The organism is Arcticibacter pallidicorallinus (assembly GCF_003002875.1).
In the GTDB taxonomy this organism is placed as follows: Bacteria; Bacteroidota; Bacteroidia; order Sphingobacteriales; family Sphingobacteriaceae; genus Arcticibacter; species Arcticibacter pallidicorallinus.
The window spans coordinates 57,672-150,970 of the sequence record NZ_PVTH01000008.1; the positions used below are offsets into that span (position 1 = coordinate 57,672).

General features: G+C 45.2%; 79 protein-coding genes and 3 tRNA genes (1 of these 82 only partly in view). 32 read left to right on the top strand and 50 right to left on the bottom strand.

Annotated elements, in window-relative coordinates:
• The 3 genes from B0I27_RS13180 to B0I27_RS13190 form a co-directional block, all read right to left on the bottom strand.
• Positions 1–426, bottom strand: the beginning of a protein-coding gene (locus B0I27_RS13180) for a sulfatase (RefSeq protein ID WP_181276779.1). It extends 1,077 nt beyond the left edge of the window; 426 of the gene's 1,503 nt are visible here — the first part of the coding sequence; its start codon is at positions 424–426; its stop codon lies beyond the left edge, outside the window.
• Between the two features lie 382 nt (positions 427–808).
• Positions 809–895: transfer RNA gene (locus B0I27_RS13185), tRNA-Ser, on the bottom strand.
• Between the two features lie 152 nt (positions 896–1,047).
• Positions 1,048–3,054 (bottom strand): HD family phosphohydrolase, encoded by a 2,007-nt coding sequence (locus B0I27_RS13190; protein ID WP_106294253.1) that lies wholly within the window; start codon positions 3,052–3,054, stop codon positions 1,048–1,050.
• Between the two features lie 152 nt (positions 3,055–3,206).
• Between B0I27_RS13190 and B0I27_RS13195 the strand changes: the two genes are divergently transcribed.
• From B0I27_RS13195 to B0I27_RS13215, 5 genes are all read left to right on the top strand, one after another.
• Positions 3,207–4,124 carry a hypothetical protein gene (locus B0I27_RS13195; RefSeq protein ID WP_106294114.1) on the top strand — a complete coding sequence of 306 codons (918 nt, stop codon included), beginning with the start codon at positions 3,207–3,209 and terminating at the stop codon, positions 4,122–4,124.
• A gap of 96 nt (positions 4,125–4,220) precedes the next feature.
• On the top strand, positions 4,221–6,401 hold the full coding sequence (locus tag B0I27_RS13200) for a S9 family peptidase (protein ID WP_106294116.1): 2,181 nt from the start codon (positions 4,221–4,223) through the stop codon (positions 6,399–6,401).
• Positions 6,401–7,975: a peptide MFS transporter gene (locus B0I27_RS13205; protein ID WP_106294118.1), complete on the top strand. Its 1,575-nt coding sequence runs from the start codon at positions 6,401–6,403 to the stop codon at positions 7,973–7,975. The genes B0I27_RS13200 and B0I27_RS13205 overlap by 1 nt, the downstream gene beginning before the upstream one ends.
• A 20-nt stretch (positions 7,976–7,995) precedes the next feature.
• Positions 7,996–9,753: a peptide MFS transporter gene (locus B0I27_RS13210; RefSeq protein WP_106294120.1), complete on the top strand. Its 1,758-nt coding sequence runs from the start codon at positions 7,996–7,998 to the stop codon at positions 9,751–9,753.
• Positions 9,754–9,789: 36 nt separating this feature from the next.
• Entirely contained in the window at positions 9,790–10,518 is a 729-nt protein-coding gene (locus B0I27_RS13215) for a polyprenol monophosphomannose synthase (protein WP_106294123.1), read from the top strand.
• A gap of 89 nt (positions 10,519–10,607) precedes the next feature.
• Here B0I27_RS13215 and B0I27_RS13220 read toward each other — a convergent pair whose 3' ends face one another.
• The 9 genes from B0I27_RS13220 to B0I27_RS17530 all read right to left on the bottom strand — a co-directional run bounded on the left by B0I27_RS13220 (position 10,608) and on the right by B0I27_RS17530 (position 15,624).
• Positions 10,608–11,276: a superoxide dismutase gene (locus B0I27_RS13220; RefSeq protein ID WP_106294125.1), complete on the bottom strand. Its 669-nt coding sequence runs from the start codon at positions 11,274–11,276 to the stop codon at positions 10,608–10,610.
• A 17-nt stretch (positions 11,277–11,293) separates the two neighbouring features.
• A complete protein-coding gene (locus tag B0I27_RS13225; RefSeq protein WP_106294127.1) occupies positions 11,294–12,190 on the bottom strand; it encodes a cation diffusion facilitator family transporter in 897 nt (298 codons plus the stop codon).
• A 261-nt stretch (positions 12,191–12,451) separates the two neighbouring features.
• A complete protein-coding gene (locus tag B0I27_RS13230; protein WP_146133135.1) occupies positions 12,452–12,826 on the bottom strand; it encodes a hypothetical protein in 375 nt (124 codons plus the stop codon).
• Positions 12,827–12,938: 112 nt separating this feature from the next.
• Positions 12,939–13,220 (bottom strand): hypothetical protein, encoded by a 282-nt coding sequence (locus B0I27_RS13235; RefSeq protein WP_106294131.1) that lies wholly within the window; start codon positions 13,218–13,220, stop codon positions 12,939–12,941.
• A gap of 248 nt (positions 13,221–13,468) precedes the next feature.
• Positions 13,469–13,542: transfer RNA gene (locus B0I27_RS13240), tRNA-Arg, on the bottom strand.
• An 85-nt stretch (positions 13,543–13,627) separates the two neighbouring features.
• Positions 13,628–15,007 carry a dipeptidase gene (locus tag B0I27_RS13245; RefSeq protein WP_106294133.1) on the bottom strand — a complete coding sequence of 460 codons (1,380 nt, stop codon included), beginning with the start codon at positions 15,005–15,007 and terminating at the stop codon, positions 13,628–13,630.
• 89 nt (positions 15,008–15,096) lie between these two features.
• The gene (locus B0I27_RS17520) at positions 15,097–15,237 is read right to left on the bottom strand and encodes a hypothetical protein (RefSeq protein WP_181276780.1); all 141 of its coding nucleotides are present in this window, start codon (positions 15,235–15,237) and stop codon (positions 15,097–15,099) included.
• A 52-nt stretch (positions 15,238–15,289) separates the two neighbouring features.
• Complete coding sequence (locus B0I27_RS17525) at positions 15,290–15,430, bottom strand: hypothetical protein (protein ID WP_181276780.1); 141 nt, start codon at positions 15,428–15,430, stop codon at positions 15,290–15,292.
• Positions 15,431–15,483: 53 nt separating this feature from the next.
• Positions 15,484–15,624 carry a hypothetical protein gene (locus tag B0I27_RS17530; protein ID WP_181276780.1) on the bottom strand — a complete coding sequence of 47 codons (141 nt, stop codon included), beginning with the start codon at positions 15,622–15,624 and terminating at the stop codon, positions 15,484–15,486.
• 497 nt (positions 15,625–16,121) lie between these two features.
• Between B0I27_RS17530 and B0I27_RS13250 the strand changes: the two genes are divergently transcribed.
• From B0I27_RS13250 to murA, 4 genes are all read left to right on the top strand, one after another.
• Positions 16,122–17,555 carry a tetratricopeptide repeat protein gene (locus B0I27_RS13250; protein ID WP_106294135.1) on the top strand — a complete coding sequence of 478 codons (1,434 nt, stop codon included), beginning with the start codon at positions 16,122–16,124 and terminating at the stop codon, positions 17,553–17,555.
• Between the two features lie 81 nt (positions 17,556–17,636).
• Entirely contained in the window at positions 17,637–19,910 is a 2,274-nt protein-coding gene (locus B0I27_RS13255) for an ATP-dependent helicase (RefSeq protein WP_106294137.1), read from the top strand.
• A gap of 54 nt (positions 19,911–19,964) precedes the next feature.
• Entirely contained in the window at positions 19,965–20,645 is a 681-nt protein-coding gene (locus tag B0I27_RS13260) for a DUF4290 domain-containing protein (protein WP_106294139.1), read from the top strand.
• Positions 20,646–20,663: 18 nt separating this feature from the next.
• Positions 20,664–21,989 carry a UDP-N-acetylglucosamine 1-carboxyvinyltransferase gene (murA, locus tag B0I27_RS13265; protein WP_106294141.1) on the top strand — a complete coding sequence of 442 codons (1,326 nt, stop codon included), beginning with the start codon at positions 20,664–20,666 and terminating at the stop codon, positions 21,987–21,989.
• Positions 21,990–22,049: 60 nt separating this feature from the next.
• Here murA and B0I27_RS13270 read toward each other — a convergent pair whose 3' ends face one another.
• The 10 genes from B0I27_RS13270 to B0I27_RS13315 form a co-directional block, all read right to left on the bottom strand.
• A complete protein-coding gene (locus tag B0I27_RS13270) occupies positions 22,050–23,411 on the bottom strand; it encodes a pyridoxal-phosphate dependent enzyme (protein WP_106294143.1) in 1,362 nt (453 codons plus the stop codon).
• Positions 23,412–23,472: 61 nt separating this feature from the next.
• The gene (locus tag B0I27_RS13275; protein WP_181276781.1) at positions 23,473–24,336 is read right to left on the bottom strand and encodes an AMP nucleosidase; all 864 of its coding nucleotides are present in this window, start codon (positions 24,334–24,336) and stop codon (positions 23,473–23,475) included.
• 44 nt (positions 24,337–24,380) lie between these two features.
• Positions 24,381–25,622: an ATP-dependent Clp protease ATP-binding subunit ClpX gene (gene clpX, locus B0I27_RS13280; protein WP_106294145.1), complete on the bottom strand. Its 1,242-nt coding sequence runs from the start codon at positions 25,620–25,622 to the stop codon at positions 24,381–24,383.
• A complete protein-coding gene (clpP, locus tag B0I27_RS13285; RefSeq protein WP_106294147.1) occupies positions 25,615–26,319 on the bottom strand; it encodes an ATP-dependent Clp endopeptidase proteolytic subunit ClpP in 705 nt (234 codons plus the stop codon). Before clpP ends, clpX begins: the two co-directional genes overlap by 8 nt.
• Positions 26,320–26,420: 101 nt before the next feature.
• The gene (gene tig / locus B0I27_RS13290) at positions 26,421–27,767 is read right to left on the bottom strand and encodes a trigger factor (protein ID WP_106294149.1); all 1,347 of its coding nucleotides are present in this window, start codon (positions 27,765–27,767) and stop codon (positions 26,421–26,423) included.
• 63 nt (positions 27,768–27,830) lie between these two features.
• Positions 27,831–27,912: transfer RNA gene (locus B0I27_RS13295), tRNA-Leu, on the bottom strand.
• 86 nt (positions 27,913–27,998) lie between these two features.
• Positions 27,999–29,588: a response regulator gene (locus tag B0I27_RS13300; RefSeq protein WP_106294151.1), complete on the bottom strand. Its 1,590-nt coding sequence runs from the start codon at positions 29,586–29,588 to the stop codon at positions 27,999–28,001.
• Positions 29,589–29,600: 12 nt separating this feature from the next.
• Entirely contained in the window at positions 29,601–30,224 is a 624-nt protein-coding gene (locus tag B0I27_RS13305) for a chemotaxis protein CheB (RefSeq protein ID WP_106294153.1), read from the bottom strand.
• Positions 30,196–31,023, bottom strand: a complete 828-nt coding sequence (locus B0I27_RS13310) for a CheR family methyltransferase (RefSeq protein ID WP_106294155.1) — start codon at positions 31,021–31,023, stop codon at positions 30,196–30,198. Before B0I27_RS13310 ends, B0I27_RS13305 begins: the two co-directional genes overlap by 29 nt.
• A gap of 2 nt (positions 31,024–31,025) precedes the next feature.
• Positions 31,026–34,514, bottom strand: coding sequence for a hybrid sensor histidine kinase/response regulator (locus B0I27_RS13315; RefSeq protein WP_106294157.1), 3,489 nt, complete (start codon positions 34,512–34,514; stop codon positions 31,026–31,028).
• Positions 34,515–34,620: 106 nt separating this feature from the next.
• Here B0I27_RS13315 and B0I27_RS13320 point away from each other — a divergent pair, with 106 nt between their 5' ends.
• Together B0I27_RS13320 and B0I27_RS13325 are read left to right on the top strand one after the other, a co-directional pair.
• Positions 34,621–35,079, top strand: a complete 459-nt coding sequence (locus B0I27_RS13320) for a ferritin-like domain-containing protein (RefSeq protein WP_106294159.1) — start codon at positions 34,621–34,623, stop codon at positions 35,077–35,079.
• 132 nt (positions 35,080–35,211) lie between these two features.
• Positions 35,212–36,543 (top strand): sigma-54-dependent transcriptional regulator, encoded by a 1,332-nt coding sequence (locus B0I27_RS13325; RefSeq protein WP_106294161.1) that lies wholly within the window; start codon positions 35,212–35,214, stop codon positions 36,541–36,543.
• On the opposite strand, the gene B0I27_RS13330 is transcribed toward B0I27_RS13325, so the two are convergent.
• From B0I27_RS13330 to B0I27_RS13345, 4 genes are all read right to left on the bottom strand, one after another.
• Positions 36,531–39,014 carry a hybrid sensor histidine kinase/response regulator gene (locus tag B0I27_RS13330; RefSeq protein WP_106294163.1) on the bottom strand — a complete coding sequence of 828 codons (2,484 nt, stop codon included), beginning with the start codon at positions 39,012–39,014 and terminating at the stop codon, positions 36,531–36,533. The genes B0I27_RS13325 and B0I27_RS13330 overlap by 13 nt on opposite strands.
• A 9-nt stretch (positions 39,015–39,023) precedes the next feature.
• Positions 39,024–40,391, bottom strand: a complete 1,368-nt coding sequence (locus B0I27_RS13335) for an exonuclease domain-containing protein (RefSeq protein WP_106294165.1) — start codon at positions 40,389–40,391, stop codon at positions 39,024–39,026.
• 92 nt (positions 40,392–40,483) lie between these two features.
• Positions 40,484–40,825 (bottom strand): RNA recognition motif domain-containing protein, encoded by a 342-nt coding sequence (locus B0I27_RS13340; RefSeq protein ID WP_106294167.1) that lies wholly within the window; start codon positions 40,823–40,825, stop codon positions 40,484–40,486.
• Positions 40,826–41,037: 212 nt separating this feature from the next.
• A complete protein-coding gene (locus B0I27_RS13345; RefSeq protein ID WP_106294169.1) occupies positions 41,038–41,742 on the bottom strand; it encodes an LOG family protein in 705 nt (234 codons plus the stop codon).
• 72 nt (positions 41,743–41,814) lie between these two features.
• Here B0I27_RS13345 and recR point away from each other — a divergent pair, with 72 nt between their 5' ends.
• Complete coding sequence (gene recR / locus B0I27_RS13350; protein ID WP_106294171.1) at positions 41,815–42,420, top strand: recombination mediator RecR; 606 nt, start codon at positions 41,815–41,817, stop codon at positions 42,418–42,420.
• A gap of 25 nt (positions 42,421–42,445) precedes the next feature.
• Positions 42,446–43,261: an SDR family oxidoreductase gene (locus tag B0I27_RS13355; protein ID WP_106294174.1), complete on the top strand. Its 816-nt coding sequence runs from the start codon at positions 42,446–42,448 to the stop codon at positions 43,259–43,261.
• Positions 43,262–43,298: 37 nt separating this feature from the next.
• On the opposite strand, the gene B0I27_RS13360 is transcribed toward B0I27_RS13355, so the two are convergent.
• The 3 genes from B0I27_RS13360 to B0I27_RS13370 all read right to left on the bottom strand — a co-directional run bounded on the left by B0I27_RS13360 (position 43,299) and on the right by B0I27_RS13370 (position 47,827).
• On the bottom strand, positions 43,299–43,643 hold the full coding sequence (locus tag B0I27_RS13360; protein ID WP_106294256.1) for a hypothetical protein: 345 nt from the start codon (positions 43,641–43,643) through the stop codon (positions 43,299–43,301).
• Positions 43,644–43,762: 119 nt separating this feature from the next.
• Positions 43,763–45,322 (bottom strand): MGH1-like glycoside hydrolase domain-containing protein, encoded by a 1,560-nt coding sequence (locus B0I27_RS13365; protein ID WP_146133137.1) that lies wholly within the window; start codon positions 45,320–45,322, stop codon positions 43,763–43,765.
• A 21-nt stretch (positions 45,323–45,343) separates the two neighbouring features.
• Positions 45,344–47,827: an SUMF1/EgtB/PvdO family nonheme iron enzyme gene (locus B0I27_RS13370; protein WP_106294179.1), complete on the bottom strand. Its 2,484-nt coding sequence runs from the start codon at positions 47,825–47,827 to the stop codon at positions 45,344–45,346.
• A 373-nt stretch (positions 47,828–48,200) separates the two neighbouring features.
• On the opposite strand from B0I27_RS13370, the gene B0I27_RS13375 reads away from it, so the two are divergent.
• Positions 48,201–48,572: a DUF1016 N-terminal domain-containing protein gene (locus B0I27_RS13375; RefSeq protein WP_245925514.1), complete on the top strand. Its 372-nt coding sequence runs from the start codon at positions 48,201–48,203 to the stop codon at positions 48,570–48,572.
• A 73-nt stretch (positions 48,573–48,645) separates the two neighbouring features.
• On the opposite strand, the gene B0I27_RS13380 is transcribed toward B0I27_RS13375, so the two are convergent.
• Together B0I27_RS13380 and B0I27_RS13385 are read right to left on the bottom strand one after the other, a co-directional pair.
• Positions 48,646–48,942 carry a nucleotidyltransferase family protein gene (locus tag B0I27_RS13380; RefSeq protein WP_106294181.1) on the bottom strand — a complete coding sequence of 99 codons (297 nt, stop codon included), beginning with the start codon at positions 48,940–48,942 and terminating at the stop codon, positions 48,646–48,648.
• 206 nt (positions 48,943–49,148) lie between these two features.
• Positions 49,149–50,117 carry a hypothetical protein gene (locus tag B0I27_RS13385; protein ID WP_106294183.1) on the bottom strand — a complete coding sequence of 323 codons (969 nt, stop codon included), beginning with the start codon at positions 50,115–50,117 and terminating at the stop codon, positions 49,149–49,151.
• A gap of 503 nt (positions 50,118–50,620) precedes the next feature.
• Between B0I27_RS13385 and trpD the strand changes: the two genes are divergently transcribed.
• From trpD to B0I27_RS13410, 5 genes are all read left to right on the top strand, one after another.
• Positions 50,621–51,613, top strand: coding sequence for an anthranilate phosphoribosyltransferase (trpD, locus tag B0I27_RS13390; RefSeq protein ID WP_106294185.1), 993 nt, complete (start codon positions 50,621–50,623; stop codon positions 51,611–51,613).
• Positions 51,613–52,254, top strand: a complete 642-nt coding sequence (locus B0I27_RS13395; RefSeq protein ID WP_245925515.1) for a phosphoribosylanthranilate isomerase — start codon at positions 51,613–51,615, stop codon at positions 52,252–52,254. The genes trpD and B0I27_RS13395 overlap by 1 nt, the downstream gene beginning before the upstream one ends.
• A gap of 5 nt (positions 52,255–52,259) precedes the next feature.
• Positions 52,260–53,441, top strand: a complete 1,182-nt coding sequence (trpB, locus tag B0I27_RS13400; RefSeq protein WP_181276782.1) for a tryptophan synthase subunit beta — start codon at positions 52,260–52,262, stop codon at positions 53,439–53,441.
• Positions 53,441–54,217: a tryptophan synthase subunit alpha gene (trpA, locus tag B0I27_RS13405; protein ID WP_106294189.1), complete on the top strand. Its 777-nt coding sequence runs from the start codon at positions 53,441–53,443 to the stop codon at positions 54,215–54,217. The genes trpB and trpA overlap by 1 nt, the downstream gene beginning before the upstream one ends.
• A gap of 138 nt (positions 54,218–54,355) precedes the next feature.
• Positions 54,356–56,911, top strand: coding sequence for a calcium-translocating P-type ATPase, PMCA-type (locus B0I27_RS13410; RefSeq protein ID WP_106294191.1), 2,556 nt, complete (start codon positions 54,356–54,358; stop codon positions 56,909–56,911).
• On the opposite strand, the gene B0I27_RS13415 is transcribed toward B0I27_RS13410, so the two are convergent.
• A complete protein-coding gene (locus tag B0I27_RS13415) occupies positions 56,908–58,812 on the bottom strand; it encodes a RecQ family ATP-dependent DNA helicase (protein ID WP_245925516.1) in 1,905 nt (634 codons plus the stop codon). The two genes, B0I27_RS13410 and B0I27_RS13415, sit on opposite strands and share 4 nt — an antisense overlap.
• Before the next feature lie 114 nt (positions 58,813–58,926).
• Here B0I27_RS13415 and B0I27_RS13420 point away from each other — a divergent pair, with 114 nt between their 5' ends.
• The 5 genes from B0I27_RS13420 to B0I27_RS13440 all read left to right on the top strand — a co-directional run bounded on the left by B0I27_RS13420 (position 58,927) and on the right by B0I27_RS13440 (position 66,387).
• Positions 58,927–62,163, top strand: coding sequence for an amidohydrolase family protein (locus B0I27_RS13420; RefSeq protein WP_181276783.1), 3,237 nt, complete (start codon positions 58,927–58,929; stop codon positions 62,161–62,163).
• 121 nt (positions 62,164–62,284) lie between these two features.
• On the top strand, positions 62,285–63,472 hold the full coding sequence (locus tag B0I27_RS13425; protein WP_106294193.1) for a C1 family peptidase: 1,188 nt from the start codon (positions 62,285–62,287) through the stop codon (positions 63,470–63,472).
• A 127-nt stretch (positions 63,473–63,599) separates the two neighbouring features.
• Entirely contained in the window at positions 63,600–64,406 is an 807-nt protein-coding gene (gene mazG, locus B0I27_RS13430; RefSeq protein WP_106294195.1) for a nucleoside triphosphate pyrophosphohydrolase, read from the top strand.
• Positions 64,407–64,496: 90 nt separating this feature from the next.
• Complete coding sequence (locus B0I27_RS13435) at positions 64,497–65,078, top strand: RNA polymerase sigma factor (RefSeq protein WP_245925517.1); 582 nt, start codon at positions 64,497–64,499, stop codon at positions 65,076–65,078.
• The gene (locus B0I27_RS13440; protein ID WP_106294199.1) at positions 65,068–66,387 is read left to right on the top strand and encodes a FecR family protein; all 1,320 of its coding nucleotides are present in this window, start codon (positions 65,068–65,070) and stop codon (positions 66,385–66,387) included. The genes B0I27_RS13435 and B0I27_RS13440 overlap by 11 nt, the downstream gene beginning before the upstream one ends.
• A 1-nt stretch (position 66,388) precedes the next feature.
• Here B0I27_RS13440 and B0I27_RS13445 read toward each other — a convergent pair whose 3' ends face one another.
• Entirely contained in the window at positions 66,389–67,609 is a 1,221-nt protein-coding gene (locus tag B0I27_RS13445; RefSeq protein ID WP_245925518.1) for an ABC transporter permease, read from the bottom strand.
• A gap of 78 nt (positions 67,610–67,687) precedes the next feature.
• On the opposite strand from B0I27_RS13445, the gene B0I27_RS13450 reads away from it, so the two are divergent.
• Both B0I27_RS13450 and fmt read left to right on the top strand, forming a co-directional pair.
• Positions 67,688–68,968 carry an exo-beta-N-acetylmuramidase NamZ family protein gene (locus tag B0I27_RS13450; protein WP_106294201.1) on the top strand — a complete coding sequence of 427 codons (1,281 nt, stop codon included), beginning with the start codon at positions 67,688–67,690 and terminating at the stop codon, positions 68,966–68,968.
• A 2-nt stretch (positions 68,969–68,970) separates the two neighbouring features.
• Positions 68,971–69,900, top strand: coding sequence for a methionyl-tRNA formyltransferase (fmt, locus tag B0I27_RS13455; RefSeq protein ID WP_106294203.1), 930 nt, complete (start codon positions 68,971–68,973; stop codon positions 69,898–69,900).
• Here the strand turns inward: fmt and B0I27_RS13460 are convergent.
• Positions 69,888–71,711 (bottom strand): MutS-related protein, encoded by a 1,824-nt coding sequence (locus tag B0I27_RS13460; RefSeq protein WP_106294205.1) that lies wholly within the window; start codon positions 71,709–71,711, stop codon positions 69,888–69,890. The two genes, fmt and B0I27_RS13460, sit on opposite strands and share 13 nt — an antisense overlap.
• 124 nt (positions 71,712–71,835) lie before the next feature.
• Here B0I27_RS13460 and B0I27_RS13465 point away from each other — a divergent pair, with 124 nt between their 5' ends.
• Positions 71,836–72,981: an AI-2E family transporter gene (locus tag B0I27_RS13465; protein ID WP_342751877.1), complete on the top strand. Its 1,146-nt coding sequence runs from the start codon at positions 71,836–71,838 to the stop codon at positions 72,979–72,981.
• A gap of 199 nt (positions 72,982–73,180) precedes the next feature.
• On the opposite strand, the gene B0I27_RS13470 is transcribed toward B0I27_RS13465, so the two are convergent.
• The 6 genes from B0I27_RS13470 to B0I27_RS13495 form a co-directional block, all read right to left on the bottom strand.
• Positions 73,181–74,827 carry a L,D-transpeptidase family protein gene (locus B0I27_RS13470; protein ID WP_106294209.1) on the bottom strand — a complete coding sequence of 549 codons (1,647 nt, stop codon included), beginning with the start codon at positions 74,825–74,827 and terminating at the stop codon, positions 73,181–73,183.
• 76 nt (positions 74,828–74,903) lie between these two features.
• Positions 74,904–75,563 (bottom strand): heme exporter protein CcmB, encoded by a 660-nt coding sequence (locus tag B0I27_RS13475; protein WP_106294211.1) that lies wholly within the window; start codon positions 75,561–75,563, stop codon positions 74,904–74,906.
• A gap of 17 nt (positions 75,564–75,580) precedes the next feature.
• Positions 75,581–75,997, bottom strand: coding sequence for a hypothetical protein (locus tag B0I27_RS13480; RefSeq protein WP_106294213.1), 417 nt, complete (start codon positions 75,995–75,997; stop codon positions 75,581–75,583).
• Positions 75,998–76,006: 9 nt separating this feature from the next.
• A complete protein-coding gene (gene gldC, locus B0I27_RS13485; RefSeq protein WP_106294215.1) occupies positions 76,007–76,336 on the bottom strand; it encodes a gliding motility protein GldC in 330 nt (109 codons plus the stop codon).
• Between the two features lie 56 nt (positions 76,337–76,392).
• Positions 76,393–76,644 carry a hypothetical protein gene (locus tag B0I27_RS13490; RefSeq protein ID WP_106294217.1) on the bottom strand — a complete coding sequence of 84 codons (252 nt, stop codon included), beginning with the start codon at positions 76,642–76,644 and terminating at the stop codon, positions 76,393–76,395.
• A complete protein-coding gene (locus tag B0I27_RS13495; protein WP_106294219.1) occupies positions 76,644–78,005 on the bottom strand; it encodes a DEAD/DEAH box helicase in 1,362 nt (453 codons plus the stop codon). Before B0I27_RS13495 ends, B0I27_RS13490 begins: the two co-directional genes overlap by 1 nt.
• Before the next feature lie 81 nt (positions 78,006–78,086).
• Here B0I27_RS13495 and B0I27_RS13500 point away from each other — a divergent pair, with 81 nt between their 5' ends.
• Positions 78,087–79,418 carry a dihydroorotase gene (locus B0I27_RS13500; RefSeq protein WP_106294221.1) on the top strand — a complete coding sequence of 444 codons (1,332 nt, stop codon included), beginning with the start codon at positions 78,087–78,089 and terminating at the stop codon, positions 79,416–79,418.
• Between the two features lie 8 nt (positions 79,419–79,426).
• Here the strand turns inward: B0I27_RS13500 and holA are convergent, their stop codons facing one another.
• Positions 79,427–80,455, bottom strand: coding sequence for a DNA polymerase III subunit delta (holA, locus tag B0I27_RS13505; protein ID WP_106294223.1), 1,029 nt, complete (start codon positions 80,453–80,455; stop codon positions 79,427–79,429).
• A gap of 66 nt (positions 80,456–80,521) precedes the next feature.
• Between holA and B0I27_RS13510 the strand changes: the two genes are divergently transcribed.
• Positions 80,522–80,983: a type I restriction enzyme HsdR N-terminal domain-containing protein gene (locus tag B0I27_RS13510; RefSeq protein ID WP_106294225.1), complete on the top strand. Its 462-nt coding sequence runs from the start codon at positions 80,522–80,524 to the stop codon at positions 80,981–80,983.
• Between the two features lie 42 nt (positions 80,984–81,025).
• Here B0I27_RS13510 and B0I27_RS13515 read toward each other — a convergent pair whose 3' ends face one another.
• From B0I27_RS13515 to ppk1, 8 genes are all read right to left on the bottom strand, one after another.
• On the bottom strand, positions 81,026–81,676 hold the full coding sequence (locus B0I27_RS13515) for a hypothetical protein (protein ID WP_106294227.1): 651 nt from the start codon (positions 81,674–81,676) through the stop codon (positions 81,026–81,028).
• A 34-nt stretch (positions 81,677–81,710) separates the two neighbouring features.
• Complete coding sequence (locus tag B0I27_RS13520; RefSeq protein WP_106294229.1) at positions 81,711–82,361, bottom strand: hypothetical protein; 651 nt, start codon at positions 82,359–82,361, stop codon at positions 81,711–81,713.
• A 1-nt stretch (position 82,362) separates the two neighbouring features.
• Complete coding sequence (locus B0I27_RS13525) at positions 82,363–85,017, bottom strand: valine--tRNA ligase (RefSeq protein WP_106294231.1); 2,655 nt, start codon at positions 85,015–85,017, stop codon at positions 82,363–82,365.
• A gap of 81 nt (positions 85,018–85,098) precedes the next feature.
• Positions 85,099–85,920 carry a glutamate racemase gene (murI, locus tag B0I27_RS13530; protein ID WP_106294263.1) on the bottom strand — a complete coding sequence of 274 codons (822 nt, stop codon included), beginning with the start codon at positions 85,918–85,920 and terminating at the stop codon, positions 85,099–85,101.
• On the bottom strand, positions 85,920–86,306 hold the full coding sequence (locus B0I27_RS13535; protein ID WP_106294233.1) for a DUF1634 domain-containing protein: 387 nt from the start codon (positions 86,304–86,306) through the stop codon (positions 85,920–85,922). The genes murI and B0I27_RS13535 overlap by 1 nt, the downstream gene beginning before the upstream one ends.
• Entirely contained in the window at positions 86,303–87,139 is an 837-nt protein-coding gene (locus B0I27_RS13540; protein ID WP_106294235.1) for a sulfite exporter TauE/SafE family protein, read from the bottom strand. The genes B0I27_RS13535 and B0I27_RS13540 overlap by 4 nt, the downstream gene beginning before the upstream one ends.
• 30 nt (positions 87,140–87,169) lie before the next feature.
• The gene (locus B0I27_RS13545) at positions 87,170–88,051 is read right to left on the bottom strand and encodes a Ppx/GppA phosphatase family protein (protein WP_106294237.1); all 882 of its coding nucleotides are present in this window, start codon (positions 88,049–88,051) and stop codon (positions 87,170–87,172) included.
• Entirely contained in the window at positions 88,048–90,111 is a 2,064-nt protein-coding gene (gene ppk1 / locus B0I27_RS13550) for a polyphosphate kinase 1 (RefSeq protein ID WP_106294239.1), read from the bottom strand. The genes B0I27_RS13545 and ppk1 overlap by 4 nt, the downstream gene beginning before the upstream one ends.
• Before the next feature lie 219 nt (positions 90,112–90,330).
• On the opposite strand from ppk1, the gene B0I27_RS13555 reads away from it, so the two are divergent.
• The 3 genes from B0I27_RS13555 to B0I27_RS13565 all read left to right on the top strand — a co-directional run bounded on the left by B0I27_RS13555 (position 90,331) and on the right by B0I27_RS13565 (position 92,577).
• The gene (locus B0I27_RS13555) at positions 90,331–90,822 is read left to right on the top strand and encodes a YajQ family cyclic di-GMP-binding protein (RefSeq protein ID WP_106294241.1); all 492 of its coding nucleotides are present in this window, start codon (positions 90,331–90,333) and stop codon (positions 90,820–90,822) included.
• Positions 90,823–90,926: 104 nt separating this feature from the next.
• Positions 90,927–91,748 (top strand): universal stress protein, encoded by an 822-nt coding sequence (locus tag B0I27_RS13560; RefSeq protein ID WP_106294243.1) that lies wholly within the window; start codon positions 90,927–90,929, stop codon positions 91,746–91,748.
• A gap of 148 nt (positions 91,749–91,896) precedes the next feature.
• Positions 91,897–92,577, top strand: coding sequence for an MCP four helix bundle domain-containing protein (locus B0I27_RS13565; RefSeq protein ID WP_181276784.1), 681 nt, complete (start codon positions 91,897–91,899; stop codon positions 92,575–92,577).
• 44 nt (positions 92,578–92,621) lie between these two features.
• On the opposite strand, the gene B0I27_RS17535 is transcribed toward B0I27_RS13565, so the two are convergent.
• Positions 92,622–93,299, bottom strand: a 678-nt coding sequence (locus B0I27_RS17535) for a hypothetical protein (protein ID WP_181276785.1), incomplete at its 5' end; no start/stop codon positions are given.

Sequence of the window (93,299 nt, forward strand, 5' to 3'; positions counted from 1 at the left end):
CGTGTCATCAATTCCGCCATGAAATATTTTGCCGCTGCGCAATGTAACATAGCCTTGCTGTTGAAAATATTTCGGCAGGCTTACCCAGTCAGGAAAAGAGGCACCGAACCACTCCCGGTTCCCATATAGACCGCTGGTTGTTGGCCGGCGACCTGATAATATGGACGCGCGTGATGGCCCGCATAGAGGATATTGGCAGTATGCCCGTTCAAACCTAACCCCCTCGTTTGCCAGCCTATCCAGATTGGGAGTCTTGGCTATCTGGCTACCATAAACATTCAACTCGGCCCGCATATCGTCTGACACGAGAAACAGTACATTCATGGGCCGCTTATTTTTAGCATTGCCCGTACCTTTCTTCTGAGCTCCTGCCAAACCTGGCAGAGCGATCGCTATAGCGATTAAAAACAAAAGCTTACGTGACATTTTCATCTGATTTCTTGTGTAATTTAGCTTTAATATCCCGAATTCCGGTACCAGCTAATGTGACTTCGTTCAAAAGTTCTCCAGTTCTCGTCGGTTAACATATTCATACAGGACTGAAACATTTGCTAAGGGACGATCATTCAAGTTTCACCCTTAATTTTTGTTATGGCTCCGGTTATATCCGCTAGCGCGTTGTGCCGTAATCAGCTACGACTACTTCGTCAGGTGTTTCTTTACAAGGTTTTCAGTGTGACATTTCTGCAAGAAAAACATCACACTGAAACTATGCGAATCTGCAGATATCCTGCGTATCCCTGGAAACGAAAAAAGCCTGTAAATCGGCGATTTACAGGCTTTTGATGTGTTTGGATATGCTTATCAGCGGTGAGGGAGGGATTCGAACCCTCGGTACCGTTTCCAGTACGACAGTTTAGCAAACTGTTCCTTTCGGCCACTCAGGCACCTCACCCCTCTTTTCAGGGACTGCAAATATAGTAATTCAACCTATCCTTCAAAAAATATTTTAACATTTTGAAGCGGGAATTGCGCTCACTTTTACGCTTCGAATCAAAGAACCCTGACAGCTAAGCAGTTATTCACACGACTTCAAAAAAGATTTTCTTAAACCACATAGTCAATACGGACATGATAGATGCTCATGAGCATGTTTTTAAAGATTGAACGTATGGTAGCAATGTCTTTTAAGGTGATATTACAGTTATTTAATTGCCCTTGCTCCAGCTTGTAATCGATAATACGGTCTACAAGTGCGCTGATACTTTCCTTATTGGGCTCTTTCAGGCTTCTCGAAGCAGCTTCTATAGAATCGGCAAGCATCAGCACTCCGGTTTCTTTAGAGAAAGGAATCGGTCCCGGATAACGGAAGATATTTTCATCGACGAACTTTTCAGGAAAGTTTTTCAAGAAAGACTGGTAGAAATAATCCATCCGGGTATTTCCGTGATGCGTCTTGATAAAGTCGATCACAATTTCGGGTAAGTGATTCTTCCGCGCTAATTCCACTCCCTTGGTGACATGCTGGATGATAATCTGCGCACTAGCCTCATAGGATAGTTTATCGTGCGGATTGGAACCTACATTCTGGTTTTCGATGAAATAATGCGGGTTTTCCATCTTCCCGATATCATGATACAAGGCACCGGCCCGAACAAGCAGCGCATTTCCTCCGACATTGAAGATTGCCGCTTCAGCGAGGTTGGCAACTTGCAGCGAGTGCTGAAACGTACCCGGAGCCTTGAAGGAAAGCTCACGGAGGAGCCTTGAATTGGTATTGGTGATCTCCATCAATGTTACTTCAGACGTCAGGCCGAAGACCCGTTCAAAGGCATAGATGAGCGGGTATGCCAGAAGCGATAACAGAACACTGAATACGAACGGCATAAAGCTCATCCACTCCAGATTAGTCAGCGTGCCGTTATTTCTGATGAGTGAGATGCCGAAAAAGGCCACGATGTAGGTGCAGAGGATGAGTAAAGCCGAGATTAGCAATTGCTCGCGCTTCACGAGGTTTTTGATACTGTAAATGGCTACCATACCTGCAGTTACCTGCAGAAAAGCGAACTCGAAGCTATTGGGTACAAAGAAACCTGCAATGAGAACTACTAAAAGGTGAATATTCAGTGCGAGCCGGGTATCGAACAGGATCCGGATGATGATCGGGACGATACAGTAAGGTATGTAGTAGAGATTAGGTATTTTCAGGCTAATCGCCCAGGAGAGGCTGACCAGCATCATGGTGATGACGACCAGAATAAGCGACATCTTCCGGTTGTCTTCAAAGATGTCCTTTCGGAAGAGCCGGAGAAACACCATCAGCAGGCATACGATCAGGCCACCTAATACAAGCTGACCAAAGAAAATGGCTTTCCGGTTTCCGCTAAAATGCCGTTCTTCCTCGAATGTACTCTTCAGCGATTCCAGCTTTTGATAGATCTCCTGACTAATCACTGCACCGTTGGCGATGATCAATTCGCCCTGTTGCACCATCCCCCGTGTTGGCGATAGATTTTTCAGGGCTTCTGTCTCTACCTTCTCCGTGAGATGTTCATCATAAATATAGGTTTGCTGGATATGGTCTTTAATCAGCTTGCTTAACCAGGCTTTGTTCTTAATGGCGTTGGCCTCTTTGACCTGCTCATCAATATACGATTCAGCGGTTTCCAGTGTTAGCACGCCGATGGTATTCATCTGCTTCGCTTCGTTATTATTGAGTAAGGTAAAGTTGTAATTGGCACCCGATCGCTGGAACTTTTTGACGTGGGCCATGATCCCCTTTTCATATACAGCCGCCAGAATGCGTACACCAACCTCCTGGTAGGTTTTCTTGAGTCGCTCCTCTTCGGCGGCGTTGTCCCATTTGACGTCGAAGTCACCAATGAAAGCCTGAAACTCGGTTTTGAAGATATCCGAGCGGTTGTGATATACGGGAAGCACTGATTTATAAACTTCAGCTTTATCCTCCTCTATCTCATCAAAAGTCTTTTCTATAGCGAAGCTATATGGCGAGACAAGATCTTTGTTCATCCATACTTTGCCCTTCTCGTACTCATATTTAAAACGGGCATGTTTCGGCAAAAACATTGTTACAATAACAACGCAAGCCACCATCATGATATACTTTAACTTAGACCCGTATCGCCGGTATAAAAGGAGATGGTATTTTTTTTTTAGTTTTGCCACAGAAGTTCTTTATCTGTTCAAAAATAAGCAAGTTTTGATTAATTCTTCGTTTATATGAACCTATTGACTGAAAGAGAGATATGTCGAGGATAGTTTTATTGCTTTTGCTGGTAGCAGGATTGGGAAATGTGGTGTTAGGGCAAAGACCTCTGACTGATACTCAATCGTCCAGGCTGAACGCTTATCAGGACACGCTGAAAGAACTTGCTTACAAGGTGATCAACAGTCCGGATCAGGCAGAACGATATGAATCTAACGCATTAATGGTTCGCAAGCTGGTCAGGGCCTTACAGATACAAAATTCCTATTCCTTCGATTTTGATTCGCTAAAATCGCTGAGCATTCAGCGATCACCAGATAACGCTTTTAGAATCTTTACATGGCATGTGATGAACCAAAACGGAACTTACCGTTTTTATGGAGCAGTTCAGATGAAATCTTCTGAACAGCTGCAGCTGCATCCTCTCGTTGACTATTCAAACAACATTACCTCGCCTCAGGATACCTTGCTGGATAATAATCACTGGTTAGGATCTCAGTACTACAAGATTGTTCCGGTTACCAAAAACACATCCACGCCCTACTATATATTGCTGGGCTGGAAAGGAAATAACGTTAAATCCACCAAGAAAGTCATCGAAGTACTGCATTTCAAAGGCGGCAAACCGATTTTTGGAATGCCTGTATTTGAAGGAAAAGCCGCCTTTAATGGCAAACAGCGAATCATCTTTGAGTACAGTCGCTCAACTTCGATGATGCTGAACTATGAGCCTGAGGAAAATAGAATAGTTTTTGATCACCTGGCGGCGCCAAGTCCGGAAATGGAGAGTAACCCGGCTTTTTTCGGTCCGGATTTATCCTACGATGCCTTGAAATTTGCCAATGGACGATGGAAATTAACCGAGAATGTTGAGTTAACAAACCGCGAATCAGAAATTGACGACTTATATATCGATCCCAGGAAGAGAAGCACCGATATTATCAACAAACTGAAATAGCAGAATAGGACTTTATTTAAAAAATTATTGATATTTGAGCCCTTCCACATGTTAGAAATGAGATTTCACACTAAAATTTATTCTTCTTAACACTTCATGAAGAAATTACTGCTTTTACTCCTTATTTCTGGAAACGTTTTCGCACAGACCAGCCAGAACATTACGCTGGAAGATATTTTCAAGAAAAATATATTTGCGCAACGTTCGGTTTACGGACTCAACTCCATGAAGGATGGAAAGAGCTTCGCCTCTATCCAGCGTGATCCGCAAACGGGGAAGATATTTGTAGCTAAAAGTAACTTTAGTGACGGAACGCTCAACAAGGCTCTCTATTTCCAGGATAACCTGATCTATAATGGCGATACGCTGGAGCTAAGCACCGATTTTAGTGGCGACGAAAAGAAGGCACTTATTGCACAAGATGAGGAACCGATCTATCGCCATTCCACAAAAGCGAATTACTACGTTTACGAGCTTGAATCTAAAAAAATCATCAAGGTATCATCAAAAGGTAAGCAGTCTTTCGCCAGTTTTTCTCCTGATGGCAGCAAGATTGCTTTCGTGAGAGACAATAACCTGTTTGTTAAAGACCTTGAAAACGATCTGCGTGAAATACAAATCACCAATGACGGATCTTTCAATCGAATCATCAACGGACAGAGCGACTGGGTGTATGAAGAGGAGTTTGCTTTTGCAAAAGCGTTCTTCTGGAGTCCCGATGGACAGAACATTGCCTACTACAAGTTTGACGAATCCCTTGTTCCTGAATACTCGATGACGGTTTTCGATAAGCTGTACCCTACCGAGTATAAATACAAATATCCGAAAGCTGGTGAAAAAAATTCTGTCGTAAGCATTCATGTATATAGTCTGGCACAGCAGACAACGGTAAAAGTGGATATTGGCGCGGAGACAGACCAATACATCCCGAGGATAAGGTGGACGAATAGTTCTTCTGTATTATGTGTATTGCGGATGAACAGGCATCAGAATAAACTGGAGTACTTACTAGCGGATGCTGCTAGCGGAAAGTCGAGGGTCATCTTGACAGAAACCGACAAGTATTACATTGACATTGAAAAAGAACAGCTTACTTTTTTACAAAACGGGAAGCAGTTCATTAATGTCAGCGAACGTGATGGATTTAATCATATCTACCTGTACGATCTGAACGGTAAAGTGGTTAAGCAAATCACAAAAGGAAATTGGGAAGTAACGGAACTCTACGGGGTTGATGAGCAAACTCAGACTGTTTTCTTCCAATCGGCAGAAAGCTCCCCTTCACAGCGGGACATTTTCTCCATCAAACTAAACGGTACAGGAAAAAAGCGGCTTAACGATCAGGCGGGAACCAACAATGCAACCTTTAGCGCCGACTTTTCGTACTTTATACTCAACCATTCGACAGCTAATCAGCCAGCTTATATAACGCTAAATGATCGTTCGGGAAAGACCGTCAGATTACTTGAAGACAACGCTACGCTAAAAACACGTCTGGCTGGCTTTAAGACTACGCCAACGGAGTTCTTTAGCTTCAAAACATCAACGGGTGTGAGTTTAAATGGCTGGATGATCAAACCGGCAAACTTCGATCCTCAGAAAAAATATCCTGTGCTGATGTTCGTGTATGGCGGTCCCGGCAGCCAGAGTGTTGCAGACGCATGGGGTGGTACAAGAAACAAGTGGTATAATATGCTGGCGCAGCAAGGTTATATCGTTGCCTGCGTGGATAACCGTGGTACGGGTTTCAGGGGAGCTGAATTTAAAAAGATGACCTACAAGAACCTGGGCAAATACGAAACGGAAGATCAGATTGAAGCAGCGAAATGGCTGGGTAGGCAATCATTTGTAGATCCCGGGCGAATTGGTATGTTCGGGTGGAGCTATGGAGGTTATATGTCGTCTTTATGTATCACTAAGGGTGCAGATGTATTTAAGATGGCCATAGCCGTTGCGCCGGTTACCAACTGGAGATTCTACGATACGATCTATACCGAACGCTATCTTCAAACACCCCAGGAAAACGCGGCTGGCTACGATGATAACTCACCCGTCAACTTTGCGCATCTCCTGAAAGGAAAGTTTCTCCTGATCCACGGAACAGGTGATGATAATGTGCACTTTCAGAACAGTGTCGTCCTCTCAGAGGCCCTGATACAAGCGAATAAGCCGTTTGAGCAGGCTTACTACCCCGATAAAAACCACGGGATATACGGTGGAGAAACGTCAATGCACCTTTATTCTAAAATGACAGATTTTATAATAGATAATTTATAATGGCCGGACTAGCAGCATCCAACCAACCTACGTTGGAGGAAATCCAGAACTTTGAGGGTAAATACCCTAAACAATTGTGGTATCTATTCTTCTCAGAAATGTGGGAACGGTTCTGTTTCTACGGAATGAGGGGAATGCTCACCTATTTCATGGTGACTGAACTCTTGATGAAAGACGAAATGGCGAACCTGCAATACGGAGCCACACAAGCTTTCGTATACGCATTTACCTTTATCGGCGGACTTTTTGCCGACAAAATACTGGGATTCAGAAGGTCACTGTTTTGGGGTGGTTTGCTGATGATTGTGGGGAGTGCGATCTTAGCGTATGATCCACACGCGTTATTTTTTCCTGGAATTGCCTTCACTATTGTAGGTACCGGATTTTTTAAACCCAATATCTCTACGATGGTTGGTGCGCTATATAAAAAAGACGATTCACGAAGAGACGCGGGGTTTTCGCTTTTTTACTCGGGTATCAACATCGGCGCTTTGATGGGTGGTTATGCCTGCGTGGCAATTGGAAAGGAATATTCGTGGCACCTGGCTTTCGCACTTGCGGGGATAGTTATGACCATTAGTTTAATTACTTTCGTTTTTACACAGAAAAGTCTCGGCCCTATCGGTTTGCCGCCGTCGGCGAGAGTTCCGCAGCCACCTACAACCGACAAAGATCTATCGGTAAGTACTGCGGGTGATCAGGTTGTGGAGACGAAGACTCAGTATACTCAGCCCGCGGCATGGAAAAGCTACGCGGTATACCTCGGCTCTCTGGCTGTTATTCCGCTGATCGTGATCATGGTTTCGCAAACGCAGTATACTGACTGGTTTATGTATACCATCGGACCGGCCACACTTATTTATCTTTTTTATGAGATGACCAAGCATACAGTTGAAGAGCGCAAAAAGCTGTTTGCTGCTCTGTTCTTCATCTTGTTCTCTATTCTCTTCTGGGCGTTCTTCGAACAAAGCGGAGGTTCGTTAGCTCTATTCTCGGCACGTAACCTCGACAACCAGTTGTTAGGTACCTTTACGTTAGATCCAAATGGAGTAAACAACTCCGTTAACTCCCTTTTTGTCATCATCTTCGCCCCTATCTTAGGCTTGGTCTGGCTCGCTATGGCGAAAAGAAAGATTGAACCGAATACAGTTGTTAAATTTGGTCTGGGCTTCCTGTTTCTTGCCGGGGCGTTCTTTACATTCTACGCTACCCGCTTCTTTGCTGATGAAAATGGCATCACTTCACTGGATGTTTTCACGATAGCTTATCTGATCATTACGTTTGGGGAGCTTTGCTTATCCCCTATCGGCCTTTCCATCATGACTAAACTTTCACCTGCTCGACTGCAGGGTGTTATGATGGGTATGTGGTTTTTGGCGAGTGCATACGGACAGTATGTTGCGGGAATATTGGGAGCCGGATTGTCCAAAGCAGGTGAGAATGATTCTATTCAGCAAAAGCTGATCACCTTTACAGATGGATACAAACAATTGGCTGTATATGCATTAATTGCTGGTATTGTAATGATTGTCAGTGCGCCCGCGATCAGAAAGCTCATGGGAGAAGTAAAATAGACTGCTTTATTTATTTGAATATGTCGTATCAATCAAATGATTTATTTAATTCGAAGGTATTAGGACATCCTGAAGGATTATTCGTGTTGTTCTTTACCGAAATGTGGGAGCGCTTCTCTTATTATGGTATGCGCGCTCTTCTTGTACTGTTCTTAACATCTTCTGTGCTGGGATCTAACCCGGGATGGGGTTGGCCAAGAGAAAGCGCACTTGCTATTTATGGCTCTTATACTTCTCTTGCCTACCTGACACCGATCGTGGGTGGCTATGTTGCCGACAGGATAATCGGTTACAGATGGGCGATCGTGCTGGGTGCTTTGCTGATGACCATCGGACATTTGTCAATGGCTATAGAAGTGGATCCTATCTTCATGTATATAGGTCTGTGCTTTCTGGTCGTTGGTAATGGTTTTTTTAAGCCGAATATGACATCTATTCTTTCCAAGATGTATAAGGATCATCCACAAAAGAAAGACGGCGCCTATACCATATTCTACATGGGCGTTAATTCGGGTGCCTTTCTTGGTATGCTTCTTTGCGGATACATTGGTGAGAGTCCGGATTGGGGCTGGAGCTATGGATTCGGTCTGGCAGGAATCTTTATGTTTATCGGGATGCTGCAGTTCTATTTTACGCAGAATATCTTTGGGAATATTGGACTGAAGCCAGTTGAAGATGAGATTTCGAAAGAAGTGGAACACCCTGATGAGGCGACTAAGAATCCTTTCTCTGCATTTGATCTGGCAACGATCGGTATTATTGCGATCGTAGGTCTGGTATGGGTAATCAACGACCCTGTGTCTAAAATTACATCATTTGATATTTTCAACTTTTCCATAGGCGGCCTTTCAGGAAGCAACTTTGCAATCATGACAGCGCTTATCCTGTTCCTTCTGGTCATCGTAAAAAGAATATCACAGTACACGCCGATTCTAAGGAACAAGATGATTGCAGTGGTTATTCTGGCATTCATCACGATATTCTTCTGGGCGTCTTTTGAGCAGGCAGGTGGATCCATGACCATCTTTGCAAGAGATTACACCGCCCGTGTGTTGGAGGGGAACTATAAAGTGATTTTCAATGTGGTGAACACGTTAATTACTGTCATCCCGCTAAGCATTATTACCTACGTTCTTTATAAGCTGATCAAGCAGACTTTCAAAAGATTCGCGGTAGGAAACATTGTGCTGAGCAGCGGCTTTGTGATCATCTGGGGCATCGTTATCTATATGCTGAAAAGTCAATATAACGATGTGAAGGCTGAAGTGCCTGCCACTTGGTTTATGGTGCTAAACTCATTGTTCATCATCACTCTTGCTCCGCTGTTCTCAAAAATATGGGAGAGTAAATTCAACCCGCCGGCAACTATTAAAAACGGATTGGGAATGATCTTCCTTGGTATCGGCTTTGCTACACTGGCATATGGCGCAAGTGGAATTCCGCAGGGTGCCCGGGAGGCTTCAGTAAGCATGTTATGGCTCGTTGCTGCGTATTTCTTCCATACCTCCGGAGAGCTTTGCATTTCGCCGGTAGGGCTTTCGTATGTCAGCAAGCTCGTTCCCGGACGAATGATCGCTATCATGTTTGGTATATGGTACCTCGCTATTGCTATTGGAAATAAAATAGCAGGAACCATGGGCGGAATGATTGATGAGATTACAGCGCAATATTCTATGTCGACGTTTTTCCTGATCTTCACGTTAATCCCCATCGGGCTGGGCGTGCTTATCATGCTCTTAACGCCGCTCATGAAGAGACTTATGCACAATGTACACTAGAATAACAGACTTGTTTCATATTCATAATTCAAAGCCGTGTTAGCTGATAGCTTAGTCATAATTCCTACTTATAACGAAAAGGAAAATATTGAAAAAATTATCCGGACGGTCTTTGCTTTGGCTACTCCATTCCATGTACTCATTATTGACGATGGCTCGCCCGACGGTACAGCTGATATAGTAAAACAGCTGCAGGGAGAATACTCGGGGAAACTGTTTATTGAGGAGCGGAAAGGAAAGCTGGGTTTAGGGACGGCATACATCCACGGCTTTAAATGGGCGCTTAGGCATACATACGAATTCATTTTCGAGATGGATGCTGATTTTTCGCATAACCCTTCAGACCTTCCGCGGCTTAGACAGGCGTGTCTTGACGGCGCCGATCTTTCGATCGGCTCTCGATACGTTACAGGAGTTAATGTGGTAAACTGGCCTATGAGCAGGGTTTTAATGTCGTATTTCGCGTCGGTGTATGTCCGCTTCGTAACGGGGATCGATATACATGATGCAACAGCCGGGTTCAAATGCTATAGAAGGCGGGTATTGGAAAAAATAGAGTTGGATAAGATCAGGTTTGTCGGCTACGCGTTTCAGATCGAGATGAAGTTTACAGCTATCAACTATGGATTTACGGTTGTTGAAGTGCCCATCATCTTTACTGACAGAACGGAGGGGACATCGAAGATGAGTACGCGAATCTTCAGGGAGGCTTTTTTAGGTGTGATTCAAATGAAGCTGAGCAGTTTGTTCAGAAACTATAAATAAAAGAAAAAGCTGGACGAAACGTCCAGCTTTTTTCATATAGGCCATCATCTTACACCAGAGTTCGATGAGCTTTCAGTTGATAGCTTGCGCTATTTCTTTGCCTGATGATACAATTCTTCAACAGCCTGCCAGTTTACAACTTTCCACCATGATGAGATGTAATCTGCCCGCTTATTTTGATATTTCAGATAGTAAGCATGCTCCCAGACATCCAAAGCCAATATAGGGCTCCCCTTTTCTGTAACCACGTCCATCAGTGGATTATCTTGATTTGGGGTGCTTGATATTTTTAGATTCCCATTTTGCACAATTAACCAAGCCCATCCTGAACCGAAACGTTTAGCTGCAGAATCGGCGAAAGCAGACTTGAATATGTCCAGTGAACCGAAGTCTTTATTGATTGCTTTAACAAGCGCTGCTGAAGGTTCGGTGCTTTTAGGCGACATTATTTTCCAGAACAAAGAATGGTTGTAATGTCCGCCGGCATTATTGCGAACTGCAGGAGATGCAGCCTTTAATGATCCCAGGATTTGCTCTAGCGACTTTGATTCCATCCCCGTACCCTTGAGAGCCATATTCAGGTTGGATACATAACCTGCATGATGTTTGCCATGATGCAAGGCCATGGTTTCCTTGTCTATTGCCGGTTCGAGAGCGCCATAACCGTAAGGTAGTTCGGGCAGGGTAAACTGCGCCTTCAATTGGTCTGAAACCGCGACAAATAGTAGTCCGGTGATTAAGAGCGTTTTGAGCTTCATATATATTTACTGTTGGATTAATTTGCGTTTGACACGTAAGGCTCTACGTGTATTATGGCTCCTTTTATCTGACTATTACTCTTCATAAGTTTATCTTTAACCATGTGGGCGATGGTATGCCCCGCTGAAACGGTCAGATTAGCATCCACCAGGATATGAAGATCAATGAAATAATCGAGGCCCATTTTTCTGACATAGCACTTTTCAACCTCAACAACATCCTGTACACTTCTTGCACTATCCTTTACTCTATTTACTATTTCGCCGGATGGCGCACTATCCATTATTTCGTCGAAAGCAGGCTTTAGTATGTTAAATGCATTATATACAATAAGTGCCGCCGCTATAATAGCTGCCCAGTCATCGGCTCCCTCGTAACCGCTTCCACCAATAACCGCGATTAAAATACCAATAAATGCTGCGGCCGAGGTAATAGCATCGCTTCTATGGTGAAAAGCATCCGCTTTTACAGCCTGACTATTCAACTCCTTCCCCACTTTCATTACGTATCGATACAAGAATTCTTTGATAGCTATAACGGCAATTAAGATCCAAAGGGTAAAGACTTCGGGACCCTGATGTGGTGTATTTATAAAAGAAATCGCATTATAGGCTATCCATACAGCGGCTGCGATAAGAAACAAGGAGATGACAACAGCTGCAAGTGGCTCGGCTTTACCGTGCCCATAGGGATGACGCGCATCGGCAGGTTTAAGCGAATACCTTAAGCCCAACCATAAAAGAAATGAACTGACAATATCTGCCGCGGTCTCAGTTGCATCGGCTATCAGCGCGTAAGAATGTCCGAAATGCCCAGCCAGCGCTTTCACCACGACAAGCACTATACTCACTGCTATGCCAAGCTGTGTTGTACGTATGGCTTTAATAGATGGATCCAGATCGATATCCTTCATTTATGAGGTGTTGATTCCGACAAAAGTAAGTGTTAATACATGCATTACCGGTATCTGTGGAAAATTACTAGGCTGGGTGGACGAGAACTTGTTTGTTTGCGGTTTTATAGGAACTGAAGGTTACGTATTTAACTCACGATAATACGTATTTGTTCGATAAACTTATCGTCAGATTCGATGTTGTTAACTTATCTTACCTCTACCTGTGAAAACATACAAGAGCCGGTACGCCGGCTCTTGTATCCTAAACCTTATCTTATTTTAATTTCGCGTTGTATCTCGCCTGAATTTATCTTTAATCTGCTGGCCGGTCCTTTCGAGGCTGTCCCCGAGTCTGTTCAAACTGCTTCCGACCTTATCGCCAGTGCGTTCTATCGAAGTCTCGATAGAATCGATCCGGGCTTCAGACGATGTTACGATATTATAAACCGTGTCCTTGCGAAAGATAACGCTTCTGTCTGCGTCGGGATAAACCCAAATGTCAACTACCGCAAGTTCATTTTTCTTCGTAGGTTCACCAACTGCTGAGGTAACCTCATCCTTCGTCATTCCAATAGAGACTGAGCTAAAATCTTTTGGTGCTTCACGGCATGAAAGGAGGCTTAGAGGTAGTAAGAATGTGAATAGTCTTTTCATAATATTAGCTAACAAAGGTCAATAAAGGATGTTTGCGAAGTACGAACTTCAAATAATGATAAAGAGTTCATGCAGATTTATCATTAATTTGATGTCTCTATCGTTACTGACCTTAGTCTGGTTTTTGGCCTTGTACCTCGTGCTGGTCAATTAATTCGCCGATCCTGGATGCAGAATCTGGATACAAATTCACCCCTCCATGATTAGGGCCTTCTTTGCCTCCAGATTCCCAAGCCCATGAGCTGTTGTCATGCTTGACCAACACCCCAAGACTAACTTCATCGATAACGATAGTATATCGCCACTTCGATTCTTGATTTTCCAGGGAACGATATACGGCAAGTACAAAGGATGTATCGCCGCTGCTGTAAGTTATTTCGAATGGCTCTTCCATAATTTAACAAGTTGACAGTTAATATTTTAGGCTTTCATGAAACTTCTTTTAACATAGAAACTCTGCATCGCCCACTTATTGAATGAACGAAAGAAAGGGCTCTTTGGTTTGACATGTTAGCTGAACGTGTATAATCACGTTAGAAACAATGATAATAGCTACATACTGTAAGGGGTGGCCAGGAAAGAGCGGGAACGCTTTGGATAATAAAAAAACCTCTTCAGAACAATGTCTGAAGAGGTTTTATGTACACCCATCAGGATTCGAACCTGAGACCGACGGTTTAGAAAACCGTTGCTCTATCCAGCTGAGCTATGGGTGCCTTTGGTGGCTGCAAATATAGAAAATCTTTAAATTAACTCGCAAGCTAATTTAAAGATTCTACTAAAAAACTAAGATCCAGCAAATTAATTTTGTTCCAGACTTAGTTCAGCGAAATATTTATGAAATAAAGGTATCGTTTCGATGCCCTTATAGTAGTTAGCAATGTCATATTTCTCATTTGGAGAATGTAGATTATCACTATCGAGACCAAAGCCCATGAGTACTGTTTTAATTCCAAGCTCAGCCTCAAAGAGCGCCACAATAGGAATACTTCCTCCGCCCCTTGTAGGAATGGGCTTTTTACCGAAAGACTCTTCTATAGCCTTCTCTGCGGCTTTATATGCAACGCTATCTGTAGGCGTTACGACAGGCTCTCCTCCATGGTGAGGGGTGACCTTTACATTTACATATTCAGGAGCGATACTCTCAAAGTGTTCTTTGAATAGCTGTGTGATTTTGTCTGATTGTTGATTTGGTACCAAACGCATGGATATTTTAGCGCTGGCCTTTGAAGGAAGAACCGTTTTAGCACCTTCGCCAATATAGCCGCCCCATATTCCGTTTACTTCCAGGGTCGGTCTTATGCCAGTACGCTCTATAGTTGAGTACCCTTGCTCCCCCCATAGAGCTTTGACTCCAAGGTCGTTCTTAAACTCATCTTCATTATATGGCGCTTCGTTGAGGCTATTTCTCTCTTCCTCAGAAAGGCTCAAAACGTCATCATAAAAACCAGGAATGGTGATATGGTTATTCGTATCGTGTAATGAGGCTATCAACTGGCATAAAACAGTAGCTGGATTGGCAACTGCACCGCCATATACGCCTGAGTGAAGATCCCTGTTTGGTCCAGTGACTTCTACTTCTAGGTAAGATAGTCCGCGAAGTCCTGTTTCGAGTGACGGGTTTTCCAAACTGATCATCGAAGTGTCTGATATCAATACGACATCAGATTTAAGGCGTTCTTTGTTTGCCTTTACAAAAAGGCCCAAATTGCTTGATCCGACTTCCTCCTCTCCCTCGATCATAAACTTGATATTGCAGGGGAGTGAATCGGACTTTATCATCAGTTCAAATGCTTTAATATGCATATAGAACTGGCCCTTGTCATCACAAGCACCACGTGCAAATATTTTTTCATCTCTTATTGTAGGCTCGAAAGGAGGCGTTTTCCACAACTCCAGTGGGTCGGCAGGCTGCACGTCGTAATGCCCGTAAACCAATACCGTCGGTTTTGAGGGATCTATTATCTTTTCACCGAAAACGATCGGATAGCCCGCTGTAGGGCAAATTTCCACGTTCTCCGCACCTGCTTCTCTGAGCTTATTTGCTACGTAGTCTGCTGTATTTAAAACATCTTCTTTATATGAAGGGTCGGCGCTTACCGAAGGAAACCTGAGCAGCTCAAGTAGTTCGTCCAAAAAACGTTGCTTATTTTCTTCAACATACTGTTTTATAGTCTGCATAATCTGTAAAGTTTACGCAAATATACTTTAGTGAAGACGAACTATAGGGGATTCAGGTGATTTTCGAAAGATTTATCATGATACTTGGATTAATCCCAACCGCTCATATCTTTCTTCTCTCCACCCATTACCGTCTTTTCTGCTTTTGCGGATGGTGTGGCACCTTCTTCTTTCTTGCATGATGCAAACGTTATTGCTACTAATGCTAATACTGCTACGATCTTTTTCATTTGTTCTGGCTTTTTGATTTATTCTGTTTGTATTTTCCTGTTCCTTATTCGCTTAATCCCAACCGCTCATATCTTTCTTCTCTCCGCCCATTACCGTCTTTTCTGCTTTTGCGGATGGTGTGGCACCTTCTTCTTTCTTGCATGATGCAAACGTTATTGCTACTAATGCTAATACTGCTACGATCTTTTTCATTTGTTCTGGCTTTTTTGATTTATTCTGTTTGTATTTTCCTGTTCCTTATTCGCTTAATCCCAACCGCTCATATCTTTCTTCTCTCCGCCCATTACCGTCTTTTCTGCTTTTGCGGATGGTGTGGCACCTTCTTCTTTCTTGCATGATGCAAACGTTATTGCTACTAATGCTAATACTGCTACGATCTTTTTCATTTGTTCTGGCTTTTTGATTTATTATTATATACTTCTATTTTAAATTAATCTCTTCGCTATATCTCAGACACTATTTCGAGGTCAGCTTTATTTCGCTGCGCTACAAGTAACCGCAAATAGTAGGTGACTATCATGTCAGCTTATTAAATCGACTGATATAATATTAACTTAAATGTGCTACAATTGCGAATAGTCAAGGAGGAAACATCTGTCAAGTATGCAATGTTTATTTCTATTAACGAAACTTTTTTAACATTTACTCATAGGCCCAAACCTAGGAATAAATTCTGCTTTTCTAAAAGGTCAATCGTAACAGTATTTGATACATTTAAATGCAGATTTACACAGGCGATGCTCATGTTCTACACAATGCTACTCAGCAAGAACACCTTCCTAATCAGGACGATTAAACGCTAGACATTGAATGAAATAGTCACTTTAGCCTGATGTGCCACGTAAATCAAAAAATATTATATATCTTTCCTTCAAGATTAGAAATGAAAGTTAGCCTTCTCATAACATCCTTGCTTTTATCGTGTATTTTCAACTGCTATTCCAAGGTAGAGTCTTTTGAAAACGATAGCTTATCGGTTGACAAACTTAATGAACTCGGTTATAATATTCGCTTAACAGATCCAGAACAAACCATAAAGCACGCCGAGAAGGCTTTAAGTCTTGCAAATAAGATCAGTTATGGCAATGGCATTGCGGAAGCCCAACGGGTCATGGGTATCGGATATTTCTATATATGGAAAAACGAAAAGGCCCTAAGCTATTATTTAAGATCTCTGTCAGGGTTCAAAAATAGCAATTATAAGCCCGGACTTGCGAAGGTTTACAATAACATTGGCAATCTTTATCGGGAAATCGACCTCGAAAAGGGTCTCATGTATTTTAATCAGTCACTTGTGCTGGCAAACCAGCTTAAGATGGCTGATTTGATTGCAGGCACAAACCTGAATATTGGCATAATATACTTTAGACAGAAAAAATACAGCCTGGCGCTGTCGTGTTTTGAGAAAGCCCACAAAATATTTACCGATTTAAACAACCCGATTGGAACGACTCAATCACTACACAATCAAGGCGTTATATACTTTAATCTAAAAAGAACAGATTTAGCGGAAAAGATTTTACTCGAGTCTATTGTTAATGCGAAAAAGAACGAACTGAATAATACCGTCGCGAGCATCAATCTTACACTAACTGCCATATATATCAACCAATCTAAGTTCGACAAGGCAGAGGAAGCTCTAAATGAAGGAAAAGCATATACCGAACTCGTTAAAGACCCCAAACTTCAGCAAGATTATACTTTTACATCTTATCAGCTTGAATACAAGAGAAAAAATTACAAACAAGCTCTTGATTACTTGAGAGAGGTATACACACAAGACAGTATTCAGTTTAACAACATCGAATCACAAAAAATAGGACTTCTCCAGGAGCAGCAGCGACATATGGAGCGGGAAAAGCAAACCCTGATCCTCATTGAAAGGCAGAAGACAAACCGGGTCATGCTTTGGGCCTCGGTGATCGTTTTTATACTTCTGGCAGCAGTCATTATGCTTTTATACATCAACAACAAGAAGAAAGCAAAGACCAATAAACAACTGCAGACACTTAATGACGAAGTTTCATTGCAAAAAGAAAACCTCGATCGAATCAACCATAATCTGGAAGAAATCATCACAGAGCGAACCCTTGATCTGCAAATCAAAAACAAAAAGCTGTCTGAATACTCTGCTCATCTCTCCCACCAGATCAGGAGTCCAATAGCAACCATGAAGGGACTCATGATGCTTGAAGAAGATGACCTCATTGAGAATGAAGAATTTGTAAAAGAAATCAGCAAGTGCATTAATGACATTGACGACAAGATTAGGAACATCAATGCAAACCTCCATAGCCTTGAGAACAAGGAGCTTTGATGACCCGTTAATAAAGAAATGATATAATCGATAGATTTGCCCTCAATTTTTTAATTTTGGCAATCAAAAAGGGGATTAGATTTGGAATATTTAAAGGGGTTAAATCCATCGCAACGAGCAGCAGTAGAACAGACAAAGGGACCGGTAATGATCGTTGCTGGAGCCGGCTCAGGAAAGACAAGGGTAATTACTTATAGAGTCGCTCATTTGATCAGGACAGGAGTCGATCCTTTTAATCTGCTGGTGCTGACATTTACCAACAAGGCCGCGAAAGAAATGCGTAACCGAATCATGGATGTAGTCGGATCGGAAGCGAAGAATATTTGGATGGGAACATTCCACTCCGTATTTGCCAAAATTTTGCGTTTCGAAGCAAATAAGATTGGCTACCCTACCAATTTTACAATTTACGACACAGACGACAGCAAAAGCCTGATCAGATCAATTCTTAAAGAACAGCAACTCGACGACAAGTTATATAATGCAAACTTTGTTTATAACCGCATTTCGTCTGCTAAAAACAATCTGATATCTGCAGCAGAATATCAAAAGAATGCACAGATCCAATCTGAAGACTTTTCGAGCGGTCGCGGGCGCTTAGGTGAGATCTACCACACTTACACTCAACGTTGCTTCAAAGCTGGAGCAATGGATTTCGACGATATCCTTTTTAAAACAAATGTCTTACTCCGGGAGCATCCAGACGTACTTTATAAGTATCAGAATAAGTTTAAGTATCTTATGGTCGACGAGTATCAGGATACCAACTACTCTCAGTACCTGATTGTCAAGAAACTTGCGGCCATCAATGAAAACCTTTGCGTTGTTGGAGATGATGCGCAAAGCATCTACGCTTTTCGCGGAGCGAACATCCAGAATATATTAAACTTCGAGAAGGATTACCCGGATCTCAAAGTGTTTAAACTGGAACAGAACTATCGCTCCACACAAAACATAGTCAACGTCGCTAATAGTATAATCGCAAATAACAAAAATCAGCTAAAAAAGAATGTTTTCTCTGAAAATGAAGATGGCGATAAAATCAAAATTGCCAGGGCATTCAGCGATAATGAAGAAGGAAAGATTGTAGCAGAAAGTATCATTCAGGAACGCAGTTTGAAGGGCTTGAAATACCAGGATTTTGCCATTCTATACCGCACAAATGCACAGTCCCGTGCGATGGAGGAAGCCTTACGTAAACTAAACGTTCCATACAAGATATACGGCGGGATGTCCTTCTATCAAAGGAAAGAGATCAAAGATCTGATCGCATATTTCAGACTTACGTTTAATCCTAATGATGAGGAAGCACTGAAACGCGTTATTAATTATCCAAAACGAGGAATCGGAGATACTTCCATGGAGCGTATCATTATAGCGGCGGATAAAAACAACACTACACCTTGGGAGATAATAAAAGACGCGCCCAGCTATCTGGAATCACGCACTGCAGCTCCGGCAGGCGGATTTGCTACGATGATTCAAAGTTTCCAGGCTGTAGCTAAACACCAATCTGCTTATGATGCAGCCTTACATATAGCTCAACATTCGGGCCTCTTAAAAGATCTTTATTCAGATAAATCCATAGAAGGTCTTAGTCGCTACGAAAACATCCAGGAGCTGCTGAACGGAATAAAAGAATTCTCTGAAAGGGAGGATCTGGAAGAGAGAGGACTGGATATTTTTATGCAGGATGTTGCTCTTCTTACTAACGACGATAATGACAAAAACCCTGATGCAGATACTGTCTCATTAATGACTATTCACTCTGCTAAAGGCCTTGAATTCCCGCACGTATACATTGTTGGACTGGAGGAGAACCTTTTCCCTTCCCAAATGTCTGTCAACTCAAGATCAGATCTGGAAGAGGAAAGACGTCTCTTCTATGTCGCCATAACCCGTGCAGAAAAGAAATTAACGATTTCGTACGCCACGTCACGATATAGGTGGGGAACATTAACGAGCTGTGAACCCAGCCGCTTTATCGATGAAATAGATGCGCGCTATCTCGAGCTGGCCTATGGCGAACAGCAGAAATCCATCGAGCGGAATCCGTTTTTTGCCGACCGCTTAGAATCTCCCGGAGTTGATAGTTTCTCCAAACCTAAGCCCAAAACCGGTGCTTTGAAGACTACCTCCATGCTGCCGAAAGCACACGTACCCAGCGCTGGGTTCGCACCATCTGATACCTCGGGGCTTCAAGTTGGCATGGAAGTTGAACATGAACGCTTCGGTTACGGCAAAGTAATTAATATTGAGGGAAGTAAATCGGATATAAAGGCAACAATTTTCTTTAAAGAGTTAGGACAGAAGCAACTTTTGCTTAAATTTGCTAAACTTCGTATCGTCACGTAATCTATACGGATAGAGATCCGACCGGGAACCTTCCCCTCCAAACAAAACAAAAGAATGACATTTGACTATAATAGCACAAGGAATAAACTGATCCTTGCAGAGTATGGGAGAAATGTACAAAATATGGTTGCCTATATTTGTACCCTTCCGACTAAAGAAGAAAGAAATCGCCATGCTCAAGTCGTAATCGATCTGATGGGGTTTCTCAACCCACATTTGAGAGATGTTGCAGACTTTAAACACAAATTGTGGGATCACTTGCATATCATCTCGGATTTCAAGATAGATGTTGACTGCCCCTATCCTATCCCTACCTCGGATGTTCTCAACGTCAAGCCTGACGCGCTTCCTTACCCACAGCAACGCATTCGCTATAAACATTATGGCAAAACCGTTGAGGTGCTAATCAAACAGGCCAGAGCTCTTGAAGATCCTCAACGCAAGCAGCTGATGGTCCAGTCTATCGCCAATTTTATGAAAATGGCCTATGTTACCTGGAACAAAGACTCCGTTACTGATGAGACAATCATCTCAGACCTAAAAGAGCTTTCTAATGGGGAGCTGGTCCTGGAAGATAACGTCAATTTGAACAAAGTTGAGGTTGCCCGCCTTGCTCCAACCAACATGAGGCCTAAGAACATCCAAAAGGGTGGCGTCCAGAACAATAAAAACAGACAAAACTCGAATAACAGAAACAGTAGTAACCGCCCGAAAAATGCTGGGAAGCGTTACTAGATTCAATCATACGAAGCAATGAATGCATTTGAAATTAACGGAGGGAAACCTCTGAAAGGAGAAATTATTCCTCAAGGCGCCAAAAATGAGGCTCTTCAGGTAATCTCTGCTGTACTATTGACAAGCGAAAAGGTTACCATCAGCAATATTCCCGACATTGTGGATGTGAACAAGCTTATTGAACTTTTGGGTGATCTAGGTGTAAAAATTGAAAGATTAAACAAAGACACTTATACCTTTGAAGCTGCTGATATTAACCTTGATTTTTTCCAGTCAGCACAATTCAAGGCCAAAGGCGGCAGCCTCAGAGGATCAATAATGATCGTGGGGCCACTACTTGCTCGTTTTGGCAAAGCAGCTATTCCTAAGCCAGGAGGCGATAAGATCGGCAGACGTCGCTTGGATACGCACTTTTTGGGCTTTGAAAAGTTGGGCGCAAAATTTATCTATAATGCTGAAACCGGCTTCTTCAATGTAGATGCCACTAACCTGAAGGGAGCTTATGTCCTACTAGACGAGGCCTCAGTTACGGGAACGGCTAACGTAGTGATGGCTGCAGTTCTTGCCAAAGGCACTACCACAATATATAACGCCGCTTGTGAACCTTACCTACAGCAGCTCTGCAAGATGCTGAATAGGATGGGAGCCAATATCTCCGGCATAGGGTCTAACTTGATCTCGATCGAGGGTGTTCAAAAGCTCGGCGGTACAGAACACCGTTTGCTTCCTGACATGATTGAGATCGGCTCTTTCATAGGCCTTGCTGCCATGACGGGCTCGGAAATTACGATCAAAGACGTTCAGTACAAGGAACTTGGCATAATCCCCGAGGTTTTCAGACGCCTGGGAATCAAACTTGAGCTTAGAGGCGACGATCTTTACATTCCCGCTCAGGAAAACTATGAAATAGAAACGTTTATCGACGGATCAATACTTACTGTCGCTGATGCCCCCTGGCCGGGCTTTACACCCGACCTGCTGAGCATTGTACTTGTTATTGCAACCCAGGCCAAAGGAAATGTTCTTATACACCAGAAGATGTTTGAAAGCCGGCTGTTTTTTGTCGATAAATTAATAGACATGGGCGCGCAAATCATTTTATGTGATCCGCACCGTGCTACTATAATTGGTCTTAACAAACAGGTACAACTGAAAGGTATCGAGATGACATCCCCGGATATCCGCGCGGGAGTTGCTCTTTTAATTGCAGCGCTATCAGCCAGTGGAAGATCTATCATTCACAATATCGAACAGATCGAACGGGGATATCAGGATATTGACATCAGACTAAGAGCTTTAGGTGCGGACATTAAGCGCATTAACGCAATGCCAAAATCACACTAAACAAAAAGAGTCAGCTTCTCATGGAGCTGACTCTTTTTGTTACTAAACTATCTTGCTTTATCAAGCAGACATGGCGCTTATAATGTCAAACTGAGTAATAATCTCCAGCTTTCCAGTTTTGTCTTCAACCAGCACTGCTGTATTTTCCTTATTGATTAGACTAGATATCTTATCTATAGAAGTATTTAAATCTACAAAAGGAAAAGGTTTGGTCATCACATCGAGAACCTTAAACGACTTTGCTGATGGATACTCGAGCAGGGCATTTAGAATATCAGTCTCTGTGACCTTCCCCACGACCATGTCATGCTGCGTAACAGGAAGCTGAGAAATATTCAACATTTTGATCGTATTGATCGCTTCCAGCACAGACTGACCTGCATCGATTGTCACTATCTCCTGACTCTCTTTACTATCAAGAATGGAACCTGCAGTAAGCTTCTCATCCTTCATAAAGCCACGTTCCTTTAACCAATCATCGTTAAACATTTTGCCTAAGTAACGCGTTCCGTGGTCATGGACGATAACAACTACGAGATCGCCCGCTTTTAGATGATCCTTCATCTGCAAAAGCCCTGCAATGGCCGCTCCCGTTGAGTTACCGGCAAATATCCCTTCTTTCCTGGTGATCTCCCTGGTCATCAGTGCGGCATCCTTATCAGTAACCTTTTCAAAATGATCAATCACAGAGAAATCCACATTCTCTGGTAGGAAGTCTTCTCCTATGCCCTCTGTTATATAAGGATATATCTCATCCTTGTCAAACTCCCCTGTTTCCTTGTACTTCTTAAATACCGAGCCGTACGTATCGATGCCCCATATTTTGATATCGGGATTTCTCTCTTTAAGATATCTCCCCGCACCTGATATAGTACCACCGGTGCCCACCCCTACAACAAGGTGCGTGATCTTACCTTCAGTTTGCTCCCATATTTCCGGACCGGTCTGCTCGTAGTTTGCCTTGCTATTTGACAGATTATCATACTGATTCGCTTTCCACGAGTTAGGAACTTCTTTCTGCAATCGGGATGAAACGGAATAGTAAGACCTTGGATCCTCGGGCTCAACGTTGGTCGGACATACAATTACTTCCGCTCCAAAAGCCCGTAAAGCATCCACCTTCTCCTTAGATTGCTTGTCGGTTGTGGTGAAAATACACTTGTAACCTTTTATGATTGCAGCCATAGCCAAACCCATACCGGTATTGCCCGATGTACCCTCTATAATTGTTCCGCCCGGTTTCAAGAAGCCAGACTCCTCTGCGTCCTCAATCATCTTAAGGGCCATACGATCTTTTATCGAGTTACCGGGATTCCGCGTCTCAATTTTCGCGAGCACGGTGGCCTTGACATCAGAAGTAACCTTGTTCAGCTTAACAAGGGGGGTATTCCCTATAGTCTCCAAAATATTATTGTACCACATATAGTAAAGGTAGTAATTACTGTTTTAACTATTAAACGTCGGCGCAGTTTAGCATCTTATCTTAGAACTTCAAATGCTTAACTGTTAAGCCATTATTGATCAATTGCATAAGAGAATCAATCCCGATCTTTAGATGAGACTCCACGAATCTCTCAGTTACCTTTGAGTCACTTTCCGAGGTCTTTACACCCTCTGGTATCATCGGCTGATCTGATACCAAGAGCAAAGCTCCGGTTGGGATTTTATTCGCAAACCCGGTTGTAAAAACGGTAGCAGTCTCCATATCAACGGCCATAGCACGTAGTGTCTTCAAATATTTCTTGAAATTTTTATCATGCTCCCACACTCTCCTGTTCGTTGTGTAAACAGTCCCAGTGTAATAATCCCTGGAATGATCTCTTATGGTAGTAGATATGGCCTTTTGCAATGCAAACGAAGGAAGAGCGGGGACTTCAGCCGGCAAATAATCATTTGATGTACCCTCACCCCGAATTGCAGCAATTGGCAGAATAAGATCGCCTATACTATTCTTATTTTTCAAGCCACCACATTTTCCAAGAAATAGCACCGCCTTTGGTTTAATCGCACTCAGCAGATCCATCATTGTCGCAGCAAGGGGGCTTCCCATACCAAAGTTGATAATAGTAATACCGTTCGCAGAAACACTTTGCATCGGCTTATCCAATCCCATAATGGGCGCATTATCATGCCACTCTGAAAAGAGCTGAAGATACTTTGAAAAGTTCGTCAGCAGAATGAATTGGGAAAAGTCCTGCAAAGGTCGTCCTGTATATCTTGGCAGCCAGTTATTAACAATGTCCTCTTTGGTCTTCAACCCCTTTTTCACTGGGCTCTCCACTTCCTTAACCTTTTGAGCCTTTTGAACAATTTCTGAATCTTTCTTTACATCTTTTTCTTCGTTCATAACTTTAAGTTTAAAAAAAACCCCGAATCTCTTCGGGGTTTTCATTATGCAACTTTTAATTTCTTTATGTCTGACTTGGCAAACTTCTCAAGCGCGTAGCTCAACGTTATAAAAAGCTCCTTATTTTTTCCCTTTTGGGAAGGAACTTCAAACATTGCATCGATCATGATGGCCTCACAGATAGACCTTAAACCTCTGGCTCCTAATTTGAACTCCATCGCCTTATCGACGATAAATTCCAAGACCTCCTTGTCAAAATCTAATTTAATATCTTCGTATTCGAAAAGCTTCTGATACTGCTTGACAAGTGAATTTTTGGGCTCTGTAAGGATACTAATCAGTGCATCTCTGTCTAACGGATTTAAATGCGTTACAACCGGAAGGCGTCCTATTAGCTCAGGAATCAATCCGAACGAGCGAAGATCTTGCGGAGTAATGTACTTATAGAGATTTTTAAGATCGATATTTGCATCGTCATCATTAATCCTATACCCTACAGTCTGCGTTTTTAAACGATTCGCAATCTTTCTGTCAATACCGTCAAAAGCACCGCCGCAGATAAACAAAATATTATTCGTATTAACCGCGATCATTTTCTGATCCGGATGCTTACGACCGCCCTGAGGAGGAACGTTTACTATAGTACCTTCAAGTATCTTCAGCAAAGCTTGCTGAACACCTTCACCGGATACGTCCCTTGTAATAGACGGGTTATCACTTTTACGCGCTATCTTGTCTACCTCATCAATGTAAACGATTCCACGTTCTGCAGACGCTACGTCATAATCTGCGGCCTGAAGCAACCTTGTCAGTATACTTTCCACATCCTCCCCAACGTATCCGGCCTCTGTTAAAACAGTGGCATCACAAATACAAAAAGGAACATGCAGGATCTTGGCAATGGTTTTCGCCAAAAGCGTTTTTCCAGTTCCCGTTTCTGCCACCATAATGATATTGGATTTCTCAATCTCAATTTCATCCTTCTCCACTTTCTGGTTAAGGCGCTTATAGTGGTTGTACACAGCGACAGAAAGTACCTTCTTCGCCTCATCCTGACCAATCACATACTGATCAAGATGTTTCTTTATCTCCAAAGGCTTCATTAAGGTTAGCGAAGAACCTGTGCTCTTCGTTTTCCTCACTGATAACTCTTCTGCTAAAATCTGATTTGCCTGAGCAACGCACTTATCACATATATGAGCATCAAGGCCTGCAATGAGCATTAGTGTATCCTGTTTTCCAGAACCACAAAATGAACACTTAATATCTTTCGAGCTTTTACTCATTGTTTAATTTGTTTTCGCCAAGCACCTCGTCAATCATTCCGAATTCTTTGGCCTCACTCGCAATCATCCAGTAATCCCTGTCAGACGCATCATGAACTTTCTGATAGTCCTGACCTGAGTGGTTGGAAATGATCTCATACAACTCTCTTTTCAGCTTCAATATTTCGCGTGCTGTGATTTCAATATCAGATGCCTGACCCTGAACACCACCTAGCGGCTGATGGATCATCACACGTGAATGAGCCAAAGCAGCACGTTTACCGGCAGCTCCCGCACAAAGTAGAACAGCACCCATGGAAGCAGCCATACCTGTACAGATGGTTGCTACGTCCGGAGTGATATATTGCATCGTGTCATATATCCCGAGTCCTGCATAAACAGAACCTCCTGGAGAATTAATATAAATCTGGATGTCCCTTTTTGCGTCCGTTGACTGTAAGAAAAGTAATTGCGCCTGAATTATATTTGCGTTGCTGTCATAAATCGCATCCCCAAGAAAGATAATGCGGTCCATCATCAGTCTTGAAAACACATCCATCTGAGCAACGTTCAACTGACGTTCCTCAATGATATATGGAGTCATAGACATCGGGATAGCACTTTTCTCTACCCTGCCAATGAAACTGTCTACATGTTGACTGCCAATGCGATGATGTTTTACAGCGTATTTACGAAATTCATTTTTGTCGATATTCATTGGATTAAAAGTTTAAAGTCTGATATATAAATAAGTAATTATGCTAATAATAGTTTGAACGAATCAGAATTAATAGCATAATTACCATTATACCGTAGCTCTTAATTCAATTCAAGAAATTTGTTGTATTCAATCTCCTGACGATCTAATGTAACAACACTTTTCAGGTAATCAAACACTTTCTGTGCTTTTACTTCTTCAAAAATTTTATTCGCGTTTTCCTTGTTTTGAAGGAATTGCACGGTGTACTCTGCCAGCTGCTCTTCAGGAAGAGGTTGAGGGCTGTACATTTTAAACTGCGCATCAAGTCTGCTTTTCGCAGTCTGAAATACATCTTCGTATTTCAGCTCGATACTATTTTCTTTGATAATCTTGTTCTCAACCAATGTCCATCTCAGGTTGTTCGCAAAATCCTCATATCCTTTCTGAAGATCTTCCTCAGTCAGGTTCTGATTTGTCGCCTTTAACCAACGTTTCAAGAACTCATCAGGCAGTTGCATTTCATATTTAGCAACACCGTATTTCACGATATCATTCTGAAGCTTTTGCTCAGCGTTCTGAACCATCATAGACTCCAGTTCAGCAGTGATCTTTTCGCGGAATCCCTCCTCTGTAGTAACAGTACCGGGGCCGAATAATTTATCAAAGAACTCCTGATCCAAATCTGATTCTTCCAAACGGTTAACATTTTTAACAGTTAACTGAAATTTGGAAGCCAGATCCTTAGCGTCTTCTTCAGAGATGTTCAAAACTTTTGAAACTTGAAAAGCATCATTTTCAAAAGCTTTTTGAATATCAAATTCAACAACATCACCCTTCTTCAAGCCAACAAGAGACTTCTTAATCTCTGCATCCTTTATAAGATCAAGTCTTACAGATCCAGTGCTGCTTATACCACCTTCAAAAACAGAGCCATCAGGAGAAAGTTGCACCAACTCGGCAAAAAGAACGTCTTCTTCTGACGAAACTTCAGGGTTTGTCATTTTGCCATAGCTTCTTCTGATGTTTTTGATTCTTGACTCCAGTGTTTCGCTGTCAATTTTGATCTGGTAGTAAGGAATAGAATCCTTGTCAGAGAAATCAAGATTGAATTCCGGAGCAAGACCAAGTTCGTACTTAAACTCGAACTCGTCTGTGTAATCCCAGTTAAACTCCTTTGACTCATCAACCTTTGGAAGAGGCTGACCAAGGATTTCAATTTTATTATCGGCTATATATTTATTAATCGAATCACTTAAAAGAGAGTTAACCTCCTCAACAAGAATACTCTTTCCATACATCTTTTTGATATGAGAAGGAGGAACCATTCCTGCTCTGAATCCCGGAAGTTTCGCCTTTTTTGCCTGAGTTTTTATGGCCTTTTCTACACGTTCCAGATAGTCTTCAGGCTTAATGCTCACATTAACTAAGGAGTTCAGGCTATCAATTTTCTCTTGTGTGATATTCATGTTCTAATTATTTACCGTTAGTATTATACAAAAATTCCCCCCGTTATAGCGGGGGGAATCATGTGCGGAAGAAGGGACTCGAACCCCCACGCCTCTCAGCGCCAGATCCTAAGTCTGGTGCGGCTACCAATTACGCCACTTCCGCGCTTGGGTTTCATTAAATTTGGAATGCAAAAGTAGCTTTTATTTTCAGTATTCCAAATGAATTTGAAAGAAATTATATCTTTTTTTTCAAGAACATCCTGCCCACTTGGTGATCTTATAATGCAACACACTAAGATCGAACGGCTTAGATACTACATCATTCGCCCCGGCCTCCATTGCTTTTTTTTGATCTTCTTCCAACACAGCTGCCGAAAGGGTAATAACCGGAATATCCTTAACGTTCGCCGGCAATTCTTCCCGGATTCTCTTTATCGCTTCGAACCCGCCCATCACGGGCATATTCGTATCCATCAGAACCAGATCATAATGGCCCTTCTTTAATTTCTCCAGGGCAAGTTCTCCATTTTCGACAATATCTACATCAACAGACCAGCGTTGCAGTACTTTCTGGATCATAAACTGATTAATTGCATTGTCTTCTGCCACAAGTACTCTCGTGCCGGGAAGCTTAGGCAGTTCTCCGATGTTTTTAACAGGCTTCTCACTTGCAGTTCCCACTACCTGGAACCAGTTCGTAAAAACAAACGTTGTCCCCTTGTTGGGTTCACTTTGCAGACTTATTTCCCCTCCTTTTAACTCTGCCAGTTTCTTAACGATCGCCAGCCCAAGTCCCGTTCCACCATACTGATGTGCCGTATCACTCGCCGCCTGCTCAAACGTTTCAAAGATTTTTTCAAACCTCTCAGGCTCGATCCCGATGCCCGTATCCTGCACACTGAACCCTATTTGCACCAAATTTCCTTTTGCCTGCAGTTGGGTGACACTCAGCTTTACAGATCCTTCATCTGTAAACTTAATCGCATTAGCCACCAGGTTCAACAGAATCTGATTCAATCTCAATCCATCAACAAGCACAACAGCCGGCAAAACCGGGTCGATATCGACGATAAGCTCGATCCCCCTCTCCTGTGCTTTAAACTGCATTAAACCGATAACTGAAGATACCAGATTTCTTATACTTCCTTCGGTGCGGACGATCTTGAATTTGCCCGATTCTATTTTAGAGATATCCAGAACATCGTTAATGATTCCTAGCAGAGACTCACTTGATATCTTCAGCAAGTTCACCATTTTAGTTTGCTCAGCATCAAGGTCGGTATTCTCCAGCAAATGGACGATCCCCTGCATTCCATTTATGGGGGTACGTATTTCATGGCTCATGTTTGCCAGGAAAGTCTCTTTTACTCTTCTTCCCTGCTCAGCCTCTTCCTTTGCCGCTATCAGCTCCTGTTGAAAACTTTTTAGTTCTTCATTCTTGCGCTTAACCTCACGCTGCGAGCGAACGATCTGAATAAACGAATCTACTTTCGCAGCCGTCACATACGGATCTAAGGGTTTAAATAAATAATCTACCGCACCGACAGACAAACCCTTCACCGCATATTTCATCTCCATAGAGATGGCCGTCACGAAAATAACAAGGATCTCCCGGGTTCGCGGGTTCCCCTTCAATATCTCCACCAGCTCAAAGCCGTCCATCTCCGGCATCTGAACGTCGATCAACGCAACCGAAATATCCTGTTCCCAGCAAATCTTGAGCGCTTCGTTAGGAGATGTCGTGGTGACGATTTCTATATCGTTACGATCAAGAAGTGCTTCCAAAGCCACTATATTTTCCCGTCTGTCGTCTACGATTAAAAGCTTCAGATGATCCATTTCTTAAAAATACTATTCTTTTGTAATGCTCTTTATAAAAGCAAAGATACTTTCATCAGTCAATATCAAAGCATCTTTACACAATGATATTGCAGATTCAGGCATCGTCCTTACTTCCGCATCCGCCGGATCTTGTATGATAACAATACCGTTCCGTGCTTGAATATAAGAAAGTCCTTCCGCCCCGTCAGCGTTTGCTCCCGATAAAAGTACCGCAACAACTCTGTCCTGATATACGTCCGACACACTAACAAAGGTAGAATCGATCGATGGCCTCGAAAAAAACACCGGCTCTGAATAATCCAGTGTAAACGTTTCATCTGGCTCCAAAAGCAGATGATAGTCTGGAGGTGCAAAATAAACATTTCCCTGCCTCAGCTTTGTCTTGTCCTCCGCAAGACTTACAGAAAGTGCTGATTTACTATCCAGCAGTTTTTCTATTTCCGACTTAAATTTCCGGCTCCGGTGGATAATAACAATTACAGGCAGCGGAAAATCTCCGGGAAGCTGTTCGATCAAATCGAAGATCAGCCTCGAACTTCCCGCGGAACCTCCCAGCAACAGAACCCTGGCCTTCGCTGCCTTCTCTAATATCGTGTTATCCCAGTTAGCCAATTTTTTGATACAAGTTTTCATATTTATCAACCGACCTGAACTTCCCAGTCACGTCGAAAGCCCTCAAAGATTCTTTTGCACCCAGGCAAAGAAAGCCAAAGGGACATAAACTGTCATAAAACAACTGAATTACCCGCTTTTGCAAGTCGGTGTTGAAATAGATCAGAACATTTCGACACGAAACGATTTGAAACTCGTTGAACGCCCGGTCTGACACAAGATTGTGCACCGAGAATAGCGTATTTTTTTTCAGCTCGTTGTTTATCGTAGCAGCATCATACTGGGCTACGTAGAAATCTGCTAACGAGCCTGAATAGCCGGTATGCAAATAGTTTTCTGAATACTGCTTCATATTTGAAAGCGGATAAACTCCTGCTTTCGCCTTTTCTAAAACCCTTGGGTTGATATCCGTACCATACAAGAACGAACGATCCAACAAGCCCTCCAGTTTTAGCAATATAGCGAAGGAGTAAAGCTCCTCTCCGGTCGAGCAGCCCGCGTTCCAAACCTTCACACGGGGGAAAGAACTAAGATATGGCATCACCTTTTCTTTGACCGACCTGAAAAAAGATGGGTCCCGGAACATTTCCGTCACATTTACCGTAACCTGAACAAGAAATTCTTCGAAAAAAACATAATCATTTACCAGTATCCCTTTCAGATCAACCAGATCAAGGTGATGCAGGTCCATGATCCTGGTAACACGTCGTTTCAGAGAAGCTCTCGAGTAACCACTAAAATCAAATCCGTGGATGTGGTTAATCCAGGAAATCAGCTCTTCAAGTTCATCGTACGAAATTCGTTCCTCCACAAGTGACATGTCTAGCTTAACCAAACACGCATCATAGACAAAAGTTTGTCTACTTCAACGGGTTTGGAAATATAGTCATTGGCTCCTGCCTCGAGACATTTTTCCCGGTCATTCTTCATCGCCTTCGCCGTAAGCGCAATAATGGGCAAACTCTGATACTGCCGCTGTTTTCGTATCTCCCGCATTGCCTCATAACCATCCATTTGAGGCATCATGATGTCCATTAGAACAATATCAATATCCGGCATTTCATCCAGCTTTCTCAAAACCTCTACTCCATTCGACGCAATTTCCACCCGCATGTCATAAGATTGTATGGCCGTAGACAGCGCAAATACGTTTCGCATATCATCATCCGCAACTAGCACGCATTTACCCGACAGCGCCTTCTCCAGCGTAGAATTATCTTTTAACAAGTCCCCCGCAAAATTCGCTGTCACGGCCGAATTCCCTTTGGTTCTTATCTTATGCATGAACAGGTTTACCTCATCCAGGATACGGTCATTTGACTTTGCACTTTTAAGAACCATCGCATTCGTATGCTTCATAATTATGCCCATCGTTTTCTCGTCAAGCTCCATGGCTGTATTGATAACCACCGGCACCTCCGCAAGTCGCTCGTCGGTCTTTATTTTTTCCAGAAGCTCCACACCTGACATATCTGGCAGATGCAGATCAAGGATCAGACAATCAAACTCCCCGTCACTTTCCAATATATCAATCGCCTGCTGTCCGTTGTAAGCCTGCTTTACCTCGATACCCTTATCCACCAATACCGCCGTTAACGCGTCGCTCTGCACCTGCACATCCTCCACAAGCAGCACCCGCTTTAGCTTCAACTGTCCGCTGCTGCTTAACAAAACGTCAAACGCTTCGTCCAACTGGTCTTTATCGATCGGTTTTCGAAGGAACCCAATTGCACCCTCCTGTCGGGCTCTGAGAGTTGACTCATCGCGGGCAGACATCAGATGTACTGGAATCCAGTTCGTAGCCTTATCATTTTTCAATTCTTTTAAGACTGTCCAGCCGTCCATACCCGGCAGCATGATGTCCAGAACAATGGCGTCCGGCTGATACCCACGGGCCATACTCAGGCCATTAGTTCCGCTATAAGCCACCATCGGTACAAATCCGCGTTCTCTGGCGTAATCTTCCAAAATCTCCGAAAATGACACGTCATCTTCGATAATCAGCAACCTGGGTGTCTGGCCGGCATGGGCGGTCGTAATATCTTCCGCTCTTGGAAATTGCAAAGCCTCTACTGAACTTTCAACAGGACTTGTCTCTGCTGCGGGCGAGGGCGAAGGTTGATGTCCATTTCCGGAAACCGGAAGATAAAGCGTGAAAGTGCTACCCTGGTTAAGTTCGCTTTCCACCCTGATCTCTCCTCCCAGCAAGTTGCAAAGCTCCCGGCAGATGGACAGGCCCAAACCGGTACCCCCATGCTTCCTGCTGATCGACCCGTCTGCCTGTTGAAAGGCCTCAAATACTATCTTCTGCTGCTCCCTGCTCATACCAATACCCGTATCCCGAACATCAAATCGTATCGCACCCGATTCGTCCTGACGAAGCACCTCATTTTCAAAATCCTGCCCTTTTAAAATATGCGACACCTTCACACTAACCTGGCCTCCTTCAGATGTAAACTTAAAAGCATTTGACAGGAGATTCTTCACGATTTGTTCTACCCTCTGTTTATCAGAAACAAACTGTATGGGCGTATTCGGATCAATATCGAAAACAAAGGCGATCTTTTTTGAAGCTGCAACATGGTTAAACAGCTGCTGCAAGTCATACCTCAGATCCTCAGTCTTCACCTCTTCCCACTGAATATCCAGTTTGCCCGACTCAATTTTAGATAAGTCCAGAATATCATTGATCAGATTTAAAAGGTCGGTTCCGGCATTGTGTATAACGCTGGCATAACGAACCTGATCAGATGTCAGCGTCTTTTGTTTGTCCTCACTCAATATCTTAGCCAGGATGAGAATACTGTTCAGCGGCGTCCGCAGTTCATGGCTCATGTTCGCCAGAAACTCCGATTTATATTTGCTGCTTTGCTCGAGTTCCTTAGCCTTTACCCTTATCCCCTCGTTAGCCAGCTCAACAGCAGCGTTTCTTTCTTTAAGCATCGCCGCCTTTTCTTCGAGCTCTGTATTTGTCTGCCTCAGCTCCTCCTGCTGCACACGCAGCTCTTCCTCCGAAACCTGCAGTTGCTGAGTTTTTGCCGTGAGCTCCTCATTTGCAGCCATCAACTCTTCTGTCTGAACTTCGAGCTGCTCCGACTGGTAACTGGTCTGCTCATAAAGAGCTTTAAGCTGGGCCCGGGATTGCGCAGATTTCACAGCCACAGCTATCCCATCCACTATTTGTTGGATAAACTCCAGTTTCAAATCTGTAACTCCTTCGCTGTAGCCAATTTCGATCACTCCGATCAGTTCATCCTCGAACAACACGGGCTGAAGAATAATCGACCGGAGCTTGACATCACCGATCCCAATACGGACAGACAGTTGATCCTCCTTAATCTCACTGATTACTACACCCTTCTTTGACAAAGCTACCTGACCCAGCATACCTTCACCGATCTGATAGGTAGCCTGCTTCATGGGATAAGCGTAGGCACCAGCCAGATACAAACTACCTCCCTGAAGGAGATAAAATGAGCCAAGCTGAGCACCGCTATATTCGGCCAACTCTCCTATTACGCTCCCAGCCAGTTCATCAACATTTTGCATCCCGCGCATACACACCTCGATGCGTTCAGAGCCGCTTAACATCCAGTGTTTCTTACTGTTCTCCTCTCCAATTCTGTTCAACTTTGCGTTGGCTTCCCTTACGTTAGCCTCTATCTGCTTCTGCCGTCTGAAAGTCGTCTTAATGTAGCGGAACAAGATCAACAAGAGACCCAGCACAACGAAGCAGCCGCCAAGCACGATAACCACCGTTCGCCGCATACTGTTCGCTGTAGCGTCCTCCCGCTCACGCATCAGGTTTTCCTCTATCGCCGATATCCTTTTGGTAAAATCCCTTACAGCATCCATATGAGTTTTAGCCGACAGAAACTGCTCACGCATGTCACGCTCTTTGCCGCCCTCGACTGAATCGTATGCAGCTATTATCGCGTCCATATCGGCTATTTTAAGCGAGGCATAGTAATACAGGGAATCGACATTTTTCACCTGTTCAGGATTATCAGCAACCAGGTCCCTCAAATGTTCAATCGAGGGAATAATCAGCACTGAACTGCGCTTGTACTGCGTGCCCAGGCTCTCGATCCCCGTTAATGCATACCCACGCTGAGCACTCTCAGCGGTAGTAACCTGAGACACTATCAGCTCGTTCACCTGAAACACCTCGCTGGAATGACGCAGCCACTCGGCATCTTCTTTCTGATCTTCCATGCTCACATAAGAAAGAATGGCTACGATAAACAGGATAATAAGCGTTGATATAAAGCCGGTAAGGACTTGCTGTTGGAACGAAAATTTCTTAAACATGAGCTAATGGATACAATGAATAAAGATAGTATTTCAATTTCCAAACCAAAACTCTTTGTCCGCTGTACTGTTATTCGATGAAACCTTTACGACTCAAAATAATACGATGGAAAACCAAAATGAAAAATCAATAGCAAACCTTAAACATCTGCTGTCGATCTGTAACGACGGTAAAGAAGGCTATAAAACAGCAGCTGAAGATGCAGACTCTCCTGAACTGAAGACACTCTTTTCGATGTATTCCATACAGCGGGCCGAGTATGAAATGCAGCTGAAGAAAGCCATACATCAGCTGGGCGGTGACCCTGATAATGAAACAGGAGGACCGGTTGGTGCATTGCACCGGGTCTGGATGGACATCAAGACCGCATTTACCAAGAACGACGACAAAGCTATTTTGAGCGCATGTCTGACAGGAGAGCACTCTGCGCTCGAAGCTTACGACAAAGAATTGCAAGACACGGGCATCAGTCCCGAAATCATCGAAATCATCGCTGAACAACGCAATGGAATTTCTGACTGTATAAAAAATGTCGAATCACTTAAAACCCAGTACTCTTCCTGATCTGCTTTTACCGATTCGACTGATAAAAGGGTACAGAATGTCTCATTCTGTGCCCTTTTATTAACAATTTCATAGCAGTAACCCCCACTTTTGTTATTTTTGCCCAACAGCACATCAATCGACGCTCACATTATGGCAAACATACTATTAGTGGAGGACGATACCACATTCTCTCTCATTCTCGAAAACTTTTTGAAAAAAAAAGGCCATACCGTCCAGATATGCCATACACTAAAAACAGGCCTAAAATCACTGGAGCAGAATACTTATGACCTTCTTCTGCTCGACTACCGTCTTCCCGACGGCAATGGCCTGGAGGTCATGAGCACCGCCCGCGAGAAAACTCCGAACATACCCTCTATCATCATGACCAGCTTCCATGATGTGAGAACCGCAGTACGGGCGATACGCTCGGGTGCATATGATTTCATTACCAAGCCAGTCAATCCAGACGAGCTGGAGATGGTGCTAAACGAAGCTTTAAACCGCAAGCAAAGCGCCCCCGAAATACAGAAAAAAGCAGAAGTCTCTACCTTCATACAAGGAAGCAGTCTCGAATCCAAAAAGCTGCAAAATTACATTGAACTGGTGGGGCCCACAGACATGTCGGTCATCATCCAGGGAGAAAGCGGCACCGGAAAGGAGTACGTTGCAAACTCCATCCATAAAGCCAGCAAAAGGGCTGAGCGCCCCTTCGTGGCCATTGACTGCGGATCTCTATCCAGAGAACTGTCCGCAAGCGAATTATTCGGACATGTTAAGGGTGCTTTTACCGGCGCTTTGCTCGACAAAAAAGGCCAGTTCGAAGCTGCCGACGGCGGTACGCTCTTTCTTGATGAGATCGGAAACTTAAGCTACGAAGTGCAAATCCAATTGCTGCGTGCTATTCAGGAACGCGTAATCCAGCCTATCGGAAGCAATAAGCAGATAAAAGTCGACGTGCGCATCATTGCAGCTACCAACGACGATCTTCTCAACAGCGTATCCCGTGGAGAGTTCCGGGAAGATCTCTATCACAGGCTGAACGAATTTAAAATTCATGTGCCCGCACTTCGAAATCGTGAACACGACCTTCAGGTATTTTTATACCACTTTATCAATCTGGCAAACGCAGAGCTCGACAGAAACGTAAAGACGCTTTCCACAGAGGTGGCAACTATCTTTCAAACCTACGACTGGCCCGGTAACCTCCGCGAACTTAAGAACGTGATTAAGCGAATGGTCCTCCTGACACGCGGCGAAGAAGCCGGCATTGAGTCGCTACCAGATGAAATGATCGCCTCACTGAATCAGGTTCCCAAACCATCAGGCACTGATCTCAAAGCGTTGAATGAAGCCAATGAAAAAGAGCTGATAAAAGAAACACTCAGAAAAGTTCGCTACAACAAAACCCAGGCCGCTAAGCTGCTGAATATCGACAGAACTACCCTTTACAATAAAATGGAGAAGTATCAGATCGAATAGATCTCCTGCGTAAGCGACTCCAGCTGTTCCAACAGCTTGTGCACCCGCTGTTCCTGCGTCCTGTCAATTGGCTCACCCTGGTGCAAGAGCAGTTCTTCTGCGCGGAATGCGGCACCCAATGATCTCGCGCCAAGCTGAGACGTTCTTCCCGCCAGCCTGTGGAGAAGGAGCGTAAGCTCATCCCTGTTCTGCGCCTTCAGTGCTTCGGTTATGATACCCGCGTCCTTACGGTTATCCTCGCAAAAGCGCTCCAGAATCTGCTTCAGCATTTCTTCATCACCGAATGCCATCTTTTCAATCATAGAGAGATCAATAACATCCTGAGGGGCTTGTTCTGTGGTGTCGACTTCCGCCGACAACTGGCCTCTGAGCAATCCGGTGAGGTCAGTTTCTCTGAATGGTTTCATCAGAAGAGCATCAAATCCCTGCTCCAGTATGGAAGCGCGCTCTTCCGGAAGTGCCTGTGCCGTCAGAGCCACGATCCTGACATGATCAGACAATCTCTGCCTCATACGGCGGCATAGCTCCGTACCGTTCATTTCCGGCATACGGATATCCATCATAATAAGAGACAGATCTTCCGCAATAGGCTCTTCCAAAAGTTGAGATGGCAAACTAAAAGCCTTATATCTAACATGATGCTTGTCCAGTAAGTTACAACACAATTGCAGGATGAAAGGGTCATCATCAACCAGCCAAACAAGTCCTCTGAAATTCTCACTCTTCCCAATCTGCTGTTCTGTAAGCTTTTTGTTCTCTTTCGGAACAGTATAACGCAGATTCAATGTAAAGCTGGTACCCTCGCCCAGTACGCTCTTCACATCAATTGTTCCCCCCTGGCCTTCAACCAGCGTCTTCACGATACTCAAGCCCAAACCTGTTCCATTTTCATTAGTAGGGACATAGTTACCAGCCTGCTCAAATTCAGTAAAAATCCGTTTAATATCTTCTTCGGAGATGCCCATTCCGGTATCCGTCACTTCGATGGTAAGGTAGGCCTTTCTCTTCACAATCCGATTGGTCACTGTCAAAGTCACCTCCCCCTGGCTAGTAAACTTCACGGCATTACCCACCACGTTTATTAAGATTTGCTTGAGACGGAAGGGATCTCCTATCAGTAAATCTGATCCGATGATACTATTATTCATCCGTATGTTCAAACCCTTACGCTCTGCCTGGGGCGTTATGATCGTCACCACTTCATCCATCACCTCGCTGATATTGAAAATACTCCGGTGAAATTTGAATTTTCCGGATACTATCCTGCTGTAATCAAGCACCTCATTGACTATATGAAGCAAGTGAATGGCCGAATTGTATATCGCTTTAAGGTTCTTTTTGTCAACTTTTTCCTGATCCTGAAGTTGCTCCGCATAGCCGATGATGGATTGCAGTGGCGTCCTGATCTCATGACTCATGCTCGACAAAAACCGCTGCTTCGCCTGACCATGGTATTCCGCTTCATCTCTGGCCAACTCCAGTTCCTGCCGATAGCGGTTACTTTTCCCTATATCGGTCAGGATCATGTAAGCAAAAACCGCTGTGATGAACAGAAAGATCAACATGATCATCTCTATACGGTTCGCACTGTGATTCACAACTTCCTGAGCCCTCAGATTACTCAGCTCGACCTGGCTGATTACGTCCTTCTCCACCTGTTGTAAAACATCCAGGATCTGATTGATCAGGATGTTTCCGGCATTAGCAAGCTCAATTTCCTGACTGATAAAGAGGTCACTCCTCTGGCGCTGCCGGAGAGCGAGCGTTTTTACCGCATTCTCCATTTCCTGAACAACGCTGTCCGTATTTACTCTGGCAAGCGTATCGATGGTAATGTTAATCTCTTCCTGAACAACCGCCGCCGCAGTGTCCGCTTTTTTCTTGCCAAACAGACGGTTAAAGAAGCCTCGGTCCCTCTCCTCCTTCTGCGCAGGAATCGTTGTCGTAGAATGTGTCTGCTCCGTCTTCACAATGGTACTATCCATCTCCGAGGAACTGCGACTGATCAATCCTGTTAGCGAATTGATTTGTGAAGAAAAAGCCTTCCCATTTACCAGACCCTCCCTTACACGCAGATAAGTCGTAAAAAGACTGTCGCGTTTCTTCAACAGGTCCTTCATTTTATTGATCTGTTCAATCTGCAGCTTATCTCCGCTATACAACCGCTTAAGCGTGTCCATTTTCGAGCGAAGAGAATCCGACTCTTTGAAAAATGACTTATATGATCCCGGATTTTGGAAACTCTGACTGCGCTGAAACTGGTCCAGCTTAGTAATATCCCGAAACAATTGATTGACAACAAGAAGCTTTTCATCCGGGGCAGAAACAGATTGTACCGTCGTCAGCATTTCCCTGAACGCTACCTTACTAACCGTCCAGGCAAGAACCAGCGCCACGAAGCCCAGCAGGAAGGCAATGATCACCTTTCCCTTCAGCGATTTAGTAAAGGAACTTTGCCGTAGATAGCTCATGCGTTTATGTTAACTCCTGTTTACCCGCTCCGGATGTTTCGCAGCGTAGTCCATGATGATATTTCGAATATAATCATTAGAAGGATACAGTTCCAAAAAAGGCGCGACTGCGTCCGCATCAGAAAGATCCATATCACTGGAAACGTAACCCATTCCATGAAGGTGCCCCGCGTTCATTCTGATGACACCCTTTTCCCCATCAGTACGACCATTGTCAACCAGAAGGAAAGAAGGAAGCATGACTTTGATCTCGCTGATGGCCCCTTTAGCACGCAAATTGTAATCTGATGAAGGTTCAGCTCCACGGCAGGCTCCGCGACAAGCTGCATCCTCCGCAAGCTCCGGACATATTCCCTTACGGGATACAAAACACAGATGCGGACAAAGCTCAAACTGATGGATCAGCTTTTGCAATAAACTGTAACCTTCCGATACTCTATTAAAGCTGTACAAAGGCGCAGAATTTTTGCGTTTCTTATCAATAACCAGGCGCAGGTATCCCAGCTGATCCTCATAAGCATAAAGACCGAAAGCAGGCTCATAACGCTTCATAGCCCGGTTATTAGCAGGCCAGAGACGCTTAATTTCCGAAGCTTCCAGAATCAGCGCCATCAGCTCCGTACCACAGGCGCGGTAGCTCACCGAGAAAATATTTCTAAGAAACTCCTGTCTTTGCCTGCCAAATTTATTCCCGGTAAAATGCGACCAGACTCGCTTCTTCAGATTCACTGCCTTTCCCACATAAATTACGGTTCCTTTACTGTCTTTGAAATAATAAACTCCCGGCGTCTTAGGCAAAGAATCAATATCGGCTTTACGTAAATTTGGAGGCAGCTGCTGTTCACTGGTCCGCCCGTTCAGAAAACCAGCGACATGTCCTTCCTGATCATTCATCAGCAACATCCGGAATAACTCAGCGGTCGCTTCCGCATCGCCAGACGCTCTATGCCGGTCCGTCGCAGCAATCTGAAGGCTATGACAAAGTTTACCAAGACTGTAGGACGGCATTCCCGGAAAAATTTTCCTTCCAAGGCGGATCGTACAGAGCTTTTTGCACTGGAGATCATACCCGGCACGGGATAGATGGTATTTTATAAAAGAATAATCGAAATTGACGTTATGCGCAACGAAGATATTAGCGCTGAGGATTTCATAAACTTCTGGCGCGATCACATGAAAAGGCGGAGCTTCCTGCACCATTTCATTGCTTATTCCCGTCAGCGTCTGAATAAAGTAGGGTATTGGAACCCCTGGATTCACAAGAGAATGAAACCTTTTAAATATTGTATGGCCATCATACACGACAATGGCTATGTCTGTAATGCCATTTGCTGAAGCATGCCCCCCCGTCGTCTCAATATCCACAATCGCGTACATGCACAAAAATACTAAATACTAACATATTTAGTGAATGGCAAATCATCAATTAACAGTTTATGCAAGGCGCATAAACTGTTAAAAAAATATTTTTAGTAGGATCCGGCGTCGCGTCCACCTTTCTGGTAGCCACCTTTGCTGAATGAACCGCCACGGTCTCCGCCAAAGCCACCAGGTCTGCGTCCACCATTTGGTTTCTCTTCAGCCTGTGTCACTGCGATCGCTCGTCCAAAGATTTCCAATCCATTTAAATCTTCAATGGCTTTTTTCGCCTGCTCATCATCGGGCATTTCAACAAATCCAAAGCCTTTCTTTCTTCCTGTCTCTTTGTCCAGAACAAGTTTTACTGAAGATACTTCGCCGTATTCTTCAAAAGTCTCCCTGATATCGTTTTCTTCCAATTTAAAGGGCAGACTAGCAACAAAAATTTTCATCGTAATTAAGTATTTGAGTTAACCGGTATAGGTAAATAGTTATTTAAAGCTGGAGGTATTTTTGATAATTTATTGTTCTTCAGATATGTTTAAATTCTGTTACAATATAGGAAGAATTTCAGTGAAAAGAATTTTTTTTTAAAAACACAAAAAAATGCGATAATTAGTGACAATATGCACAATAGCAATCCCTTACGCTAGTCAAAATTTCGCTAAAAGTTCGGTTTGAGAACATATTTTTCATAGAATCTGACGATGTGTTCTGCTGCTTCTTCTGCGGTATCCACCAGTCGGTACAGATTTAAGTCATCTGCGCTGATATTTTTTTCTTCCAGCATTTGATTCTTGACCCAGTCCATCAAGGGTTCCCAATAATCTTTCCCAACCAGAACGATAGGAAAGCGTGCTATCTTGCCGGTCTGGATCAGTGTTATAGCCTCAAACAGTTCGTCCATTGTTCCAAACCCACCGGGCAAAACGATATATCCCTGAGAGTATTTCATAAACATGACCTTACGCACGAAGAAATAATCAAATTCCAGAAGCTTATCCCGGTCTATGTATTTATTATGAAATTGCTCAAACGGAAGTTCTATATTCAAACCCACAGACTTACCACCAGCCTCATAGGCACCCTTATTAGCTGCTTCCATGATACCAGGCCCTCCGCCCGAGATAACACCGTATCCGCTCTCGGTTAGCAGGCGGGCAGTGTCTTCTGCCAGCTTATAGTATTTGCTTCCCTGTGGCGTCCTGGCCGATCCAAAGATAGATACACAGGGCCCAATTTTAGCCAGCTTCTCGAAGCCGTCTACAAACTCTGCCATTATCTTAAATATCTGCCAGGAGTCTGTAACCTTTATTTCCTGCCAGTTCTTATTTTCAAAAGCGTTCCTTATTTTGTCGTCTCCAATCATCTTCTTAGTACATATTAAAACCTAAATATACACGCATTCTTAATATTTCAACTCCATCCGTAACTTAGCAACATGAATTTCTCATCACGTCTGCTCGAAAATGCGGTTAACGAATTTTCAAAGCTTCCCGGCATAGGTCAAAAAACTGCGCTCAGGCTCGTTCTTCATTTGCTCAACCAACAAGCAGACGACGTGAATCGTTTTAGTGAATCGATCCTAAAGCTGAAAAAAGAAATACAGTATTGTAAAATATGTGGTAACATCTCAGATGCCGATACTTGTTCAGTATGTCAGGCGCCGAAGCGCGACAAGTCGCTGATCTGTCTCGTCGAGGATACCCGCGATGTCATGGCCATTGAAAACACGAATCAATATAATGGTGTGTACCACGTGCTGGGCGGATTAATATCCCCCATGGATGGCATAGGCCCTTCGCAGCTAAACATCGGGGCACTGGTTGACCGGGTACGGGAAGGTACGGTTCAGGAAGTGATCCTGGCGCTTAGTGCCACTATGGAAGGCGACACCACCATTTTTTATATTTACAAAAAGTTAAAGGACTTCCCTATCAAAGTAAGTACCATTGCCCGCGGAATAGCCTTCGGTGGAGAAATTGAGTACGCAGATGAAATTACGCTTGCACGATCCATCGCTACCCGGGTACCTTACGGAGTTTAATAATCATCCATTAAAGCAGAACACCTTGAACCTGAAAAATAAAACGGTTATTATCACAGGCGCCTCTTCCGGCATCGGCAAATCCTGTGCAGAAGAATTCGCGCGACAGGGCGCTAACCTCGTACTGGGAGCCCGCAAGTATGTCGACCTTTGCAAAATCGCTAGCGAAATAGAACAACAATACGGCGTTAAAGCTGTCGCCGTCCAATGCGACGTATCGATTGAAGCTGACTGCAAACACCTCAGCGACCAGGCTTTGCTCACCTTCGGACGCATCGACATCCTGATCAATAATGCCGGAATAAGCATGCGGGCACTTTTCAAGGATCTCGACCTGGTCGTCATTCGTAATCTAATGGACGTTAATTTCTGGGGGACCGTCTACTGCACGAAATATGCATTGCCCGAACTGCTGAAATCGAAAGGCTCTGTTGTAGGTATCTCGTCCATTGCAGGATACCGCGGACTACCCGGCCGCACCGGATATTCAGCCTCCAAGTTCGCCATGAATGGATTCCTGGAGGCTCTGAGAGTAGAGAACCTGAAAACCGGACTACACGTTATGATCGCAGCTCCAGGCTTCACGGCATCCAATATCCGCAACACTGCACTGTCTAAAGACGGCGAGCAGCATGGCGAAACCAGTATGGATGAAGGAAAAATGATGAGTGCAGAAGAAGTAGCCAGAACGATCGTCGATGGCGTAATTAAACGTAAACGGACACTAATCATGACGGGCCAGGGCAAACTTGCCGTCCTAATGAATAAGCTCATACCCGCTTGGGTTGATAAAAAGGTGTACGAGCTTTTCACCAAAGAGAAGAACGCCCTGATCAAATAAAACTTAAGGGTTATCGTACTGATCTGTCGAATCCAGATCAGATACTATAACCCTTAAGCTCCTCTTTATCGTAACCCCCTGTACAGTCCATACAAGCGTCGGCATAAGCGTTATACTCATCATAAGCTGCTCCGGGTTGACCGAACAACGTAATGATACGGTCGATCCTGATCCGAACACCGCTATCAAGAAAAAGATATAACCCTTCCCCCGGAAGATCCTTCATATCTACGATCGTACCCTGCCGTTCACAAAGTCCCTGCCGACAGAAATAGATGATCTTTCCAGTCCTGCCGTCGTTAATTCGTTCCTCAACTATCTCCCGGTATTCCCATGGAACCGGTAAATAGTCAGGTGCCAATGATTCTTGTTTGATATTCATGACATGCCTTTCAGTTAGTTGATCTCGCTCCTGTCTTTGAAGCTCCTGACTCAAAGTTACAAAAAGAAATCTTACAACCTATCAGCGTTTTGAGCGTCAAACTTCTCAAATGAAGCTCACTAAATCAGCTTCGCAGTCGTCTTCTTAAGATCGCGGCTTCTCCCAATTTCCTTTCCGTCAGCATAGATTCTCAATCCCTTGCCTTTCCCATATTTGGTTCCGGTCTTGTCCCATAATATAGTCAGGATCTTACCATGATATGATACCTTATCCAGACAGAACCAATCCCATTGACCGGCAGGAATTAGCGGACTAATCTCCACAACATTATCAGCCCTTGGTTTCAGGCCAACCAGGTCATTGATCACCAGATCAGCAAATCCCGAGTGATTGTAAAATTCGCTGCGAGGATCATCGCCTTTTAACCATTCCCCTGTCTTCTCATCCTGATACTCGCCCAGATAGATCTTTCCGCCCAGAGATGGAAACTTATGAGACATAGCATATTTGCGAAACTGATCATAAAACACTTGCTTAGTCATCCTACCATGATGCTTATAGTTGTTCAGCAAATTGGATAGACCCTTCAACGTTTGAGTTGTGGCATAAGGCCATATCGCTCCGTCCCACTCGCAGCTACTACCGGTTCCATGAGTACGGAAAAGCGGGTGGCGTCTTTCAGCAGTCGTAAGTCCCCATGGAGCATCAAATCCGGCGGTATCAATCAGCTGATTCCACTGCTCAGCATATTTCGCTTCATCGCGTGGCAAGTTAAAATACCATGGAATAAAGCCGATCGCTTCCCGCGCATCACAGAAACCTCCCTTTTCGTACTGAACCTTAAAGAACTTGGCATCATCGTCCCATAGCTGTTCGTGCACAAGTTTCTCCAATTCCGTAGCTTTCTTATTGTAGATTTTTTTCAAAGTATCGTTCTTTGCTATAGCCGACATAGCAACCAGCGCCTTTGCATTCCCATACATATAGCTATTGATGGTAGGTCTTATATTCTTCACCTTGCGTCCACCACTAATCGACTCCTCCATAGCATCCCTCACGTCATATTGCCAGAACATTTGATTGGGCAGTTGCTTCGCTTGCTCCCAGCGGATATAGTCCTTGTGAAGATCAGGCAGGAGTTTCTGAATAAATGACTTATCCTGATTAACGAGGTAGCGATTGTAGACAGCATCATCTATCCAGCTACTGAAAGCATGAAACCGCGATTTAGTATGCACCGGATCTACATAAAACCAAAACGATATATAATCCTCCATATAGGCGGGATTTAGCAACCAGCGCCCCTCGTTGATATGATGGCCTAGTCCGCTGCTTATAGTATTATGCTTTCCGGCGTGGTTGGCGGGTGTAATAAACTCCGTAAACACATAACCGTCCTCCGTTTTCTTCAGGTGCTTCCGGTAAGCCCACCAACGGAAATAATACACCTTTTGAATGGCCGAATCCGGACAATCAAACAAAGGAATATTGCGGGACAACCATTCAAAAGACTCCGCATTAGGAACAAAGTTCTTAACACCTTCCTTATCCTCGGCGTTAAAGCTCTTAACATATTTGTTTAGCTTTTCCGTGTTAAGCACATAACTCTTTTGAGCAAATAAACGCTGAACAAAACACGAACAGAAAACAACAATGGCAACTGATATTTTTAAATTCATTCTATAACTTTTATATTTCACTTATTCATCTATCTCTGATTTCGTTTCCACGGATGTTCTTTTGCCCTTATCGAACATCAACTCCCGTACAATCTTACCCTCAACATCCCATTCCGTTGCCGGACCGTGCGCAGATAAGCCCCACCATACAGACTCTGTTCTTTTCTTTCCGTTAGACCAGTAGTTGGTCCATACATCCGTTCCGAAAGGCGTGTGCTCAAGTGTCCATTTTATTTTTCCGTTGCGATCCCAGTAGCTTTCAGTGCCTTTGATCGCTCCATTATGGAACGTCGCTTCATATTGCTTAGTGCCATCTTCGTAGAACCAGGACTCCTTACCATGCAACACAAAGCCAGTTTTGCCCAGCCAGCCACCGGAGGTGATTCTGGTTTTTCCATTCGGATATTTCTCAGTAATCGTTTGAATCTCCCCGGTTCTCTGGCCCGGCAGGTGATTGACTTCTGCGGTATAATCTGAAAGGATCCAGGCTTCGTTCAGTGCAAAATGCATAGACGGCTTTCCTTTGGAAGTCATCAAATGAATAACACCATTCTCCGATTGTGTAATGGCAGAATACCCTACAGTCCCAAAACCGTGCTGAGGCTTCGTTCCACCTTTCACTACTCCACGCCAATCGTTGTGCTCAGGCGCCATCACGAGATTCTTGATCTTCCAGGTCTGCCCCTCATCATCAGATAAAGCCACATACGATCCGCGCTCTTCAATAGCTGCCGGCGGAGGAGTTTTCATCATTCTGATGTCCTGATAATCGCCTGTAAAAAACAGCCTGCCGCTCTTCAATCGCATAATCGAAGGGCGCTGATTACTTCCCAGGGCAGCAAAAGGAGTCTTGACGCCTTCAGTCCAGGTCTTTCCGTTATCCGAGGAATAGTTCTTAGGCATATAGCCGTCAATATCCGAGTTCTTCCCGCCCATCGATAAAATCCGATTGTCTTTCAAAAGAACAAATGTGGAGTGCCTTCCACTGGTCCTTCCCCGTGTGTCATACCAGGTCTTTCCATTATCTGAACTAGCCCATAAGAACGATTCCGCTTCTACGCCATCGCTACCAAAATAGATAGTACCATCAGGTCCCCGGAAAGCACTGTTGATAGGTTGAGCAGTAAATGTCCCCACCTCTCCTTTAATAAGAGGTGTCTTCAACTCACTCCAGGTAACGCCGTTATCCTTTGACGTCGCAAACACGAAGGGAAGATCGCCTAAACCCCGGCCACCGCCGAAGAACCACAACGTTCCGTTATCATTCCAGAGTAAAGCAGCCTGGTCATTCAAGGTTGCTCTATCATAAAACAACTCCGTCATATCCCACTGCTCGGCGCCATTACGTAGTCGTGTAACAACCATACTCGTGTTAGTGGCGGCTTCACTTTTCAAGCGAGATGATGAAAATCCAATAAGCAAGACGTCGCCGTTCGGACAAGCCACAAACCCACTGCTGTGAACTTTCCCCTGTATAGCATGATGAAGTCCGCTTGCCCTGATATCCACTGGCATAGTCAAATCAGGAGGACTCGCAACCACCTGCCGCGCCTTAAAATACGGTTTAGACATATCCGGTCCCTTGCCGGCTAACGCAGTGCTTTGCTTAACACCCTGAAGAGGGAAGCTAGCTGTGTAGATCAGCGGTTTACTCTTAGGCAACGCAGCCTGCACCACGCGGAATCCGACAAAATGCGGACTCAAGCCTGTGCTCCCCGCAGCCGGGCAATCCGGTTGCATAGATGCCCTATTCGATGCACGGTAGTAAACAGCGTCCTTTTCCGGATGAAACTCCACAGAAGTGCCTTCCAGTTCACTCGTATGAGCAGCGCCACCTCTTATCACCTTTGAGAATCCCTTATCATAACCAACAGGGTTCATTTGAGGAGATTCCGGATAATCACCATGCCAGTCATAACACCACTCCGCTACCCCAGAATGCATGTTCTTGATTCCCCAGGGATTGGTATCGTTTGCCGGAACCTGATCACCAGACCAGAAAACGGTCTGACTGCCGCTACGACAAACAAACTCCCATTCTGCCTCTGTTGGCAAGCGGTAGGGTTTTCCCTCTTTTTTACTTAACCATTCACAAAAAGCCGTCGCCTCATTCCAGCTTATCCCCGAAACATAAGGATTGAACAATCCCCTGTCTTTATATTCCTTTCTGAACTGACGAAACTGCTCCACCGTAACCTCCGTTTCCGAGATATAAAAAGGATAGTTAATGGAAACCTGATGAACAGGAAGCTCGTCATAATACGGCGCATCTTTCGAATAATCCGTTTTCTTCCCGAGATCAAATTTCGTGTTGATAGCACCCATTTTAAACGTGCCGGGCTGAACAGACACCATTTTCATTCCAAGGCTGTTAGAAACAACGCGGGATTTATTCTTAGTGGATTTAGTAGCCTGATTCTTCTGCTCTGTAGTTTGAGCATTCAGACTAACGGAGGTCTGTAGAGCCAGTAGCATCAAAGAGGCATAACCTAGTAATGGGTTCATTTAATTAAGTGTTAGTTGGTTAATGGTAATGGTGTAAGAGGAATAATTCTTTGTAATCGTTTACATTCAAAGCTAAGAACATTTTTCAAAGCGACAAGACCGAAACTATTATGTTACACGTGGGTACTTTCAAACAGCCTCTACCGTTGCACGGCTTTTTGCAATTTGGCCAACTTAAATCCAGGACACATGCTTGTAAGTCAATCTGTAATAACAGACATCAAGGCTATCATTGCTACCGCTAAGAAAAAGCTATTCGTTCAGTAGACCACATGATGTATTGGCAGATCGGGCAGCGTATTTTTGAAGAAGAACCGCAAGGAAAGACCGTGCCGATTATGGTAAATATCTAACGGAATTTCTATCCGAACAGTTGGAACCTGAGTATGGAAGCAGTTTTTCTAAACGTCAGATAGAACTCTTTCGCCAATTTTACAGAACATTCACAATTGCGAACCCAGTGCGTTCGCAATTGGGCTGGACACACTACCAAATGCTTATACGCCTTGATAGTCAAGATCAAAGAGATTTTTATATTGCTGAGGCCATCAAGAATAATTGGACTACCCGGCAGCTAGAGCGGCAAATTCACAGTAGCTTATGGGAACGTCCACTGATGAGCAATGATCGGGCGAGTGTATTGTCTGTTGCCCGAAATGAAAAGCAGCCATCAGATGCGAAGGAAATCATCAAAGGCACAAATGATCTTACTCAAGAGAATGAGATCAAAGGTGTTCTTTTATGAGCTCATTTAAGGTAAATTTGAGCCTATTAAAGCATATATTTGAGCTTAAACATGCCGCAAAATCCTATTTCGTTCAGACATATATCAGGGAACGCTCTACGTACGGTAAATAACTTGGTTTTATTCCTCTTCGCGAAACCATATCAATTTTATGATTGAAAAGGTCCTCAAACTCCTGAGCCAGGCGGATGTAGTCAAACCCATCTATCCTGCCTTTGAAATCGACAAGAATGTCAATATCGCTATTCTCATTGTTATCTCCTCGCGCAAAAGAGCCGAAAAGGCCGAGTTCCGATAGCGGATATTTGGCATACAAAGCCGATTTGTGTTCTTTCAGAATAGCTATAATTTCGTTCTTTGTATACGACATAATTATTTTCAATTACAACTGTATGCGTTACAAAGTTAGCTAAAGGAACAAACAATTAAAAGGGCCTCCCCTTCTACCCCTCAACAGGCTGTTGACTTATTACTTTACCTTCGTTTTTCAAAAAGTCAAGAGCCTGTTGACTTTTATTGTCTCAATACTTCTTAATCTGCAACAGGTTGTTGCAGATTTGCCGCAGATCGTAGCGATCAACGCGATGAAAACAGAACCCGCTTCCCTATTGGTATGACTGCTTTATCAACACGCTGTTTAACCCCTCTTTCCGGCACTTTAGCATTTACCCCCATTCTTCGTTCCTGATCCCGTAGCAGCCTGTTACCTTCGTAACACATGTTGCATATAGACTCTCCCCTTAGTTCCTGCGCCTCTGTGAGTGTCATATTCACCGGACCCGCAGGATATTCTCCCGGTTCTTCCGCGTGGAAAGCAGCGATAATCGAACATGGACTGAACTCCTTGCTGTTTAGCAATACATAGCCTTCTTCCATCCGGGTTTCGCTATAAGCCAGCAGCGACACACTGAGCATCAGCAGCTGATCGGGTTCCGGCAGGGTTTCAAAGCGGATTTCCCGGGCCTCCAGCTGAGCCTGCCAACGAAACTCCACATCTTTCACTTCCAGATATTCATAGTACTCCTTCCTGAAATTGAAGCCGATCAGGCTGAAACGGATCTTGTATTTACTCACCGGTTTACTGATGCTTAGCGGTACCCTCAGGTCGGTTTTGGCGTTCAAAGCTCCCATGAAAACGCTTAGGCGACCCTCTTCATCCCGCTCTACCCGCTGACTGACCTGCAGTACTTCGCTCAGCCGGCTCTTCATATTGAAGTCCATCCCGATGAGGCTCTCCAGGTCCGCATCATGCAAGTCGCGCTGACCAACGCTTCCGCGTAAGCTATTGCGAAGACCCCGGTACACCAGCTGTGTGCTGCGGCTGACCGCCTCGCCATCCCGGTGCACATAGGCCGGCTCAAAGGCCTGCCTTATCACTGCCGCCGTGGTACTGGAAAGACCGAACTCGGTGGAGGCCTGGATGCTTGCGCTGGTCTGTTCGAATTTGCGGGGTTTCCCCTGGATGATGTTCAATTCGCGGTAGCCGCGATAGATGACGGAACCTGCCTTGCCGCGAACGATTCCTTTCTTGTCTACTTTTGCCATAACCTTGTTTGATTTAGAGAACAAGGTAGCGCGGCAGAAAACCTGTGACGATTTTTTTGCCAAAATCGACAAAATTTTATGGAATTTTTAAAAAAACGTACCTCAAAAGCAGTCAAGCCTCGCTTAGGCTGAGCTTAGTACTTCTTTATATGAAGAGCTATATGTACTGATGAAAGCCAGTGATAAGTCCGACCTTAAGTTCATCAGGTCGGACTTATCACGGCACAAAGTCTGCACATTATCGCCCGAATACAACCGTGGTTAAAAACCGCCACCTAACAAGGTCCGAAATAAATTGCCCTACCATCTTTTTATATCTGAAACATTTTACCATATTTGTAATACAGGTATGAAGACAAATACTATACATAAGCTTTGGTGGTGGCAAATCGGTCAATCGTAAGGGCAAACTGTATATGTATATTTTTATAAAAAGAAAATAAACAGGGTTGCCCGGCAGGCAACCTTTTTTTTGTCCTGCCGGGGGACAGAAAAGACAATAAATGAAACAGATACTCAACCGCTTATTCGAGCACAAAACGTTTAATTCCCGGGAGGCCAAAGAAATTCTTACCAATATCACCACAGGGAAATATAATTCATCACAAATGGCTGCCTTTATGACGGCGTATTGTATGAGAAGCATGACTGTCGAGGAGCTGCAAGGCTTCAGAGATGCGATGCTCGACCTCTGCCTGGATCCCCAGCTGGGGCAATACAAACTGGTTGACCTCTGTGGCACCGGTGGTGATGGTAAAGATACCTTCAACATCTCGACACTGGCATCTTTCGTCGTGGCGGGAGCTGGTTATCAAGTCGCCAAACACGGCAATTATGGAGTATCTTCAGGCTGTGGGTCGTCCAACGTCATGGAGTACCTGGGTTGCAAATTCAGCAATGACCCGTCTTTCCTGCAAAAAAGCGTAGAACAGGCAGGCATCTGTTTCCTCCATGCGCCCCTTTTCCATTCGGCAATGAAGAATGTGGCCCCTATCCGCAAGGAGTTGGGCGTGAAAACGTTCTTCAATATGCTGGGACCCATGGTTAATCCGGCGAATCCGGCTTATCAGGTGGTAGGTGTATTTAGCCTGGAAATAGCTCGTCTTTATGCATACCTGTACCAGAAATCGGATAAACAATATACCATCATTCATGCCCTTGACGGATATGATGAGATCTCGCTGACCGGCAGTTTTAAGACCTTCAGCAACAGTGGTGAACAAATATATACGCTCGAAAAGATCGGGTTTGAGAAGATTGATGCTGCTGCCATCGGTGGCGGAAGCACGGTTGAAGACTCAGCAAAAATATTCACAGAAGTGATTAACGGTCGTGGCACGAGGGAACAAAACAATGTGGTGTTGGCGAACGCTGCTCTTGCTATTAAAACCATCTGTCCGGAGAAGTCGTTTGCCGACAGTTTCTACGAAGCGGAGGAAGCGCTCCTGTCTAAAAAGGCACTCAAAAGCTTTAATACTTTAATTAGCCTGAACTAATGGCGGAAAGCGACAACATAGCTGCTCGTCCGTTTAAGATTAAAGTCTGCGGAATGAAAGATGCTCACAACATCCCGGAGGTGGCTTCTTTGTCGCCGGATTACCTGGGCTTCATCTTTTACGCGCCATCGGCAAGGTACGCTGCTGAGGTTGATCCTCAAATCTTGCGGAATCTTCCGGCCGGCATCAAAAAGACGGGGGTGTTTGTAAATGAGGTAGCTGAACAGATCAAATACTGGGTCGACAAAATGGGCTTGGATGCTGTGCAGCTGCATGGAGCCGAATCGCCTGCCTTTTGCAGGGAGATAGGCCTTCTGAATGTCGAAACAATTAAAGCTTTCGGAGTAGACGAGCATTTTGACTTCAAGACACTCGACGAATACACCGACAGCGTAGACTATTTCCTTTTTGACACCAAAACCCCGGCACATGGCGGATCGGGAAAGTTATTCGACTGGAAACTTCTGCAGCAAAACAAAACGACCAAACCGTTCTTCTTAAGCGGGGGGATCGATATTCAACATCTGGATGAAATACGGCAGATCGACGACAGCCGTTTATATGCTATAGATGTGAACAGCCGGTTTGAAATATCCCCCGGAATGAAGGACTACAAAAAATTAGAAGCGATATTTAAATAGACATTATGAGCTATCAAGTAAATGAAAAAGGTTATTACGGCGTATTTGGCGGAGCTTACATCCCCGAAATGCTGTATCCGAATGTCAAGGAACTGAGAGAAAAATATCTGGAATATATTCAGGACCCTAAATTTCAGGAGGAATATCTGCAGTTGTTGAAAGACTATGTAGGACGCCCTTCTCCGCTTTATCTGGCAGAGCGTCTGTCGGCTAAATACGGTGCGAAAATATACCTGAAACGCGAAGACCTGAACCATACCGGTGCCCATAAGATCAATAATACGGTAGGTCAGATCCTTTTGGCGGAACGCCTGGGTAAAAAGCGTATCATTGCTGAAACCGGGGCGGGCCAGCATGGTGTGGCGACGGCTACGGTATGTGCGCTGAAAGGTCTGGAGTGCATCGTTTACATGGGTGCGGTCGACATCGAGCGTCAGGCTCCTAACGTGGCACGTATGAAGATGATGGGTGCTACGGTGATCCCGGCAACTTCGGGAAGCCAGACATTGAAAGATGCTACGAATGAGGCTTTGCGCGACTGGATCAACAATCCTACGGATACGCACTATATCATCGGATCTGTGGTAGGTCCTCATCCTTACCCGGATATGGTGGCTCGTTTTCAGTCGATCATCTCCGAAGAAACGAAATGGCAGCTGCTGGAGAAGACGGGAACATCGAGTCCGGATTACGTTCTGGCCTGCGTAGGCGGAGGCAGCAATGCGATGGGGATGTTCTACCATTTTCTGGACGATGAGCACGCCAAGCTGATCGCTATAGAAGCTGCCGGAAAGGGAGTTAACACCGGTGAGTCTGCTGCAACGACTTTGCTTGGAAAAGAAGGGGTGCTTCACGGAAGCCGCTCTATCGTGATGCAGACAGAAGACGGACAAGTAGTTGAGCCTTACTCGATTTCTGCCGGCCTGGATTATCCGGGTATCGGGCCTCAGCATGCTCACCTTCACACGTCTAAGCGTGCGCTTTATGTGAGCATCACGGATGATGAGGCTATGCAGGCTGGTTTGGAACTGGCTAAGCTGGAAGGCATTATTCCGGCTATCGAAAGCTCGCATGCGCTGGCCTACCTTTCTAAAATGGAATTTAAAGGCGATGAGACGGTTGTGGTTTGCCTGTCGGGCAGAGGCGACAAGGATCTGAGTACATATATGACCTATTTCGGACTATAATGAATAGAATAAACAAGCTTTTTGAACAAAAGAACAAATCGGTACTATCTATATATTTCACGGCGGGTTATCCTGCCTTAAATGACACGCTTGATATTGCTGAGGCTTTGGAAAAGGCGGGAGCTGACTTCCTCGAGATAGGTATCCCCTACTCAGATCCTCTGGCAGACGGCCCGGTGATTCAAAACAGTTCGTTAACTTCCATCAGTAACGGAATGACCATTAAGGTATTGCTGGAGCAGCTTAAAGATCTGCGCAAGCGGGTAAGCATTCCGGTGTTTCTGATGGGTTATTTTAACCCGGTGTTACAATACGGGGTCGAGCGTTTCTGTGAAGCCTGCTCCGAGGTGGGTGTTGACGGAATGATCATCCCCGATCTGCCGATGTATGAATACGAAGAGCTTTATCAGGACTGCTTTAAGAAGCATAACTTGAGCAACGTCTTCCTGATAACCCCGCAAACTTCTGACGAGCGGATTCGCCATATTGATGAGCTGACCAATGGGTTTATTTACTTACTGTCATCTGCTTCAACAACGGGCAAGAACCTCGATCTGTCTTTAAAGACAGATGAATACTTCAGCAGGATCAAAAATATGAACCTGAAGAATCCGGCCATTGTTGGCTTCGGTATCTCGGATCATGCGAGCTTTAGCAAAGCGAGTGAGTACGCTCACGGTGCAATTGTTGGGACAGCGTTTGTAAAGCTCCTTGCCACAGAAAATTACCAGGAAAAAATCCCGGCATTCATTCAGTCACTGAAGAACCCTGCCTGATAAATCCAAGCGGTTTTACACGGGCAAATAACCCTTGTAAAACCGCTTGATATACTGAAGCCAAATTTCGCAGATCCTCCAAAACAAATCGACGCTTTATTGATTAACTTTTTGACAGTTAGTCATTAAACATCGTTCATGAAAGTTTGGTATCAGCTCAGCAAAGAAGAGGTCTTAAAAGAACTCCATACCGGCAGCTCCGGCCTTAGCAACTCCTCCATTCCTGCTCTTCAGGAAAAGTTTGGCAAAAACACCCTTAAGGAAGCTCAGCAAAAAAGCAAACTCAGCATACTTCTATCCCAGTTTAAAGATGTAATGATCATCATCCTGATCGTTGCGGCTGTTATATCGTTCCTGGTTGGCGAACATACCGACGCTTATGTGATTCTGGCTATCATCATCGGAAATGCCTGGATCGGGTATACGCAGGAATATAACGCCGAAGAGTCGGTTCGTATGCTGCAGAAAATGTCGGCCCAGTCGGCCCTGGTTTTGCGCGACGGTCATCCAACCGAACTGGAAGCTTCAGAAGTTGTCCCCGGTGACATTATCTTACTGGAAGCGGGTGACATTGTACCGGCTGATGGCAGGCTTCTGGAGTCGAGCTCGCTCAAAACCGAGGAAGCTGCCCTTACGGGGGAAAGTCATTCGGTCGAGAAGATCACCGAAAGTATCTCCGAGGATGACCTTCTTCCGGGCGACCAGCACAATATGGTATTCAAGGGTACAACCGTTAGCAACGGAACGGGGAAGGTTGTGATAACAGGCACCGGAATGGATACGGAGATAGGCAAGATAGCGGGATTGCTGGAGGTAAAAGACCAGCAGACTCCGCTGCAGAAAAGACTTGCGGTTTTCAGCAAACAGCTTGCGGTTATCGTGGTGGTGATTTGTCTGATTGTCTTCGGTTTTGGCCTCTGGCGCGGTGAGCCTGCATTTGCGATGTTCCTGACGGCCTTGTCACTTGCTGTTGCTGCACTCCCGGAGGCGCTTCCGGCGGTCATTACCATAGGCTTAGCTGGTGGTGCGCGCAGGATGGTAAAACAGAATGCGCTGGTGCGGATGCTGCCGGCGGTGGAGACGCTGGGTTCTGTAACCTATATCTGCAGTGACAAAACCGGGACGCTGACACAGAACGTGATGACAGTGGAGATGTTTCAGGCAGTCGATGAGCAGGAAGATTTGCTGCTCCATGCGATGATACTGAACAATGAGGTACGCTATTCTGCTGAGGGCGAACTGCTCGGCGACTCGACTGAAACAGCCCTGGTTAGCTATGCGAACGAACGTGGCAATACCAGGGAAGATTCCGAAGGGCGGTATCCCCTGGTTGGAAAGACTCCTTTTGATTCTGTGCGTATGCGCATGAGCACGCTGCATGAGCATGATGGGAAATGGATCCTGTTTGTGAAAGGCGCTCCGGCAAAAGTCGCCGAGGTGCTCAGCAACCAGTATGACTCGCAGAAGGATGAATGGCTGGACCTTAACCGGGAATGGGCTGCAGAGGGCTTGAGGGTGTTGTTTTTTGCTTACCGGAAATTTGATGAGAAGCCGGAACTTCAGGAGAAACTGGAAAGCGAACTCGATTTTCTGGGTATGGTTGCGATGATCGATCCACCAAGAGAGGAGGTGATTGACGCCGTACGGGAATGCCAGACGGCGGGAATCAGGTCGGTTATGATCACGGGCGACCAGCCATTAACCGCTCTGGCGATTGCTTCACGGCTAAACATTGTCAGCGAGGGCAATGCCGCAAGCAGAACCGGCGTTGAACTTTCGCAAATGTCTGAAGAGGAACTGAGGCGCGACATTAAAGATATTGCGGTCTTCGCCCGGGTGTCTCCGGAACAGAAGCTGAACATTGTGAAAGCGCTGCAGGCGAATGGTGAGTTTGTGGCCATGACGGGTGATGGTGTGAATGACGCGCCTTCGCTGAAGCAGGCGAATATAGGCGTAGCGATGGGGATCACGGGCACCGATGTTACGAAGGAAGCTTCGGACATGATCCTTCTTGACGATAACTTCGCCACGATAGTGAAGGCGGTCAAGGAAGGCCGGAGGATTTACGACAACATCAGAAAGTTTGTTCTGTATGTGCTCTCCTGCAATCTGGGGGAGATCCTGGTGATCTTTCTGGCGCCTTTTCTGGGTTTCCCGATTCCGCTCCTTCCCATCCATATCTTGTGGATAAACCTGGTAACGGACGGGCTTCCCGGCCTTGCACTTGCGGCGGAGCCTGCGGAGAAAGATATTATGAACCGCCCTCCCCGGCCGCCACAGGAAAACCTGTTTGCGGGTGGACTGGTTAAAAAGATCCTGGCAACGGGAATTGTATTGGCCGCGGCAGCACTGTTTACGCAGTACTATGCCATCAGTCACGGCTATGATACCGCTACTCAGCAAACGATGGTATTCACCGTGCTTTGTTTCACTCAGCTAGTGAATGCGCTTTCTGTTCGGTCATCAGGCAGCAGTATGTTTTCCAAATCAATTTTCTCTAATGCAGGGATGTGGGGAGCGATTGCGCTTACCGTGGTGTTGCAGCTGCTGATCATCTATGTACCGGCAATCGATTTTATTTTCAAAACGAAGCCTTTGGATCTGAAAGCCTTTGAAATCATCATGAGCATTACGGCAGCCTCGGCAATTGCGATAGAGCTGATCAAATACCTGACAAGGCCTAAGCGGACTTAGATATAGTATTTTTCTCCGTCGGTTTTTATCTTCCCGGCGTCCAACAGGTTACGCAGGACGGCGACGCGCTCCTTTTCGGTGCCTGAATGCAAGGCGCTGATCAGCTCCTCGAGGTTGAGGTGATGACCGGAGAGGGTATCGACCAGTTCATAGGTAATCTGTTCGTTCAGGCCTGCAGTAGCGGCATTTCTTTTTTCTTCCAGGCAGACATCGCAGGTACCGCACTTCTCGGCGTTGGGCTCATTAAAGTAGCGAAGGAGCGTCACGCTTCTGCATGTTTTCGTTTCCGCGTAATGCAGCATCGCATGGATTTGCGCGGTCATGGTTTCCTTACGCTCTTTCATGTATCTGGTATCCAGGAACATGCTTCCGGCTTCCATTCGTGCTCTTAAATATTGCAGCTGAGGCTTATCTGTTTGTGGCAGGTAACTCAATAGTTTGTAATCCTGAAGCTTGTTGAGCATAGACACCACTTCATCGAGGCTTTTGCCGGTCTTTTTGGCGATCTCGAATTCCTGAATAGCCGTGTACGTCTCAAACATCCCGCCGTAGGAACGTAACATGACTTTAATGAAGGAGTCATAGAACGCATTTTCGATCTGGAAGCGGTAAAGCTCCTCTGAAGATACTTCTATCTGTACTCTGGCAGGCAGATAAACGCTCTCGCTGAGCATCAGATAGCCGTCATGCTCGAGAAACTTCAGGGCGTTGATGGTCTTTACGGCGTCGAGTTTGAAGCGGGAGCAGAAATCGCCGATGTCAAAATCAAGGATCAGCCCTTCACCCGCACAGTGAGCGACCTGATAATAGTTACCCAGACATTGGTACACGTGCCGGATCTCCTGTACTGGCGGAAATTTAAGTTCCAGCCTTTTTTCGAGCAACTCGCGGTCGCCGGGATTATAAAGCAGAACGGCATAGGCCTTCTTCTCGTCGCGTCCTCCGCGTCCTGCTTCCTGGTAGTAGGCTTCGAGACTCTCGGGAACATCCATGTGCACAACAAAGCGAACGTCTGGTTTATCGATACCCATTCCGAAAGCGTTGGTGGCAACGATGACGCGCAGCTGTCCTTTCATCCAGGCGAGCTGCTTTTGAGTTCTCTGCGGAGTATCAAGTCCCGCATGATAGAAATCGGCCTTTATACCGGCGCTGTTGAGGAGCCGGGAGATCTCCTGAGTTTCCCGTCGGTTTCTGACGTAAACAATACCTGTTCCCTGAACATTATGGGCGACGGAAAGCAACTTCCGAACCTTATTTTCTTCCTGCGAAACGACATAGCTCAAGTTTGCACGACTAAAACTTTTAGAGAGCACGTTAGTGGCTTTGAAGGCCAGCTTTTCCTGAATATCGGCAATGACGCGCACGGTGGCAGTGGCTGTAAGGGCCAGGATGGGCACCTTCGGCTGAAGTTGTCGCAGCTCGGCCAGCTGCAGGTAGGGAGGTCTGAAATCATAACCCCACTGGGAAATGCAATGTGCCTCGTCGATAGCGATCAGGTTCACTTTCATATAGCTGATCCGCTCGCGGACAAGGGACGACAGCAGGCGTTCGGGAGAGACGTAGAGAAACTTGATATTGCCGTACACGCAATTGTCGAGAAGAATATCCACTTCACGTTTGGACATTCCGGAGACGAGGGAGACAGCTTCGATTCCCTTATCCTTGAGCGCTTCTACCTGGTCCTTCATCAGGGCTATCAGCGGCGATACGACGATGCAAATTCCGGGCTGTACGAGCGCCGGGACCTGGAAACAGACGGACTTCCCTCCTCCCGTCGGCATAAGGGCAAGCGTATCCCTTCCTTCTAACACGGATCGGATGATGTCTTCCTGCAGGGGCCTGAAGGAGTCAAAGTTCCAGTATGCCTTAAGTGCCTCGTATATGGTCATGGCTTCAAACATACATATTTTTTGTGCGTTGATATGAACACGGCAATCGGCAGGGGTCAAACTTTAATGACAATCCCTGCCTTGTGGGATAAGAGCGTATATTTGCACAGCTTAGGGACATACATAATGAAAAGATACACACTGATATTGTTTACACTGCTTTTTCAATACGCATCTGCACAGGTTAAGTCGAATTGGAACGTAGAAAAACCGGGAGGACCAACCAAAGCAGTTTCTTTTAGCACTGATGAAGGGACATGGATGAATCTGGACGTCAGTCCGGATGGTAAAGAAATTGTGTTTGACCTGCTGGGTGATATTTATAAGATGCCTATATCTGGGGGCAGGGCGACCTTACTTTCGGGCGGCAATGCGTTTGATGTACAGCCCCGCTTCAGTCCGAACGGCAAACAAATCTCCTATACCAGCGACCGTGAGGGCGGCGACAATATCTGGGTGATGAACAGCAACGGATCAGGTAAGCGTGCTGTATCGAAGGAAACCTTCAGGCTGCTGAATAATGCAGTATGGACGCCCGATAATCAGTTCCTTATCGCCAGGAAGCACTTTACCAATACCCGTTCTCTTGGAGCAGGCGAAATGTGGATGTACCATATTTCGGGGGGCGAAGGTGTGCAGCTGACGAAACGCAAAAATGATCAGCAGGATGCCGGCGAACCGGAAGTGTCCCACGACGGGAAATATATCTATTACAGTGAAGATGTGAGTCCGGGCCCCTACTTTCAGTACAATAAAGATCCGAACGGGGAAATCTATGCTATCAAACGGTTGAACCGCGAAACCGGAGAGACAGAAAAAGTAACAGGTGGGCCGGGAGGCGCAGTACGTCCACGCGTATCGCCGGATGGGAAGTTGCTTGCTTTTGTAAGAAGGGCAAGGCTTAAATCGGTGCTCTATCTGCATGATCTGAACACTGGAGAAGAGTGGCCTGTTTATGATGACCTGTCCCGCGATCAGCAGGAGACATGGGCGATCTTTGGCGTTTATCCGAACTTTGCCTTTACTCCCGACAGCAAGAACATCATCTTTTATGCCAAGGGAAAGATCAGGAATCTGGATATCCTTACGCAGACGGTAAGTATTATTCCTTTTGAAGTCAACTCTTCACATGTTATTGCCGAAGTCCTTCATTTTGAACACCAGGTCTTTAATGAGGAATTTGATTCGAGGATGATCAGGCAGCTGGCTACCTCTCCTGATGGAAAGATGATTGCTTTCAATTCAGGGGGATTCGTCTACCTGAAGGAACTGCCTAACGGTCAGCCTAAGCGTATCTCTACGGGCACAGCGTTTGAGTTTGATCCTAATTTCAGTCCGGACGGCAAGTCAATGGTTTATGTTGCCTGGACAGACGAAGACAAGGCTTCTATCAGGAAACTTGACCTCCAGACGCTCGAGTCACAACCTCTGACCTCTGAAAAAGGGTTTTATTATACGCCTCGCTACTCCAACAAAGGAGACAAAATTATATATGCAAAGGGGGGAGGCAACCATATGTTGGGATATACCCATGGAAAGAATCCGGGGATCTATATCATTTCTGCTAATGGAGGAACGCCTCAGAAAGTTGTCGGCAAAGGGGTCGATCCGTATTTCAACGGAAACGACTCGCGTGTATTTTTCCAGAGCACACATGAAGGCAAAAAAGCTTTTATGAGTGTGGACCTGAGCGGCGGCAGTGAGCGTGTGCACTACCATTCCCAGTACGCCAGTCAGTTTGCGCCTAGTCCGGATGGCAAATGGCTTGCTTTCACTGAGTTGTTCAACGCTTATATCACCCCTCTGCTGAACACGGCCAACGGCATTGAGCTGTCGGCAACCAACAAGTCGCTGCCGGTAACCAAGGTGACGCGTGACGCGGGGATTTATCTTCATTGGAGCCACGACAGCAAGAACCTGAACTGGACACTCGGTTCGCAGTATTTTAGCAGACAGGTAAAGAATACCTTCAGTTTTGCTGAGGGTGCACCCAATAACCTTCCTCCTATCGACACCTCGGGCGTTGAAATCGGTCTGAAGATCAAAAGCGACCTTCCGGAAGGCAAGATCGCTTTTACAAACGCACGGATCATTACGATGAAGGGTAAAGAAGTAATTAAAAAAGGAACGATCGTGATAGAGGGTAACCGTATCACGGCCGTCGGTCCGGCGGATCAGGTGAAGGTTCCGGATGATGCGAAAGTGATCAGCGCGGACAACCAGACCATTATGCCTGGGCTGGTAGATGTGCATGCTCATCTGCCTACCAGTCCGGACGGAATCTCTCCTCAACAAGACTGGAGTTACTATGCCAACCTCGCTTATGGCGTAACAACGGCACATGACCCTTCCAGCAACACGGAGATGGTCTTAAGTCAGGCTGAAATGGTGAGGGCAGGAACAATAAAAGGACCGCGGATATATTCTACCGGCACTATTTTGTATGGTGCGGATGGCGACTTCAAGGCGGTGATCAATAGTGCTGACGATGCACGCTCGCACCTGAGAAGATTAAAGATGTCGGGCGCCTTTTCAGTAAAATCGTACAACCAGCCCAGAAGAGAGCAGCGCCAGCAGATCATACAAGCGGCCAGGGAGCTGAAGATGGAGGTATTCCCGGAAGGCGGCTCTACGTTCTTTACCAATATGTCGATGATCCTGGACGGGCATAGCGGCATTGAGCACAATATACCGGTTATACCGGTTTATAAAGACGTTAAATCGCTATGGAACGCCAGCAAATCGGGGTACACTCCTACACTGATCGTTAGTTATGGCTCACAGTCGGGAGAAAACTTCTGGTACGACCGCACAAACGTCTGGGAGAACGACAAACTGCTAAGCTTCACTCCCAGAGGCATTATTGACAGCCGTTCAAGACGGAGGACGACCTCTGAATTTGGCGACTACGGGCATATCGAAGTGTCGAAAGCCGTGAAATATATAGCCGACGGAGGCACGAAGATTAACTTAGGTTCTCACGGACAGATTCAGGGTCTCGGAGCACATTGGGAGCTCTGGATGCTGGCTCAGGGCGGCATGGCTGCGCATGACATCCTCCGTGCGAGTACGATCAACGGCGCATCCTACCTCGGAATGTCGAAAGAGATAGGATCCCTTGAACCGGGTAAACTTGCGGATCTGATCGTCCTGGACGCCAATCCACTGGATGATATCAGAAATACAGATAAGATCAGGTCGGTAATGGTAAATGGTCGGCTGTTTGACGCACAGACCATGAACGAGGAAGGAAATCATCCGATGCAACATGCAAAATTCTGGTGGCAACAAATTAAGGGTGACACCATGGGACCTGAAGGAGCGTCAGATACCTTTATTTTTACACATCCGAAGTGCGATTAAGGCTTCTTAAGTTTTTAATTTAGCCAAATTGCTCGTATTTTTGATTTATCAAAGAGAAATGCTCCTGTAAATTAGTGATCATCGCTTATTTGCAGGAGCATTTGTAATCATTAACTAAAGAATGAAGTTCAGACCATCCATTTTAGCTGCTGTATTCGTTTCAGCAGCCAGCATTTCCTTCGCGCAAGACAATCTTGTTAAATCATTAGACGCCAATCAAAGCAATAACAGCAAGGCAGGCTTCAAATTTAGTGAAGTCATCAATCTGGAAACGACATCCATCAAAAATCAGGGATCGTCAGGAACCTGCTGGGCTTATTCAACCAATTCATTTCTGGAGTCAGAAATGATTAAACAGGGACGTAAGCCTGTTGAGCTCTCTCAGATCTACCCTGCACGTTGTGCTTATATTGAAAAAGGCAGAAACTATGTCCGTATGCAGGGTGCAGTAAGCCTTGGCGATGGTGGTGCTTTTCATGACGTGATCAATATGTATCGTAAATATGGTGCGTTACCTCAGAGTGTTTACACCGGTTTGAACTACGGCACATCAAAGAATAAATTCGCGGAGATGGCGGCGGTTTCTCAGAGCGTTCTTCAGGCGGTGGTTAAAAACCCAAATGGGGTACTGACACCAAACTGGCTGGAAGCTTACACAGCGACTATCGACGCTTATCTTGGAAAAGTTCCTCAGTCGTTTACTTATGAAGGTAAAAGCTATACTCCACAAAGCTTCGCCAAGGAGGTTGTAGGCCTGAATGCCGACGATTATGTGGAGATCTCATCTTTCAAGGAATATCCAGTATACAAGAAGTTTACCTTGCTTGTACCGGATAACTGGTCCTTTGATCAGGTGTATAATGTAAAAATGGACGAGCTGACCAGCACCATCGACAATGCATTGAAAAACGGCTATACGGTTGCCTGGGCAACAGATGTGAGCGAGAAAGGCTTTAGCTGGAAGAACGGGGTTGCTTATATCCCAGAGAAGAAATACGAAGATATGAACCAGGGGGAAATCAACGAGATGTTCAACGGACCAAAGGCTGAGATGAACATCACGGAAGATTTGAGACAGCTGGAGTATGATAATTACAGCACAACTGATGACCACGGTATGCATATCGTTGGCCTGGCGAAAGATCAGAACGGTAAGGAGTATTACATTGTTAAAAATTCGTGGGGATTATCTAATGATTACAAAGGGTTCTTGTATGTAACCAAGAACTTTGTTAAGTTGAAGACGACCACCCTTCTTCTCAATAAAAAGGCTATTCCTTCTGATGTAAGAAAGAAACTAGGCGTATAGCGCGAGTCACATTATCAACAAGAACGGCTGCCAGTACTTTGTACTTGCAGCCGTTCTTGTTACGGGGGTTCCTTTATGCCTTCTCCGGCTATGAGAATTTCTCTATTTTTGTTTAAAATAAATCTATATGCCTCAAAATATTATTCCCTCGACGGGCAATACACCGGCTTCTGCATTTGAAAGACTCTTGACGGTAATGAACACGCTCAGAGAGCAGTGTCCATGGGATAAGAAACAGACCATGGAAAGCCTGAGACATCTGACGATTGAAGAAACTTATGAGCTGTCTGACGCGATCCTGGAGGCTGACCCCGATGAGATCAAGAAGGAAATAGGTGATATCATGCTACACCTGGTTTTTTACGCAAGGATAGCTTCGGAAACCGGGCAGTTTGATATCGTCGATGTGCTGAATGGCATCTGTGAAAAGCTCATCATCAGACATCCACATATATACGGCGACACGGTTGTTCAGAGTGAGGACGACGTGAAACGGAACTGGGAGAAGCTCAAACTCAAGGAAGGCAATAAATCTGTTCTGGGAGGCGTCCCCCCTTCCCTTCCGGCCCTGGTAAAAGCTTCGCGGATACAGGAGAAGGCCAGAGGAGTGGGCTTTGACTGGGAGGATAAATCACAGGTTTGGGAAAAGGTGGAGGAAGAGATGCAGGAATTTAAGGAGGAGTTCAATACCGTTTCCGGAGTTCCTGTTGATATAGAAAAGGCTGAAGCGGAGTTCGGGGATTTGCTGTTCTCGCTGATCAATTACGCCCGCTTTATTAAGATCAATCCGGAAAATGCTTTGGAAAAAACCAATAAGAAATTCATCAAGCGTTTTCAGTATCTGGAGTCCAAGGCGGCCGAAAATGGCAAGGCTTTGCAGGATATGACCCTGGCAGAAATGGATATATTCTGGAACGAGGCAAAGACCATTTAAAACTTCAGCTTTATTGTAGCGAAACGATCCGGATCAGCGTATTTATATCATTATGATAGCAGATCGTTTTAAGTCAAAAAAACAGTAGAATTGATTAAGAACGATTCCAAGTCCATGCATAAACCTCAGAGTTTTTCTGAAAACGAGTTGATTTCAAGGTGCAAGTCGGGAGAGATAAAGTTTCAGGAAAAACTTTACAAGCATTTCTATGGATATGCTATGGGCGTTGGGATGAGGTATTTACAAAACAAAGATGACGTATTGGAAGTGGTGAATGATTCTTTTATTAAGGTTTTTAAGGCGATAAGTTTTTACGATGAAAACCAACCTTTTAAGGCCTGGCTACGTAGAATTATTGTAAATACGTCTATCGATCATAGAAGACGAAACCTGAAGCACATGAATCAGGAAGATATAGACGAGGCAATATATATCGGCAAAGCGCCGGAGGCAGTGGAGAATATTAATGCGAAAGATATACTTAAGCTGCTGAACTACCTTCCGGAGATCCAAAAAACGGTATTCAACCTATATGAAATTGATGGTTACAGTCATGACGAAATAGGCAATATGTTATCTATACCGGTCAGCTCCTCCCGCGTTTACCTGAGTCGGGCTAAAGAAAAATTAAGAAAGCACTGGAATCATCAGGAGGGTAGCTATGCAAGATAGTTTTGACAAAAAGTTGGTTGAACGAATTGTTCAGGTCTTTGATGAGTATGAGGATGACTCTGCTGATCATGGATGGGAACAACTGCGTCTGAAACACCAGCCTGCCAAGCGCCGCTCTCCTGTCATTTACTGGCTTGGATCTGCCGCTGCAGTATTATTGTTGATAGCCGGTGTCTGGATGTTCTATCCGAAAGACGCCAAGATCCAACTGGCATCGCAGGAAAAACCTCGGGAGGCTACTTTATCTCATGACGGAGGCTTATCCCGGCAAGGCGCCGAAGAAGCAACTGCGAGCGCCGGAGAGCCCATGGACAGAGAAAGCGGAGAGGAAACCAGATTGTACGTTGCAAGATCGGGCAAACGAAATAATGAGCCAGGGCTAGCGGCAGAAGAACAGCCTATGTCTGTGTCGTTGGCCGTTTCTGCAGCGAGAGACACTTTGGCGGCGAATAGTTTGGAACAAACTCCGGTCATTGCCTCTATAGAGACCGGGGAACAAGTTCAGGAGCATGCACCTGCGGTAGCTAGCGAAGTCAGGAGACCTGCTGCAACGGCTGTTCCGGAAAGCTATGATCAACTGCAGCAGGCTAAGCGTGAGCTGCTAGCAGAAGAAGGTTCCAATCATAAAGAAAAAAGCAAGGATGCGAAGCTATCGTTCAGTTTGTATGCGGGTAGTCACGTCTCTTATGCGGAAGGAAGTAAATCGCGGGTCAATACCGGTGTAGGAATTAGTTCTGAATTGGATCTGACATCGAAACTGAAGTTGACAACAGGTGTTTCTATAGCGCAAAACTCATTGCGATATGACTCTCGCATTCCTGAACAGGCAGCTGCGTCTTTCTTAAGCTCAACCATGTCCAAAAGCCAGAATCTCATGGTTGCGGGTCCGGATGCTAAAGTTTCGGCTATCAATTACTCTATTCATGGCTATGACGCCTCTTTGATGGGTTTGGATATTCCGGTTAACCTGAAGTATACCTTCTTCGAGAAAAAAGAGGAATTGTATGTGGTTGCCGGGCTGAGTTCCAATTTCTTCTTCGACGAAACCTATACCTACGACTACGGATATAATTCCATTTATGACAGTTCAGTGGAATCGTTCCCTAACGAAAAGACCACTACCAATACCAGCAGCTTTGACTTTGCCAGGATGCTGAACCTGTCAGTGGGCTATGGTTACCCAATTGGCAAGCAAAGCAAGTTATCCCTTGAGCCTTTTCTAAAATACCCGCTTGGGGGACTTGGTTCACAGGATATCCGCTTCAGTTCCGCAGGGCTTAATCTAAAATGGAACTTTAATTCGCGCTAGCCTACTTGAAGGTAATGGCCTTGACGGGCGAGATTCTGCTGACCAGCGTTGAAGGAATGATAAGCACCAGGAGGCAGATGACGAGCGTTCCGGCGTTAAGTAAGAGGATATCGGCGACTTCGAGTTCCACCGGCACAAAAGACATGTAATAGGATGCCTGATCGAGCTCGAAGAAGTGAGTATGCACCTGAAACAGGCCGAGGCCAATGCCTAACACATTTCCGAGTAAGAGTCCGAAACCAATCAGATAGGCGGCATTTTGGAGGAAGATCTTCTGGATGCCCCAGTTAGTGGCGCCAAGAGCCTTTAATACCCCGATCATGTTCGTTCTTTCCAGAATAATGATAAGCAGCGCGGAGATCATGTTGATGATCGCTACAGCAAGCATCAGAATCAGGATTACCTCTGTATTGACATCTAAAAGGGAGAGCCACTGAAAAATGGTTGGATAATACTCCGTGATAGAATAGGCACGCAGACCCATGCCAATGTTATCATTGACACTGAGGGCGGAATGGTCGACGGCGTCGAAATGTTTGACCTGTACTTCATAACCTCCAACGGTGCCCGGCGCCCAGTTGTTCAGACGCTGTACTACGGAGATGTCCCCGATAACATAGGCTTTGTCTACTTCCTCAATCCCCAGATCGTATATTCCGACGATATCAAACTTCCTTCTCCGGAGAGGCTCCTGCACAAAGTACATAAGAAAGTCATCCCCCACTTTCAGTCGCATTCGATCTGCTATAACCTTGGAAATCAGGATCTGTCTCTTGGCTTTGACGCTGTCTGTGAAGTCGATGACATCCCCCGAAACAAGTACCTTTTTGAAATAGTCCCAGTTAAAGTTCTTGTCTACCCCCTTAAGGATCACGCCCTCCATTTCATCATTGGCATTGATTATCCCTTGCTTTACGGCATAAGGATACATGTGGGAGATGTTGGGGAGTTTGGAGAGCAGTGCAAGGGTGTCGGGATGGATACTAAAAGGCGAGGCCTCATTAGATGCGTTTAAGTCATATTTCATGACGATAATGTCGCCCGAGAAACCCCTTACTTTCTCGCGGATTTCAGACTTGAAGCCTTTAACAACGGCAACAGACAGAATCATCACGGCAAGACCGAGCATGATCCCTACAATAGCGATCCGCACACTGAGCCTGGAAAAAGTGCGCTTCGAGCGGAAAGTTATTCGGTTTGCAATGAAGGAGGCGAAAGTCACGCTATAAAGTTTTTTTGTAATTTAGCAAAGATGCACATTTTTCTGCCTTGACAAATGTGCAGATATATCTTTACATACATGATAAAACATCTCACACCTCTTCTGCTTAGCGGAATTTTACTCAGCCAGCCGGTTATTTCCTGCGGCAATGTTAAACAAGCAGGCAGCGTACAACAGACTTCTGAAACTGGCTCTGAAGCCAATAGCGCGACAGTGAATCCAAGTGCGACAAGCGGACTTCTGACTGGTGCAGACCAAACGTCGCAATACCTGACTGACCTAAAAGGTAAGAAAGTGGGTATGGTTGTCAATCCGACTTCCATAATCGGCAAAACACACAGCGTAGATAGCCTAAGGTCTTTAGGAATCAACATCGTGAAGGTTTTCGGACCTGAACACGGCTTCCGTGGCGAGGCAAGTGCCGGAGCCAAAGTGAGCAGCAACATCGATGCGAAGACAGGACTTCCGGTAATCTCCCTGTACGGCAGTCATTACAAACCTACTGTTCAGGACCTTAAGGGAATTGACATTATGGTGTTTGATATACAAGATGTTGGAGTACGCTTTTATACCTATATCTCGACCCTACATTATATCATGGAAGCTTGTGCGGAAAACAAGATCAAGCTTATCGTGCTTGACAGGCCTAATCCCAACGGTTTTTATATTGACGGACCCGTTCTGGAAGAGAAATTCAAATCCTTCATTGGCATGCACCCCATCCCTGTCTTGCACGGCCTGACGATAGGTGAATATGCGAAAATGGTGAACGGCGAAGGATGGCTGAAAGGAAAGATTAAATGTGATCTTAAGATCGTCAAACTTAAAGGATATAAACATGATATGTATTATACCCTGCCTGTAAAGCCCTCACCGAATCTGAATACACAGCAGTCTATCTTGCTTTATCCATCGTTGTGTTTGTTTGAGGGCACAATTATCAGTCAGGGACGCGGAACACATATGCCTTTCCAGGTACTGGGAAGTCCGCTTTTGAAAGGAAAGTACGATTTCACTTTCAGCCCCGTCAGCATAAAAGGAATGAGTGAGACACCACTGCATCAAAATCAGCTCTGCTACGGGCTGGATCTGCGCAAGTATGATACCTCCGTATTCAAAAAAACGGGAAAGCTGAACCTAAGCTGGCTGATCGATATGTATAATGCGTATCCGGAAAAGGAGAAGTTTTTCGATTTCAAACAAAGCAAGCAGATTAACAACTTCAACAGACTTGCAGGTAATGATAAGCTGCAGAAGCAGATTGCCTCAGGCATGAGCGAGCAGGACATACGTGCAAGCTGGGAGCCTGAACTCTCTGCCTATAAACAAATGAGAAAGAAATACCTCTTGTATCCGTAGTCATGAGAATAATATTTATGGGGACTCCAGACTTTGCGGTAGCATCGCTGGACGCACTGATCAGGAGTGGAAAAGAAGTGGTGGCGGTAGTAACTGCGCCTGATAAGCCGGCAGGCCGCGGGCAAAAGCTACAGCAATCTGCGGTAAAGCAATATGCTGTAGAACATCAGCTGCCGGTGCTTCAACCGGTGAAGCTAAAGAATGAAACCTTTTTGGAAGAGCTGAAAGCATTTAAGGCTGATCTTCAGGTAGTGGTAGCCTTTCGGATGCTGCCTGCTGTAGTCTGGGATATGCCTTCAAAAGGAACTATTAACCTCCACGGCTCGCTCCTTCCGCAGTACAGGGGTGCAGCTCCGATAAACTGGGCGATCATCAATGGCGAAAAGGAAACGGGGGTGACCACCTTCTTCCTTCAGCATGAAATAGACACCGGGAATATCCTGTTTGCTGAGAAAGTGGCGATCGGGGACGATGAGACAGCGGGTGATGTACATGACAAGCTGATGCTGACAGGTGCGGATTTGGTGGTAAAAACGGTCACGGCAATAGAGAACAACAACTACCAGGAGAAGCCTCAGGACGAGATTCTGGATGAGGAGGGTAAAGCTTTGGATACAAAGCACGCCCCCAAGATTTTTAAGGAGACTTGCCTGATCGACTGGAGCAAGCCCGTTAATGACGTATATAACCATATCAGAGGCCTAAGTCCTTATCCAGCTGCTTATACGCATTTAGACGGCAAAACACTGAAGGTTTATTCTGCGACGCGTGAGCTCTCGAAGCCTGATGTCGAAGCTGGCCAATACGAGACAGATGGTAAATCCTTCTTAAAGTTCGCGTGTACGGACGGCTACATAGCGCTTGAGACCATTCAGTTGGAGGGCAAGAAGCGGATCGGCATTGCTGAATTCCTAAGAGGCTACAGACTGTAGCCTTCATTTTCTTTCTTCACCTCGATACCCAGTTTTCTCAAAAGCAGAGAAGCATTGAAGGTCTTACACGCACCGTTCTTCAGCTTGTAGTCAAAAGTCATCTCCTCTCCAAGGACCCGGATATCAAAATAGAAATTCCGGATATAATCAGGGTATTGCTGCTCAAGCTCAGCGATCTGTAGATCATGTGTCGCCACTATCCCTACAGATCGTTGAGAAATGAGCCTTTCGATGATGGCTTTAGACCCCAGGTATTTATCCACGGAATTTGTTCCGCGGAGCATCTCATCAATCAAAAAGTACACCTTTTCATCCTCTTTGAGAACGTCTAAGAGAAGTTGCAGGCGGTTCAGCTCCGCTTTAAAGGTTGAAATATTTTCGTTCAGGGAATCCTTGATGCGCATATACGAGAAGATCTTCATATTGCTTAGTTCCATACTCCTGGCGCATACAGGGGCGCCGCAGAGAGCCAGAATGGTGTTTATACCCAGAGTTCTTAGAAAGGTACTTTTTCCAGCCATATTAGAGCCGGTTATGATATCAATCTTAAGATCGTCAGATAGATCAAAATCGTTGTTCACGCGAACATCTTCGGCGATCAAGGGGTGGCCTATTTGTGTTGCTTTTAACGTGTAACGGGCCCCCTCACTAATCAGCGGCATGCTCCATGAAGGATAATTTATATGCAGACCCGCAATGCTCTGAAGGCATTCGAAGGAACCCGCACTTCCAAAGGCATTCTCAATATAGTCTTTGTTAATCTCTTTCCATTCCAGGATAGCCGCATATTGTCTTACATCCCAGGCAAAACTGATATTAAGCAAAGTGCCGACGAACATGTTCAATCTGTAATCCAGCTTGTTCATGATTTCAGAAAGATGCTTAATTTCCGATGAAAGTGTTGTATTGGTTTCGGGCAAGGTAAATTTGCCGGCGAGTTCCCGACAAAGAGGAGAATTCCACTTTTCCTCTTCGATCATACGAAAGGCCCGTGAGTAATGGGAAAGTGTCACTCCCACTCTACCCATCATTCTTTCCGCCTTGTTTACCCGCTCATGAAAGGCAATGACCAGGATGATGTTGGCTAGTCCCGTTGCAAATAAAAGCAGCAGGAAGGGTGCATAGAAATAAGCCGCCACCGCCGAACCATAGAACAGCCAGGGACTTATCTTTATAAATGACTTTACCCAGGCTTGTATTGATTCCTTACCGGTTTCAAGATATCTAAAAAGTCCGGATACCTCCGTCTGCCCGGATTTCGAGTTAGCAAACAAAAGAGCCGCCTGAAATTGCACCTTCCAGCTCCTTTTTTCTGCAATTTCCAGAGAGGCGCTTTGGCGCTTGAGGATAGTGTCGTTTGGAGATGCATCTTTAAACCAGGCAGCCATTTGCGTTCGGCCAAAGGTAGTAGCACAGCGGTTGATCAGATGATAGAGGCTTTGCTTGCCAAAGATGTCGAGATCTGAGGTATAATTATGATGATCGTCCATCCATTCAGAGCCATCATCATACAGGTTAGTCCGGCTTCTTACACTTTCCAGTTCATTTTCATTTACCTGCAGAAGCGCCTGGTTGAAATCCTTTAATACGCTGAACTTGCTTTGTCTACTCACTAACCATGCGAAGCTGATGATGACAAGGAACAATGACAAGTAAAGCAGCCAGACTGCCTCTGCCTTAACCGCGTTGTAGATCAGAAATCCTCCCAGTACGAGGGTGCAGACCCGCAGTACGGAGTAGAGGTTAATCTTCTTATTAAGACGCCTGATCTCCGCAGATGCCTGATCTATATTTTCCTGGTAAATTCTCATGCGAAATATTGTTGTTAATTATAGCAATAAAATCCAACTCTCCTGCCCATTAAAAAAAACCGGGAGAGATACAACCTATTTGGCTATCTTGTGTTGAGCTTAATATAGTATAAAAATGAAAGAAATGCCGATTACAGTCAAAAGGTCTATTGAACTTCTTGGCTTATTTTTGCTTGTAGCCCTTGTTATTCTTGGCAATAACATCATCATGCCACTTGTAATGGCTTTTTTTATCAGCATAGTATTGCTTCCGGCCTACAGGTATTTCAGGAAGTTGAGATTCCCCAATTCGCTGGCGATCTTTCTTCCGATACTTTTAATGGCGATGTTTCTGGGTGGGATAGGCTGGTTTTTCTCCTCACAGGTTGCGAGGCTCGTATCCGACTTCCCGCAGATACAAAAAAACGTCTCTATGCACCTGAACTCCCTGAGCGGATGGGTCAACTCCATAAGTCATTTTTCGACGACCGAACAGATAAACTTTATTAATGAGCAGAGTAACAAGTTGTTGACATATGCAGGTACGCTTCTTACGGGAGCTGCAACATCTGTGACATCCACTCTTGTCTTTATCGCGCTGCTACCAATATATGTTTTCCTGATGCTAACCTATAAAAATCTGCTGTTACGATTCGTTTTTATGTGGTTTAAAAAGGAAGATCACACGAAGGTTGAAGACGTTCTTGGAGAAAGTGAAGCCATTATTAAGAGCTACCTGATAGGTTTGCTGATCCAGATCACCTATATGACCATCCTTCTTGGCGGCATATTACTGGTATTGGGAATTAAGCATGCTTTGCTGATCGGTGTGCTCTTCGCTTTTCTAAACCTGATTCCTTACGTGGGCGCCCTTATTGGCAACCTCGTGGGTGTGATACTAACTCTGGCCTCATCCCCTGATCTTACTCCCGTGCTCATCGTGCTCGGCGTAATTGCCTTTGTGCAATTTCTGGACAATAACATCCTTATGCCCCGGATAGTTGGCTCTAAGGTCCGCATTAACGCCCTCGGAACCATCGTAGGAGTGCTTGTGGGTGGAGCGATCGCAGGTGTATCCGGTATGTTCCTTTCACTTCCTATCATCGCGGTTATGAAGATCGTATTTGACCGCTCGGATATGTTCAAACCTTGGGGGGTATTGCTGGGCGACGAGATTCCTAAGGAAAGCCCCATGAAAGACACCCGGCTGAGGATGAAGTCAGATCGCCTGAGAAAGCAGCTGGAAGTAGAAAACGATATCATACCGGAAGATCATTCTAACGACAAGTAATTCCGCTTCGCAGGATTGTTAAAGCTTTAGAAGGCGATTTAATGCCAATCTAAAGTATGACCCAGACAAGAATCTTTCGGGTGCGCGCTTCTTCTGCATAAGGCATAGGCATAGAAAAACCTCCATTAAAAATTCTTAATGGAGGCTTTTCTATGCTCGTACCGCTTTTATCAGTTACGACTGTAGCTTGCTGTATTATTTAAAGCTTGCTGAAGTACATCGACTTCAGCTTTTTATCATGATCATACACATCATCGAAGAAGCGAACGTGTCCATCTGTGTCGGCAGATGCGGTAAAGTAGACGAGATATACCGGCAGCTTGGCCTTTAGGGGCACATACTTCTCATTACCAGTTTTGATCTGATCTAGAATTTTTGTCCTGTTCCATCCTTCAACATTACGCAACAGGTAAACCGCAAGATCTATCGGCTTTTCTACCCTTACACAGCCATGGCTGAAATCACGCTTAGAAGCGTTGAATAACTGATCTGCAGGAGTGTCATGCAAATAGATATTTCTTGAGTTCGGAAATATGAACTTAACATTACCAAGGTCATTATTTGGACCAGGTCTTCTCCTGACTATGTATTTAAAACCGGAACTACCTGCAGCGGACCAATCAACTGAACCGGGATCGACAACTGTACCGTCGTTTGTGATAACCTCCATATCCTTTGACTCCAGGTAGCTCGGGTTCGCCATCACGGAGGGTACAATTTCATTTTTAAGAATTCCCGGGGGAATATTCCAGTAAGGGGCCAGAACAATATGTTCCATCTTATCATTGAAGACCGGTGTGGAGTGGAGCTCCTTGCCGACAATAACCTTCATATTCATCGCTTCCTTATTTTGCTCATATACCCTTAGCTTGAACTCGGGAATATTGACGATCAGGTAATCAGAACCGAATTTCTCCGGTATCCACCTCCAGCGCTCCATATTGATGATGATCTGACGGATCCTGTCTTCCACTGGAACATTCATGAAGCGTATGGTCTCCGCATCGAGGCGCCCGGTAGCAGTTAGACCGCTGACTTCCTGAAACTTCTTAAGTGCTGATTTGACGTCGCTTGAGAATACCGGCTTATCGTCTTTCATCACGGTGCTATCTTTACCAAGAAAGGTTGCTAATCTGCTTTTAAGAAGTGGCACTACCGGCGACGCCTGCCCCTCCTTCACCGTAGCGTTAGCAGGTATTTTGGGCCAGCCCCCGGCTTTCTGCACTTCTCTAAAGTTAGCCAGCGCCTTTTTCAGGTTGGCATATTCGGCATGATTTGGCCTGAAGTCAATATCATCTTCTGCATTTTCGTTAAGGAACTTCGTGAGTGCGTTGCTGAGGTTCATCTTATTCAGGTTGATATCCCAATCAGCTTTTCGTGATTCTGAAGGAGCCAGAAGCCCCCGATAGTAATCTGAAGACCAGTTCAGGTAAGACGCAGTCAGGGCCATATCAATTTCCAGCTCGAGAGAATCGCGCTTTTCGAGATCGCGTTTGATGCCCTTAAAATCTTTGAATAGCTTCTCAAAGTCTACCAACTGGTAATCCTTAGGGTCAAGGCCATCTTCGCCGGCTTTACCCAGCTCATCAACAAAGGCCTGTGCCTGCGGAATCAGCTCATGACCTCTGAACCAGGCTAATTCATAAGCCCGCTCTTTGTAAAATAATTTCCCCCAGTATAACTCATCTTTGAACCGGGGTTCTGCGTTCATGTACTGTGCAATATAAGTACTATCCATCAGGGGTTGATCACCCGATTTTCTTTTACTGCATGATGATGCTGAAAGAATGAACAATAGCGCGACAAGAAATGTCAGTGTGTGATTAATAGAGAATATTTTCTTCATAGAATGCGTTTTAGTGATAACCCAAAAAACACATCTTGGTTTTTAGAAGCCCTGAGACCCTAAGCAGCCCGGAAGCCTATTCTCTCCACAAGAAAGGGAAAAGAATGATGGACGCAGTAACAACGATCAGGTTTATGGCGATGAGAACGCCGATTTCGTTGTAGCTAACGCTGCGGTCAAGATCGTCCATCGCATTTTTGGAAAACTTAATGAGCACCATCAGCAAGGGTATAATTATCGGAAAGCTCAACACCGCCATCAGCGTTCCGCTGTTTCCCGCCTTGGAAGAGATCCCGGAGATCATGGTAAAAACACAGGCAAAGCTGATACTGCCGATGATAACCGCCAGAAAATAGAACAAGGGGTCGCCTATCGGATTGCTAAATACCAGCGTATAAAAGCCAATTGCTATAGTAGAAAGCAGCAGCATCAGAAAGACGTTGTAAATAATTTTAGAAAGAATGACCGCCTTGGCACTGGCAACGGTATAATAATACAACTGCCTTCCTTTGTTTTCCTGAGAAAAGCTCTTGGAGATGGCGTTAACCGAGGCAAATAGCATAATGATCCAAAACAGTGCATTCCAGGTTACCGGGTTTATTTGTTTAAAGGAAAGATAGCACACGAAGATGGTAGAGACCACGTACAACAGAATGCCGTTCAAAGCATACTTTGAACGCCATTCCAATACGAGTTCTTTATGGATCAGAAACTTTACCTGGCCGAATAACCCCATCTCTTAAGTAAACTACATTAGCCGACAACCCCGACCTTCTTACTCCCCCGGCGGGAAGCAACGATCATAATAACAGATCCGGCAGCCAGCAATGCCCAGCCCATCCATCTGTATTTAACCAAACCGGTTGCGGCTTTGGCCAGTTTTTTGAACGGGATAAAGCTGAAAGAGTCGCTCACCTTTAGATAAACGGCAAGCAAAGTCAGCAGGATAAGAGCCACCTCCGCCCATCCGGCAAATTTTAATAGCCCATCGCGACCCGACACCGATGCAAGAACACCAAGGCCGGCTACGACGTATACGACTGAAGCCATTCCGGTATGCAGGTCCCAATAGTTCCAGTTGCCCAGAATAGGAACATGAAGCATTGGGCTCATCGCTCCCGCGATAACAAGCAGGGAGCCAAACAGACCCAGGTAATTCTTTGAGCTCATGATATTTACTTATTGTTTGATCTCCATTTTTTCCGCGAAGTGAGCACAGTAGTCTCTGAGATCTTCTACGATATTAGTCTCGCCTGTAGCTCTGAGGAAACTGTCCGCCATGGTCTGCAAGGTTTCATAGAAGAACCGTTTCATCTCATCAACAGGCATATCCTTCGTCCACAGATCAATACGCAGGGCATTCTTGTAATTGTGATCCCATAACGATAAGATCATCGCTTTAGCAGCCAGTTTCTCTTGCGTTTCTGCATCTGTAGATTCCCAGGTAAGTACTTCAGGAACATTATTATCGTCAAGTTCAACGGTTATTTTAATTTCTGCTTTTTTCATTAGAGTACAGTTTGTTCTTATTGTTTAACATTCATTTCTCCCGGAACAAGAGAGCATTATATCTGCTTTATTATCAACATCATAGCCACTACAAAACTTATAAAAAGCAGTTCTATCAGCCATATCCGCTTCAGGTTCTTTAATATTCCCCGGAACAGAATATCCGAAACGACGCTGAGCAGCAGTATTCCTGCCACTAGCCAGACGTTGGTGCCGACGCTATTCGTTTCCTCCCCAAAGATAGTATAACCGAGAATAACCACGAGCACCGCCGAAGTTAAGTTCAACGGAGTAATCCTTGAAGTCATTATTTTTTACCTCCCCTTGATGATTTGGCGCGAGATGCCTTGCTGCCGGAGCTCTTTCCGCCACTCTTCCCGAATCCGGCACCACGACCACCGCGAGGATTATTTTTCGCAGCGATGACATGCTTCTTCTCATGGAAAGCGCCCTTAAATTCCGGATCTTCCTTCCGCATCTGCATATCTATCTCACGGGCTATGTCCTGCCTTTCGTTATATGGCGTTTCCTCTACGAATACCTCATCAGGAATCTGGGCAACAGGTATCTGCTGGCGGATCAACTTTTCAATCTTATTGACATAATAACGCTCAGCCTCATTGCAAAAAGTAATAGCGTCGCCACTCTGCAAAGCTCGTCCCGTACGTCCGATCCGGTGAACATAATCTTCAATAATGATCGGCACATCAAAGTTGATCACGTGGCTGACATTGGTCACGTCGATTCCCCTTGAAGCTACATCTGTTGCTACGAGAATCCGCACGGATCCCTCCTTAAACGCACCGATAGAGTTGATACGGGTATTTTGACCTTTGTTGGCATGAATTACCTTAACCTCCTCTTCGCCATGCCGTCTTTTCAGAAAACTATAGATATTGTCAGCAACCGTTTTAGTCTTGCAGAAGATCATGATCTTGTGAAACTCTTCCACATTCTTCAGCAGGTGCTGCAAAAGATTAATCTTGGTTTTAAGATTGGGTACGAAGTAAAGCAGCTGCTTCACCGTCTCAGCGGGCGTTGCCTGCTCGTCTACCTCAACAACCGTAGGAAATTTCAGGAAATCGCCCGATATCTTACGAACAAGCTCGCTCATCGTAGCAGAGAAAAGCAGGTTCTGCCGCTTTCGTGGTACTACCTCAAGAATCCGGTGAATTGAGCCGATAAAACCCATATCCATCATCTTGTCGGCCTCATCTATCACAAGAAACTGTAGTGATTTGGTGGAAATATGTCCTTCCAGATAAAGGTCCAGAAAGCGTCCGGGTGTTGCAACCAGAATATCGAGACCAGCAGCAATATTCGCAATCTGGGTCTTAGGGCCCAGTCCTCCGTAAATAACCACAGTCCGCAGATCGGTATACTTAGCAAATTGCTTGATGTTCAGCTCTATTTGCATAGCCAGCTCCCTTGTAGGAGCCAGGATCAGCGCACGGATATCCGTTCCCTGAGCATATTTTAGCTTCATGAGCATAGGTAGCACATAGGCCGCAGTTTTACCTGTACCTGTTTGCGCTATCCCCATCACATCCTGACCAGACAAAATGGGCGTAATCGCTTTTTGCTGTATAGGGGTAGGATCTGTATATCCCGCGTCGGCAATCGCATTAAGAATTTGCCGGTTTAATTTAAAATCTTCGAAAGAAGGCATTCTGCAAAGATACTATTTAGTTATCAGCTCTGCCCATTGATTGATAAATGCTTAACTTCGCTCCTATATACTCTGTTCTCTATGTCATCTATTCTCATCAAATCTGCAACCCTCGTAAATGAAGGAAAATCTTTTGAAGCCGATGTTTTTATCCGTAACGGACTGATCGAACAGATCGGCAAGAGCATCGACAAGAAAGCCGATAAGGAAATCAATGCGGAAGGATTACATCTTTTACCCGGATGCATCGATGATCAGGTGCATTTCAGAGAACCCGGACTGACCCATAAAGCCGAAATCTTCACCGAAAGCCGGGCTGCCGTAGCGGGAGGCATAACTTCCTTCATGGAGATGCCGAATACCGTCCCAAATACCGTTACCCAGGAACTTCTGGCAGATAAGTATGCAATTGCATCCGCCAGATCATTGGCGAACTATTCTTTTTTCATGGGCGCTACAAACGACAACATGGAAGAAGTGCTGAAAACAGATCCCCGCAACGTATGCGGCATCAAGATCTTCATGGGCTCTTCAACCGGCAATATGCTTGTCGATAATGAGAAGACGCTGCAGACGATCTTTAGCTCCACTCCTATGCTGATCGCCACGCATTGCGAAGATGAAGAAACGATCAGACGGAACATGGAAGCTTTCAAGGCAAAGTATGGCGATAACATCACCGCAGAGATGCACCCTCAGATCCGTACTGCCGAGGCGTGCTACAAGTCTTCCTCTATCGCAGTAGAACTAGCAAAGAAACACGGTTCCAGGCTGCACATCCTACATATATCTACAGCACTCGAAACTGATCTGTTCAGTAATACCCTGCCCCTGGCAGAAAAGCGCATCACCGCCGAAGCCTGCATACACCACCTCTGGTTCTCTGATAAAGACTACGCCGAAAAAGGCAACTGGATCAAATGGAACCCCGCGGTTAAATCAGAGCAAGACCGAGACGCTATCCTGCAGGCAGTGCTCGACGACAGGATCGATGTTATTGCTACAGACCACGCTCCCCATACGATAGAAGAAAAAAAACAGTCTTACCTGCAAGCTCCTTCGGGAGGCCCCTTAGTACAGCATGCCCTTACAGCTATGTTGGAGATGACTAAACAAGGAAAGATCAGCATTGAAAAGGTCGTAGAAAAAATGGCCCATAATCCTGCGATTTGCTTCAACATAGAGAAGCGCGGATTCATAAGAGAAGGTTATTGGGCAGACCTGATACTGGTTGACCTAAATACCAGCACCACGGTTTCCAAAGAAAATATCCTTTCGAAATGTAACTGGAGTCCTTTTGAAGGCTATACCTTCGCTTCTTCCATATCGTATACTATTGTTTCAGGGCACCTCGCTTATGAGCGCGGACACTTCAACGAGGCTAAACAAGGCGAGCGTTTACTATTCAATTGAGCATCAGCTTAGTGAATAATCTTAAAAACCATTTCTTTCAGTAGCTCTCCACTATCCGTATTTCCCGTGGACTCTACTCCTTTGGTTTTCAAGTCATATTCCCGCAGTATGCTCATGATGTCGAATAATCTGCCCAAATTGTAGTTCTTCGCCGCCAGTTCGTAGTCTTTCACAAAATAAGGATTAACACCCAACTCGCGCGCCAGGTTCGCAGGGCTGCGATCCTGAATATAATGGAACTTCAGTACTTTGGTAAACCAGGTATTCAGCGCTCCCAGCACCATCTGTATAGGATTAGCTTTCGGATTAGAGGCAAAGTAGGCAATGATCTGGTTCGCCTTCAAAACATTGCGCTTAGCTAAGGCGTCCTGCAGCTCGAACACATTGTATTCCTTGCTGATACCAATGTTATTCTGCACATCATCCACTGTGATCTCATTTCCCTTCGGGATGTTCAGCATCAGCTTGTCAAGCTCATTTGAAATCTTCGAAAGATCAGTACCCAAATACTCAGCGATAAGGGCCGATGCCCGCGGGTTCATCCTGTAGGCTTTCTCCCTTGCGTAGTCTTCTACCCAGCCCGGCACCTTGTTATCATAGATAGTAGCCGATTCAAATATACATCCCGACTTTTCTATCGCCTTATAGGTTTTCTTCCGCTTATCGAACTTCCCGTGTTTATAGCAGAAAACGAGGATGGTACTTTCCAGAGGCTTTTCCAGATAAGCTAACAAGGGATCCTGATTTTTCTTATCGTCTCCTTCCTTACTCCACTTCATATCCTGCGCTTCCTTAATCAGCACAAGCTGATAGTCACTCATCATGGGATAGCGCTTGGCAGAATTCAGGACGGTCAGTACATCTGTTTCACGGCCGTAAAGCACCGTCTGATTGAATCCCTTTTCGGCATCAGAGAGTAGATTCTTCTCGATGTAGTCACTGAAAAGATCAATATAATAGGGCTCCTCACCATGGAAAAGATAAACCGGCCTGAACTTTCGGACCTTGAGATCATTTAATAAAGCGGAAGCCGTCATAGAGCTAGCGAAGATACGTCAGATTGCCGAAAGCCGGAAAATGATTTTTTTTTATCAACTTTGAACGTGCAGTTTCAACCCTATCCGCTCAATTTACCGGCCTACCCTTTTAAACTCAGACAAGCCGACGATACCACCTTTATTTTTGACGAGATAAGGAAGAAATTTCTGGTACTTACTCCTGAAGAATGGGTAAGACAACATATCGTTCAATACATGATTCAGGAAAGAGGATACCCAAAATCCCTGATTAAACTGGAAGGGGGATTAAAGCTTAACTCCATGCAGAAGAGAACCGATATTGTTGCCTTCAACTCCAGGGGACAGAAAGTCCTGCTTGTGGAGTGCAAGGCACCTTCAGTCAAGATCAATCAGAAAGTGTTCGACCAGATCGCCCGTTACAATATCGTCCACAAAATCCCCTTATTAACGGTAACAAACGGACTGGAGCACTATTATTGCCAGATCGATTTTGAAGCCAAAGCATACCACTTTCTGGAGTCGCTCCCTTTTTACAGCAGCCTGTAAATTCCCGCTAAAAGGAAACACAGGGACCCATCCATGAGGGTCTTAACCTACATTCTTGATCTTGATATTTACCAGCCGTGGATTAAACTTAGAAAATAAAGGATGCGAAGATTTAATTAGCTTGTCGCCCATCAGCTCTCCAGCTCCTGCATCCGCTGAAGCCTCCTGAGGTAAGGCCAGCACCCCTTGAAAACATGGAAGGTTGTTAGATAGTTTCCCCGAGTTGAAGTCGACAATAGTACCACCGTTATCCCATCCAAAACCATAGAAAGAGAACTCTATTCCCCCGTTCTCTTTAACTAGATCCTGCAGCGTACTGCCAATCTTGAGGCCATTCGCAAAATGATAAACAGAAGCAGAATCACGGAGCTCCAGCATTTCGATCGTCACAAGAGGAGCCTTTTTTTCTTTCCAGTACACCGTTATTTCCTTCTCCGTATTAGGCCATACTCTGGTAATAACTCTTTCGAACATGCCTTCCTTAAAGAGAGAATCCTGCTTGACATGATCAAGTCCAGCTTTCTCAACAAGTATATCGTAGGAGTCTTCCAGCTCTATGTCGCCGATGCCCCAGCAGGTAATCTCAGTTGGATCACCTCCCTGCAGCCAGTCGCCGGCTTCTTCTTTCACCTTCGGAGAGTTGGTACAAGACATCATAAACAGTAACAGGGCAAAGTAAGCGACTCTCTTCATAAGGAACTTTATTAATATAAAGGGGAAATTGATACTATTGTTTGTTCAGCACCCGTATAGCGCTCAGATTTACCTCGATTCTTTGGAGGATCTTATCGTAAGACTCTACAATCTCCTGCTGTTTGAATGCTTCGTACTGGTCTTTATAAACATTCTCCTGACTCGACCACTCGAGCACCCCTGTAAGACAAGGGTTTCTCTCCGCAATGGAGCCATTATTGAAGCTCGTAATCAAGCCACTTCGCTCCACTGCATAAAAGTTGCGAAAGGTAAGAGGCATGTTATTGTTCATTCGCACCATATCCCGCATACCTAATCCCACCCGTATCGAATCTCCCGTGCGATAAATGGAAGCGGGGTCTACAACTTCCAGATAATTAACGGTTTTAAATGGAGGCGTCTTTTCTTTCCAGTAGACATTTACAGCCTTCGGCGTGTTCTCCCAAACCGTTGTAAAACTTCCATAAACCGTATTCTCATGAGGTGTCAGCGCCTTAGCCCCAACCTGCTTTTCAAGCTCCTCATAGCTGATGCTCATTTTAATTTCCCCTACCCCTTCACACGAGATCAAGATAGCCGGATCAACCTGATCTTTTTCAGCCTCACCCGCAGCCTGCTTAGTCGTTCCCGACTGTTGGCAGCCCGCAAAAGCGAGCAGTAAAAATGAATAGAAAAGATACTTCATATTATCCCAGGTTTAATGCCTTCAAACTCTCTTTTAAGGTAGCGATCTTCGCTTCTGCGTCTGCCTGTTTGGCTTTCTCATTAGCAACGACCTCCGGTTTAGCGTTTTGAACAAAGCGCTCATTAGAAAGTTTTTTATTTACAGAAAACAGGAAGCCTTCAAAATATTCGATATCCTTCATCATCCGGTCGTATTCCGCCTGCGGATCAACGTTGCCTTCCAGACTGATGAAGAATTCATCACGACCGGTCATAAACGAAGATGCACCAGAAACCTTTTCCTCTACGAAGGTTACTTCGCTCAGATTGGCAAGCTTGTTCAGGATATGCAGATAAGCGTGGTAATCCACATCAGAGTTTACTTTTACCGATAAAGGCAGCGCTTCTTTCGGCGAGATCTGCTTACTGTTACGGGTATTACGAACTTCAGAAACCACTTTCTTGATCACCTCAATTTCTTTAAGCAGCTTCTCATCTGTTACAGCAGGCTGTGGATATGCCGCAACCACACAGCAATCAAGCTCCCCACGCTCTCCGAATATTTCATCATGCCATAGCTCTTCCGTCAGGAACGGCATGAAAGGATGCAGCAATGTCAATATCTTCTCAAAAAATGCCTTAGTCGCAGTCACCGTAAACTCATCTGCCGGTTGCTGATAAGGAGGCTTAACCATCTCCAGGTACCAGGAGCAGAAATCATCCCATATCAGCTTATATGTCGCCATTAAGGCTTCCGATAACCGATATTGCGCATAATGCGATTCAATCTCCACCAGCGCTTCATTAAAACGGTTTTCAAACCAGCTGATCGCTGCTTTATTATCCGGATTCTCTCCCGGGGTTGTAGATTCAGACCAGCCTTTAAGCAGTTTGAACGCGTTCCAGATCTTGTTGGTGAAATTACGTCCCTGCTCACAGTATGACTCATCAAACATCAGGTCATTGCCCGCAGGCGAGCAAAGAAGCATGCCCACGCGCACGCCATCTGCCCCATATTGATTAATCAGCTCAATAGGGTCAGGTGAATTACCTAAAGACTTGGACATCTTACGGCCGAGCTTATCACGTACGATTCCGGTCAGATAAACATTCTTAAAAGGTGCTTCTCCGCGGAACTCATGTCCTGCCATAATCATACGTGCCACCCAGAAGAAAAGAATTTCCGGAGCAGTAACCAGATCATTGGTTGGATAATAGTAGTTCAGATCTGCATTTCCTTCCTTCTCAGGATGTCCGCATACAGAGGGGTCAAATACCGATATCGGCCATAGCCAGGAAGAGAACCAGGTATCCACCACGTCTTCATCCTGAACGATACCATGGGCAGACTGTCCACCCGCAGTAAACAAGGCCTCAGCTTCCTCTGCAGTCTTGGCCACTACCCATTCTGCTTTGTCGTTATACCAGGCCGGGATACGCTGTCCCCACCATAGCTGCCTGCTGATACACCAGTCTTTCACGTTCTCCATCCAATGACGGTAGGTGTTGGTGAACTTATCCGGAATAAGCTTCACATCGCCTTCCAGCACATATTCCAGCGCAGGCTTCGCCATCTCTTCCATCTTGCAGAACCACTGCAGCGACAGCTTCGGCTCAATGACCGCATCGGTTCTTTCAGAGAAACCAACCTGCGATTTATAATCTTCAACTTTTTCTAAGAGCTCTCCCTCTTCCAGCAAACGAGCAATCTTTTTACGGGCTACGAAACGTTCTTCACCAACCAGAATAACAGCCTTCTCATTCAGCGTACCATCATCATTCAGAATATCTATAACAGGGAGCTTGTGTTTCAGTCCCAGCTCATAGTCATTCAAATCATGCGCAGGCGTAACTTTCAGGCAGCCGGTACCGAATTCCATCTCAACATACTCGTCTTCGATAACAGGAATCTCGCGATTGATAAGCGGGATAATAACTTTCTTACCCTTAAGATGCGTATAGCGCTCATCATTAGGATTTACGCAGATTGCGCTATCCGCCATGATGGTCTCCGGACGAGTCGTGGCAATGAGGATATATTCCGGATTATCAGACGTCGTACCGGCAACCTGATAACGGATGTAATATAGCTTTTGATTAACTTCTTTACGGATAACCTCTTCGTCTGATACCGCTGTCTTCCCTTTAGGATCCCAGTTAACCATACGCACTCCGCGGTAGATCAGTCCTTTATTGTATAAATGTATAAACGTATCGGTTACTGCTTCAGACAGGTCCTCATCCATGGTAAACTTGGTTCTGTCCCAGTCACATGAAGCTCCCAATTTTTCCAACTGCTTCAGGATGATGCCACCGTACTTTTCTTTCCATTCCCAGGCATATTTCAGGAACTCCTCGCGGGAGATATCCTTTTTCTCGATGCCTCTCTCCTTCAGCATGGCAACAACCTTCGCCTCCGTTGCTATAGAAGCATGGTCTGTACCAGGAACCCAGCAAGCATTCTTACCAAGCATTCTTGCCCTGCGAACCAGAACATCCTGAATGGTATTGTTCAACATATGCCCCATATGAAGCACCCCGGTTACATTAGGTGGCGGAATCACAATGGTATAAGGTTCACGATCATCCGGTTCTGAATGAAAGAAGCCTTTTTCCAACCAATAGCTATACCACTTATCTTCTGTTTCCTTAGGATTATATGTTTTAGAAATGCTCATTTTAGAGGGAGTATAAATTAATATATCCACAAAAATAAAGCTTTAATGCGGAATATTGAATTATATAAAGCGTTTTGGGAGCTAGAGCAGCAACGGTGCGGACTGCACAGCACTGCCCAAAAACAGCGAAGCCTTCTCATCGAACTCAGGCACCGCACCTGTGGTGTAGAACTGCCGGCTATCCCCCAATGAACAGCACGCCCGCAAATCGCTGTGTCTCTCCAGGTAATCAGCCAAACTATCGGCTATCAACTCCCCTTGAGAGATCAGGTTCACACCTCCTGGAAGATATTTCAAAATAATATCCTTCAGTAGCGGATAATGCGTGCAGGCAAGAACAACCGTATCGATATCCGGACTCTTGGCAAACAGATTTTCCAGATCTTTTCTGATGAAATACTCAGCCCCGGGTGTCCGAAACTCATTGTTTTCAATCAATGGGACCCACAAGGGACACGCTTCCTGATAAACCTGTATTTCCGGAAAGAACTTATGAATCTCGATAACGTACGATTCGGAACTGACCGTTCCCTGTGTCGCCAAAATTCCCACCTTCCCCGTTCGGGTATACTGACCGATCACTTCCGCAGTCGGCCTGATCACACCCAAGACCCTCCTAAAGGGATCATAAAGCGGCAAGTCGTTTTGCTGAATGGTACGCAAAGCCTTTGCCGAAGCCGTATTGCAAGCCAGTACCACCAGATTACAGTCTAAAGCAAATAACTGCTGTACACACTCCCAGGTATAGCGGTAAACCGTTTCAAACGAACGCGTCCCATAAGGCACCCGGGCATTGTCGCCGAGGTAGATATAATTATATTGCGGCAGGCGCTGCACGATCTCCTTAAAGACCGTCAATCCGCCGTAACCCGAATCGAAAACCCCGATAGGCCCTTGTTTCATCATCCGGCCAGACCTCCAAACATACCAACAGAAATAATAAGTAAAACAATTACAGTGATCACCACATACAGATAATCCCCTTCGAGAGCAAAGGCAAATACTGAAAGCGCTACACGCAATATCGGCGTAGCAATCAGGATGAGCACTCCTGCCTGAATAACCGCTCTCGCATCCAATGCAAGAAGCCCTCCATAAATACCCTCCAGGCTCCTCAGATACTCAGGCGCCCCCCTGAACTGAGTAAAATCTGAAATCTCCGATCGGTGCAGGATCAGAAACATCAGTCCTCCGATAATAGCTACCAGACAAGCCGACAGTACCCCAAACCTCAGGAGCTTACCCACAACAGTGGCTACATCTCTGTCCGTTTTGATTAATCTGCTCATAGCCTCCCCGTTAAGCCGTTATAAATCATCTCCAAAGCGAGAAAACCAATCACTACACTAAAAAGCAGGCGCAATTTCTTAACATCAGCTTTCAGCAGGATCTTCGAACCGGCAAATGCACCGATCAGTACACCGATCACAACCGGCATAGCCAGATCCGGATCGATATACCCCCGCTGAAGATAGACCACCGCACTGGCAGCTGCGGTAACGCCTATCATGAAATTGCTGGTTGTTGTGCTCACCTTGAAGGGTATGCGCATAACGGTGTCCATGGCCAGGACCTTGAGAGCCCCGGATCCGATACCCAGAAGTCCGGAAATCACCCCCGCCACGGTCATCAATGAATAACCTCCAAGAACCCGATGCACTTTATAGTCAACCGGCCCGGCCGGACCTGTATAAGAACCGTTAAGTTTAAGAAGCCGGGCAAGCTTACTTTTTTCGGAAGTATCCGCCGCTTCGTTCTTCTTACGCAAAGCCATAAGAGCAGAAAACAGCAATACCACACCAAAGATCACCGCCACGATATTAGTAGGCATATAAACAGCGATCAGGGCGCCTATTATTGCCCCCGTTGTCGTCGCTATCTCCAGAAACATCCCGATTCGGATATTGGTAATCCCTTCTTTAATATAAGCCACTGCCGATCCCGACGACGTGGCGATAGACGAAACCAGCGCACAGCCAATGGCGTACCGGATATCTACGTTAAATACCAGCGTCAGCAGCGGAATCAATACAACTCCCCCTCCTAATCCCGTCAAAGCGCCGACCAGGCCGGCCGCAATAGCGCCCATGAAGAGAATAGATGTAAAAAGCAATACGCTCATAAGCCTGATACCCGATTAAGACATGCAAACTTATGATTTTAAATTTTTATCTATAAGGACCTGAATGATTCCGTCAGCCATTCCAACCCTGGGTACATATATCTGCTTTACTGAGGCCCATTTCATTACGCTCAGGTAAATTTCAGATGCCGGAACAATTACGTCCGCCCGGTCAGGATTTAACTTCATCAGGCTAATTCTTTCCTTCAATGAGTAGGAACGAAGGTTCAGATACATATCATTGAGTTTTGAAAAGCTCAGCGGACTACCATCTTTTTGATCAGACATGCGGAATAATTTGTTGATGTTTCCACCGGTCCCAATCCCGATCAGGTTCTTGTAGATACGCGTATTCGCTTTGATCCACTTATGCATCTCATCCCATTCCTCCTGCGTGTCAGCATTGTCCAGCATACGGACCGTTCCGATCGAAAAGGACCTCGACACTTCGACCTTGCCTTTCGTAAAGATCGAAAGCTCTGTACTACCTCCACCCACATCGATATAGAGATAGTTCTTATCCAGCTCCAGACTTTCAGCAATATGGGTGGAGTAGATAATGTTGGCTTCGGTCTGACCTTCCACAATCTGTAGATTAAGGTTCCCCTCCTCCATGATCCGTTTCGTTATCTCCGCACCGTTCTCGGCCTCCCGCATGGCCGAAGTTGCGCAGGCCATATAATCCGATACTTTATAAACATCCATAAGGAGCTTAAAGGCCGACATCGTTTTGACCAGTTCCTCTGCTTTCCGCTCCCCGATCTTCTTATCGAGAAAAGCGTCATCTCCCAAACGGAGAGGCACCCGGATGAACGTATTTTTCTTATATGTAATTTCTTTACCCTCCTGATTAATATCTGCTATTAATAAGCGAACGGCATTTGATCCAACGTCTATTGCTGCGTATCTCACTTCTGTAACTTGTTTTTTAAATAGGTGTATATTTCTTTCTGTGCCCTATGCTTTACCACATCCTCCGTCCGGCGGTAACGATTGGTATTGGCGGCATTGATTTCACGTGCTTTGGTATTATCCCTGAGCTGAATATCGATGATATCTCTCAGTTCCTGTCTAATTTCCGGATCCAGTACCGGAAAACCGACTTCAACGCGCTGGTCGAGATTCCGTGTCATGAAGTCAGCCGACGACATAAACATCAGCTCCTTCCCCCCATTGCCGAATATCCAGAGGCGGGCATGTTCCAGATATTTGTCGATGATACTGATCACTTCAATATTCTTACTCATCCCGGGAACTCCGGGGACGAGGCAACACATCCCCCGGATAATCAGTTGAATCTTCACCCCTGCATTGCTTGCTTCATAAAGCTTGCCAATCATCTCTTCATCTGCCAGACTATTCATTTTCAACACCATGTATGCGGGTTTACCCTCATGAGCGTTTTTCACCTCCTGATCGATAAAACCATAAACCTTCTTGCGGGTCTCCAGAGGCGACACGATCAGATATTTGTAATCGTCGAGGAAGATCTTCTTATCCAGACTCCTGAACAAGCGCCTCAGTTCGTTAGCGATACCCTGATGCGTGGTAAATAAACTATGGTCGCAATAGATCCTGGATGTCTTTTCGTTGAAGTTTCCTGTAGCCAGACTGGCATAGTATACCGGCTTACCTTTCTCTATCCGGGTCACCAAACAGATCTTGGAATGGACCTTGTAATCGTGCAGCCCATGGCTCACATTAACACCTTCCTCCTCCAGTCTGTTCATCCAGTAGATATTGTTCTGTTCATCGAACCGCGCCTTCAGTTCCACCAGGCAATTGACCTTTTTCCCGTTCTTGGCTGCATTGATCAGTGCATTGATCACCCTGGAATTAGCGGCAAGGCGATAAAGCGTGATGCTTATTTCAGTCACCTTGGGATCGATGGCCGCCTCGCGCATGAAATGGATGATGTAGTCGAATGACTGGTACGGCAGGTTAATGAGGTAATCGCGCTTGGCCATCTGACTGAATATACTTTTACTCAGATCCAGATCCTTCACCCGCAGCGGAACTTCCTTTGGATATTCGAGTTCCGGCCTGCCTACGTTAGGGAAATTGATAAAGTCTTTAAAGTTGTGATACCGGCTGCCGGGAATCAGGCCGTCGGATGTGAGGTCAAGCTTAGCCACCAGATAACTGAGCATCGACAGCGGGATATTATTATCATACAGCAAGCGCATCGGCTTCCCTTTTTTACGCTTCTGCAGGCTCTTGGCGAGCGTATCGATAAACTTCTCACTCACATTGGTATCAAGAGTCAGCTCCGCATCACGTGTCAGCTGTATAGAATAGGCCTCCACCTCCGGATAATCGAATATAAAGTAGATGTCGTCGAGACAATAACGAATGATATCGTCGAGAAGGATGACAAACTTGAGATTGTTGGTCTCGGGCAGTACAATGAACCGCTCCAAACTCTCCAAAGGAATCTCAATCAGGCTGTACTGCACCTTCTGCCGTTTATCCTTTTTGCTGAGTCTGACGAAAAAGTAAATTCCGCGGTCCTTCAACTCAGGGAAAGGTTTCGTATCATCGAGCATCACAGGCACCAGCGTCGACAAGAGCTTTTCTCTGAAGTAGTTACGAATAAACTCCCCCCTTTTGACGTTTAGCTGCTTTTCATTGATGATAAAGATCCGTTCGGCCTCCAGCTCCTTGATAATGACGTTTTCATAGAGGTCGTCAAAACGATATTCCTGATTAACCACGATCTCCTTAATCTCCTTTAAGATCTTCTTCGGATTATAGCCCAAAAGCTCTTTCGCTTTGGCATTAATATTCGCCAGTCTGCTTAGCGTAGGAACACGCACACGGTAAAACTCGTCGAGGTTTGATGAAAATATCGCCAGGAACCTGATGCGCTCAATCAAAGGCACGGAAACATCCGCTGCTTCCTGCAATACTCGCTCGTTGAAGTATAACCAACTTATTTCACGGTTTGTCAGCTGAATATTTCCCTTAGCCATTTAGATAGTTTATATAACGACAGCAGTCGTTACCTTGCAAAACTGTAGATTTTAATGTTAAATCTACATTAACAAATCGAGGTTTAAGCAAGTTCTGCGAGAATCCGGAATATCGCTTCCACCGTCATTTCTTCATAAACCCTGTTCGCCCGAACATGTTTACAGAATCTCGATTATGCATATAAATCTGTAAGTTTACCTTTAGATAAAACTAGTATTATGCCTTCATTTGATATTGTAAGTAAAATTGACGCTCAGACTCTGGACAACGCCATCAATAACGCTAAAAAGGAGATCCTGAACAGATATGACTTTAATGACTCAAAGAGTACAGTCGATCTGGATAAAAAAACGAACGAAATAACTGTCGTTACTGAAAACGACATGCGGTTAAAAGCGATTATAGATTCCATCATTTCCAGAATGCTGAAACAAGGACTGGACCCCAATTCGCTTGAAACCGGAAAGGAACATTATGCTTCTGGCAATATGATCAGAAAAGAGATTAAAATCAAGGAAGGAATCGACAAGGAAACTTCGAAAAAGATAATCAAGAAGATCAAAGACAGCGGTATCAAAGTACAAGCTTCGATAATGGACGAACAAGTGAGAATTCAGGGAAAGAAGATTGATGATCTGCAGGCAGTGATCTCTCTTTGCAGATCGGAAGACTTTGGTCAGCCGCTGCAATATATCAACATGAGAAACTAACGGGCGGTAGGTAAGGGCAACCTAGATTACGGTTTTAAGTAACCGCAGTCATATTTTACCTCAACTAATCGTCCTATCTTTGAAATATACAAAAACCCACGATCATGAGAACTATCATCGTAGCAACCGACCTTTCGAACGACGCGAACAACGCATTGGAATATGCAGGAGCACTGGCCAGACTTGCAAACGCGAAGTTAGTTTTATACAACTCGTTCGTTATTCCACCTCATGCAGCCAACACCCTTCTTCCGGCTTCCGGAATTGAAAAAATGATTGCATCCAATAAGGCCTCACTGGATTATATCGCTTTAAAAACTTCGGTAAATTACGATATCGAAGTAAGCACTGTCAGCAAACTTGCTGATATTCAGGAAGAGCTGGACAAGCTTGTCGCTGAAAATAACGCAGAGCTTGTTGTCATGGGAATGAGAGGTGACAGTATCGACCAAAAATTGTTCGGAAACACAACCACATCCATAATCGCTCACGCTAAATATCCTGTATTGGTGATTCCACAGGGCGCGAAATTCAAAGGAATGAGCAAAATCTTATTTGCTTGCGACGAAAAGTGCCCAACGGCTAATACCACGTTGGAGAAGCTTCGCACGATCGCTTCTGATATGAAAGCTGACGTCCAGGTGCTGCATGTTGATAAGCTTTTAAAGAAAGCAGGCGCTACACTGACTACCAACGCAGAGATTGAAGAACACTTTGAGGGTATCAGCCACTCTTACCGCGAGATCGATGGAGGTAGTGTAATTGAGGGAATTGAAAGAGGTATCACAGAGTATAATGCGGACCTGCTCGTTATGGTTCCTCAAAAATATGGTCTATGGGATTCCATCGTACACCGGAGCAAAACCCGGATCATGGCTTCAAGATCAAAAGTACCATTATTATCTATCCCATTCGGGAGAAACTAAATACACTGCGGTCCCCTCCGCAGTAAAGAACCAAGGGGTTGGAGTATTAAGTAGTAACAGACCGGCAATAGCCGGTCTTTACTTTTTTAAGAACCTAAGAGGGTATTTTTATGTATATTACCCACTAATCCTAATGAGTTTTCCGCCTATGAGATGGATATACGCAATTCCTCAGAAATTTAAGATCGCCTGCGTCCTGGGGTCAATCATTTTCTGCATAACCATATTTACCTTACTCGAAACCCGCAATATCAATAATATTAATAAGGCGGTATTATCCATATACGAAGACAGGCTTATTCCGGCTACTGACTTGTTTTTTCTAGCGGAGGTTTCCTATCAGAAAAGAGATCAGCTCGAATCATATCTCGAATCATCTGATCCGTCCTCCATTCTGATCAGCAAGCAACTTGCAAAACAAAATGATCGTATAGAGGCTCTGATAAGGAAATACGAGAAAACATATCTAGTTGACGAGGAGCTTGTTCATTTCAACGGACTTAAAAACAACCTGAAAGAGTATCTTGCCTTGGAAAAAGAAATCGTTGATCTTTCCACACATAACTCCAAAGAAGCTGCAAAATCTGCCTTTTACAACCGGGCGGTTGCAAGCCATCATAAAATGATGGATCACCTCTCGAAACTAACACGCATCCAGTCTAACGTAGGCGCTACCTTAGTAAGCAGCCTTAAAAACGATGTGGCAAAGTCTGACCTGATCTCGAATTTGCAGCTGATTGTCTGTATTATAACGGGCCTGCTGATCATTGCCATCATCTTTGCAGCAAAGGTCACAAGCGTCAAATCAGACAAGTATAACCTGAACTAAACATCATGACTTACACGCAATTAAGTCAGACACTTGCGATTTCCTTACTCCGGGCTAACAGTGCCTGAAAACGACACCCTGGTGCCTACCGGCATGGATGTCATGAGGCTACGCTGCTTCGACGGCTTAGCTGACATTTTTGACTGTCCGCTACTTTGTTTCACATTTCTTCGCTCCTGATCCCGCAGCAGTCTGTTGCCCTCATAACACATATTATATATAGACGCTCCCCGTGTTTGCTGCGCCCCGTCGAGTTCCATATTCACAGGTCTTGCTGGGTACCCTCCCGGTTCTTCCGCGTGGAAAGCAGCGATAATCGAACAGGGACTGAACTCCTTGCTGTTGAGCAATACATAGCCTTCTTCCATCCGGGTTTCGCTATAAGCCAGCAACGATACGCTGAGCATCAGCAGCTGATCGGGTTCCGGCAGGGTTTCAAAGCGGATCTCTTGGGCCTCCAGCTGAGCCTGCCAGCGAAACTCCAGGTCTTTCACTTCCAGATATTCATAGTACTCCTTCCGGAAATTGAAGCCGATCAGGCTGAAACGGAGCCGGTACTTGCTCACCGGTTTACTGATGCTTAGCGGTACCCTCAGGTCGGTTTTGGCGTTCAAAGCTCCCATGAACACGCTTAGGCGACCCTCTTCATCCCGCTCTACCCGCTGACTGACCTGCAGTACTTCGCTCAGCCGGCTCTTCATATTGAAGTCCATCCCGATGAG

Bases quoted from the DNA above. Each gene is read 5' to 3' on its own strand.
- B0I27_RS13190 (WP_106294253.1), bottom strand. From the start codon at position 3,054: ATGGTGGCTTGCGTTGTTATTGTAACAATGTTTTTGCCGAAACATGCC.
- B0I27_RS13195 (WP_106294114.1), top strand. From the start codon at position 3,207: ATGTCGAGGATAGTTTTATTGCTTTTGCTGGTAGCAGGATTGGGAAAT.
- B0I27_RS13200 (WP_106294116.1), top strand. From the start codon at position 4,221: ATGAAGAAATTACTGCTTTTACTCCTTATTTCTGGAAACGTTTTCGCA.
- B0I27_RS13205 (WP_106294118.1), top strand. From the start codon at position 6,401: ATGGCCGGACTAGCAGCATCCAACCAACCTACGTTGGAGGAAATCCAG.
- B0I27_RS13210 (WP_106294120.1), top strand. From the start codon at position 7,996: ATGTCGTATCAATCAAATGATTTATTTAATTCGAAGGTATTAGGACAT.
- B0I27_RS13220 (WP_106294125.1), bottom strand. From the start codon at position 11,276: ATGAAGCTCAAAACGCTCTTAATCACCGGACTACTATTTGTCGCGGTT.
- B0I27_RS13225 (WP_106294127.1), bottom strand. From the start codon at position 12,190: ATGAAGGATATCGATCTGGATCCATCTATTAAAGCCATACGTACAACA.
- B0I27_RS13230 (WP_146133135.1), bottom strand. From the start codon at position 12,826: ATGAAAAGACTATTCACATTCTTACTACCTCTAAGCCTCCTTTCATGC.
- B0I27_RS13235 (WP_106294131.1), bottom strand. From the start codon at position 13,220: ATGGAAGAGCCATTCGAAATAACTTACAGCAGCGGCGATACATCCTTT.
- B0I27_RS13245 (WP_106294133.1), bottom strand. From the start codon at position 15,007: ATGCAGACTATAAAACAGTATGTTGAAGAAAATAAGCAACGTTTTTTG.
- B0I27_RS17520 (WP_181276780.1), bottom strand. From the start codon at position 15,237: ATGAAAAAGATCGTAGCAGTATTAGCATTAGTAGCAATAACGTTTGCA.
- B0I27_RS17525 (WP_181276780.1), bottom strand. From the start codon at position 15,430: ATGAAAAAGATCGTAGCAGTATTAGCATTAGTAGCAATAACGTTTGCA.
- B0I27_RS17530 (WP_181276780.1), bottom strand. From the start codon at position 15,624: ATGAAAAAGATCGTAGCAGTATTAGCATTAGTAGCAATAACGTTTGCA.
- B0I27_RS13250 (WP_106294135.1), top strand. From the start codon at position 16,122: ATGAAAGTTAGCCTTCTCATAACATCCTTGCTTTTATCGTGTATTTTC.
- B0I27_RS13260 (WP_106294139.1), top strand. From the start codon at position 19,965: ATGACATTTGACTATAATAGCACAAGGAATAAACTGATCCTTGCAGAG.
- murA (WP_106294141.1), top strand. From the start codon at position 20,664: ATGAATGCATTTGAAATTAACGGAGGGAAACCTCTGAAAGGAGAAATT.
- B0I27_RS13270 (WP_106294143.1), bottom strand. From the start codon at position 23,411: ATGTGGTACAATAATATTTTGGAGACTATAGGGAATACCCCCCTTGTT.
- B0I27_RS13275 (WP_181276781.1), bottom strand. From the start codon at position 24,336: ATGAACGAAGAAAAAGATGTAAAGAAAGATTCAGAAATTGTTCAAAAG.
- clpX (WP_106294145.1), bottom strand. From the start codon at position 25,622: ATGAGTAAAAGCTCGAAAGATATTAAGTGTTCATTTTGTGGTTCTGGA.
- clpP (WP_106294147.1), bottom strand. From the start codon at position 26,319: ATGAATATCGACAAAAATGAATTTCGTAAATACGCTGTAAAACATCAT.
- tig (WP_106294149.1), bottom strand. From the start codon at position 27,767: ATGAATATCACACAAGAGAAAATTGATAGCCTGAACTCCTTAGTTAAT.
- B0I27_RS13300 (WP_106294151.1), bottom strand. From the start codon at position 29,588: ATGGATCATCTGAAGCTTTTAATCGTAGACGACAGACGGGAAAATATA.
- B0I27_RS13305 (WP_106294153.1), bottom strand. From the start codon at position 30,224: ATGAAAACTTGTATCAAAAAATTGGCTAACTGGGATAACACGATATTA.
- B0I27_RS13310 (WP_106294155.1), bottom strand. From the start codon at position 31,023: ATGTCACTTGTGGAGGAACGAATTTCGTACGATGAACTTGAAGAGCTG.
- B0I27_RS13315 (WP_106294157.1), bottom strand. From the start codon at position 34,514: ATGTTTAAGAAATTTTCGTTCCAACAGCAAGTCCTTACCGGCTTTATA.
- B0I27_RS13320 (WP_106294159.1), top strand. From the start codon at position 34,621: ATGGAAAACCAAAATGAAAAATCAATAGCAAACCTTAAACATCTGCTG.
- B0I27_RS13325 (WP_106294161.1), top strand. From the start codon at position 35,212: ATGGCAAACATACTATTAGTGGAGGACGATACCACATTCTCTCTCATT.
- B0I27_RS13330 (WP_106294163.1), bottom strand. From the start codon at position 39,014: ATGAGCTATCTACGGCAAAGTTCCTTTACTAAATCGCTGAAGGGAAAG.
- B0I27_RS13335 (WP_106294165.1), bottom strand. From the start codon at position 40,391: ATGTACGCGATTGTGGATATTGAGACGACGGGGGGGCATGCTTCAGCA.
- B0I27_RS13340 (WP_106294167.1), bottom strand. From the start codon at position 40,825: ATGAAAATTTTTGTTGCTAGTCTGCCCTTTAAATTGGAAGAAAACGAT.
- B0I27_RS13345 (WP_106294169.1), bottom strand. From the start codon at position 41,742: ATGATTGGAGACGACAAAATAAGGAACGCTTTTGAAAATAAGAACTGG.
- recR (WP_106294171.1), top strand. From the start codon at position 41,815: ATGAATTTCTCATCACGTCTGCTCGAAAATGCGGTTAACGAATTTTCA.
- B0I27_RS13360 (WP_106294256.1), bottom strand. From the start codon at position 43,643: ATGAATATCAAACAAGAATCATTGGCACCTGACTATTTACCGGTTCCA.
- B0I27_RS13365 (WP_146133137.1), bottom strand. From the start codon at position 45,322: ATGAATTTAAAAATATCAGTTGCCATTGTTGTTTTCTGTTCGTGTTTT.
- B0I27_RS13370 (WP_106294179.1), bottom strand. From the start codon at position 47,827: ATGAACCCATTACTAGGTTATGCCTCTTTGATGCTACTGGCTCTACAG.
- B0I27_RS13380 (WP_106294181.1), bottom strand. From the start codon at position 48,942: ATGTCGTATACAAAGAACGAAATTATAGCTATTCTGAAAGAACACAAA.
- B0I27_RS13385 (WP_106294183.1), bottom strand. From the start codon at position 50,117: ATGGCAAAAGTAGACAAGAAAGGAATCGTTCGCGGCAAGGCAGGTTCC.
- trpD (WP_106294185.1), top strand. From the start codon at position 50,621: ATGAAACAGATACTCAACCGCTTATTCGAGCACAAAACGTTTAATTCC.
- B0I27_RS13395 (WP_245925515.1), top strand. From the start codon at position 51,613: ATGGCGGAAAGCGACAACATAGCTGCTCGTCCGTTTAAGATTAAAGTC.
- trpB (WP_181276782.1), top strand. From the start codon at position 52,260: ATGAGCTATCAAGTAAATGAAAAAGGTTATTACGGCGTATTTGGCGGA.
- trpA (WP_106294189.1), top strand. From the start codon at position 53,441: ATGAATAGAATAAACAAGCTTTTTGAACAAAAGAACAAATCGGTACTA.
- B0I27_RS13410 (WP_106294191.1), top strand. From the start codon at position 54,356: ATGAAAGTTTGGTATCAGCTCAGCAAAGAAGAGGTCTTAAAAGAACTC.
- B0I27_RS13415 (WP_245925516.1), bottom strand. From the start codon at position 58,812: ATGTTTGAAGCCATGACCATATACGAGGCACTTAAGGCATACTGGAAC.
- B0I27_RS13420 (WP_181276783.1), top strand. From the start codon at position 58,927: ATGAAAAGATACACACTGATATTGTTTACACTGCTTTTTCAATACGCA.
- B0I27_RS13425 (WP_106294193.1), top strand. From the start codon at position 62,285: ATGAAGTTCAGACCATCCATTTTAGCTGCTGTATTCGTTTCAGCAGCC.
- mazG (WP_106294195.1), top strand. From the start codon at position 63,600: ATGCCTCAAAATATTATTCCCTCGACGGGCAATACACCGGCTTCTGCA.
- B0I27_RS13440 (WP_106294199.1), top strand. From the start codon at position 65,068: ATGCAAGATAGTTTTGACAAAAAGTTGGTTGAACGAATTGTTCAGGTC.
- B0I27_RS13450 (WP_106294201.1), top strand. From the start codon at position 67,688: ATGATAAAACATCTCACACCTCTTCTGCTTAGCGGAATTTTACTCAGC.
- fmt (WP_106294203.1), top strand. From the start codon at position 68,971: ATGAGAATAATATTTATGGGGACTCCAGACTTTGCGGTAGCATCGCTG.
- B0I27_RS13460 (WP_106294205.1), bottom strand. From the start codon at position 71,711: ATGAGAATTTACCAGGAAAATATAGATCAGGCATCTGCGGAGATCAGG.
- B0I27_RS13465 (WP_342751877.1), top strand. From the start codon at position 71,836: ATGCCGATTACAGTCAAAAGGTCTATTGAACTTCTTGGCTTATTTTTG.
- B0I27_RS13470 (WP_106294209.1), bottom strand. From the start codon at position 74,827: ATGAAGAAAATATTCTCTATTAATCACACACTGACATTTCTTGTCGCG.
- B0I27_RS13475 (WP_106294211.1), bottom strand. From the start codon at position 75,563: ATGGGGTTATTCGGCCAGGTAAAGTTTCTGATCCATAAAGAACTCGTA.
- B0I27_RS13480 (WP_106294213.1), bottom strand. From the start codon at position 75,997: ATGAGCTCAAAGAATTACCTGGGTCTGTTTGGCTCCCTGCTTGTTATC.
- gldC (WP_106294215.1), bottom strand. From the start codon at position 76,336: ATGAAAAAAGCAGAAATTAAAATAACCGTTGAACTTGACGATAATAAT.
- B0I27_RS13490 (WP_106294217.1), bottom strand. From the start codon at position 76,644: ATGACTTCAAGGATTACTCCGTTGAACTTAACTTCGGCGGTGCTCGTG.
- B0I27_RS13495 (WP_106294219.1), bottom strand. From the start codon at position 78,005: ATGCCTTCTTTCGAAGATTTTAAATTAAACCGGCAAATTCTTAATGCG.
- B0I27_RS13500 (WP_106294221.1), top strand. From the start codon at position 78,087: ATGTCATCTATTCTCATCAAATCTGCAACCCTCGTAAATGAAGGAAAA.
- holA (WP_106294223.1), bottom strand. From the start codon at position 80,455: ATGACGGCTTCCGCTTTATTAAATGATCTCAAGGTCCGAAAGTTCAGG.
- B0I27_RS13515 (WP_106294227.1), bottom strand. From the start codon at position 81,676: ATGAAGAGAGTCGCTTACTTTGCCCTGTTACTGTTTATGATGTCTTGT.
- B0I27_RS13520 (WP_106294229.1), bottom strand. From the start codon at position 82,361: ATGAAGTATCTTTTCTATTCATTTTTACTGCTCGCTTTTGCGGGCTGC.
- B0I27_RS13525 (WP_106294231.1), bottom strand. From the start codon at position 85,017: ATGAGCATTTCTAAAACATATAATCCTAAGGAAACAGAAGATAAGTGG.
- murI (WP_106294263.1), bottom strand. From the start codon at position 85,920: ATGAAACAAGGGCCTATCGGGGTTTTCGATTCGGGTTACGGCGGATTG.
- B0I27_RS13535 (WP_106294233.1), bottom strand. From the start codon at position 86,306: ATGAGCAGATTAATCAAAACGGACAGAGATGTAGCCACTGTTGTGGGT.
- B0I27_RS13540 (WP_106294235.1), bottom strand. From the start codon at position 87,139: ATGAGCGTATTGCTTTTTACATCTATTCTCTTCATGGGCGCTATTGCG.
- ppk1 (WP_106294239.1), bottom strand. From the start codon at position 90,111: ATGGCTAAGGGAAATATTCAGCTGACAAACCGTGAAATAAGTTGGTTA.
- B0I27_RS13555 (WP_106294241.1), top strand. From the start codon at position 90,331: ATGCCTTCATTTGATATTGTAAGTAAAATTGACGCTCAGACTCTGGAC.
- B0I27_RS13560 (WP_106294243.1), top strand. From the start codon at position 90,927: ATGAGAACTATCATCGTAGCAACCGACCTTTCGAACGACGCGAACAAC.
- B0I27_RS13565 (WP_181276784.1), top strand. From the start codon at position 91,897: ATGAGATGGATATACGCAATTCCTCAGAAATTTAAGATCGCCTGCGTC.